Genomic DNA, 113,872 nt, shown 5'->3' on the forward strand with positions numbered 1-113,872 from the left:
CGACGCCTGCGCTCCTCGCGCTCCGGACTGATAGCCATGGTCTCCATGATGTTCTCCTTCGAGGTGAACCCCACTCACACAGACCATCTGACACCCCCCACCGTTGTGCCAAGGCCACCACACGGTGAGACACCACGGCGGGTGGATCATCACCCACCTCGATGACGGGTCACTGGAATGGGTATCCCCACACGGGCGCCGGTATGTCGTGAAACCGGAACGGCACCTCCCCACGTTCTACCCCAACGCAGCATAAGCTCCATTACTCAGTCGAGGACGTTCGGCCGCGCGCCACAATGCTCGGGATGACTCGCTCCGCGAGCGACGACGGGCTCAGCACCTGGCGCTCGGTACCGCGCTGATGCATGCGACCCCGTCGGTAGCGAACCGGTCTCTTCCTCGGGCGCCGGGCGGAGCAACGCTGCCGCTCCGTTACGCTTCGGTCATGACTTCTGGCCCTGGTGCCGCCGGTTCCTTCGGTCGCGCGGCCGACCAACCAGTCATCGAGTCCGACCTCAGCGGTGTGCGCCACAAGCTCGCCAGAGCGATGAAGGAGGCGCGATCGCTAGAGATGGCTGTCTCCCAGTGGAAAGCCAGCACCACATTCGGTGTTGGGCTTGAGCCCTCCGCCGAGTCGCGATCCACGCTTGATCACGTCATTGAGATGTCACGCTCGTTCCCGCATGATCAGTGGTCCACGCTCTTTGGCGAGATCGGCTACTTAGCGCGGAGCAGCCTGGATAACGTGCATACGCTTCTAGCGTCGCGGGTCTCTGCCGGAGCGAAACTCCCCGCCAGAACGGCGTTCCCAATCACCACGAGCGAGGAACTCTGGACTGCCTGGGCGGAGCGACACCTCATGCTGCCCGGATGGGTGCTTAATCGCTACTACGTCACGCAGCCGTTTCGAAATCAGTATCACGGGCTCAGAGGACTTCACTGGGCGAACAATAAAGACAAGCACGTGTGGTTGCGAGATGTGCGTGTCGCGGTCGTCGGCGACGTCGACTTCGGTGGATTCGCAGTTGAAGGCCGCGTTGACGAAGGCGACCTGCGGCTGGCGCTGCGACCAGGGTCCAACGTTTTCTCGCGCGGAACAAGGCGGATTGTCGCAAGCTCCTTTGACGTAGGCCACCCCGTCCTTGAATCGACTTCGCCGGGTAAAGCTGAAGTCGAGGTAGAGCTTCTCTTCGATGTCGGGTACGCGGAGTACAAGCTTCCTGAGGTCGCCGAGCTTGTGCGTCGAGTAGGGGATGTCGTCGACTATGTCGCGCTAGGAGATGTGCGCGCTCTGCACCGATACTTTCGAGCGCCCAGCTTTGTCACGCAATCGGCTCCAGGCGATCAGGGTGGGAGCAGTCGATCACTTTCAGAGGGTGCGCCGCTGCCCGAGTAGAGTGCCGTCATGGTGTCGCTTGCTCAGTCCCTGGCGGATGCGAAACAACCGGCTCCTGACGCCGCCACCTATTGGCGCAGACAAACGGATGCGATAGCCGACGTTTCCGGCCCCGTGGCGACCCTGCACCTCGGGGCCCTCCGGCACAACGCGCTCGACATGGCGGTGCGCGCGGCGGGCGTCCCGATCCGCGTCGCGAGCAAGTCCATTCGTGTGCGGGAAGCCATCGACGCGACCCTCGCGCTCCCCGGCTATGCCGGGATTCTCGCTTTCACGCTGCCCGAAGCGCTCTGGCTCGCCGAAACTCATGACGACGTCGTTCTCGGATATCCGACCGTTGACCGCGCGGCGATCCTCGCCCTCGCCCAGAGCGAGGAGGCATGCACGCGCGTCACCCTCATGGTCGACGATCTCGCCCAGCTCGACGTTGTCGATGCCGTCGTGCCGCCGCGCGCGCGACCCGCGATCCGTCTCGCGATCGACGCCGACGCGTCCTGGCGCGCCCCCGCGCTCGGTCACATCGGCGTGCGCCGCTCGCCCGTGCACGAGCCGGGGGAGGTGGCGAGCCTCGCGCGGGCAATCACCAGGCGCGACGGTTTCCGGCTCGTCGGGCTCATGATGTACGAGGCGCAGATCGCCGGCCAGGGGGATGCCACGGGATCCGGCGACGGACTCATCCGATGGATGCAGCAGCGTTCCTCCGCTGAGCTTCTGGAGCGGCGCGAGGCGATCGTCGCAGCGCTGCGCCCGATCGCCCCCCTCGAGTTCGTCAACGGCGGTGGAACCGGATCACTGGAGTTCACGGCATCCGACCAGGCTGTTACGGAAGTGACGGCGGGAAGCGGCCTGTTCGCCGGTCACCTGTTCGACGGATACCGCGTCTTCGCGCCCCAACCAGCGGCAGCCTTCTCGCTCGAGGTGGTGCGCAAGCCGACTCCCGACATCGCAACGGTGCTCGGCGGCGGATGGATCGCGTCAGGCCCGCCCGTCGCGTCGCGCCAGCCGAAGCCCGTGTGGCCGCAGGGTCTTCGCACACTTTCTCGCGAAGGAGCCGGGGAGGTGCAGACCCCGCTGCAGGGTGAAGCGGCTCGAAGCTTGAACGTCGGAGATCGGGTGTGGTTCCGGCACGCCAAGAGCGGGGAGCTCGCCGAGCGGGTCGAGCGCTATCTGCTCCTGGATGACGACACCGTCGTCGGCGAAGCACCGACGTATCGCGGCGAAGGGAAGGCGTTCCTGTGACACGACCCGGCGGTACATGGCAGAACTGGGGACGCTCGGCACGAGTGCGGCCGCAGAGCGTCGAGTTCCCGGCATCCGCGGATGCCGTGCAGCGCTCGGTAAAGGCGGCAATCACCCGCGGCCGACGCATCAAGGCGGTGGGCGCCGGGCACAGCTTCACGGGAATCGCTATCGCGCCCGACGTCCTGCTCGATCTCACCGATCTCTCGGGCCTCATGTCCGTCGACCACGAACGGCGTCGCGTGACGCTGCGCGCCGGAACGCGGTTGCACCAGATCCCGGGGATCCTCGCGCGCCACGGCCTGGCGATGCAGAACCTCGGAGACATTGACCGGCAGACGATAGCCGGTGCCATCTCGACCGGAACGCACGGGACGGGTGCTGCCTTCGGTGGGATCTCCACCCAGATCGTCGGCGCGACCCTCGTCACGGGAACCGGAGACATCCTGCGTGTCAGTGACACCGAGAACGCCGACCTCCTTCCGGCCGTCGCCCTCGGGCTCGGCGCCCTGGGCATCCTGGTCGACGTCACCGTCCAATGCGTCCCTGCCTTCGTTCTCGAAGCAACCGAGCGCCCGGAGCCCCTGGTGGACGTCCTGGATACCCTCGATGACCGAGTCGCGAGTACCGACCACTTCGAGTACTACTGGTTCCCGCACACGGATGTCGCGCTGACGAAGTCGAACACGCGTCTGCCCGAATCCGCTGTCCGCAAGCCCCTGCCGACGGTGGGGAAGTGGGTCGATGAGACACTGCTCGCGAACGGTGTGTACCGGGCGGTGTGTGCCGTTGGAGCGCAGGTGCCGGGCGTCGTGCCGCCGTTCTCTCGGCTCGCAGTCAAGCTCACCGGCAACCGCGACTACACGGACCGGTCCAACCGCGTCTTCACCCAGAGTCGCACGGTCCGCTTCCGCGAGATGGAGTACGCGCTGCCAGCCGCCGCCGTGCGTCCGGCATTCGACGAGATGCGGGCGCTCATTCGCGCTCGCGGATGGCGGATCTCCTTCCCGGTGGAAGTGCGTTTCGCCGCTGCCGACGATCGGTGGCTCTCAACCGCGTACGACCGCGATTCCGGCTACATTGCCGTGCACCGGTATTGGCGAGAAGACCCGACCGAGTATTTCACTGCCGTCGAGCAGATCATGCTCGAGCATGGCGGCAGGCCCCACTGGGGCAAGATGCATACGTTGGATGCCGACCTGCTGCGTGAGCGCTACCCCCGCTTCGACGATTTCGTCGCGCTGCGTGACCGGCTCGACCCGCGCCGCGCTTTCCAGAACACGTACCTGGAGCGGGTCCTCGGCGCCTGATCCAACCGCTGCGCCACCCGACGCACTCACAGTCAGTGGGCAGGCGAGTCCCCTAGGATGGGGGCCATGTGGGAGTGGCTGATCCCGGTTCTGATCGTCGTGGCGCTCATCGTCATCGTCGGTATCTATCTGTGGGCGACGTACAACTCGCTCGTGCAGCTCAATGTGCGCGTCGACGAGGCCTGGAGCGACATCACCGTCCAGCTCAAGCGTCGAGCCGACCTCATCCCTGGGCTGATCGAAACCGTCAAGGGCTATGCGGCCCATGAGCGTGCGGTTTTCGAGAACGTGACGCAGGCGCGAGCCGAGACACTTTCAGCATCCGGACCGGCAGAGGCGGGAGTTGCCGAGGGGCACGTGCAGCAAGCGCTGAAGTCGCTCTTTGCCGTTGCCGAGGCCTACCCTCAGCTCCAGGCCAGCACGAACTTCCTGCAGTTGCAGCAGGCGCTGGTCGACACTGAAGACAAGATCCAGGCATCCCGCCGCTTCTACAACGGTGGCGTTCGCGAGTTGAACACCAAGATCAAGGTCTTCCCGAACAACCTCTTCGCGAAGAACCTCGGGTTCACCGAGCGTGAGTTCTTCGAGGTCGTGGACGGGGCAGCGATCTCCGAGCCGCCTCGCATCCAGTTCTGATCGACCCCTGAGGTCGCATGTACAGCGCCATCGCGCGGAACAAGCGCAATACGTGGTTCATCCTCGTTCTGTTCGTCCTGGGCCTCGGGGCCATCGGGCTGCTGGCCGGATGGCTCATGGGCAACAACTGGTGGGTCACCGCTTTCGTGCTGATCTTCGCCGTCGGGTACGCCACCATCCAGTACTTCGCGGCCGACCGTGAGGCCCTCGCCCTCGCCGGCGCCACCGAGGTGTCCCGCGAAGAGGCGCCGCGCTACTACCGGCTCGTCGAGAACCTGTGCATCACGACCGGCACCCCGATGCCGCGCCTGTACGTTGTCGAGGATGCCGCCCCGAACGCCTTCGCCACCGGCCGCAAGCCCGAACAGGCTGCGATCACCGTGACAACGGGCCTGTTCGAGATCATGACCGACCGGGAACTCGAGGGTGTGCTGTCGCACGAGCTCGGCCACATCCGTAACTACGACATCCGGGTATCGCTCATCGTGTTCGGCCTCGTCGTGGCGGTGGGGCTGCTGGCCGACATCCTGATGCGGATGGCGTTCTTCGGCGGCCTGCGCCGCTCAGGGGGCAACAACAGCCAAGCGCAGCTGTTCTTCCTCATCTTCGGTGTCGTGGCAGCGATCGTCGCACCACTTCTCGCCGGTGCGGTCCAGGCCGCGATCTCGCGTCAACGCGAATACCTCGCCGATGCAACCGGCGCGCTCACGACCCGTGACCCAGACGGCCTCGCCTCGGCGCTGGCCAAGCTCGAGGAGCACGCTCGACCGCTCAGCCGTGAGAACACGTCGATGGCCCATCTGTGGTTCGCGAATCCACTCAGCGCCAAAGGCATGTCGCGCCTGTTCGCCACGCACCCCCCGATTCCGGACCGCATCGAACGCCTTCACACGATGGGCGGCCAGTTCTGAGATCGCCGCTGGCAGCTTCTGTCGGTCAGTCGACCGACAGAACGAGTTGGTTGCCGGTGAAGGCCACGCCGCCGCGCAGCGACCAATCGTCGGTGCGATAGGTGAACGTCCCCGCCGATCCGTCCCGGGTCGTGCCGGACGCCGTTGCGACGAGGACGCCGCCAGTGGCGGCAAAGCTCGACAGGTCCTCGGCGAACGCGAGCGTCGGCGCCGTCTCGACGCGGAACGCCACCGAGCTCAGCGTTGCGAGGTCGGCGGCCCACGGCACCCGGATGCCGCAGTCCTCGGGCACCACAGCGGCCGGAGCTGTGCAGGCATCAAGGTACGTCTGCACCTGCGTGGACGCCGCCTCGAGCGCGGTGCCGGAAAGCGCCGGTTGCAGTGCTGCTGTCGCGGCCGAGCCGGGTGCTACGGCCACTGTCGCCGCTCCGGTCAGGATACCGACGGGCGCGGGGAGAACATCGTAGAGGGCGGGCAGGAGCATGACTGGCTCGTCCACCGCGAAGACCCCTGTGCCGATCGCGGCGGCGTCACCGAGTGTCGAGGTGATCGTCAGCGTGCCGAGCCCGTCTGGGGAGACTTTCCACCCGGTCGGAGTCTGCTGAAGCATCAGCTCGCCGGAGCCGGAGACCGAATCAAGGGTGTAGGCGATCGACGCTGTAGCAGTCTCGCCATCCTCGATGACGTCTGTAACCGTGGCATCCGCGATCGTGGCGGTAGCCCCTGCGAACGCTGCTTCGATCATCGAGGTATCGAGGCTGTCGGAGGCGACGCGATCCAGCGCCGCGTCGGCGTCGCCGCCAGCCAGCGCACCGAGGTAAGCCTCGGCGACTGCTTGGGGTCCCGGCGGGCGTTGGAGAAGCCACAGCACGGCGCCGGCGACTGCAAGAAGCACGACTCCCGCCGCAATGACAGCGATCAAGGGGCCACGTTTCACACCCCCACGGTAGCGCCCCAGCACATCCGGTTCGCGGCATGTGCCAGTTCTAGACTGAACGGATGAGCACGTCCGACGACAAGCCCACGGGGTCGTTCTTCGACGCGATCCGGGACCGGCGCCGGGTTGTCACGGTGCAGCAACCGCGCGGCATCCCCTCGGGCTTCCAGCTCGCCGTCGCGTACGCATGGCGCTTCTTGGTCATCGCCGCGGCGATCGGTGTCGGGATCTGGCTCGTCATCCAGCTCAAGTTGCTGGTCATCCCGTTGCTGATCGCGATTCTGATCACAGCGCTCGTGTGGCCCGCGTTCTCCGGGATGCTGCGCCTGCGCTTCCCGCGATGGCTCGCCATCGCCATCACCGTCCTCGGCACGGCAGCCGTCGTCACCGGCTTGTTGTGGCTTGCGATCTGGCAGATCACGCGGGAGTGGTCGTCGGTACAGTTGCGTACGATCGAGGCAGTCCAGCAGTTCCGGCAGTATCTGATCGACGGTCCGCTCCACCTGACCGCGACCCAGATCGACGACCTGCTCGCGCAGGCCTGGACCTTCATCCAACAGCAGGCCGAGCTCCTGTGGTCGGGTGCGCTGGCGATCGGCACCACCGTCGGCCACGTCGCAACGGGCGCGCTGCTGACGATCTTCATCCTCCTTACGCTCCTCGCCGACGGGGCAGGGATCTGGCGCTGGACCACCCGGCTGTTCCCGCGCGCTGCGCGGCCCGCTGTCGATGGGGCAGGCCGTGCCGGTTGGGTGACCGTCGCCAACTATGCGCGGACCCAGTTGCTCGTCGCGACGATCGACGCGATCGGAATCGGTTTGGGGGCTTTCCTGCTCGGCGTTCCGCTCGCGATTCCCATCGCGGTGCTCGTGTTCCTTGGTTCCTTCATCCCCATCGTCGGTGCAGTCGTCACCGGCGCGCTCGCCGTTTTCTTGGCCCTCGTCTACAACGGACCCTGGATCGCGCTGTGGATGCTGGTGGTCGTGCTCGGCGTCCAGCAGCTGGAGGGCCACGTTCTCCAGCCGCTCCTCATGGGATCCGCCGTCAAGGTGCATCCGCTCGCCGTCGTCCTGGTGGTCGCCGGTGGCGCGCTGATAGCCGGCATCCCGGGAGCCCTCTTCGCCGTGCCCCTTGCCGCGTTCGTCAACGTCGTGGCGGTCTACCTCGGTGACCGTGCCTGGGAGACGGGCGCGAAACTCGACGCCCCCGACCTGATTTGGTCGACAGTTCCCCGCCCGAGGAGAATCAGCAAGTGAGCATCCCCACCCTGGCCGAGATCGAGGATGCTGCAGCAACTCTTTCGGGAGTCATCCGGCGCACCCCGATGGACGAGTCTCTGCACTTGACCGACCTCCTCGGCGTCCCTGTCGCACTCAAGCTCGAAAACCTCCAGCGGACCGGCTCCTTCAAGATCCGCGGTGCCGCGTATCGGCTGTCGAGGCTGACCGAGGATGAGCGGGCGCGCGGCGTCGTTGCTGCATCGGCGGGCAACCACGCCCAGGGGGTTGCGCTTGCCGCCCGTGAGCTCGGAATCCCGGCGACGATCTTCATGCCGCTCGGGGTGCCCGTCCCCAAACTCCTCGCCACTCGCGGCTATGGCGCTGACGTCATCCTCGAGGGTGCCACCGTCGAGACCCCGCTTCGCCTCGCGGCGGAGTTCGCGGAGCGCACCGGCGCCGTGCTGATCCACCCCTTCGACCACTCGGACATCATCACCGGGCAGGGAACCCTCGGTCTGGAACTGATGGACGACATGCCCGACCTTGACACCGTCATCATCGGGATCGGCGGCGGGGGATTGCTGTCGGGTGTCGCCGCCGCGGTGAAGGCCCGCGCTGCGGCAGTCGGCCGCACGGTGCGCGTCATCGGTGTGCAGGCCGAGAACTCTGCTGCCTATCCGGTCTCGCTTGCGGCCGGTCGCCCGATGGAGGTTGCCACCCGAGCCACGATCGCCGATGGAATCGCGGTCGCGCGGCCGGGGGATCTGCCCTTCGAGATCATCAGCCAGCTGGTGGATGAGGTCGTCACGGTGTCCGAGGACGACATCGCGCGGGCGCTGCTCGTGTTGCTCGAACGCGCGAAACAAGTCGTGGAGCCGGCGGGCGCCGTTGGCGTCGCCGCCATCCTCGCCGGCAAGGTCACGGCGCAGGGACCGACCGCCTGCGTGCTGTCCGGTGGCAACATCGACCCGCTGCTGCTGCAACGCGTCGTCGCACACGGACTGTCGGCATCCGGTCGCTACATGACGATGCGCATCCCGTTGCCTGATCGCCCTGGACAACTGGCCCGGGTCTCAGAACTGCTTGCGCTTGCGGGCGCCAACGTCATCGAAGTCCTGCACACCCGTCACGGGCAGGGCCTTCAGATCAGTGAGGTGATCCTGCAGTTGAGCGTCGAGACGCGCGGCGAGGAACACAGGGCGCACGTCATCGCGACGCTCGAGAACGCCGGGTTCGCCGTCCACGTCGACGCGGATTGACGCGGCGACCTACTGTCCGCCGTAGGTCTCGACCTTGACGATCTCGACCGCGATCTCCCGCCCGTTGGGTGCGGTGTACGACGTCTTGTCGCCTTCCTTCAGACCCAGAATGGCAGAACCGAGCGGCGAGGCCTCGCTGTAGACATCGAGCTCTGACCCGGCACCGATCTCGCGGTTACCGAGAAGGAAAACCTCTTCGCCACCGGCGACGACAGCGGTCACGACCGTGCCCGGCTCGACGACACCCGTGCTCTCGGGGGCGACGCCCACTGTGGCGTTCTTCAACAGGGCCTGGAGCGTGCGGATCCGAGCCTCCTGCTTGCCCTGCTCGTCCTTGGCGGCGTGGTAACCGCCGTTTTCCTTCAGGTCGCCCTCTTCGCGTGCAATCTCGATGCGCTTGGCGATCTCTTCACGGCCGACGGTTGACAGATGCTCGAGCTCGGCGTGGAGGCGGTCGAACGCCTCCTGGGTCAGGAAGGTCACCGGGGCATCGCTGGACACGAGCGTCTCCTTTCGTCGGCGCCGATATGGCAAGACGCCCCGGCAGCGCCAGGGCGTCGTGGAATTCGTCCCGCTAGATTACGTCACCCAGCAGGAGTTGATCAAACCCGTCGTCGCCGCCGCTGTTGTCGGGATCGTCTCGGCGAACGCACGCGTGTGCTCGCTCGACGGGGGAATCACCAGTACCCGCCAACCCACGATTCCGTGCTCTTCGTCCTGCGCCTCGAGGATGCACGCGACCTCTCGGTCCAGTGGCGCCGTGATCTGGAAACTCAGGCTCACGGTGCGGTCGTCGACCACGGTGAACCCGGTTGCGTCGGCATCCACGCTCTCGAGTGAGTTCGCCACCGTCATCCAGCCGAACCAGCCGATTATCGCAACCGCGACCACGATCCCGAGGATGACCACCCACCGCGGTGCACGTGCGCGTCGGCGTCCGTACCGATCGTCGAGCTTCGCTCGGATCGCGTCGTCAGAAGTGGGAGGTGCGGTCGTCATCGGGGGTGTCTCGTGAGTCGTTAGGCTGGAACTCCAGGCTAGACGCTGGCCAGCCGAAACGAGACATGATGCGCATTCTGATGGGGGCCGCTACCCCTGTTCCAAGCCCGTCCGAGACGGTCAACCCCGACCTTGTCACTCCGGGCCCGTGGGGCTTTCTGGTCATCGCACTGTTGGCGGTCGTCGTCATCCTGCTCATCACCGACATGATGCGCCGGATCCGTCGCGGCCGCGTGCGTGCCGACATCCGCGAAGAACTGGATGCCGAGGCTCGAGCGGAAGCCGGCGCGGACCCGGATTCAGCGACTGGCGACACTGACGGTGAGGCGCCCGAGCACGGAGCTCCCGAGCGGTCTTAGCCGTGCGGGGTCCTCGCTGGGGTAGTCCTAGCCGTGATAGGCGGGGCTGAGTCCGATGAGCAGGCACGCCGTCCAGTGGCACAGGAACGCGAGCACGGTGAACACGTGGAAGATTTCGTGGAATCCGAAGTGGCCGGGCCACGGGTTCGGGCGCTTGAGCGCGTACACGACAGCCCCGAGTGTGTAGAGGATTCCGCCCACCGCGACAAGCACCATCATGGCGGCGTTGGCCTGGAACAGCGGCACGATGTACATGACCGCGGCCCAGCCGAGCACCAGGTAGAGCGCCACGTACAGCCAGCGCGGAGCGTCTATCCAGAACACGCGGAACAGGATGCCGAGAATCGCCCCGCCCCAGACGAGGGAAAGCAGGATGACCGACTGACTTGTCGGTAGGGCGAGGACCGCGATCGGGGTGTACGTGCCAGCGATGAGCAGCAGGATGTTCGCGTGATCGATGCGCTTGAGCACCGCGCGGGTCTTCGGCTTCCACCGGAACCGGTGGTACAGGGCGGAGTTCCCGAACAGCAGCAGTGACGTCAGCATGAACACTGCTGCTGACCACTTCGCCGCTGCGCCCTGGGACAGGGCGATCAGGACGATACCGGCAGCGATGGCGATCGGGAAGGTGGCGGCGTGGATCCAGCCGCGCCACGAGGGCTTCAATTCCTCGGGAGTGACGGACGCGGCCTCTTCGATCAGCGGCAGTCGCGGCATCTCAGCGCCGTCGACGGACTCGTCCCACTCGGGGGCCGGGCGATCGGTCGGATGGTTCACGCCAGACGGGGTCACCCTGCGAGCCTACGGGCCCGAGTATTCCCGCGGGGGTACGCATCTCCTCGTGATCGCTCGCCATGCGAGGGCCGAGGGCAGGAGTAACGTGGCCGTGTGGCATCGGGAGTCGGAACAGCGCGTGGCAAAGGCCCGCTGTATCGGCTCTACACAGCTCGCCTCCGCCGCGAACTGACGCCGGAGAACATGCCGCATCACATCGCGATGATGATCGACGGCAACCGTCGGTGGGCGCGTCAGCTCGGCTACGAGACCGCCGCACACGGCCATCGAGCGGGTGCAGCGAAGATGCGCGAATTTCTGGAGTGGTGCGATGACCTCGGAGTCAAAGTCGTCTCGCTCTACCTGCTCTCGACCGACAATGTCCGCAAGCGCGATGCCGCCGAGCTCAACGATCTGCTGCAGATCATCGCCGAGCTTGCCGAGGAGATCTCGCGGGTTCGCGACTGGCGGGTCAAGCACGTGGGCAGGGCCGAGCTCCTTCCCCCTGAGCTCACCAGCGTGCTGCGTGCCGCGGAGGACCGGACAGCGGGAAACCCCGGCCTCCACGTGAATCTCGCGGTCGGTTACGGGGGGCGTTCCGAGATCGTGGATGCCGTCCGTAGCATCATCGCCGCCCACGATCGGGACGGCGGGTCCCTTGAGGAGCTTGCGGCGAGCCTCACGCCCGAGCAGATCGGTGAGCACCTCTACACCGGGGGGCAGGCCGATCCCGACCTCGTCATCCGAACCTCCGGAGAGCAACGGCTCAGCGACTTCCTGCTTTGGCAGAGCGCGCACAGCGAGTTCTACTTCATGGAGGCTCTCGGGCCTGACATTCGTGAGGTGGACTTTCTTCGCGCCCTGCGCAACTATGCGAGTCGGGAGCGTCGCTTCGGCGGCTGAGTGCCCCCAGCGCTCGCCCACGACCCTCCGGCAACGTGCCACAATGTGACCGTGACGGGTGACATCACAACGTATATCGAGTCCTTCGATTCCGAGCCCGGCTACCTCGACTGGGCGGCGTTCGGTCCGCTCTCTCCCAATGTTCGCAGCGAAGTTCACGCGGATGCCGAGCTGCTGGGAACGGGGCGCCGTTCGAGCGTCGACCTCGTCAATGAGCACGTCGACCAGTCGCGTGATCATGCGGCATCCGTGTTGGGCGTGCCGGCGGAGCAGATCGTCATCCAGCCCTCGACGAGCCACGGCCTGCAGCAGGCGATCTATGGCCTCAGGGGCACGCTCCTGCTCTCGCGTGCCGAGTATCCGGCTCTGACGATCGCGGCTGCGCGCGCCGAGGCGGCGCTCGGCACGATGCGAGCGGGGTGGCTCGATCCCGAGAACGGGTTCATGACTCCGGATGCCGTCCGCGACGCCCTCACCGATGAGGTCACGGCGATCGCCGTGAGCCTCGTGGACTTTCGCACCGGCTATCGCGTCGACCTCAGCGCCCTCCGCGACGTGATCGGGGATCGCCTGCTCATCGTCGACGCGATCCAGGGGCTCGGGATCGTGGACGCCGATTACGGTGCCGCCGATGTCGTCTGCGCGAACGGATACAAGTGGCTGCGCGCCGGACGGGGCACCGGGGTCGCCGCCTACAGCCCGCGCGCCGTCGATCGGCTGACCCCCGTGCTCTCGGGCTACGCCGGGGTCGCCGATGGACTGCCTGTGGATGAGGTCCCCGAGCCGTCACGCGATGCACGCGCCTTCATCGTCTCAAAGGCCGACTCGCTCGCGGCTGCCCGGCTGGGTAGCGCACTCCATGAGATTCACGAGGTCGGTGTGGCGACGATCGCCGCAGCCGTCGAGGCGCGGGCAACGCGGGTGATAGAGATCGCCGACGAGAACGCCGTCTCCGTGATCACCCCGCGAGAGTCCGAGCGTCGCGCGGGAATCGTGACCTTGGCTCCCGAACCGCAGGATGCGGCGCCTCTCGCTGCCGCCCTTGCGAACGCGGGAGTCACGATCACCCCTCGCGGCGGCACGATCCGTGTCTCGGCCCACGCCGGTACCGACGACGAATCGCTGGCACTGTTCGCCGCCACTCTCTCGGCCTACGTGGCGTCGCGCGCCTGGTAAAACCCGCGAGGAATTTACCTCGACGTAACGGGACCGACAGCGTGTCGATGCCAACGGCGCCCGATCCCCGTCGTACGTTCAACTCGTCGGGCAAGGCGCCCGACCGGGTCGGCCGTCAGGACCGCGACTCGTGACCCCTGGTCGACTCGCTGGGTACCGGGAATTACCACCCGGGGCGGGAGTGGGTTGTGACCACACGGGCAGCACAGGCACAGGACCGGGTTCACCAGGATGACCGGATCGAGCATGCCGAGCAGGATCAGACACTGCGCACCTACGTGCTCGACACATCGGTGCTGCTGAGCGATCCGCGCGCGTTCTTCCGATTCGCGGAGCACAACGTCGTGGTCCCGGTGGTGGTCATCACCGAACTCGAAGGTAAGCGGCACGACCCAGAGATCGGCTACTTCGCGCGGCAGGCGCTGCGTCATCTCGATGAGTTGCGGGTCGAGCACGGGCGACTTGACTTCCCGGTTCCTGTCGGCGCCGGTGGGACGCTGCGCGTCGAGCTGAACAACACCAATCCCGATGCGCTGCCCTCGGGCATGCGGTTGGGAGACAACGACAGCCGCATCCTTGCCGTGGCCATGAACCTGGCATCCGACGGCCAGGAGGTCACCGTCGTCTCGAAAGACCTCCCGATGCGGGTCAAGGCGGCGTCCCTCGGCATCTCGGCCGAGGAGTACCTTGCCGAGCAGGCCGTCGACTCCGGCTGGACGGGCATTGCCACCATCGACATCTCCGGCGACGAACTCAGCGACCTCTACGAGAGCGAGGTCGGTACCAGCGAGCAGGTGATGGGCCTTCCCGTCAACACGGGCCTGATCATCCACTCAGAGCGGGGCTCGGGCCTCGGTCGTGTCACGGGCGATGGCGCTTTCCGGCTCGTGCGTGGCGACCGCGAGGTGTTCGGACTGCATGGTCGCTCGGCTGAGCAGCGCGTCGCGATCGATCTCCTTCTCGATCCGGAGGTCGGTATCGTGTCCCTCGGTGGCAGGGCCGGCACGGGCAAGTCTGCTCTTGCCTTGTGCGCGGCGCTCGAGGCGGTGCTCGAGCGGCAGCAGCAGCGCAAGATCATCGTCTTTCGTCCTCTGTTCGCGGTGGGCGGTCAGGAGCTCGGTTACCTGCCCGGCGACCAAGCCGAGAAGATGAATCCGTGGGGCCAAGCGGTGTTCGACACCCTCGGATCCGTGGTCTCTGGAAACGTCCTCGACGAGGTCGTCGAACGGGGGCTCCTGGAGGTCCTTCCGTTGACGCACATCCGAGGTCGCTCCCTTCACGACGCGTTCGTGATCGTCGATGAGGCCCAGTCACTCGAACGCAACGTGCTGCTGACAGTGCTCAGCCGCATCGGGCAGAACTCGCGAGTCGTTCTCACTCACGATGTCGGCCAGCGGGACAACCTGCGGGTGGGTCGCCACGACGGTGTCGCCTCGGTCATCGAGACGCTCAAGGGTCAGTCGCTGTTCGGGCATGTCACCCTCGTGCGGTCGGAACGTTCGGCAATCGCGGCTCTGGTCACCGACCTTCTGGAGTCGGGTGAGCTCTCCTGACGGTCGTATCGAACTCGCTCCGAGCGCACGCCAAGGAAACCATGAGAAGAGTCTCATCCTGAGGAGGGTCATCGGGGGGGCGGTGTCTGTCACCATGGGTGCAACGGGTTCCGCGAGCCCCCCAGATCGCGAGACCCTCCGGTCGGTGACCCCCCAATAACCGGCCCTGCCCCCGGCGACACCCCAGACGCCGGGGGCATTCTCGTTACTCCCAGCGGTAGCCGGCTCCGCGGACCGTCGCGATGTGGTGGGCGCCGAGCTTGCCGCGTAGGTAGCGCACGTACACGTCGACGACGTTCGACCCGGGATCGAAGTCCATCTCCCAGACGCGGCTGAGGAGCTGTTCGCGAGACAGCACCATCCCGGGGCTGCGGAGGAACTGCTCGGCGAGGGCGAACTCCCGCGCCGACAGCTCCACCTCGCGGCCTGCTACCAGAGCCCGACGCGACAGGAGATCGAGCGAAACCTCTCCGTGGACAATCGTCGTCCCGGCATCCGTCGGCATCTCGCGCAGCCGAGAGCGCACGCGCGCGAGAAGTTCCTCGAACGTGAACGGCTTCCGGATGTAGTCGTTCGCCCCGGACTCGAGGCCTTCGACAGTATCCCGGGTGCTGGTGCGGGCAGTGAGCATGATGATGGGCACCGTGCGACCCTCGCGACGAATCTGCCGAAGCACCTCGAGCCCGTCCACCGTGGGCAGACCGATATCGAGGAGGCCAAGGTCGATCCCCCCGACCCGAAGAAGGTCGAGCGCAGGTGGACCGTCGTCGACGACAACGACGTCGTAGCCCGCTGCGCGCAGCCCCCGCTCCACGAACGCTGAGATCTGCGGCTCGTCTTCTGCGATGAGGATCCTCGTCACCGCTTTCCCCCCTGATGGATCACGTCATCGGCGCGCACCGGCGACGGATAGGACGCGCCGCTGGTGTGCGGCACGTGGATCGTGAACGTTGCCCCACCCCCGGGGGTATCGGTCACCTCGCAACGGCCACCGTGGCCTTTCGCGATGGCATCGACGATTGCCAATCCCAACCCCGAGCCTCCCACACTTCGGCGTCGTCCCGCTCGGTCAAATCGACGAAAGATGCGATGACGCATTGCCGGCGGTACACCGGGACCGTGGTCGCGGACCCAGAAACGGACTTCTGCAGGGTCCGCTGCGCTGCCGATGTCGATCGGGCTCGCGTCGGGAGAGTACTTCGAGGCATTGTCTGCCAGCTGCAACCACGCTTGAAGGAGGCGGTCGCCGTCGCCGAGCATCCGCCCCGTCGCTCGATCGGTGACGCGCCAGTCGTGTCCGGGAATGACGGCAACCATGTCAGCCATCCGTGTGCTGAGAGTGGCAAGATCGATCTCATCAGACGCGTAGGTGTCGGTCTCTGCCGCTGCCAGCAGATCGATGTCTTCTACCAGTCGGTTGAGGCGATCGAGCTCAGCGATGCCGATCGCCCGGGTGGCTTCGACGTCGGCCGGATCCGAAGCATTCATGATTTCGAGGTGGCCGCGCACGATGGTGATCGGTGTCTTCAGCTCGTGCCGCACGTCATCCAGCAGCTGTCGCTGCGAGTCAACCGAACCCTCGAGGCGGTCGAGCATCGAGTTGACAGTCTGCGACAGCTCAGCGATGCCCTCGCCTCCATCGGAGGGCAGGCGGCGGCTGAGATCGGCGACCGTCATACTGTCAGCTGCTTCGCGGACTTCCGTGATCGACCGCAGTGCCGCGCCCGCGACGAACCAGCCGACGAGGGCCACGAGAGCAATGGTGAAGACGGATGCGACGCCAAAGGCGATCATGGGAATCAGCAGGCCATCCAGCGGCGTTCCGGCACGCCAGAGCGCCGCTGCCTGCACCGTGAACGTGACGCCCCCGACGAGGGCAAGGGCGACCGCGCACGCCAGGGCCACCCCCGTGACGATGCGGCGCCGAGCAGATCGCGGCCGCTGGGACCGTGTCATGGGGTGATTATCGCCCGGAGCACCGGCCCGGCGCATCCACGGCGACTCAGCCTGGGTGGGTCATCGAGAGCAAGTCGAGCTTCTCGTCGAGTTGCTCGAGGGTCAGCTCGCCGCGCTCGATGTAGCCCAGGGCAACGACGGCTTCCCGAATCGTGATCCCTTCGGCGACCGCGTGCTTGGCGATCTTGGCCGCCGCCTCGTAGCCGATCAGCTTGTTCAACGGCGTCACGATGGACGGCGACATGCCGGCAAAGGCTGAGGCGCGCTCGACGTTTGCTTCCAAACCCGCGATCGTCTTGTCTGCCAGGACCCGGACCGTGTTCGAGAGCAGCCTGATCGATTCGAGCAGCGCCGTTCCCATCACAGGGATCGCGACGTTCAGCTCGAATGCGCCCGAGGCTCCTGCCCAGGCGATCGTGGCGTCGTTGCCGATGATGCGCGCGCACACCATCAGGGTCGCTTCGGGGACGACGGGGTTCACCTTGCCGGGCATGATCGACGAGCCGGGCTGCAGGTCGGGAATCCGCAGTTCAGCGAGACCTGTGTTCGGGCCCGACCCCATCCACCGCAGGTCGTTGTTGATCTTCGTGAGCGACACCGCGATCGTCCGCAGCGCACCCGATGCTTCCACAAGCGCATCGCGGTTCGCCTGGGCTTCGAAGTGATCCTTGGCCTCGGTAATCGGCAGCTCGGTCTCGGCGACCAGGATCTCGAGCACCTTCTGCGGGAATCCAAGCGGAGTGTTGATTCCGGTTCCGACGGCGGTGCCGCCCAGCGGCACCTCGGCCACGTGGGGGATGACAGCCTGAACACGCTCGATGCCGAGACGGATCTGGCGCGCGTAGCCGCCGAACTCCTGGCCGAGGGTCACGGGAGTGGCATCCATGAGGTGAGTCCTGCCGGACTTCACGACGCTCTTCCAGAGTTCTGCCTTCTCTTCGAGGGCAACCGACAGGTGGTCAAGCGCGGGAATGAGGTCATCGATGAGCTCCTGGGTCACTGCGACGTGCACCGAGGTGGGAAAGACGTCGTTCGATGACTGCGAAGCGTTCACGTGGTCGTTGGGGTGCACGGTCTGGCCGAGGCTGCGCGTCGCCAGGGTAGCGAGGACCTCGTTCATGTTCATGTTCGACGACGTTCCGCTGCCGGTCTGGTACACGTCAATCGGGAACTGGTCGGCGTGCGCCCCCCCGATGATCTTGTCCGCCGCCGCTGCGATCGCTTCCGCGATCTGAGCGTCCAGGGTGCCGAGGTCTCGGTTGGCAAGCGCCGCGGCCTTCTTGATGCGTGCCAGCGCCACGATCTGCGCGGGGTCGAGCGCATCGCCCGAGATCGGGAAGTTCTCGACTGCCCGCTGGGTCTGTGCGGCATACAGTGCGTTCTTGGGCACCCGCACTTCGCCCATCGTGTCGTGTTCGATGCGGTACTCGATGTCAGTCACGTCCTCGTTCCTTCGCTTCAGGTGGATTCGGGCATCTGCCCGCAGTGATCAGGGGTTCTCGGCGGCGCCCACGATGACATCGGGGATCGCCGTTCCCTCCGACAGGCGATAGTTCGCGCCGACGATCGCGAGGGTTCCGGCGGCGACGGCATCGCTGATGAGCTCGGAGGAGTGGAGGAGCTCTGCGACGGTGTCACGCAGGTGCTCGCGGCCGACCTCTTCGGCGTCCACCGATCCGCCTTCGGAAGCGCGGATGACGCGCCTGACCGCCGGAACGATGGGTGCGATCTGTCGCCAGATGTGCGGCGGAAGAGAGGGGGCATCAGCGGTTGTGGACTCGATAGCTGCTGCCACGGCACCGCACTCGTCATGTCCGAGCACGACGATCAGGGGAACATCGAGAACCGCGACGGCGTACTCGAGGCTGCCCACGACAGAGTCGGAGATGACCTGACCGGCGTTTCGGACGACGAACAGGTCGCCGAGGCCCTGATCGAAGATGATCTCGGCCGCAAGGCGCGAGTCGGCGCACCCGAACAGCGCGGCACGCGGGCGTTGACCCCCGGCCAACTCGTGACGGCGCTCCACGTCCTGCCGGGGGTGTGAGGGGTCGCCCGAGACGAACCGGGCATTGCCTTCGCGCATGTCGCCCCACACCTCGGCGGGAGTCGCGATCGGCGTCATGAGTTCTCCTCCTGGGCGGTGACGATCTGATCGGCGAGACCGGCCGCGACCACGCGGAGGGTGTCGGCATCCGTTGCGCCGTAGACGAGGATTGTGTCGGCACCGGCGGTGGTGCTCAGAGCAGCCGAGATATTGCCGGCGCGAGCGGGGTCGGGGATGTCGTATTCGATCCACTCGACGCCGTCGATCGTCGTCGTGCCTGCGGCGTCAGCTCCCGAGAGCTCGCGTGTCGGCCATGTCGCGTCGGCGCCAAAGCCCTGGGAGACTCGCACGAACCCGGCGTCGTCGGCAGGGACGTAGAGCACCGTCCACGTACGCGGGTCGTCTCCCGCGACCCCGGCCGAGGTGACCAGCCAGGACTCGGGTACGACGGGGACGAGTGCGGTCGACCCCTCCAGCGTGCCCGAGACATCGGCGGCAACCGCGGCGACCTCGATCGGCTCTGGGGCTGGTGGCTCGCCGCGTGGCACGGCGAAGATGACGATCGCGACGATCCCGAGGGTGATGACGAGGGCAGCGATGAGATTGCGAAACGTCTGGCTCGAGCGATAGACGCGCGATGACTCGGCCTTGCGCGCCGCTGTCTCCTCGGGAGTTTCGGGGCGGCCGAGCTCGGCGACGATTCGCTCGCGCTGCGCCATCACGACTCGTCTCCGCTCGGCGAGGGCGTCGAGGCTGCGCGCGCAGCATCCAATCGTTGTTTCGCCCCGATGAGCCACTGCTCACATCGTGCCGCCAGAGCCTCGCCACGCTCCCAGAGCCGGAGCGACTCCTCGAGGGTCGGTGCGCCCTGCTCCAACGCTGCGACGACCCGAACCAGCTCGTCGCGAGCTTGTTCGAACGACAGGTCGTCGACGTCCCCCGGTGCAGGCGGGTTCGCGGCGGTCATGGCTTCCATCCTAGAGCGGCACGTCGGAGGCGCTGGTCTCGTCGACCTCGCCTGCTGAACGTGCAGCGAACGAGCCGCGCCCGAGCGTCACGGTGACGTCGGTACCGGCAGGCGCCTGCGCGGCGTCTCGGACGATGACCCCACCGGTGACGTGGGCGATGGCGTAGCCGCGGGCAAGAGTCGAAGCGGGGGACAGGGCGCGCACCGCCGCTCGCAGCTCCGCGGTCTGCCGAGTCTGCACGGCCACGGCTCGTTCGGCGTGGTCGCGCCCTCGCGCGACCAGGAGCTCGATGTGCTGCGCTCGCTGGGCCAGGGCGTTCTCGGGGTTGCGCAGCACGGGGCGCGAGCGAAGCTGCTCGAGTTGGGTGATGTCGTGACCCAGTCGCTGCGTCACCCTGGTCCGAGCGCGGCTGAGCAACTGGGACACGAGCGCCCTCTGCTCCGCAACATCAGGGACCACGCGCTTGGCGGCATCCGTCGGGGTGGATGCGCGCAGATCGGCGACATCGTCGAGGATCGGATGGTCGTTCTCGTGTCCGATCGCGCTGACCACAGGGGTGGATGCTGCCGCCACCGCCCGCACGAGCCGTTCGTCGCTGAATCCCAGGAGCGTCTGGGGATCCCCGCCGCCGCGGGCGATGATGATCACATCCACGTCGGGGTCAGCATCCAGGACCTTCAGAGCCGCGATCGTTTCGGGCACGCAGCGGTCACCCTGAACCGCCGCGTACTGCGTGCGGAACCGCACGCGCGGCCAGCGTAGTTCGGCGTTGCGGTGCACGTCCTTCTCGGCGTCCGAGTTCTCGCCCGTGATCAGGCCGATGAGGTGGGGGAGGAAGGGGAGCTGCTTCTTTCGGGCGGGATCGAAGAGCCCTTCGCCGCGCAGCTGGACCCGGAGCCGCTCGAGTCGCTCGAGCTGGTCGCCGAGCCCCACGTGCCGCATCGCCGAAACCGCAAAGCTGAAGTCGCCGGTGCGGGTGAAGTAGTCGGCTTTGACGCACGCAACGACGCGATCGCCGACGGCGAGGTCGCCGGGAAGTCGCTGGCGGGTACTCGACCAGATTCGGATGGAGATGGTCGCGTCGGTCGCGAGGTCTTTGATGCGTCCGAAGACGTTGCCGCCGCGAAGGTTCCACGATGTGATCTCGCCCTCGACCCACACCGATCCCCACGTTTCGACAAAACCGCGAATGGTCTCGCCCAGGCGAGCAACCGAGGTCGGCGACTGGGCGCTCGAATCCCGCGGATGCACCGAATCCGGCGGCGGAGCCTGGCCGGGAACGTGCTCGGGCTGAAACGTCGTCATGATCCCTTTCGGCTTGCCCGGCCCGCGCTCAGGCCGCCCCCGTAGAATCGGACCGATGAGCACTCCCGCGGTACACATGCCCATGCCCCGCGTTCCGCGGCGCCGTGAGCGCCTCCAGGATATCCCGGTCGATCGACCTAAGCGGGTGCTGCTTGCTGCGCCCCGGGGATACTGCGCGGGCGTGGATCGAGCCGTGATCGCGGTCGAAAAGGCACTCGAGCGATTCGGTGCGCCCGTCTACGTTCGCAAGCAGATCGTTCACAACATCCACGTCGTGACCGAGCTCGAACAGAAAGGTGCGATCTTCGTCGACGAGGTCGACGAAGTGCCGGAGGGCGCCCACGTCGTCTTCAGCGCGCACGGTGTGTCGCCGGCCGTCGTGCAGTCGGCAGCCGATCGCCAGTTGCAGGCAATCGACGCGACCTGCCCACTGGTCACGAAGGTTCACCGCGAAGCGGTGCGCTTCGCCCGTGACGAGTTCGAGATCCTCTTGATCGGTCACCTCGGTCATGAAGAGGTCGAGGGGACCGCTGGGGAGGCACCCGAGCACATCACGATTGTGAACTCGCCCGAGGAGGCCGACACGGTCGAGGTGCGGGATCCGTCCCGCGTGGTGTGGCTGTCGCAGACTACCCTCTCGGTGGACGAGACGATGGAGACCGTCAGGCGGTTGCGCGAGCGGTTCCCCGAGTTGCAGGATCCGCCCTCCGATGACATCTGCTACGCGACCCAGAACCGCCAGGTAGCCATCAAGAAGGTCGCGCAGGGCGCAGACCTGGTGATCGTGGTCGGTTCGGCAAACTCTTCCAACAGTGTGCGACTCGTCGAGGTCGCGCTCGAGTACGGCGCGAAGGCGGCTTACCGCGTCGATTACGCCGACGAAATTCGGCAGGAGTGGCTCGACGGCGTTGCCAGTGTCGGTGTCACCAGCGGCGCATCGGTTCCCGAGGTCCTGGTTCAGCAGGTACTCGAGGATCTCGCGGCCGCGGGCTACCGCGACGTCGAAGAGGTGCGCACTGCCGAGGAGGACCTGATGTTCTCGCTTCCCAAGGAACTGCGGCAGAGCTCGGGCGAACACCGGGGCGGACGCGTACGCGCATGAGCGACGACAAAGACGACCGACCCGAGCCGCAGTACGGCGTTTACGCGACACCGGAGGAGCAGCGAGCGCGCATCCAGAAGCCCGACGCGACGTGGTCGCTCGAGACCGGCGAGTCGGTGACGGATGCCGCGGCGTCGGCATCCCGGAGTAACGCAGACGCGGCAGCCCCCGCTTCGGTCGGGCCCGGACGCACGCGAGCCATCGACCGTATCGTCACCTTCGCCCTGCTCGCCTACGCGTTGGTCAACGTCGCTGTCGCCGCCCTCGCGCTCTTGGACTTCCCGCAGTACGCCGCAACGGTCTTCGAGGTCATGGGGATCCCCGGCGAGTTCACAAACCTCGATGGAGGACAGACCTGGGGCGCTGCAGCTGCCGTCGCGCTGATCATCGGCTACCTCATCACCGCGTGGTTCTCGGTGCGGCGGACCATGGCCGGCAAGATCGCGTGGTGGGTTCCGCTGGTCGGCGCCGTCGTGACTCATCTGGTCGTCGGCGCGCTGGCGATCGTTCCGCTCATGTCAGACCCCGCCTTCACCGCGTACCTGACCTCGATCTCCTGAGGCCAGATACGCGGGTCGGCTGACTGATCGCCGACGCGGCGAAACTCAGACCCCGAGCGACTTGCCCGCGGAACCGAGCTGCTGGGTGGCCTCGACGACGCGTGCCGCCATCGCGGACTCCGCCACCTTGCCCCATGCGCGGGGGTCGTAGGCCTTCTTGTTGCCGACCTCGCCGTCAACCTTCAAGACGCCGTCGTAGTTGCTGAACATGAAGCCGGCAACGGAGCGCGTGAACGCGTACTGCGTGTCGGTGTCGATGTTCATCTTGATCACGCCGTTCGCGACGGCCAGGGCGATCTCTTCCTCGGTCGAGCCGCTGCCACCGTGGAAGACGAGGTCCAGGGGCTTTGCCGCCGTGCCGAACTTCGCGGCGATACCCTCCTGGATCTCGCCGAGCAGTTCCGGCTTGAGCTTGACGTTGCCCGGCTTGTAGACGCCGTGCACGTTGCCGAAGGTGAGCGCGGCGATCCAGCGTCCCTGGTCTCCGAGGCCCAGTGCCTCAACCACCTGGGCGACGTCGCCGGTCGTGGTGTAGAGCGCGTCGTTCGTGCCCTCGTGCTTGACGCCATCCTCTTCGCCGCCGACGACGCCGATCTCGACCTCGAGGATCGCGTTGATGTTCTTCAGCCGGGGAAGCAGTTCCTTGGCGATCTCGATGTTCTCGCCCAGCGGGACCGCCGATCCATCCCACATGTGCGACTGGAAGATCGGCTCGCCACCGGCCTTCACCTGCTCTTCGGATGCTGCAAGCAGCGGCAGCACGAAGTCTTCGAGGGCGGGCTTGGGGCAGTGGTCGGTGTGCAGTGCGACAGTGATCGGGTAGTTCTTGGCGACCTCGGTGGCAAACTTCGCCATTGCGAGCGCTCCGGTGGCCCGCGCCTTGACGGTGTGCCCGGCGAAGTAATCGGCGCCGCCGGTCGTCACCTGCAGGATGCCGTCAGAACCGGCCTCGGCCAGACCCTGCAGCACGGCGTTGATGGACTGCGAGCTGGAGACGTTGATGGCCGGGTAGGCGAACCCGCCCGCCTTGGCGCGGTCGAGCATCTCGGCGTACTGGTCGGGGGTTGCGACGGGCATGAGTGCGCTCCTTGTCGGTGGGGAATCACCTCGGTGGGGGTTCACCGTCACTCTAGCGAAGCGCGTCAACGAGCGCCGAGGCGGTCGGCCGTGAGATTCCGTCGCGGCCGGGTGACCCCGAACCCAAACATGAAGGTTCTGCCATGTCGGCCGTTATTCACGGCCCGGCACGTAGGGTTGCGCGCATGGGAACTGTTTATTACGGAGGATCGGCGACCCCGATCTACATCGATGACCTCGCGCTTGCGCATCTCAAAGTGGTGATCGCCACGAAGCTGCGCCGCGGTGAGAGTTTCACGGTGTCGTGGCAGCACCCAGACGACCAGGAACCGGGGCGCACGACCCTGTGGTTGCATCCGTCCATTCCGTTGCGCTTCGTCTTCGATGAGCCGGAATCGCCGCAACTCAGTCGTGAATGGATCGAGGACCTGGCCAACTCGGCGAACTCGTCCGGGGGGATTCTCTTGGTGGCCCAGCACTTCGATGCGACGACTGCGCCCGTGGTGCGACCGTAGCCGCGAAAGGCGGCGCCGCTGGCGCTTCGAGCGGTCACAGCGGCGTGTGACCTCCATCGCTTTCTGACCTGGCAAGAACCGCAATTCTTACCTCAACCTCAGGGCGCAACCTCGCGGGCCCGGTCGCGAGCGTGGCTAGGGTGAAATCATGGTGAGCCTGACCGCAGACATGAGCCCATTGCATCCCGACCGGAACCTGGCTCTCGAGCTGGTCCGCGCGACCGAGGCTGCGGCGATCCGGTCGGTGCCTTTCATCGGCCGCGGCGCCAAAGAGGCAGCCGACGGCGCGGCGGTTGACGCGATGCGCGCGTTCCTCACCACCGTGAGCTTCGACGGCACCATCGTGATCGGCGAGGGCGAGAAGGATGACGCCCCCATGCTTTTCAACGGCGAGAGCGTCGGCAACGGCCGTGGTCCGAAGTGCGACGTCGCTGTCGACCCGATCGATGGGACCTCCCTGACGGCCGAGGGTCGCAATAACGCGCTCTCCGTGCTTGCCGTTTCGGATCACGGCACCATGCTCGACGCCTCGTCGGTCTTCTATATGGACAAGCTCGTGACCGGCCCCGCCGGTGTCGGCGTGGTCGACATCCGCCTCCCGATCGCGGAGAACATCCGCCTGCTCGCACAGGCGTTGGGAAAGCCGGTCGACGAGATCGTCGTTTCGGTCCTGAACCGTCCTCGTCACGACAAGCTCATCGAGGAGATCCGTGAGGCAGGTGCCGGCACGCGCCTCATGAGCGACGGCGATGTCGCGGGCGGGATCAACGCGGCCCGCCACAACGCACGCACCGACATGTGCGTGGGTATCGGAGGCAGCCCCGAGGGGATCGTCACGGCCTGCGCGATCAAGGCTCTTGGCGGTCACATCCAGGGCCGGCTCTGGCCTCGCAATGACGACGAGGCGCAGCGTGCTATCGATGCGGGCCTCAAGGTCGACGGACATATCTACGAGGCCGACGACATGGTTCGGGGCAACAACACGATCTTCGTTGCGACCGGCGTGACCAACGGCGAGCTCGTCGCCGGGGTTCGGCGTGAAGGTGGATACGTCTACACCGAAAGCGTCGTGCTCCGTGGGGCATCGGGGACGCTGCGTCGGATCTCGTCTGAGCACCTCGTGTCGAAGTGGCTCTGAGTCCCCGTGAGCACCCCGTTGCGTTGACGAGCGGCGCTCATCCCGGGCGCGGTGCGGCAGCCTCGGCGTGGACCTCTGGCAGAATCGGAGGAGTCCGAACCGAAGCGAGGAGTGACGCCATGTCGACACCACCGAGCGAAGACCGGAATCCCCGTACGGGACCGCACACCGGTGCTCAGGCCGTGATCGCCGATGCCAGCGATCCCGCACGACGGCCGGATGTCTTGTTCCGTGTTCGTCGCCCCGTGGGGCATCAACCCTCGGTGTGGTGGTCGATCGGAGCGTTCATCTTGGTCTCGGGCACGGTTGTCGCCCTGCTGAGCCTCATTCCCGGCGGTGCGTAGGCGCCTGAATACGACCCCTGATTTCGCCGAGCTCAGCGGTGATGCGAGCGGTGGGATCGTCTTCGGTCGTTACCTCAGATCCACTCGTGTCGCGCTCCGAATCCGGTTCCAAGAGTTCGAACGCCGTCAGGTGACGGGGTGATGACTCGATCGCTGCGGGGCCAGTGACGGCATCCAGTTTCGTGTCATCGATTCCGGGGAACTTCCTCGCCGTCACGAGCACGCGGGACTCGAGCGTTCCGGCGAAGCGATTGAAGGACTCGACAGTCCGCTCGATCGACCGGCGCAGGTCGTTGGCGTGCGATGCGAGGCCGCCGAGCCGCGTGAAGAGTTCATTGCCGAGATCGAACAGGCGTCTGGCGTCCGCGGTGACATCCTGCTGCGTCCAGGTGTAGGCGACGGTCTTCAGCACTGCCCACAGGTTGACCGGTGACGCCAGCGCGACGCGTCTCCCGAACGCGTAATCGAGCAACGTGGGGTCGGTATCCAGTGCCGTCGACAGCAGCGACTCGCTGGGCACGAAGCAGATCACAAACTCGGGACTCGAGGTCAAACCGGCCCAGTAGGTCTTCTTCGCGAGGGCGTCGACGTGTGCGCGCATGGCCTTGACGTGCTTGTCCATGAGCGCACGTCGGGATGCTGCTTCGGCGCCGACTGCGGTGTCGGGGACCGCTGCGGCCTCGAGGTAGGCGTCAAGTGGCACCTTGGCGTCGACGGCGATGGCCTTATCTCCCGGCAGGCGAATGATCATGTCGGGGCGGCCAGCGCCGGCATCCGTTTCGATCGTCGACTGGATGTCGAAATCGACATGCCGCGTCAGCCCCGCAGCCTCGACGACGCGGCGCAGCTGGGTCTCGCCCCAGACGCCTCGGGTGCTGCCGGAACGGAGGGCACTGGCAAGGCTCTCGGTCGTGGCGCGCAGAGCCTCATCGGACTGCTGCGCTCGCCGCAGCTGCTCGGCGATCGTGCCGTACTGGTTCTGGCGTTCGCGTTCGAGCTCGGCAACCGCCACCTGCATCGACTGCAGTGTCTCGCGCACCGGTTCGAGGGCGCGGAGGACCGATTGTTCGCGTCGCTCGCGTTCTTCGCGGACTGCTTGATCAGAGCGGGTCTGGGTGACGAGGTCGCGGTACCACTCCTTCTGCTGGGCCAGCTGCACGAGCGTCGCCTCGTGTGCGGCGGAGGTTGCGGCCAGCTGCTCGCGCACCGCGGCGAGCTGGGCTATCGATCGCGCCCGCGCCCCCGTCGCACCGAAGGCCCACCCCGCGATGAGGCCTGCCGCGAGGCTCCCGAGGATGATTCCCGACACCAGTAATGCGTCCATGTCGTCAGGATGCCGCGGGCCACCGACATCGCCGGTTCACCGCGCCGTGACCGAGGCAGAGGTCGTGGCGTGTCAGGCGAAGATCGTCTCGGGTGCTGCGGCGAATCCCTCGAGGCGCCCGAGCCGGACCCCGAGTGCTTCGGCGAGGGACGTGATGTCAGGTGCGGCTGTGCGACGGGCAGCATCGATCGCGATGTGTGCGCAGGCGACGGCATCCGCGACGGCCTCGTGGTGTACGAAACCCGCGTATCCGGCGGCGGCTGCCGCGGCCGGAAGGCGGTGAGACGGGATGTCGTAGGTGCGTCGTGAGATCTGCACCGTGCACGCGTAGGTCAGGTCAGGGCAGGCAGTTCCGGTTGCCTCGCAGGCCCGGCGGATGACGCTCATATCGAAGCCGGCGTTGTGGGCGATCGCGACGTCATCGCCGATGAAATCGCACAGACCCGGCAGTTGTTGTGCCCAGGTCGGCGCGTCTACGACGTCCTGTTCGCGGATCCCGTGGATGCGGGTGTTGATCTCGAAGAACCGGTCGTGGGGGAACGGTGGACGGATAAGCCAACCCGCCGTCTCGACGATCTGCCCGTCACGCACGCGGGCAAGCCCGACGGCGCACGCTGAGGCATTGCTGGAATTCGCCGTTTCGAAGTCGATTGCGGTGAAATCCAGTGACACGGCTTCAGCATCGCGTGCCCATCCGACATCGCACCCGAGGCGCGCCGAGGCGAGGGCGCGCTGCCCCCGTAGACTGGACCCCCGTGGCTCTTACCATCGGAATCGTCGGACTCCCGAATGTCGGCAAGTCGACCCTCTTCAACGCCCTGACGAAGAATCAGGTGCTCGCGGCGAACTACCCGTTCGCGACGATCGAGCCGAACGTCGGCGTCGTCAACCTCCCCGACCCGCGCTTGAACACCCTCGCGGGAATCTTCGGATCCGAGCGCATTCTTCCGGCCAGCGTCTCGTTCGTCGACATCGCCGGCATCGTCCGCGGCGCGTCAGAGGGGGAGGGCCTGGGTAACCAGTTCCTCGCCAACATCCGCGAAGCCGACGCCATCGCCCAGGTCGTGCGCGGTTTCGCCGATTCGGATGTCGTGCACGTCGACGGAGCCGTCGACCCGAAGAACGACATGGAGACCATCAACGCCGAGCTGCAGCTCGCTGACCTCCAGACGCTCGAGAAGGCGATCACGCGGTACGAGAAAGAGGTCAAGGGCAAGAAGCTCGACCCGGTCGTGCTCGAGACCGCGCTCGCCGCGAAAGACGCGCTCGAGCGCGGGACGCTGCTCTCGGCCTCCGGAATCGAGCTGGCCCCGATCCGTGAGCTCGGTCTGCTGACCGCAAAGCCCTTCATCTTCGTGTTCAACGTGGACGAGGCGGTGTTGACCGATGCCGACGCCAAGGCGAACCTCGCGGCGCTCGTCGCTCCCGCACAGGCGGTCTTCCTCGACGCGAAGATCGAGTCCGAGCTCATCGACCTCGACCCCGAGGATGCCGCAGAACTGCTTGCCTCCACCGGCCAGGCGGAGTCCGGTCTCGATCAGCTCGCCCGAATCGGGTTCGACACTCTGGGCCTGCAGACCTACCTCACCGCCGGCCCGAAGGAGGCCCGCGCCTGGACGATCGGCAAGGGATGGAAGGCGCCGCAGGCCGCCGGCGTCATCCACACCGATTTCGAGAAGGGCTTCATCAAGGCCGAGGTCATCTCGTTCGACGATCTCGTCGACGCGGGTTCGGTGCTCGAAGCCCGCGCTCGCGGCAAGGCGCGGCTTGAAGGTAAGGACTACGTCATGCAGGACGGCGACGTGGTGGAGTTCCGCTTCAACAACTGAGTTGCGTCGCGAAGTACTCGGTGCGCCGCCTGGCGGGTCTTGTGGTGGTGATCTGCCACGTTCGGCGGTCGCGGCACGAACCGCCGCGGTGAATGCTGTGGACACAACTGCTCACGATGGAGAACGAAGGAGTTCCCATGGCTGAAACGCTCCCACGCCCACCGTTCGATCCGGAACTTGAGGCTGTGCTTGCAGTCCTCGCTGAGGCGCTTCCACCGGCTATCACGCCAGAGATGATCCCCGTGCTGCGGCAGGGTCTCCCCGGTGCGATTCCGATCGATGAGCTTCTTGCCGAAGCTGGTGTCGAACGCGTCGACCACGTGATACCGGGCTACGGCGCGGCAGATATCGAAGTCAGCGTGCTGCGTCGGATTGGCAGTACCGGTGTCGGACCCGGCGTGTTCCACACTCATGGTGGGGGAATGATCATCGGCGACAGGTTCACCGGCATCGGCCAGATCCTGCCGTGGATTGTCGAGCACGGTGCTGTGGCTGTCACCGTTGAGTATCGCTTGGCCCCCGAGTTCCCCGATCCCTATCCGATCGAGGACTGCTATGCGGGGTTGGTGTGGACGGCCGAGAACGCGCACGAGCTGGGCATCGATCCTGAGAGGCTCATCATCGCCGGCGCGAGCGCGGGCGGAGGCCTGGCTGCGGGTACGGCCCTCCTCGCGCGTGATCGTCAGGGACCGGCGCTGGCCGGGCAGGTCTTGATCTATCCGATGCTCGATGACCGGGATGAGACGGTCTCTACTGCCCAGGTCAACGGTGTCGGCGTGTGGGATCGCACGAGCAACATCACGGGATGGTCGGCCCTCCTGGGCGACCGCCGCGGCACCGCGGACGTGTCGATCTACGCCGCTCCCGCGCGCGCGACCGATCTGTCCGGGCTCCCGCCCGCGTTCATCGACTGCGGCTCCGTCGAGGTCTTCCGCGACGAGGACGTCGCGTATGCGACGGCACTGTGGCATGCGGGTACGCAGGCCGAACTCCACGTATGGCCGGGAGGGTTCCACGGGTTCGATCAGATGGCCCCGCAATCGGCTATCGGTCAGGCGATGGTCGCCGCCCGCGACGCGTGGGTGGCGCGACTTCTCTCCCAGTAACTGAGGCGGACGACCCGTGCTCCCGCTAAGGTGAGCGCGGGGCCTCGCCGTGGAGCGCCCCGAGGTGGGTGAAGCGCATGCAGGAGCTTGTGGGTCGCATTACTGCTCTTGATCCCGAGGCCAGCGAGACCCTCAAGGTGATCACGTATTTCGACGCGCTCGTCGGAGCGGGGGCAGGGATCGATGCGCTGCTGCGTGCCGCTGCGACCCTTTCGGGCGTAACCGCGGGCCTTGAGCACCGCGATCGCATCCGCCGTCGCGATGCATCAGGTCGGCAGGTCGATGGCGATCCTGTGGTCACGTCGCCGGCTCGGGACGTACCGGGAGGTCGGGTCTGGCTCGAGCGCGGTGACATCCACGTCGTTGCAGATGAGATGGTTGTCGAACGGTTCGCGCTCGCAGTCACTGTGACTCTCGCTCGCCATGAGCCCGACGCTGCTCTCGAGATCGTCATCGACAGGGACCGCCCACGAGCCGATCGCGTCGCTTCTCTTGCGCGCCTTCGCCTGGATGCCTCGAGCCGGGTGCGCATTGCCGCGCTTCCTCCCGACCATGATGAACCCGGCTCCGTGCTGCTCGCTGGGCACGCAGGTGTGCTGCGAGGACTGCTCCTCGATTCGACTCGGGAGGCACCAGCGCGGGGCGGTATCAGCCCGTGGGTTCGCGCTGATCTCCTGCCGGAGGGATGGGAGGCCGCAACGCTGGCCTTGCGCTTGACCGGTCCTGCTCACCCGGTGGTTGACGCTGGCGAACTCGGCTCACTTTTGCTCGCCGTCGGGGCGTTCGACCCCTCTGCGCCTCCCGAGGACGTGACAACTCTTGCGGGACTAGATCCGAGGTCCCGAGACGTTCTGGATGCCCTTGTCAACACAGACAGTCTGCGCGGCGCATCCGCGGCCTTGGGCATGCATCACTCGACTGTCCAGGCGCGCCACGAGGCGCTCACGCGCGATCTCGGCTACGACCCGCGCTCGCCGCTGGGACGTGCACGGTACCTCACGGCGGAGCTGCTCTTGCGCCTCGTGGCCCCCTGAGTACCTCACGCACGCAGACACGGAGCACGTCGCGTCGGATAAGGTCGTGCAGGGTGCGTGCCGGTGGTAGCGATTCCTCGTGCTGTGACAAGAGCCATGCACCGAGGAGGGGCCCATACGATGGCTGAGATCGAGACGTTCGAACCCGATGGGCGAGCGATCCCGTACGCCGACGACCGCCGCAACGGCCCGGCCCTCGTGCTGCTGCCCGGGCAGGGGTTGAACATCGGCTACCTCGGCCCGCTTGCTGAAGCACTCGCCGAGGAGGACTTCCACGTCGTGCGGATCGGAAGTCGTCGTCCGCAAGCTGGCGTCGAGCCGACGATGCATGATCTCGCTCAGGACATCATCGACGTGATGGACCACCTCGGCCTCGCTTTCCCCTGGGTCGGTGGACACGGTTTCGGGGGCACGGTGGCACGTATCGCTTCCCTCGGCCACCCCGGGCGGTTCGGTGGACTCCTGCTTCTCGGCGTTGACGGACCCGAGGATGCCGCGGCATCCGCTGCCTCCGAGATCCCGGAGAACGCTCGCAAGCCCGACCTCGTCGCCATGCAGAGCTCTGCTCGCGGCGCCACGCCCGAGATCGGCGCGCTCGAGGTCCCGCCCGGCGTCCCCATCCTGATCATCCAGGGAGCGGATGACGAGGTGGCTCCGCCGGCAAACGGTCAGGCGCTCGCCGCCATCGCTCCCGACCGGATCAGCGTCGTCACGATCGAGGGCGCGCGCGACCTGTTCCCGCTCACCCACGTCGGCGAAACTGCATGGCCCATCGAGGACTACCTCGACTGGGACTGACATCCGCAGCGGAGCACCACCGGGCGTGATGAACTAGGGGAATGAGCCCGAAGCCACGCCCCGTCGCCCTCATCACCGGCGCCTCCTCGGGGATCGGTCACGCCACAGCACTCGCCCTCGCCGCGCGGGGCTGGATCGTCTATGGCGCAGCCCGTCGAGTCGACCGGATGCAGGAACTCACGGCATCCGGGTGCCAGGTGCTCGAGATGGATGTGACGGATGACGCGTCGCTGCGGGCCGGCGTCGACCGCATTCTTCAGGAGCAGCGGCGTCTGGACGTGCTCGTCAACAACGCGGGGTACGGGTCTTACGGGGCTCTCGAGGACGTGCCCATCGAGGAGGCGCGCAGGCAGTTCGAGGTCAACGTCTTCGGTCTGGCGCGGTTGACGCAACTCGCGCTCCCGACGATGCGCGCCCTCGGGCGAGGCCGGATCATCAACGTCTCCTCCATCGGTGGGCGCATTTACGAACCGATCGGCTCCTGGTATCACGCCACGAAGTTCGCGGTCGAAGGGCTCTCGGACTCGCTGCGGATCGAACTCGCCCCGCACGGGATCGACGTCGTCATCATCCAGCCCGGGCCGATCCGCACCGAATGGAACACGATCTCCCGTCGCAGCGCGCAGGAGTATTCGGGTGCCGGTCCGTATGCCGCGCAGGCCCGAGCCCTCGTCCGCAACTACGAGCGCGTCGATGACTCGCCGGCATCCGGGACGCCCGAGGACGTCGCCGCGGCGATTGTGCGGGCGGCGACCGCGAGGCGCCCGAAGACCCGCTACGCAACCCCGGCATCGGCCAAGATCGTCGTCGCTGCGCGTCGCCTGTTGCCAGACCGGGTGATGGATCTCATCCTCAGACGTCTGGCCATGTAGTCCTGGCGTCCGAGGTACGAAGGCGCTGCGGGCGTCGGATGTCAAGGCCCGCGACGGCGCTGGCAGAGGCCGTTTGACTGCGCCCATGGTTGATACGCCCCTGCGTGCGATCGCGCTGAACGGCACGCTCAAGCCGTCGCCTGCCGAATCCAGCACCCAAGAGCTCGTCGACCTCGTGCTCGTCGACCTCAAGGGTCACGGCGTCGCCGGCACCGCGGTGCGTGTGGTCGATCTCGGTAGCCGTCCCGGCGTGCAAGCCGACATGGGTGACGGTGACCAATGGCCGCAGGTCCGCCAGCAGATCCTGGATTCCGACATTCTCGTGTTCGCGACTGCGACCTGGGTCGGACATCTCTCCAGCGTCGCCCAGCGGGTGATCGAGCGGCTGGACGCCGAGATTTCGAAGACGTAGGAGGAAGGTCGGGCGCTGCTAGCTGGCAAGGTGGCAGTCGTGGTCGTCACGGGAAACGAGGATGGCGCGCCCGCCATACCTAGGACCAGAGCCCGCACCTGTCAACGGTCTCGTACGTCGCAATCCACGGAAGGTACGTTCTCCAGATGAAGCAAGTGCACTATGCCGGTAGGTCGCTCTTCATGCACGACGACACTGCCGCTGCCCTGATCGATTACGCCCGTGTGCTCAGCGAGCACCGTTCCGCGGATGCTGTCACAGTTCCCGCCGTGAGTGCGGAGGGCAACCCGGTCACCGCGACTCTGCTTCTGAATGAGGCTGCCGCCCTCGTCATCGAGTCAGTCGCGGGCGGGATCACCATCGACCCCGACCCCGCGGCGCTCGACGAGATTCAGCGGCGGACCCGACAGCTTGAGGGAGTGCGGGGCGGGGCCCCAGATGAGCCATGGCCCCTCGAACTTTAGTCCTGCACCGCACGCTAACAAGGGTTACCCTGGCCCCATGAAGGCTCTGCGAACCGCCGGAATCTGGGCAGCAGTGATCGCCGCGATCACCACGGTGCTCGGCATCCTCGTGACGGAACTCGTCTCGCTGTTGGCCGCCGTGCTGGGCGCGGTCGTGAAGGTGGTGCCGAACCTCAGTGGTTCCGCAGCGCGTCGATGAGCTCCTTTTTGCGCATCGATGAGTAGCCACTCAGGCCCAGTTCCTTCGCGCGCTTCTTGAGCTCGTCGACGGTCCATTCGTCGTAGCTGCCCGACTCACCGCCCTTGCGGCCGACGCTCGATCGCCCGCGATTGGCAGCGGCGTTGGAGATGCGCGCCGCCTTCTCTTTCGACGCTCCGTCATCGCGCAGCTCCTCGTACAGCTCTGGGTCCTTCAGACTCGAGTTCCGGCGTCCAGGCATGGTTCCTTCTTTTGTCGGTGGCCGTCTGAGCCACGAATGGCCGATGGAGTGGGAAAGGCGCGGCGGTCTGCTAGAGCGCGCGTCCTCCCGTGACCGGGAAGACGCCGCCCGAGACGTATGAGGCCTCGTCACTTGCGAGATAGACGTACATGCCCGCAAGTTCCGCGGGCTGGCCGGCGCGACCGAGCGGGGTGTCGCTGCCGAAGGTCGTGAGCTTTTCCTCATCGAAGTCCGTCGCGGGGATGAGCGGGGTCCAGATGGGACCCGGTGCGACGGCGTTGACCCGGATGCCGCGGGGCCCGAGGTCCTGCGCCATGGCGCGAACGAAAGCTACCTGGGCCGCTTTGGTCATCGCGTAGTCAAGCAGGCCCGGCGAGGGGTCGAAGGCTTGAATCGACGACGTCACGATGATGGTCGAACCAGCATCCAAGTGCTCCATGGCGGCGCGCGCCGAGAAGAGCAAGCCGTACAAATTCGTGCGGAACGTCCGGTCGAACTCGGCGGTTTCGAGCTCGGCAAGACTGTCGCGGTCGCGCTGGTAGGCGGCGTTTAAGACCAGGATGTCGATCCCGCCGAATTCGGCCACCGTATCGGTGACGATCTTCTCGGCGAAACCCTCGTCGCGAACGTCACCGCTGAACGAAGCCGCGCGAACCCCCGCATCGCGAACGAGCGCCACGGTCTTTTCGGCATCCTCGTGCTCTTCCGGCAGCGACGCGATGGCGACGTCAGCGCCCTCGCGCGCAAAGGCGATAGCGACAGCCCTGCCGATTCCCGAGTCGCCCCCGGTGATCAGGGTCCGCCGCCCGACGAGCCGTCCGTGTCCGATATACGACTCCTCGCCATGATCCGGCGTCGGGGTCATCTCGGTCTCCAGCCCCGGCTGCTGCTGCTTCTGCTCGGGGAAATCGTCGGTGGTGTGTGCGGTCCGAGGGTCCTGGGTTGCATCGTTCGAAGTCATGCAGTGACGATAAGGCGGGCCCCGCGGGAACCCGAGGGACTTGACCATCCGTCGCGGCGGGGGTACGGGCCTACCGGGGCAGCACCGGCCGACCGAAGAGCATGCTCGCGAGCAGCCATCGGTACATGGCCTGCCCGGCAATCGCGACGGCGCATTTGACGGTCCGCGCCACCTGGGCTGGCGACGCCGACCGTCTAGAATCGGGCATGAGACCTCCCCGTGTCGTGACGGTATGCCGGGGTGGGTCGAGCAGATCAGGGGTTGCGCGCTGACCAGGAGCGTGCCATCGCCTGCGGGGAACAAGGTGGTCCGAACGGTGCCATAGGGGGTCCCAGGGGTCGAGGTCAATACCCTCGTGCATCCGGGCTCGGCGTGCGAAGGTTCATGGGATCCGCACCACGGGATGTCCCCGATGATTCGGGCTACATCCACATTCGGGAGAAGGAGCGGAATGGGAAAGTTCATCTACGACGGAAACGTCAAGGTCGATTTCGACGACCGCACGTTGGCTCACCTCCAGGTGGTCATCGGAACCAAGTTGAGGCGGAACGAGGCCTTTCACTTCACGTGGAAGGATGACGCGAGCATCGGAAACGGGCGCACGACGGTCTGGGTCCACCCCCGGTGCTCGCTCGTCTACAAGTTCTACGGCGGCAGGCGTCCGCAGCTCAACATGGCCTGGGTCGAAGCTCTCGCCTACACGGCGAACTCCCCATCCGGCCTATACGTGGTGCCCGAACCCAGAGAAGGTGACCCGGTGTCCGGAGGTAACAATGAAGCGCATTGACATCGTTTACGGCGGCGAGCTCTACAGCGTCGGCGGCCGCGAGTTCGATGAGGTTCGTCAGGAGGTCATGGATGGGACCACGGACGGACCGAGCTGGCTTCGAGTCAACGACGGCGAGGGGATGCGCCGGGAGGCGTATCTGCTGCTCTCCCCGGGCGTACCCATCGCGCTTGTGCCGGTGCCGGACGACGGTGTCGAGGTCGCGGGTGACGGCCAGTGGAGTTCTGACGGCGATCACTGAGCAAACCGGGAAGGATGCCCTCGTCAGCCTCGATGCGTGGTGGCGGGCGGCCACCTACCTGAGCGTCGGACAGATCTACCTGCGCGATAACCCTCTGCTGCGACGTCCACTCGAACCCGAGGACATCAAGCCCCGGCTGCTCGGGCACTTCGGCACGGTTCCGGGACTGACGCTTGTCTACGGGCACCTGAACCGGGTGATCGCCGAGCGCGGCATCCCGATGCTCTTCATCGCCGGGCCCGGCCATGGAGGTCCTGCAATGAATGCGGTCAGCTGGCTGGAGGGGCCCTGGAGTGCGACCTATCCGGACATGCCGCGCAGCAAGGACGGCATGCGGGAGCTCTTCTCTCGGTTCTCGGCCCCCGTGGGCATCCCGAGCCACACGTCTCCCCACGTGCCGGGGTCCATCCAGGAGGGCGGTGAACTCGGCTACTCGCTGGTGCACGCCTATGGTGCAGCCCTCGATGACCCCGACGTGGTCGTTGCCTGTGTCATCGGCGACGGTGAGGCTGAGACGGCGGCGCTGTCGGCATCCTGGCAGTCGGCGGCGTTCTTGGACCCTCGAACAGACGGCGCAGTGCTGCCGATCCTGCACCTGAACGGCTGGAAGATCGACAATCCCACCGTCATGGATCGGATGCCCGAGCAACAGCTGCGTGATCTCATGAGTGGTCACGGACATGACCCGATCATCGTGGACCTTCGCGACGCGACCGATCCGATCGAGATTCACAGCGTCATGGCGCACGCGATGGACCGCGCGTTCGACCTGATCGCGCAGATTCAGCGTCGGGCGCGCGGCGCGGAAGTGCCCGAGGCCGCGCAGTCCCCACGGTGGCCCATGATCGTGCTCCGCAGCCGCAAGGGTTGGACCGGCCCCGAGGAAGTTGACGGTGAGCCTGTCGAGGGAACGTGGCGGTCGCACCAGGTCCCGCTTGAGGACGTCGCGTCCTCTCCGGAGCGCCTGGCGCAGGTGGAACGATGGCTCCGCTCCTACCGCCCCGACGATCTCTTCGATGAACGCGGGGTCCCCACGCGAGAGGTGCGGGATCTGGTCCCGGAGCCGATGGAAGTCACCATGAGTGGATCTTCCCGCGCGAACGGAGGGCTCCGCCGGCGAGACCTGGTGATCCCGGAGTTGGCGGGTGAGACTGTTGAGAACATCGACCGAGCCTCCAATGAATCGGCGACCACAGTGTTCGGGGAGTGGCTCGGAGAACTCGTCCGGGCCAACCCGCGAGACCTGCGCATATTCGCAGCCGACGAACTCCGGTCCAATCGGCTTGCGCAGGGCGTTCTCCCCGCCACCGCAAGGCAGTGGAACCAGCAGCAGCGCAGCGTCGACGAAGATCTGGCCACGCAGGGCCGAGTGATGGAGGTCCTCAGTGAGCACCTGTGCCAGGGATGGCTCGAGGGATATGTGCTCACCGGGCGACACGGACTGTTCACCTCGTACGAGGCGTTCGTCCACGTCGTCGACTCGATGTTCAATCAGTACGCAAAGTGGCTGGAAGCCGCCGCCACCTATCCGTGGCGCGCTGAGCTGGCAAGCTTCACCTACCTCCTGTCGAGCCATGTCTGGCGCCAGGATCACAACGGCTTCACCCATCAGGACCCGGGCTTCCTGGACCTTGCCGCGCGCAAGAGCTCTGACATCGTCAGGCTCTCGCTTCCCCCCGACGCGAACACGCTCCTGGTCACGATGGAGCGCGCCTTCACCGAATCCGGCCGGATCAACGTCGTGGTGGCGGGCAAGCAGCCCGAAAAGCAGTGGTTCTCCCTCGACGCCGCCCGCCGGATCGTCGCCGATGGCGCCGGCATCCTGCCGGGAGCGGGTAGCGTCGACGACGGAACAGGCCAGCACGACCAGCCCGACATCGTTCTGGCCTGCTCGGGGGATGTACCGACCCAGGAAGCGGATGCCGCACGTGCGCTGGTGCGCGAGCTGGCGCCATTCGCGCGCATCCGCGTGGTCACCATCGTCGATCTGCTGCGCCTGCGCGCGGGGGAGCCGCAGAGCCTTGACGATGACGCGTTCGCGACCCTGTTCGGCGTGGGAGTGCCTCTCGTCTTCGTCTTCCACGGATACCCGCACCTCATCAAGGAGTTGCTCTTCGATCGACCGCTCACAGCCGACGTGACGGTGCGCGGCTATCACGAGCGAGGATCGACCACGACGCCGTTCGACATGCTGCTTCAGAATGAGATCGATCGGTTCACCCTCGCGGCTGACGTCCTCAAGCGGTGCCGCATGGGTGAGCGAGAACGAGCCGAGGCGCTCGCAGTCCTGGCGAGTCGGCGGGAGCATGCGGCAGACCACCTGCACCGCTTCGGTGTCGATCACCCCGCGCTCGCGTGAGCGGGACGGGTGAGAGGCGATCAGGCTAGCGCGCGGCTCAGAGGCACGCCCGAGACCGAAGCGATACTGGTCACCGTCACCCATCCGTCTGCCAGAAGCGCCGCGTCCGTACCGGGCTCGGGCCGGTTCGGAAGGTCCTCGACGGCAAGACTGATGTGGTGCTCGTCCCGCTCGGCCAACGTAGTCTGAACGATCCCGAACGGAGCAAGCTCTGCCTCGACGATCCCGCGAGGATGCTCGATGTTCGGGACGTTGACATTCAAGATCGTGCCTGCCGTCTCGGCCATGAGGTACGACAGCAGCTCATCGACCACCTCGACGGCGCTCTCCCACCAGAACGTCCCTGGCGCGAAGCCGACATCGAGTGACACAGCGATCGCGCGGGCGCCGTGCAGACCCCCCGTGAGCGCCGCACCCACTGTTCCCGAGTGCACGATCGCGCGACCGACGTTGGCGCCGTGGTTGATGCCCGAAATGACGACGTCCGGCGGCTCGCCGAAGGCGCCACGCGCTGCGATGAGCGCGATCAAGCCCGGTCCAGCGTGCACCGCGTGCGCGGGCACGCCAGCCGCATCAGCGACCTCACGTCGCTCCACGCGGATCCGCCCGTCAGACTGCGACGCCATGATCGAGGCGCTCGATCCGCTCGACTGCGCTGCAGGCGCGGCGATCACCGGGTCGAACCCCGCTCGATGAAACCGACGCGCCAGCGGAGCGAGACCGTCCGCCTCGATTCCGTCATCGTTGGTGATCAAGATGCGGGTCATGGGGTTTCTCGGCCCCTTCCGGTCTCCTCCGGAGTTGTCATGGCGGCGAGGTCATCGGGTGTGACGCGGCCATCGGCAGGAGTTGCCGCCGACTCCACGACACGAAGGCTCACCTGGGCGCGGAGCCCCTCGATCGCATCACGGTGGCCCGTGCCTAAGCCGTGCCTCGTGACGTTAAGCGCCCCCGCTGCAGCGCCCAGCGTCACGGCTTCGCGAACAGTCTCGCCACGCGCGATCCCCGCGACGACCCCGGCCGTCAGCGAGTCGCCGGCACCGCGATGGTCGGCGATCTCGAACCGCGGCACAGAGATCTCGGCGAGGCCCTCGGCATCCAGCAGCAACGCCGGCTGACTTGCCCGCGTGAGGATCACCGTCTCCGCCCCTCGCGAGCGCAGTTCACTCATTCGCTCCGCCAGATCAGCGGTCGATCCCTCGCCCTCATCGGCGGCAAGCTCCTCATCGCTAAGCTTCAGGATGCTCACGCCACCGCGCAGCGCGGCATCCAGGCGTTCACTGGCAAGATCCACCACGACCGTCGCTCCGCCGCGGCGCAGGTCCGAGGCCAGACGATGGTAGATCTCTACGGGAATCTCGTCATGAGCTGGACCGCTGAGAACAACGAGGCCCGAGTCGATTCCCCGGCTGAGGGTCAGCGAGTACAGTTCGTCCATTTCGTGCCGGCCCGGGGTTGTTGCCCGCTGCTCAGCAATCGTGCGGCGCTCCCCATCCCGGCGATCGTGAATGTAGGCGGAGCCGCGGTCGCCGCGTTCGATGGCCTCGATCGTGATTCCCTCCCGTTCAAGGAGGGTCCGGATGACGAGTCCACTCTCGCCGCTCAGCAGCGCGCACAGTGTCACATCGACGCCGAGCAATGTGAGCATCCGTGCCTGCCAGACCCCTTGACCGCCGGCATGCAGGTGGACATCGTCCCCGGAGGGATGACTCTCTATCGTGACCGTCAGAGTCGGGGACGGTGCGAACACCGTCGCGCTGTTCACCGAGGTGCTCCTCAGGCCGTCTGGCCCTCGTGGCGACCCTCGCCGATCTCCTCGACGAGCTTGTCGTTGAAGGCGGGAAGGTCATCGGGCGTGCGGCTCGAGACGAGACCCTGATCGACGACGACTTGTTCGTCGACCCAGTTCGCTCCCGCGTTTCGCAGGTCGGTTTGCAGGCTCGGATAGCTGGTCAGGGTGCGACCTTCGACGACGTTCGCCTCGATCAGCGTCCATGCGCCGTGGCAGATCACGCCCACAGGCTTGTGCTGTTCGAAGAAATCGCGCGCGAAACCGCACGATGCGGCATCCATGCGCAAGTGATCGGCGTTGACGACGCCGCCGGGCAGGACGAGGGCGTCGAACTCGGCAGCGTTCGCGACGGAACTATCGATGTCCACGCTCTGCTGGTGGCCGTTCTTGCCCGTGACGCTGTCGCCTGCGGGGGAGACGAGGCGGGCCTGTGCCCCGTGCGAGGTCACGGCCTCCCAGGGTGAGGTCAGTTCGCTGTCTTCGAAGCCATCCGTGACCAGGAATGCGACGGTTTTGCCCGTGAGATGCGACATGGTGGTCCTCCCTCATACGTGTGTGCGTACAGTGACGGTACGAAGCCCCTGACCTCGGGGCCAGGGGCTTCGCACGTAGGAGACTCGCTCGCTAGGGCTCAGTGGGCGGGGACGACGCCTTCAGGCTGATCTGCAGGCTTCCGGATGATGAAGGCCCCGACCAGGATCGGCAGCGCCACGATCGCCGAGACCAGGAACGCGCCGCGCGCGCCCGCGGCTGCTGCCTCGTTGACCGGCAGTCCCGCTTCGACGGCAGAGGCCGCAATCGCGGACATCGTCGTGACCATGACAGCCACACCAGCAGCTCCCGCCACCTGCTGCACGGTTCCAAGAACCGCCGATCCATAGGAGTAGAAGCGCGGCTGGAGCGAGGCGAGCGACGCCGTGAACAAGGGCGTGAACGAGAGCGCGAGACCCAGCGACAGCACGATCTGCGTGACGAGGATGACCCAGATGGAAGTGTCGGCGCCGTAGCTCGCGTACGCCCAGAGAGATGCGACGGCGAGAATCGCACCGGGAACCAGCAGCACGCGGGTGCCCGAGGCGTCGTAGATGCGGCCCACGATCGGCCCCGCGAAGCCCATCGCGAGCGAGCCCGGCAGCAGCAGGAGACCACTTTCCAGCGCCGTCGCGCCCACAGCCTGGCTGAGGTAGAGCGGAAGCACCGTGATCGCCCCGAAGAACGCCATCGAGAGGACGCCCATCTGAGCGATCGACAGGGAGAAGTTCAGGGAACGGAACACGCGGAGATCCATCAGCGCGTCATCCTTGCGTTGCAGCACGAGCTGACGCCACACGAACAGCGCGAGCGCGACAACGCCCACCGCGATCGCAATCACCAGGGTCATCGTGGACCCGGCTTCAGCTGCGGCGTCGGTCTGCGATCCGCCGTGACTAGCCGCGCCACCGATCTGGCTCAGGCCATAGACGAGGCCACCGAATCCGAACGCCGACAGGATCACAGACAGCACATCGATCGGTGCGCGGGTGGTCTCGCCGAGATTGCGGATCCAGATCGCGCCGGCAACGAGAGCGGCGATTGCGATCGGCAGGACGATGCCGAAGATCCAGTGCCACCCCAGGGAGTCGAGGATGAGTCCCGACAGCGACGGGCCGATCGCCGGAGCGAGCGCGATGACAATGCTGACTCGTCCCATCATGCGGCCACGCGCATGCGGCGGCACGATGGTCATGAGCGTCGTCATGAGCAGCGGCATCATGATCGCGGTGCCCGAGGCCTGGATGACGCGGGCGACGAGGAGGATCTCGAAGCCGGGCGCAATGAAGGCCACGGCTGTTCCGGTCGAGAAGAGCGTCATCGCTGCGAGGAAGACCTGCCGGGTCGTGAAGCGCTGCAGGAGGAAGCCGCTGATCGGGATGACGACCGCCATCGTGAGCATGAATGCCGTGGTCAGCCACTGGGCAGCCACCGCGGTGATGCCGAGATCCACGATGAGGTGGGGGATCGCGACGCCCATTGTGGTCTCGTTGAGGATCGCGACGAAAGCCGCAGACAGCAGGAGCCAGATAATCCGGCTCTCCTCGGGGCGCAGGTTCAGACCCGGGACCGGAGTCGCGGCGTCGGGGCCGGCGGGGATGACCGGGATCGAGCCGGTCTGCGGGTTTACATTGCTCGCTGCCACGGGCGGGTCCTCACTATCAGGGCGCGTGTCGTCGGAGACGAAAAGGGGAGGGGACGCCGAGAGCAGGCGCACGAGAGCCACGCGAGGTGGCGACGTTCACCATAACGGCGGGAACCGACATTCGATTCCCGTGAGGTGGAAGAAACTACTCCCGGTCGGAGCCAGACTCAGTCGTCGAGAGTCTCTTCGTCCACCGACTTGTCCCACTGCTCGGACCCGATCGCATTGGTCGGGTGCGGCGTGGGCTCCCGATCGAGCAGGTCGGCCGGTGTGGGGGAGATCAGCTGCTCCTCGGGGATCGACTTCAGATCGTCGATCTCCTTGCGAAGCGCGTCCAGGTCTTCGTGTCCAGTGCCGGCGCCATCGTTCGCAGTCATGCTCACAGCCTACCGGTGTCACTGCCCGGCGTTATGCTCCAGGCGTGAGCTTCGACGGCCTGAATCCTGACGCCCTCGCCTTCTTCGACGAGTTGGCGGTCAACAACACCAAGGAGTGGTGGCAGAGCCAGAAGTCGCGCTTCACCGAGAACGTCGCTGGTCCGTTTGAGGCGCTCGCCGAGGAGCTCGAGCCGGAGTTCGGCCCCGTGAAGATCTTCCGCCCGTACCGTGACGTGCGCTTCAGCGCCGATAAGTCGCCCTACAAGCTCCAGATCGGCCTGGTCACTCGCGCATCAGCCGCGCACTACCTGCAGCTCTCGGCATCCGGCCTGTTGATCGGCGGCGGGATGTATCAGCCGACGCCCCCACAGCTGGCGGCCTTCCGGTCTCTCGTCGATGAGGCCCGGACGGCGCCCGATCTCGAGGCCACCCTCGCCGAGGTTCGCGCTGCCGGCTTCGAGCCGATGCGCGATGACGAGCTGCGCACCGCACCTCGGGGGTTCTCTGCCGATCACCCCCGCATCGACCTGCTGCGGCTTCGCCACCTCGCGGTCGGTCGCGAAGAGCAGCCCGACGACTGGATGTGGACGCCGGATGCTCTGGATGAGATCCGTGCAGCTTGGCACGTCGTGTCGGTGTGGTGCGACTGGTTGCACGCGAATATCGCGATAGACCCTGAGGTCCGCTGACGAGAGCAGCGCGCGCCATCCTCCCGATTGCGGGTGTCAGCGGGAGCGGCCGTCCTCCAGGCGTGCCTCGAAGGCGTCCAACGCTTCTCGATAGCGAGGGTCGGGGTGGCTCTCGGCGATCGAGCGCAGTCGAGGCACATCCATGTCACGGATGAGGTCGATCCGGGCGCGGAGCGCTTCCTCGTGGCCGGCGAGCACGTCGAGCCCTTCTGCCATCGCGTCCAGGCAGTCGTGCAGCACGGCGAGTTCGGACTCACGCTGCGTGATTGAGGATCCGTCCGGCCGCATTCGCCACCGCACGACGACGTCGGGGATCGTGTCGAAGGCGGATGCCGACACGAGCATCCGCTGAGCGATGACCTGATCCTCGTACAGCCGACCCTCGGGAAATCGCAGCTCATCCCACACCCGGGCCCGGCTCACCTTCGCCCACGCGACGATGCTTCCGGTCGCCGCCGGATGCTCGTCCAGCGTCACCCCGTGGCGTTCGGGTGCTGTTACCGCGGCAACCCACGGCTGTATTGGACCGTCGAGATACGAGCCGTCGGGCTGGGGCCGCAGCCGCGTATAGGCGCCGATGACGAAATCGCTTCGCGTGCGCTCGAGCCTCCCGATCATGCGTTCGAGGGCTGACGGGGTGAACTCGTCGTCAGCGTCCAGGAACCCCACGAAGGGCGTGGTGACAAGATCCAGTCCGGCGTTCCGCGCCGCCCCCAGTCCCCGCGTGCGGGGCAGCCTCATGACGCGGAACCGTTCATCGTGTGCAGCGGCGCGCTCGAAGAGCTCACCGGTCTCATCCGCCGAGCCGTCGTCGATGAGGATCGCACACCAGTCGCCGCGGGTCTGGTTTCGGAGGGAGTCGAGCGCCGCCGGCACGTAGGGTGCGACATCCAGACCGGGAACGATGACGGTGATCGCCGGGTCTGTCATACCCCGGATCCTACGGCGGCAACAGCTGCCTCGATGGCGTCGATGATCGGCGCGACCGAGCCGGTGGCGCTGTGGCCGAGCGTCACGCGAACCGCGGTGCGGGCTTCGTCGGGCTCGACACCCAGAGCGAGCAGCACGTGTGAGGCTTCGTCGCTCCCGGCCGCGCAGGCTGACCCGCTCGAGGTGACCATGCCCCGCCGCTCGAGCTCGAGCAGCACGGTCTCGCCGTTAACTCCCGCGAAGGTGAAACTTGCCGTCCCGGGAAGGCGGTACTCCGGATGCCCGGTGAGCTGTGCGATCGGCACCCGCTCGAGCACTCCCGCGATCAGGTCGTCACGCAGGGCAGCCACGCGCTCGGCAGCGTCGCTACGCTCTGCCTCCGCGAGCTCGAGTGCGCGCGCGAGGCCGACGGCTCCGGCGACGTTCTCGGTGCCGCTGCGCCGCTCCCGCTCCTGTCCGCCGCCGTGCAGCACGGGCTCCAGGGGGATGCGGGACCGTATGCCGAGCACACCGATGCCCTTGGGGGTGCCGATCTTGTGGCCGGCAATCGAGAGCGCGTCGGCACCGAGGCCGCGAAGCGGCAGCCATCCTGCCGCCTGGACGGCATCCAGGTGCAGGGGCACCCTCCCGGCGACGGCGGCGACCAGACCCGTGACGTCCTGAACCGTGCCGATCTCGTTATTGGCATAGCCGACGCTGACGATCGCGGTGTCGTCGCGGATGGCTGCAGCCACGGCATCCGGATCAACGAGTCCCGTCGTGTCCACCGGCACGAGAGTCGCTTCGAACCCGTGGATGCGCGTCAGGTAGTCGATCGAGGCAAGCACCGACTCGTGCTCGATCGGGGTGGTCACCACGTGCCGGGCGCCGCATCGCTGCTGCGCGGCTATCGCGACGCCCTTGATCGCGAGGTTGTTCGCCTCGGTCGCACCAGAGGTGAAGATCACGTCGGTGGCCCGCATGCCGAGGACGGCGGCGACCCGATTCCGGGCGTCGGCGAGGGCATGAGCTGCCTGCTCGCCGATGGTGTGGTGGCTCGACGGGTTGCCGAAGTGCGTCGTGAGGTACGGAGTCATCGCCTCCAGCACCTCCCGGCGCACCGGAGTGGTCGCGGCGTTGTCGAGGTAACTGATGCTCACGACCCGCCGGTACCCGACTCGATCTGGATGTCCAGGCCCAGGTCGATCGCGGGGGCAGAGTGCGTCAAGGCTCCGACCGAGACCACATCGACACCGGTCGCAGCGATCGCCCCGACGGTGTCGAGACCGACGCCACCGGATGCCTCGACGATGGCCCGGCCCGCGATCAGCTCGACTCCGGCGCGAAGCTCGTCGAGCGAGAAGTTGTCGAGCATGATGATGTCGACCCCTGCCGCGAGCACCGCGGGAATCTGATCGACACGGTCGACCTCCACCTCGACACGCATCGTATGGGGAATGCTTGCGATCCCGGTGCGGAGCGCCTCCGTGGTGGAGGCACCCGAAGCTGCCAGGACAGCGAGGTGATTGTCTTTGACCATCACGGCATCCGAGAGGGAATGCCGATGGTTGTGGCCGCCGCCGCTGCGCACCGCGTGGCGTTCGAACGCGCGCAGGCCCGGGGTCGTCTTGCGGGTGTCTGCAATTCGTGCGCCGGTTCCCGCGGCCGCCTCGACATAGCGGGAGGTGAGGGTGGCGATTCCCGACATCCGCTGGGCGAAGTTGAGTCCGACGCGCTCGGCGGTGAGAACGCCGCGGGCGGGCCCCTCGACGGTGGCGAGCACGTCGCCTGCCGAGAACGTCTCCCCGTCGGCTCGGTGCACGGTCACGGTGATAGCGGCATCCGTCAGCGCGAAGGCTGCCGCGAACACGTCTCCGCCGCTGAAGGTTCCGGGCTCCCTCGCGACGAGCTCGGCGCGGGCGCGGGCGGATGCCGGGACGAAGGCCTGCGCCGTCACGTCACCCCACGGTGCGTCTTCGGCCAGGGCCGCAGACACAACCCGGTCGATCTCGGCTCGGGTCAGCATCAGCGCACCGCCGCGAGCTCGGCGTCGCGTCGGAAGTGGGCACCGGCCGACGATGTCCGGGCGCGGGCAGCTGCCACGACGTGCTCGGCGACCAGCAGCAGGTTCTCGTCCTCGTACTCGCGTTCGGTCTGCGGCGATCGCGCCTGCGCTCGCCAGCCGGCGATGACGCTGGCGGCACGGGCGAGACCCTCTTCGTCTCGCACCAGCGACGCGTCCTCCCACATGAGGTTTTGCAGCGTGGCCCGCGAGAAGGTCGGCGAGGGGACCGCTGGGCTTGCCATCACGCCCGCGGCGGGAACAGGGCTGATGTTCTCGCGGGCGTCAGTCGCCCACGAGCCGGATGCGGCATCCGATGCGATCGCATCTCCGGCGCGGGCGCCGAACACGGCGCCCTCGAGGAGCGAGTTCGACGCGAGACGGTTCGCCCCGTGGACTCCGGTGCGGGCTGTCTCGCCGACGGCGTAGAGCCCGGGAAGCGAGGAGCGCCCCTTGAGGTCGGTGACGATGCCACCCATGAGGTAGTGGGCGGCAGGCGTCACCGGCACGGGAACGCGTGCCCAATCCAGGCCGCGCTCGCGCATCGCAGCGTCGATCGTCGGGAAGCGCTCGCGCAGCCACGCCGCGCGGGCATCAGCGTCGGTCGCGGGGATGGCGGTGGCATCGAGCAGCACGGGGCGGCCGTCCTGTTGCCTCATGACCCGGGCTATCGCGCGGGCGACGACATCCCGCGGCGCGAGCTCTCCATCGGGGTGGTCGTCGAAGACGAAGCGGTGACCGTCCTCGTCGATGAGCGTCGCGCCCTCGCCGCGCACGGCCTCGGAGACCAGGAACGCGTCACCGGCCGCGAGGACCGTCGGGTGGAACTGCACGAACTCGAGATCAGCGACGGCGGCTCCCGCTCGAATCGCCGCAGCGATCCCATCGCCGGTCGCTACCGCGGGATTCGTCGAGTGCGCGAACAGCTCGCCGATGCCTCCCGTTGCCAGGACAACGGCATCGGACCGCAGCTCGTCGGGCGTTCCGGTGTGGTCGCCTCGGGCGTCGCGCAGGATCCGGATGCCGCGCACCCGACCCTCCTCGACGATGAGGTCGACGAGGAACGCGTGCTCGATGACCGTCGCCGCAGTCGCGCGGACGGCGGCGACGAGCGCCCGTTCGATCTCGGTTCCGGTAGCGTCGCCGCCCGAGTGCAGGATGCGGGGGTAGGAGTGCGCGGCCTCGAGGCCCTTTCGGAACTCACCGTGCTCGTCGCGATCGAACGCGACGCCGAGCGCGACAAGCTCCCGGATCCGCTCCGGCCCCTCTGTCGCGAGCACCCGCACCGCTGCCTCATCGCCGAGCCCGGCGCCGGCGACCAGGGTGTCGTGGATGTGGTCTTCGACCCGGTCATCGGGGAACATGACTCCGGCGATGCCGCCCTGCGCGTAGCGCGTGTTGGCGTGCTCCAGGACGTCCTTGGTGACCACTGTCACACGGCATCCGTTTGCTGCAGCGTGAAGCGCAACAGTGAGGCCGGCGATCCCGCTGCCGACGACGATCACGCGCGCTGCGTTGGTCATGACGCCTGCTCCCAGGCGGCAGCCGGGGCTGCCGGGGGCTTGGCTGCCAGCATCCGCTCGAGGGCGATGCGGGCGGGGTCGGCGACGTCGGCGGGAACCGTGATGCGGTTGACGACGTCGCCTGCAACGAGCGACTCCAGCACCCAGGCAAGGTACCCGGGGTGGATGCGGTACATCGTCGAGCACGGGCAGACGACGGGGTCGAGGCAGAAGATCTCGTGCTGCGGGTGCTCGGCTGCGAGGCGCTGCACAAGGTTCACCTCGGTGCCGATCGCGAAGGTCGTCGGCTCGGTCGCGGCCTCGATCGCCTTGCGGATGTAGTCGGTCGAGCCTGCTTCGTCAGCAGCGTCGACAACCTCCATGGGGCACTCCGGGTGCACGATGACACGGACCCCGGGATGCTCGGCGCGGGCCTTGTCGATCTGGCCTACCGAGAAGCGGCGGTGGACCGAGCAGAACCCGTGCCACAGGATGACGCGCGCGGCATCCAGGGTCGCGTCGTCGTTGCCGCCCAAGGGCTTGCGGGGGTTCCACATCGGCATCTGCTCGAGCGGCACGCCCATCGCCTTCGCGGTGTTACGCCCGAGGTGCTGGTCGGGGAAGAACAGCACCCGCCGGCCCCGTTCGAACGCCCACTCCAGCACGGTCCGCGCGTTTGACGAGGTGCAGACGATCCCGTGATGGCGGCCGACGAACCCCTTGATCGCGGCGGAGGAGTTCATGTATGTCACCGGGATGACGGGCAGCAGGCCGTCGGCATCCGGGGTATCGAGGTCGCCGTAGACGTCGGCGAGCTCTTCCCACGACTGCTCGACCTCGTCGATCGAGGCCATATCGGCCATCGAGCATCCGGCCGCAAGGTTCGGCAGGATGACCGCCTGATCGGGCCCGGAGAGCAGGTCTGCGGTCTCGGCCATGAAGTGCACGCCGCAGAACACGATGGCTTCGGCATCCGTGCGAGCCTTTGCGGCGTTGGCGAGCTGGAACGAGTCGCCAACGTAGTCGGCGTGCCGCACGACCTCTTCGCGCTGGTAGAAGTGGCCCAGCACGACCACGCGCTCGCCGAGGGTCTTCTTGGCCGCGATGATTCGGGTGTCGAGCTCTGCTTCGGTGGCCTCGCGGTACTCCCGCGGGAGCTCGCCCTGGCGGGGTGCGCCGGTCGGGATGACATCACCCTCGGATGCTCCGGGCCCGTAGCCCGGCACCGTGTCGAAGAGCCACGGCGCCGCTGCAAGCTCGGTGTTGCAGGTCTCGCCCTGGAGCGACCCCGAGACGATGCCGTGGATCTCGTGGTCGACCGACGGATCGATGGGGCGTGGGGCGAGGGTGATGTTGACAGCTGTCATAAGGTGCTCGTTTCGGGCGAGGAGGGTTGGATGTCAGCGGGTTCGGAGTCGCTCAGCGGCCCCCGGTCGGCAAGTTCGACATCCTGGTTGTAGCGGTAGAGGCGGGCGGGACGATGGCTGCCGGTGCGGAACCGGTCGGTGGGGATGAGGTTTCCGGAGTTCTCGACCTGACGCCGGAAGTTCGCGGGGTCCAGGCGCCGATCGAGGATCGCCTCGTAGACCTCACGAAGGTCGGCCAGCGTGAACAGGTCCGAGAGCAGACCGTGCGCGATACGGCTGTACCCGACCTTGTTGCGCAGCCGCCACAGGGCGTAGGACACGATCTCGTTGTGATCGAACGCGAGGGTGCCCGGCGCGTTCGCGTCGAACCAGGCGACGTTCTCGGGCGCATCGCCCGCTGCCTCGTGGGCCGCGCGCTGGGCGTCAACGTCGTCGGCGCGCAGGAGAGCCCAATAGACGATCGACACGACGCGAGTGGGGGATCGGTCGACGTCTCCGAACGCGTAGAGCTGCTCCAGGTAGCTCGGCGTGAGGCCGGTCGTTTCGGCGAGGGTGCGCGAGGCCGCGGCATCCAGCCCTTCGCCCGCGTCGAGCCACCCACCGGGCAGCGCCCACAGGCACTCATAGGGCTCCCGGGTTCGACGCACGAGCGGCATCATGAGGCGCCCCGACCCGTCGCCGGGGTCGCGTCGGACCGTGAAAATGACGGTCGACACCGCGACGCGGATGGCATCCGTGGATGCTGCGCGTGCGGTGTGGGGAGCGAGGCTGGTTTGTGTCATGGTGACTCTAACTGCTGGCTCGATCTTAGAGTCAGGGTGACCAGAACCGCAACTCGGGTGGCCTGGGAGAAAACCCTCAGCTTGGTCGGCGAACCGGTCGACAGACTGGACGCGTGGTCCTCGGCATCCTCACCGACGTTATCGTCGTGATTCTGCTGCTCGGTGCGCTCGCGTGGGGGATCGCGAGCGGAGTGCTGGCGATCCTCGGATCGGCGGTGGGTCTTGCCGCGGGCGGGGTGGCGGTGTGGTGGCTCCTGCCGATCGTGGCGCCGCTGCTTCCCGAATCGGACTGGCGCGGCCCGGTGCTCATCGCCGGGGTCGTCGTGCTGCTCGTTGGTGGGGCGATCGCCGGGGGCGTGGTCGGTAGCGCCCTCAGGCGCGGAGCCGAAAAACTGCGCCTTCACATGATCGACCGTCTGCTCGGCGGCGCCGTGGCTGTCGTTGCCACCGCGCTTTCGCTGTCGCTGGTCGCCCAGAGCGCCGCCGTCTCGGGTGTGCCGCTGGTCACTGCAGCCACCTCGTCGTCGCGCGTGCTCGCCACGATCGATGCGCTGACCCCGGCACCGGTGAGCGCCGCTCTGGCGCAGCTCCGGCAGGCGGTGTTCGTCGACGCTCTGCCCCGGATGGGGACGCTGCTGGATCTTCCAGTCACGGCGCCGACTGCCCCGCCGGTGGCGCTCGATGACCCCGCCCTGAGCGCAGCCGCCCAGTCGGTGGCTCGCATCTCGGGAACCGCGTTCTCGTGCTCCCGGGGCATGACGGGCTCGGGTTTCGTCATCTCCGATGACCGCGTGGTCACCAACGCGCACGTCGTGGCCGGAATGGAGCAAATCGTCGTCGAACTGCCGGGGCGCATGGCTCAGGCCGGCCGCGTCGTCTGGTTCGACCCCGACCAGGACCTCGCCGTCATCGCCGTGGAAACCGAGGACGTTGCGGCACTGCCCGTCGTTCCGACTCTCCGGCCAGGGGATACCGCGGCGGTTGCCGGCTACCCCTACGGCGGCCCCTTCACGCTGGGGCAAGCGTCAGTGCGCTCGGTGGGAACCGCGCAGGTGCCCGACATCTACGACAGCGGGTCCGTGAGTCGGGAGATCTACGCGCTGGATGCCCGCGTCGCACCGGGCAACTCCGGAGGTCCCGTGCTGACCGCAGGCGGGGAGGCGGCCGGTGTCGTGTTCGCCCGGGCCGATGACGGAACGGATGTCGGGTACGCGGTGACCTCGGATGTGCTCGCCCCGTTGGCTGCGCAAGCTCCCGCTCTGGCCGAGCCGGTCTCGACGGGTTCCTGCACGCCCTGAGGCGCGTCGGCTGGCGGGACCCGGGCGCTGGGATATGCTGGCCGCGCAACTGAAGATCCGGCCACATGACGGGTGCGGGAGAGCCTCGGGTCACACCGGGCACCGAAGGAGCAAGCCTCCCCGCCAATCTCTCAGGTCCGCGTACCGCGCACGTCCGGCCACTCTGGAAAGCGTCATCACCCATGCATCGGGTGGCGGCCGCCGACGGTGAAAGCACAGCATCCGGTTCACTCGGATGCCGCGCGAAACTCTCAGGCCACAGACAGAGGGGGAGTTCACGGGCGCCGAAGGGCGTCCCCCGTCCGACGACCGGGAGAACTCATGTCACACCCCGCACCACCAGATACCGCACAGGCGGCCGCTGAACCGAAACGCTCGCCGCTCCACGATCGACACGTCGCGCTCGGGGCCGCGTTCACAGACTTCGGCGGCTGGCAGATGCCGGTGCGCTACGCATCCGACCTCGCCGAGCACCACGCGGTGCGGCAGGCAGCCGGCCTGTTCGACATCTCACACATGGCAGAGTTCCTGGTCACGGGAGAGCACAGCGGCGCGTTCCTCGACTACGCGCTCTCGGGCGATCACTCGGGCATGCGGGTCGGCAAGGCGAAGTACTCGCTCGTGTTGACCGAGAACGGCGGCATCATCGACGACGTCATCGTCTACCGCATCGCCGACGACCGGTATCTCGTCATCGCCAACGCCGGCAACCGGGATGCCGTTGCCGACGCGTTCGCGCTCCGCGCCGCGCGGGCGCCGGTTGCGGCATCATTCCTCGCGGAGCCGAGGATCGACCGCGGCGTCACGTCGTTCGCGGTCATCCCGGGCGTCTCCGATACGGCACAGATCGAGGACGTGACCGACCAGTTCGCGCTCGTTGCCGTGCAGGGCCCCGCGGCGCAGGAGATCGTGACGGCAACATCCGGCATCGAAGGCGTTTCGCCCGCGCTCGCGGACCTTGGCTATTACGCCTGGGCTGCCGGATCCTTCGCTGGCGCGCCGCTTTTCATCGCCCGCACCGGCTACACCGGTGAGGACGGTTTCGAACTGCTCGTGCCCCATCGCGCAGCGGGAGCCCTCTGGGACGCCCTGCTGGTCGCGGGAGCGCCGCGCGGCCTCGTACCCGCGGGCCTCGCGGCCCGCGACACCCTGCGGCTCGAAGCCGGGATGCCGCTCTACGGCCACGAGCTCTCGCTCCAGACGACTCCCGCTCAGGCGGGCCTCGCGCGCAGCGTCGCCGGCGGCAAGCCGGACTTCGTGGGCAAGCGGGCTTCGCAGTCCACGGATGCCGACCGTCGCGTGCTCGTCGGGCTGATGTCCGAGGGCCGTCGTGCCGGACGTTCCGGCTACACCGTCATCAATCCGGCTGCTGATGATTCCCCTGTCGTCGGCGAGGTCACCTCCGGCGCGCTGAGCCCGACCCTCGGGCACCCGATCGCTCTGGCGTTCGTCGATCCCGCCGTTTCCGCGCCCGGCACCGACCTGGCGATCGATGTGCGCGGCACCCTCATCCCTGCATCCGTAACGACCCTGCCCTTTTACCGGAGGACGACATGACCGACCTGACCACCCTGAAGTACACCGCCGAGCACGAGTGGCTGCGCCTGGAGGGCGATGAAGCGGTGATCGGGATCACCGACTACGCGGCCGACAAGCTCGGGGACGTCGTCTTTCTCGAGCTCCCGGGCGTTGGCGATGGCGTCTCAGCCGGCCAGGTCTGCGGTGAGATCGAGTCGACCAAGTCGGTCGGCGAGCTGTTCGCGCCCGTTGACGGGGAGGTGCTCGCCGTCAACCACGAGGCCGTCGATGACCCGTCCGTCGTGAACTCGGATCCGTTCGGCGCTGGCTGGCTCATGAAGCTCAAGGTCACGCCCGCCGACATCGAGGCGCTCCTTGACCGGGACGCCTACGTCGCCCTCACCGGCGGCGCTGCATGATCGTCGGGTCCTTCGCCGAGCGCCACATCGGAACTGACGCCGCTGCTCAGCGCGCAATGCTCGATGCGCTCGGCTACGAGAGCGTCGATGCGCTCGTGGCGGCGGCGGTTCCGGCATCCATTCACGCCGCTGCGCGGGACGGGTCGCGTATTCCGCATGCCGCGACCGAGGCCGAGGCGCTCGGGGAGCTGCGGCGACTCGCCGCGCGCAATCGGGTGTCACGGTCGCTGATCGGCCTGGGCTACTACGACACGCTCACTCCCGCCGTCATCGCGCGGAATGTCTTCGAGAACCCGTCGTGGTACACCGCCTACACGCCCTACCAGCCCGAGATCTCGCAGGGACGTCTCGAGGCGCTCATCACCTTCCAGACGATGGTGACCGATCTCACCGGGATGGCGACTGCCGGCGCGTCGATGCTCGATGAATCGACAGCGGTGGTCGAGGGAATGCTGCTGGCTCGCCGCGCCTCGAAAAGCGCCTCGAGCGTGTTCCTGGTCGACGCTGATGCCCTGCCGCAGACGATCGCACTGCTGCGCCACCGCGCGGAGGCGCTCGGGATCGAGGTCCGAGTCGTGTCCTTCGATGAGCCGGAGGCGTTTCCCGAGGCCTTCGGTGGGTTCATTCAGTACCCCGGTGCGTCGGGCCGGGTGTGGGATCCGAGCGAGGCGATCGCGGCGATCCATGCTCACGGTGGATTGGCCGTGGTCGCCGCCGACCTGCTTGCCATGACGCTGCTGCGCTCGCCCGGCTCGCTCGGCGCCGATGTGGCAGTCGGGACCACGCAGCGCTTCGGCGTTCCGATGGGCTTCGGCGGACCCCACGCGGGTTACCTCGCGGTGCGGGCAGGCCTCGAACGGCAGCTGCCGGGGCGCCTGGTCGGTGTTTCGGTGGATGCCGACGGTCGCCCCGCGTACCGGCTGTCGCTGCAGACGCGCGAGCAGCACATCCGTCGTGAGAAGGCGACGTCCAACATCTGCACCGCCCAGGTCCTGTTGGCCGTCATGGCGGCGATGTATGCCGTCTATCACGGTCCCGAGGGGCTGAAGCGGATCGCTCAGGGCGTGCACGCGAAGACCGCCCTGGTCGCCGGATCGTTGCGCGCGCGCGGCGTCGAGGTGCTGACGGGCCACTTCTTCGACACGGTCCAGGTACGGGTCGCGGATGCCGATGCCGTCGTCTCGGCGGCGGCGGGGCTCGGCATCCTGCTGCGGCGCGTGGATGAGATCACGGTCGGGATCTCAATCGATGAGGTGAGCGCTGCCGATCCGTCGATCGAGGCGGATCTGCTCGCGGCGTTCGGCGCTGCGGGCGAGATCCGCGCGGTGGAGACACCGGCGGAATCTCCCGCTGGTTCAGCCTTCACTGCGCTGGCCGCGGTGCGCATGTATCCCGACGCGCTGCGGCGCACGGATGCCTACCTCACGCATGAGGTGTTCCACGCGCACCGGTCCGAGACTGCGATGATGCGCTACCTGAAGACGCTTGCCGACCGCGACTACGCGCTCGATCGCGGCATGATCCCGCTGGGCTCGTGCACGATGAAGCTCAATGCCGCTACCGAGATGGCGGCGGTCTCGTGGCCCGAGTTCGCGCGGATGCATCCGTTCGCTCCGGCATCCGACGTCGAGGGCTACCTCGAGCTGATCGATCAGCTCGAGACGTGGCTGGCCGAGGTGACCGGCTATGACGCCGTCTCGGTGCAGCCGAACGCGGGGTCCCAGGGCGAGCTTGCGGGCCTGCTCGCGATCCGTGGCTACCACCGCTCGCGGGCCGACGAACAGCGCACCGTGTGCCTCATTCCCTCGTCCGCTCACGGCACGAACGCGGCATCCGCCGTGCTCGCCGGGATGAGGGTCGTGGTCGTCGCGTGCGACGAGGCCGGGAATGTCGACCTCGACGATCTGCGCGCGAAGATCGCCGAGCACGCCGACACGCTCGCTGCCCTCATGATCACGTACCCGTCGACGCACGGTGTGTACGAGCACGAGGTACTGGCGATCACCGCGGCCGTGCACGAGGCAGGGGGACAGGTGTACGTCGACGGGGCGAACCTCAACGCGCTCGTCGGCTACGCGCGCCTCGGCGATCTCGGTGGCGATGTGTCGCACCTGAACCTGCACAAGACGTTCGCGATCCCGCACGGCGGCGGCGGTCCGGGTGTCGGTCCTGTGGCGGCCAAGGCGCACCTCGCGCCGTTCCTGCCCTCGCATCCGATGGCACAGCGGGACCGGCATCCGTCGCTCACGGATCCCGAAGGCGCGATCTTCGCCGGGGGTCCGATCTCGGGCGCGCCGTACGGTTCGGCATCCATCCTGCCGATCTCGTGGGCGTACGTCCGGATGATGGGCGCTGAGGGCCTGCGTCAGGCGACCGGCAGCGCGGTCCTGGCGGCGAACTACATCGCGGCCCGCCTGCGCGAGCACTACCCGGTGCTCTACGCGGGAGAGAACGGGCTCGTCGCGCACGAATGCATCCTGGATCTGCGCCCCCTGCGGGAGGCGACCGGGATCACGGTCGATGACGTGGCCAAGCGCCTCATCGACTACGGATTCCACGCGCCGACGATGTCGTTCCCCGTCGCGGGCACGCTCATGGTCGAGCCGACCGAGTCCGAGGATCTCGGCGAGCTCGAGCGGTTCATCGAGGCGATGATCGCGATCAAGGCCGAGGCTGACGCGGTGGCCGCGGGGGAGTGGCCCGCGGGCGACAATCCGCTCGTGAACGCCCCGCACACAGCCGAGGCCATCGCGGTCGGCGACTGGCAGCATCCGTATTCGCGTGAGCGGGCGGTTTATCCCGTTCGCTCCCTGGTGCGCTCGAAGTACTGGCCCCCGGTGCGCCGCATCGACCAGGCCTACGGCGACCGCAACCTCGTCTGCGCCTGCCCGCCCCCCTCCGCCTTCGCCTAGCCCCCGCCCACGAGCCCGCCGGCCTCACTCTGCATCCCAACGAGAATCCGTTTTGGCGCCACCGGACGTGTCTCCCGAGCGAGTTTTCGGCGCCGAAACGGATTCTCAACACAGGATCACGGGAGAGAGCGAGGGTTCGTCCGCAGAGTTGCCAGGAGTTGCCTCGCGGGAGCGGCCACCACCGGCACGCCCGCACGTAACAGCTTTTCGCGCAACGGTGCTGCGCGGATCGCGTCGCGCCACTCCCACCGGACGAAGCCCCGGACCTGTTCGCGAAGGCGATCCTCGCGACGCTTCTCCTGAATGACCTGATCGACGACGGTCTGGGCAGACTCGGCTGCATACTTCGCGTACCCGTCCATCTCACCGATCACCGCCATCCGCCTCCAGAAGAAGTCGACGCGGTCGGTCCCGCCCTGCCTGCGGAACGCGACCTGCAGTTCTGGAAGCTCGAACCCGAGCCAGGTGATGACCGCGCGACTCACCGACTCCGCGACGGATTCGGCGAGTGGATTGGCGGCGTCGAGCACCCATTCCGCGCGCGACACTCCGCGCCGATTGCGCTGCGCGGCCAGCAGCGATCGCACTGTGACCACGTCGGTGAGGCCGAGCTGTCTCGGCGAGATCGCAGCGTCCATTAGGGCGAGCGCGAAGGCCGGCGGTAGGACCCTGAGCAGATCGAGTGTCGTGTGGGCGGCATCCGTGGTGTGCAGCCCCGACGCATGGCTAGTGATCTCGCGAGGGTCAGCGCTGGTGTGAATGACGAGATCGCCACGGCGGGTAGATGTGGCGCGGTCGAGGTCGAAGCAGTGGACATGCCGAGGCTCGCCGAATACAGGCAGGCCCCAGAGTGCTGCCGCGGACTCGTGTGAGAAGACGATGTCCGGGTGCCTGGCCGCCGCTGCGTGAACGCGAGCGAGATAGCGCTCCCATGGCGCCAGGGCAAGCCACTCCTCGTCGCGCACGCGAACAGCCGGCCGCAAAAGGTGGAGGTTCTCGCGCGATCGGGAGGGGTGATCGCCGCGTCCGCTCAGTAGGAGCGCGACAGGGGGCGAAGCGGACGGTGTCGGCATCCGTCAACGCTCCCCGGAAAGGTTGCCCATGACGGGAACGCCGCACGCAGCCCGGGGACGAACGCTTCTCGTCTGCGTCGGGGGAGGAAGGGTGTCACACCCATGAAAATTCGATCCGGCGCCCGGATCGCTGACGCCGGATCGAATTCTCGGCGCCGGATTGAATTCTCGGTAGGGGGCGACGGCTAGAAGACGCCGGGAAAGAGGGTCACCGCGAGGGGGTAGCCGATGAAGGCCACGATATCGATAAGGGTGTGGGCGATCACGAGCGGCATGACCCGACCCCACCGGCGGTAGCACCAGCCGAAGACGACGCCCATCGCGAAGTTGCCGACGATCGCGCCGAAGCCCTGGTAGGCGTGATACGCGGCGCGAAGACCGGCCGTGGTCAGGATGATGGCCCACCAGTTCCAGCCGAACCGGCGGAGGCGATCGAACATGTACCCGAGAAAGATGACCTCTTCGGTCAGTCCCGCCCGTAGCGCCGCAAGGATCAGCAGCGGAACGGTCCACCACGCGGCATCCAGCGGCGAGGCGCTCACCTGAAGCGTGATTCCGAGCGCGCGGCCCGCGACATAGAGGGCGAGACCCGGGATGCCGATAGCGGCGCCGAGCAGGAGCGCCCGGGCCACATCGCCACCGAACCGCGAGAAGTCCAGACCGATCCGCCGCAGCGCATTGGACCCCGGCTCCCACAGCAGGTAGATGACCAGCGCCACCAGCGCCAACCCGAAGAAGATGTTGAGGAACTGGTACAGGGCGTTCCACAGCGCCTCGGCGTCCCGATTCGGGTTGAGCTGGGTCTGCTGTTGCGCCAGAGTCTGGTTCTCTTGCGCGGCCCGGATGAGCGACCGCGTGAACGACAGGATGCTGTACACCGCCGACTGGCCGACGGTGATCGCCAGGACGATCCAGACCTCCCAGGTCAGCCGCTTACGTGTTTGCCCGTCAACGCGCGAAACGTTCAGCACTTCGCTAACAACGGGAGGCCGCTTCGGGGGGTGCACCTTGTCAGATTGCCACATGCAACTCCCACCGAGTTAAGGGTATGTAACTTTTCGGCCTCAGGTTTTGAACAACTCACAGCTCGCGCTTAGGGTTTTTCCATCCGTGCCGGGGTCACTCATGCCCCCGGCACATAACCCCTTGCACAGGAGGAAATGTGAAGATCGCACGTCTTGCGGCGGGCGTAGGCGTCGTTGCGGTGGGAGCACTCGTGCTCGCCGGCTGCAGCAACCCCTACCAGTCGGATGTCGTGGAGAACTCCGAGGTCACCGTTGCTTACAACGAAGGCTTCTTCCACTTCAACGATGACAGCTCCGCTGGCAACAACACGGCCAACGGCAACATCAAGTACATGACCGACACCACGTTCGGTTATTACAACAACACCCCTGAGTGGGTGCGCAACACCGACTTCGGTTCCTACGAGGTCGTCAGCGAAGACCCGCTGACGGTCGAGTACACGATCACTGCTGACGCGGTGTGGTCCGACGGTGTGCCGATCGATGAGGCCGACATGCTGCTGCAGTGGGCGGCGATCTCCGGAAACGTCAGCGACGCGTTCTCGCCCGCTGCCACCACCGGCTACAACCTGATCACCCAGACGCCCGAGACCGGCGACAAGACGATCACCCTCGTCTACGACGAGCCCTACGTGGACTGGGAGCTCGTGAACCCCCTCGGCGTGTCGGCTCACGGCACGTACGCCCTCGCGTTCCCCGAGGAGTACGCCGACGTTCAGGCCGCCTGGGACACCTACTCGGCTTCGGGTGAGCAGGGCGACTGGGACAAGTACAGCGAGGCAGCCAAGAGCTTCGCCGAGACTGCCAAGCAGAAGGTCGTCGACGCGATCACCAATGGTGACGATGCAGTGCTTGACGCACTCGGAACGGCATGGGGCGACGCTTACGCGTACACCACGCTGCCTGACAGCCCCGCTGCGGCGCTGACCAGCGGCGCCTACACGATCGAGGAGACGGCTGAGGACCAGTACACGACCCTCGTCGCCAACCCGCTCTACACGTGGGGCCCCTCGCCGAAGTTCGAGCGCATCACCGTTCGTGCGATCGGCGACTCCACCACCGCCCTGCAGGCCCTCGAGGCCGGCGAGCTCGACATCTGGACGGGCCAGCCCACCGCTGACATCCTCCAGGTCGCCGAGGGTATCTCGACTGCCGAGGTCCAGACCGGTGTCCAGGCCTCGCACGAGCACGTCGACCTGACGGTCAACAACGGCGGCCCGTTCGACCCGGCTACCTACGGTGGCGACGAGGCGAAGGCTCTGGCGGTGCGCCAGGCGTTCCTGAAGACGATCCCGCGCCAGGAGATCGTCGACAAGATCATCGTCCCGCTCAACCCCGACGCTGTGGTCCGCAACGCGAACCTCGTCAGCGCGGCTGACACGGTTCGTTACCCGATCCTCACCGCGGACAACGGCTCGGCCGACTACGCAGAGGTCGACATCGAGGGTGCCATCCAGCTCCTCGCCGACGCTGGTGTCACCACGCCGATCGAGGTCGGTTTCTGGTACCCCGAGGGCAACGTCCGTCGTGGCCAGGAGTTCGAGCTCATCGCGGCTTCGGCTGCTCAGGCGGGCTTCCAGCTCGTCGATGAGAGCGAGCCGAACTGGGAGTTCACCGACCCGTCGATCAACCCGATCAACCCGCACGACGCTGTGATCTTCGCCTGGTCGCAGACCAGCCTCGCCGTGGGTGGCTCGGACCAGATCTACGCGTGCTACGACTTCGCGGCACCGGACACCAAGGGTGGAAACTACAACGGTTACTGCAACGAGGACGTCACTTCCGCACTGAAGACGCTGAACGTGACCTCGGACTACGACACCCAGACCGACCTGCTCAACCAGGCCGAGATGGGTATCTGGTCGGATGCCGTGACGATCCCGATCTTCCAGTTCCCCGGCCTGCTCGTCTCGAGCGACCGTGTGACCGGAGTGAAGGCCATGCCGCTGAGCCCGGACTACTTCTGGAACTTCTGGGAGTGGGCTCCGGTCGAATCTGAGGGTTGATCCCTCCTTCGGGGGAAGCGGCTCAGCCGCTTCCCCCGAAGTCGACAACTAGCGTGGGCGCCGAGGTGACCCCTCGGCGCCCACAGCTGTGTCGCGGCGACCGGCCGCGACTCAGCATGCCGTAGTACCTTTGGGCAAAGCTCTGCCCTGAACGGAACATCCATGACACCTGAGTCCGCGAATCCGCGAGGCGGAACGTGCTGACGTTTCTCCTCAGGCGACTGGGCGCGATCCTGCTCGTGCTTCTCGTCGCGTCGTTCATCGTCTACACGCTCACTGCGATTGGAAGCGACCCGCTCCGCGACCTGCGTGCCAGCAGCGCTCCCAACCGCGACGAGCAGATCGCCTACCGGATCGAGATTCTCAATCTCGACCTTCCGCCCGTCATCCGCTATTTCACGTGGTTGGGCGGCGCCGCGCAGTGTCTCATCCTGCAGTGCGATCTCGGGCTCTCCTACACCCGCGGCAACCAGCCGGTCACCGAGGCCCTCGCCTCTGCCGCCGGATCGACGATCCAGCTCGTCACCGCCGCCACGATCATCGCGATCCTCGTCGGCGTCACGATCGGTATCCTCACTGCCCTTCGCCAGTACAGCGGTTTCGACTACAGCGTCACGTTCCTCACCTTCATCGTCTACTCGCTTCCGATCTTCTGGGTCGCCGTTCTCCTCAAGGAGTTCGGGGCGATCCGCTTCAACGAGTTCCTCGCCGATCCGAACGTGACCTGGCTCGCGGTGCTCATCACCGGCTTGATATCCGGTGTCGTGTTCATGAGCCTTCTGGGAGGGTCGTGGAAGACCCGGCTGATCACGTTCGGCTCGGCTTTCGTCGCCGCCGGCGGGCTCCTGTGGTTCCTCGGGGTCACGGGGTGGTTCGCGACACCGACCGTCGGCATCATCGGCGTGATCGTCACGGGTGTCGGCGCCGCTGTCGGCGTGACAGCCATCTCGACGGGCCTTGCCAACCGGCGGGCGCTGCTTGCCTCGCTGATCACTGTGGCGATCTGGATCGCGCTCTACTTCCCGTTGCAGTACCTGTTCTTCTACGTGCCCGAGGGATGGATGCTGGTGCTGCTGGGCATCGCCGCGATAGGCATCGGCATCGTGGTCGGGATCATCGTCGGAGGCGACGGCAAGCGGGAAGCTGCCCGCACCGCCGCGATCGTCAGCTTCATCACCTTCTTCGTGATCGTCATCGACCGGGTTCTGCTGGTCTACCCCGACTACGTGCAGCGGATTCCGCAGAGCGGTGTCATCGCGACGATCGGCTCGCGCACCCCGGGACTGCAGGGCGACATGTGGTTCCAGATCCTCGACGGGTTCTCCCACCTCGTGTTGCCGACGATCGCCCTCGCTGTCGTCTCGATCGCCGCGTACACCCGGTACACGCGGTCGAGCCTGCTCGAGGTCATGAATCAGGACTACGTGCGTACCGCGCGGGCCAAGGGGCTCACCGAGCGCACCGTGGTCGTGCGCCACGCGATGCGTAACGCGCTGATTCCGATCGCGACGATCATCGCTTTCGATATCGGCGCGCTGATCGGTGGCGCGGTGATCACCGAGACGATCTTCGCCTGGAAGGGCATGGGGTCGTTGTTCGTCGACGGCCTGGAAAAGGGTGACGTCAACCTCGTGATGGGCTTCTTCGTCGTCACAGGCGTCCTGGCAGTGATCTTCAACCTGATCGCCGACCTTCTCTACTCCGCTCTCGACCCACGGATCCGGGTGAACTGACCATGGCGACTTCACTTCCCACAGATGCGCCCCAGGACCGGGGCTCCGAGCAGACGATCGAACAGAAGGCCGTCGCCGGCATGAGCCAGGGGGCGCTGGTTCGCCGCCGGTTCTTCCGCCACAAGCTCGCGATGACCGCCCTCATCGTGCTCGTGCTCATCATCCTTCTCGCGTTCACTTCGGTAGGCACCGTCATCGGGGGTACGGGTTCCCTGCAAGCCGATGCATCTGGAACCCTCACGATCAACGGATGGCGCATCGAGGGCTGGTGGCCCCTGAACTGGTGGACCGCCTACCCCGTCGTCAACGGCGGGGCTCCGACGATCACGTGGTGGCCGTTCAGTCTCGGCGAGCACCCCTTCGGTCAGGACACCCTGGGCAAGGACGTGTTCGCGCAGGTCATGCGCGGCACGCAGCAGTCGATCACCGTCATGTTCCTCGTCGGCCTGGTGTCGCTCGTCGTCGGCGTGAGCCTCGGCGCCGTGTCGGGCTACTTCCGCGGTTGGTCGGACTCGCTCATCATGCGATTCACCGACGTCATCATCATCATCCCGATCATCGTTCTCGGCTCGATCATGGGGAAGCTGTTCGGCGGCAACGCGTTCGTCTTCGGGCTGTTCCTCGGCATCCTGAGCTGGACGGGACTCGCACGCCTGGTACGCGGAGATTTCCTCTCGCTTCGAGAACGTGAGTTCGTGGATGCCGCCCGGGTCGCCGGAGCCAGCAACGCGCGCATCATCTTCCGGCACATCCTGCCCAACGCGGTAGGTGTGATCATCGTCAACACGACACTGCTCATGAGTGCGGCGGTGCTGACGGAGGCGGCGCTGAGCTTCCTCGGCTTCGGCATCCAGTACCCGGATGTGTCGCTGGGTCAGATCATTTCGGAGTACCGCGAGGCGTTCCGCACGCGTCCGTGGCTGTTCTGGTGGCCGGGTCTGTTCATCATTCTGCTTGCCCTGTGCATCAACTTCATCGGCGATGGTCTGCGCGACGCCTTCGACCCGCGCCAGCAAGCGAAGACCAGCCGCCGCAAGGCCGCGCGTGCCGTCGCCGCGATCCCCTCGGTTCAGGCCGTGACGATGGTCGAGGGACCGACGTCGGAGTCCGATGAACCGTACTCGGATGAGTTCACCGACCTCGGCGGCAGGTCGGGGCCGCCTGGCGGTCGCGGCGACAGGCCGGGTGATCAGCCGTGAGGCAGCACGAGGCTCACCGCGGCGGCGGCGGCAAGCGCGGTGGTGCCGGCGATCAGCAGCGGATGCCACGTCAGCGCGGTCTGGCCAACGGCCGCGGTGCCTTCCCGTCGGTGACGCTCCAGCTCGCGGCGCACGAGGCCGGCGGCGTCGCCCGATGCGGTTCCTTCGGCATCCGACGGACGGCGCGTGTCGTCATCTCCCGGCGTGTGAGTCACGTCGGCGCGCTGCGTCGACAGGGCTTGGCGGGCGCCGGGCGCGGGCGCTGCCCAGGCGCGGATGACGCGGCCGCCGCGCGTGCGGATCGTGAGCGCGAAGCGCGAATCGACGCTGTCGATGTCACCCCAGGGCACACGGTACGTGCGCACAAGGTTGCTGATCTCGACGAAACCTTCCGACACGCGAACGTACGGGCGCAGGTACAGCAGCCAAGCGCCCCAGCCGAGCAGGACGACAGGCCACGCCCAGCGGGCGAGATCGAGAAGACCGCCGTCTATGGCGATGAACACCAGCGCAGCTGCCGCGATCACCAAGGCAATCGCGGCGATGATCATGCCGCCGCGAGGGCGAAGAGTGACCGGTTCGGGCATGCGCCCATCCTGACACGGGAGAACGAACGATGACCTCTGATCAGCCGCGCACCGGCGGGCGTATGGGCCGGAAGGATCGGGCAGCGGCGAAGGCTGCAATACCGAACTCCGGACCGGCCCTCTCGGTCTCCAACCTCGGTGTCGAGTTCTTCGTCGGCGGGACCTGGGTGGCAGCTGCCAAGCACGTCAGCTATGACCTCATGCCCGGCAAGGTGCTGGCAGTTGTGGGTGAGTCCGGCTCGGGAAAGAGCACGAGCAGCATGGCGATCATGGGCCTGTTGCCCAAGAGCGCCAGGGTGACCGGCAGTGCAAAGCTTGCCGGCACGGAGCTGATCGGGGCCAGGCCTGAGGCGCTGCGTAAGGTCCGCGGCGAGGGGATCGCGGCGATCTTCCAGGAGCCGATGACGGCCCTCAACCCCGTCTACACGGTGGGGTTCCAGATTTCCGAGGCGCTCATGACGCACCGGCCGGGGATGACGCGCAAGCAGGCCAAGGAGCGTTCGCTTGAGCTGCTGAGGCTTGTCGAGATGCCCGACCCCCTGAAGGCGTTCAACTCGTACCCGCACCAGCTCTCGGGCGGTCAGCGCCAGCGGGCCATGATCGCTCAGTCGATCTCGCTCGAGCCCCGCGTTCTCGTCGCCGACGAGCCGACGACAGCCCTGGATGTCACGGTGCAGGCCGAGATCCTCGATCTGCTGCGCAACCTGCACACGAAGCTCGACTCCGCCATCATCCTCATCACCCACGACATGGGCGTGGTGGCCGACATGGCCGATGACGTCATGGTGATGAAGGACGGCGACGTCGTCGAATACGGGTCCGCCTCGCAGGTCTTCGGCGAGGCCGAGCATCCCTATACCCGAGCGCTCATGGCATCCGTGCCCCACTTGGGTTTGGGTGAAGCCCGGGTTGAAGAGGAAGCGCACCGCGACGAGTCGACGGCGGCGCTGCGCCTCGAGAACGTCTCAATCGAGTATCCCAAGCGCGGTCGCGTGCCCGCTTTCCGCGCAGTGTCGGATGCCACGCTGTCGATCCGGCCGGGCGAGGTGCTCGGGCTCGTGGGTGAGTCGGGGTCGGGCAAGACGACGATCGCGCGTGCCATCGTCGGCCTCGTGCCCGTCGCGGAGGGAAGCCTTCGCGTCGCGGGCCAGGACATGGTCGGGGTCAGCCCCAAGGAACTGCGCGCAGTACGCCGCAAGCTCGGGATCGTGTTCCAGGATCCCGGCTCGTCGCTGAACCCGCGCTGGCCCGTCGGCGAGTCGATCGGCGAGCCGCTCGAGCTCGCCGGTCGTGATCGCAAAGAGATCTCCAAGCGGGTCGAGGATCTGCTTGACCTCGTTGAGTTGCCGCGCGATTTCCGCAACCGGTACCCGCACGAGCTCTCGGGTGGACAGCGTCAGCGCATCGGTATCGCCCGCGCTCTGGCCCTCGATCCCACTGTCCTGGTGGCCGATGAGCCCACGAGCGCGCTGGATGTCTCGGTTCAGGCGCGCGTGCTCGAACTGTTGCAGGCGATCCAGAAGGAAAAGCAGTTCGCGACGCTGTTCGTGACACACGATCTCGCCGTGGTCGACCTGCTGGCTGACCGGATCGCTGTGATGCAGCACGGAAAGATTGTCGAGCAGGGCACGAAGGAGCAGATTCTGCGCAACCCGCAGGATGACTACACCAAGCGGCTCATCGCGGCAGTGCCCGTTCCGGATCCCGCTGAGCAGCGGCAGCGTCGCGAGGCTCGCGCGGCGCTCCTGGCCGAGCAGAAGTCCGCCTAAAGCGGGAGAACGCTTCGCTCAGCTGGCCGCAAGCGGTCCTGAGATATCCTGGAAGGCGCCGGCATCCCGGCCGCCTCCCCACCCCAAGGATTCCCTCATGGCGCATGCCCTCCGTTCGGACCTCCGAAACGTCGCTATCGTCGCGCACGTCGACCACGGCAAGACCACGCTCGTGGATGCGATGCTGCGCCAGACCGGCTCGTTCGGGGAACACGCACACGTCGAAGAGCGCGCGATGGACTCGAACGACCTCGAGCGCGAAAAGGGCATCACGATCCTCGCGAAGAACACCGCCATCACGTACAACGGTGTCCACACCGAAGTCCCCGTGACGATCAACGTGATCGATACGCCCGGTCACGCGGACTTCGGGGGAGAGGTCGAGCGCGGCCTGTCGATGGTCGATGGCGTCGTGCTGCTGGTGGATGCCTCCGAGGGGCCGCTTCCGCAGACGCGCTTCGTGCTGCGCAAGGCGCTCGAGGCGAAACTTCCCGTCATCCTGCTCGTCAACAAGACCGACCGGCCGGATGCTCGTATCGCCGAGGTCGAGGAGGAATCGCACGACCTGCTGCTGGGCCTTGCCTCCGACCTGCAGGAAGACGTCCCGGATCTCGACGTCGATGCCCTGCTCGACGTTCCCGTCGTTTATGCCTCCGGTCGCGCCGGCGCAGCGTCACGCAACCGCCCTGCAAACGGATCACTTCCCGACAATGACGACCTCGAGCCGCTGTTCGAAGCGATCCTCGAGCACGTTCCTGCGCCGTCATATGACGACGAGGCCCCCCTGCAGGCGTGGGTCACGAACCTCGACTCGAGCCCGTTCCTCGGTCGCCTCGCGCTGCTGCGCGTGTTCAACGGCACGCTCAAGAAGGGCCAGACGGTCGCGTGGGTGCGCCACGACGGATCCCACTCCAACGCGAGAATCACCGAGCTTCTCAAGACCCGCGCCCTCGAGCGCTATCCCGCAGAGTCCGCGGGCCCGGGCGACATCGTCGCGATCGCCGGGATCGAGGAGATCACGATCGGTGAGACGATAGCCGACCCGGAGGACGTACGCCCGCTTCCGGCGATCACCGTCGATGATCCTGCGATCTCGATGACGATCGGCACCAACACCTCTCCGCTGGTCGGCAAGGTCAAGGGGCACAAGCTCACCGCGCGTATGGTCAAGGACCGCCTGGACCGTGAGCTGATCGGTAACGTCTCCATCAAGGTCGTCGACATCGGACGCCCGGATGCCTGGGAGGTGCAGGGCCGCGGCGAGTTGGCGCTCGCGATCCTCGTCGAGAACATGCGCCGCGAAGGCTTCGAGCTGACCGTCGGCAAGCCTCAGGTGGTCACCAAGAAGATCGATGGGAAGACCTACGAGCCCTTCGAGCACCTGACCATCGACGCGCCCGAGGAATACCTCGGGGCGATCACACAGCTGCTCGCTGCCCGCAAGGGGCGCATGGACAACATGACCAACCACGGCACCGGCTGGGTGCGCATGGAATTCATCGTGCCGTCCCGCGGGCTCATCGGCTTCCGCACCGAATTCCTCACGACGACCCGCGGCACCGGCATCGCCAACGCGATCTCGCACGGCTACGAACCGTGGGCGGGGCAGATCGTGACGCGCCAGAACGGGTCGATCGTCGCCGACCGCTCCGGCGTCGTGACCCCCTTCGCGATCATCGCGCTCCAGGAGCGCATGAGCTTCTTCGTGCAACCCACCGAAGAGGTCTACGAGGGCATGGTCATCGGTGAGAACTCGCGCAGCGATGACATGGACGTGAACATCACCAAGGAGAAGAAGCTCACCAACATGCGCTCCTCCACGGCCGACACGTTCGAGTCGATGACTCCGCCGCGCTTGCTCTCTCTGGAAGAGAGCCTCGAGTTCGCTCGCGAAGACGAGTGCGTGGAGGTGACGCCCGAGAAGGTGCGCATCCGCAAGGTCGTCCTGGATGCGACCGAGCGCGGTCGGGCGGCGTCCCGCCTGAAGCGTCAGGACGCCAACGCCTGACCGGCGACCTCGGGCGCGCCTTTATCTCGCCTCGTTCGCGACGGGAGGGTGCCGTCGACTGCGCGCAAGCTCGCGACCTGAGAGGATGGCGAGCATGCCGTCGAGCGAGTCTCTGTCGCAACCCGATGGAACGGATGCGGCGCGCGCTGCGTGGCGCCAGGGCCTGAGTGTCGCTCTCGCGACGAGTGCCTACGGCATATCGTTCGGCGCGCTTTCGGTAGCGGCAGGACTCGATGTCTGGCAGACCTGCATCCTCAGCCTCGTCATGTTCACCGGAGGCTCGCAGTTCGCCTTCGTGGGAGTGATCTCCGCCGGGGGACTCGCGGCGATCCCGGCAGCTGTCGCATCGGCCGCGCTCTTGGGTGTGCGAAACGTCGCGTACGGCATCCGGATGTCGACCCTGTTGCCTCCGGGGCGCTTCACCCGCATCGCGGCGCCCCACTTCACGATCGACGAGTCCACGGCAGTCGCTCTCGCGCAGCCGACGCCGCGCGCACGAACCGTCGGCTTCTGGGTCACCGGCATCGGTATCTACATCGGGTGGAACCTCTCGACCCTCGTGGGTGCGCTCCTGGGCGACGTGCTCGGCGACCCGCGCGCGTACGGATTGGACGCCGCGGCCGCAGCAGCCTTCCTCGCCTTGCTGTGGCCTCGTCTGCGCGGGAGGCAGCCGATCGTCGTGGGGATCGCGGCTGCCGTGGTGGCTACCGTGCTCACGCCTTCGCTCATGCCTGGCCTTCCGGTGCTGATCGCCGCTGTGGTTGCGATTGTGGTCGGCTGGTTCGACTGGGGGTCGCGGCCGCAGACCGATCGGGATGCTCGGCCCGGAGGCCCCGATGAACCCGACGATGTGCCAGAACGGGTGGGGCTGCCGTGACGCTGTGGAGCGCGATCGCGCTGGCGTCTGTCATCTGCCTGGCGCTCAAGGTGACCGGGTATCTCGTTCCGCCCTGCTTGCTTGAGGCGCCTCGACCCGCGCGGATCGCCGACCTCCTGACGGTCGCCCTCCTCGCTGCGCTCGTGTCCGTGCAAACGCTCGGGGTCGGGCAGCAGATCGTGGTGGATGCCCGCGTCCCCGCCGTGCTCGTGGCTGCCGGTCTGCTCCTGCTGCGCGCGCCGTTCCTCGTCGTGGTGGTTGCTGCGGCTGCGGTAGCGGCAGCGCTGCGGTGGTGGGGCCTAGCTGTCTGAGGTTTCGCACAGCACCGCCGCGATACAGTGATGCGGTGCCGCGCTTCTCGTTCGTTCGCCTTGCCGCGTGGGTCGTCGCGTTGATCGTCGGTGCGATCTACGGGGCCGCGGGCACCGTCAGCCATGCGTACCGGGTGTTCGGGATACCGGTGGGGCTTGTGCTGGCCATGGTGGCGGGGGCGGCAATCATCATCGCGGTGCGCCTGCTCACGGCTGACCGGTGGGCCGCGCTTGCCACCGGGGTTGGCGCCATGGGCGTCACGGTCGTGCTCTCGGGCACGGGAGCCGGTGGCTCGGTCATTGTGCCGCAGTCGATCCTGGGCGTCGTGTGGACGTTGTGGCTGCCCCTTGTGACGGCCTTCGTTGTCGCCTGGCCCGAGCGTGTCGATCGCGGCCGGGCGGCTGAGGCAGCCGACTAGACTTGCACTCGTGACGTATGTGATCGCCCTTCCGTGCGTCGATGTCAAGGATCGTGCCTGCATCGACGAGTGCCCCGTCGACTGCATCTATGAGGGGGAACGCAGCCTCTACATCCATCCGGATGAGTGTGTCGACTGCGGCGCTTGCGAGCCCGTGTGCCCCGTTGAGGCGATCTACTACGAAGATGACCTGCCCGAGGAATGGCAGGACTACTACAAGGCGAATGTCGAGTTCTTCGATGACCTCGGCTCGCCCGGTGGGGCGGCCAAGGTCGGGGTGATCCCCAAGGATCACCCGATCATTGCCGCGCTGCCGCCGCAGAACCACTGATCCCGGGCTCCGACGGATGGGCGTCGCCGACCTGGCCGATTACCCGTGGGACGCGATGGCGCCCTACGCCGCGCAGGCCCGCTCGCACCCAGACGGGATGGTCGATCTTTCGATCGGTTCGCCGGTAGATCCGACTCCCGAGGTGATCGCGCGAGCTCTTGCCGCCTCGACCGACGCGCACGCCTACCCGCAGACGGTCGGCACCCCGTTGCTGCGCGAGGCAATCGTCGACTGGTACGCGCGTCGTCGGGAAGTCCCGGGGCTCACGATTGACGCTGTGCTCCCGACCATCGGGTCGAAGGAACTCGTCGCCCTCCTGCCGCTGCTCCTGGGCCTCGGACCGGGAGATGTCGTCGTACACCCGGTGGCGGCTTACCCGACGTATGAGGTTGGAGCACGCGTTGTCGGCGCAACCCCGATTGCCACTGATGATCCGGAACAGTGGCCCGAGAACACGCGGCTGGTCTGGGTGAACTCGCCGGGGAATCCCGACGGCGCGGTGCTGGATGCCGCAGCGCTTCGTGTCGCCCGTGACCGGGCGAAGGAGCTCGGCGCGGTGCTCGCGAGCGACGAGTGCTATGCCGAACTCGGGTGGGATGCGCCGTGGGATCGCGAGGCGATTCCGTCGGCGCTGGACCCCCGCGTAACCGACGGGGACAACACCGGGATCTTGTCGGTGTATTCGCTGAGCAAGCAGTCGAACCTTGCCGGATACCGCGCAGCTTTCGTCGCCGGGGACACCGAGATCATCGAACGGATGCTGACAGCTCGTAAACACCTGGGGCTGATGCCGCCTGCGCCCGTTCAGGCTGCCATGGCCGCGGCCCTGCGTGATGACGAGCATGTCGCCGAGCAGCGCGAGCTGTACCGGCAGCGGCGCGAGGTACTTCGCCCTGCCGTCGAGGAGGCCGGTTTCCGGGTCGATCGCAGCGAAGCCGGCCTGTATCTGTGGCTCACCCGCGGTGAGGACGCCTGGAACTCGGTCGCGTGGTTCGCGCAGCGCGGCATCCTCGTGGGGCCTGGTGTCTTCTATGGGGCACAGCACACACACCACGTCCGGTTGTCCTTGACGGCAACCGATGAGCGCATTGCCGCCGCGGCGGACCGCCTCCGCCGTGGTTAGACCCCGTGCCGGCCGCACCCCTCACAGCGCCGCGCCGGGGCAATACTGCGAGGGTTCCTCTATCGAATCCGCCAGCGCTTTGGCTGTGCGCACAGTAGGCCGAGCCGACTACTAGGCTGTAATGGCAGCCCGGGCACCGATGCGTGCTTGGACGGCTCCGCGAGGCGGCGAACCCGTCCCGGTGCCGACGACAGCCCCAGACAATGCAAGGAGGCGCCGTGGACGACGCGCAGACCCCGCAGGACAAGGCCATCCTGACCGTCGGTGATCGGACCGCCGAGTTCCCCGTGCTCCACGGCACAGACGGGGTGCCGAGCATCGACGTCGCAACACTTACCCGGCAGACCGGGGTCACGGCTTTGGACTACGGGTTCGTCAACACGGCATCGACGAAGTCGGCGATCACCTACATCGACGGGGATGCCGGCATCCTGCGCTACCGCGGCTATCCGATCGAGCAGCTCGCGACGCACAGTACGTACCTTGAGGTCGCGTGGCTGCTCATCTACGGTGAGCTGCCGACTGCCGACGAACTCGCAGCGTTCGACAACCGCATTCGTCGCCACACACTGCTTCACGAGGACCTCAAGCGCTTCTTCGGTTCGCTGCCTCCGACGGCGCACCCGATGTCGGTGCTCTCGGCGGCGACCGCGGCCCTGTCGACCTACTACGAAGACGAGTCCGATCCTCACAACCCCGAGCACGTCGAGGTCAACACGATCCGGCTTCTCGCGAAGCTTCCGGTCATCGCGGCGTACGCCCACAAGAAGAGCATCGGTCAGGCGTTCCTCTACCCCGACAACTCGATGAGCTTCGTCGACAACTTCCTCAAGCTCAACTTCGGTGTCCTGTCCGAGCTGTACGAGGTCAACCCCGTCGTCTCCCGCGCACTCGAGCGGTTGCTGATCCTGCACGAGGACCACGAGCAGAACGCGTCCACCTCGACGGTGCGCCTGGTCGGCTCGACCGGCGCCAACCAGTTCTCGTCGATCTCGGCGGGCATCAACGCGCTCTACGGCCCGCTTCACGGCGGCGCGAACGAGGCGGTTCTCTCGATGCTCGCCCGCATCCGTGACTCGGGTGAGAGCGTCGAGCGTTTCGTCGAGCGGGTCAAGAACAAAGAAGACGGTGTCAAGCTCATGGGCTTCGGTCACCGGGTCTACAAGAACTACGACCCGCGGGCCAAGCTCGTCAAGGAGTCAGCCGACGAGGTGCTCTCGGAACTCGGCGTGCACGACCCGCTGCTGGATCTTGCCAAGCAGCTCGAAGAGATCGCCCTCAACGACGACTACTTCAAGGAGCGACGGCTCTACCCGAACGTCGATTTCTACACCGGCGTCATGTACAAGGCGATGGGCTTCCCAACGCGCATGTTCACCGTGCTGTTCGCGATCGGTCGCCTTCCGGGGTGGCTCGCGCACTGGCGCGAGATGAACGGCGACCCGCAGACCAAGATCGGTCGGCCGCAGCAGCTGTACACGGGCGCACCCGAGCGCATGTACCCGGGCGTCTGAGAGAGCTGCTGCGCCGGGCCGCCGCGCGGAATCTGGCATTCTGAACGGATGCCGAAACTCCTCGTCCGCGTTCCCTCCCCGCTTCTCGCTCAGGGGGAGCTGACACACCTCGACCGAGTCGAGGCGGATGCCGACCTCGCGCTGTCTCAGTGGCGGGAGTATGTCTCGGTCTACCGCGACCGTGGCTGGCAGATCGTCGACGTGGCTGAGGCCCCGGACCAACCCGACGGCGTCTTCATCGAGGATGCCATCGTCGTGTTCGACGACATCGTCGTGATCGGACGCCCGGGCGCTGAGTCTCGACGCGGCGAGATCGCAACGGCCCGGGCGGCGGTGGACACGCTCGGTCTTCCTGTCCACGAGATCGAGGCGCCGGGCACTCTCGACGGCGGCGACGTGCTCAAGATCGGGCGCACGGTCTATGTCGGAGCGTCATCGCGGACCAACGCCGACGGCATCCGTCAACTGGAGACGCTGCTCGGCCCTCGGGGATGGAAGGTCGTCGCCGTGCCGGTGACGCGGGTCCTGCATCTGAAGAGCGCCGTGACGGCGCTTCCTGACGGCACGGTCATCGGCTACGAGCCGCTCGTGGACGATCCGTCAGTGTTTCCGCGCTTCCTTCCCGTACCCGAAGAGCACGGCACGGCGGTGGTCGTGCTCGATGAGGCGACGGTCCTGATGTCGGCGGATGCGCCGCAGACCGCTGCATTGCTCCGGTCGCGCGGACTGACCGTCATCCGGACGCCCGTGACCGAGTTCGAGAAGCTCGAGGGGTGCGTCACGTGCCTCTCGGTTCGCGTGCGCCGCTGACGCCCACCGTCGGGCTCGGCCTCAGGCGTGTAGCGCTTCGTTGAGGGTCACCCCGACACCGGCGCGCCGGACTGCCTCGATTGCGCCGGTGAGGGAGTTGCGGCGGAACAGGATGCCGTGGCGGCCAGAGAGCTCGGCGCCCTTGACGGTTGGGCGCGTGCCGTCGGCACCGACCGGCTCGTCGGCAAGCACGATCTTCGACCCGGCGGTCACATACAGCCCTGCCTCGACGACGCAATCGTTCCCCAGCGAAATACCGATGCCGGCGTTCGCTCCGAGGAGCGTGCGCTCACCGATCGAGACACGGTGGGCGCCACCGCCCGAGAGGGTGCCCATGATCGAGGCGCCACCGCCGATGTCGCTGCCGTCCCCGACGATCACGCCCTGAGAGATCCGTCCCTCGACCATGCTCTGACCGAGCGTCCCGGCGTTGAAGTTCACGAAGCCCTCGTGCATCACGGTGGTTCCGGGCGACAGGTACGCGCCCAGCCGCACGCGGGACGCGTCGGCGATGCGGACACCGGCGGGCACGACGTAGTCGGTGAGGCGGGGGAACTTGTCGAGCCCCTGAACTTGGATGCCGGCGCGCTGCAGCCGTACGCGTCGCCGGTCGAGCTCGCGCGGGTCGACGGGGCCGGCGTTGGTCCAGGCGACATTGGGGAGCGCGCCGAAGATGCCGTCAAGGTTGAGGTCGTTCGGAGTCACGAGTCGGTGTGACAGCGCGTGGAGGCGGAGGTAGGCATCCGGTGTACCCGAGGGTGCCGCGTCGAGATCGATCTCGATCTCGACCTGCTCGATGCTGACGCCGCGCGTGTCATCCGTGCCCACAGCCTCGGCGACGAGAGCACGCGCAGCCTCGTGAGCGTTTTGGCTGGCCGACAGCGCACCGGACTGGGGGGAGGGGTACCAGGTGTCCAAGACCATGCCGTCTGCCGCGACAGTTGCCGCCCCGATACCGCTGATCATCCGCTGTGCCGTCATCGTTCCAGGGTATCGAGTCGCGCCCCTGACGCCGTGCCGGTGACGCCTCGCCCATCGCACCGCTTCGGGCCCTGGCTAGACTCGAGGAGTGCTGGACTTGACCTCGAATGCTGTCGATCTGACCCGCGCGATCTGCGACATCCCCAGTGTCTCCGGCGACGAAGGACATCTCGCAGACCTGATCGAGGAGGCAGTGCGTGCTCTGCCGCACCTCGAGGTCATTCGGGATGGCGACACGGTCATCGCTCGCACGAACCTCGGAAGAGCTCGCCGGGTCGCGATCGCCGGACACATCGACACGGTGCCGATCAACGGCAACGTTCCCACCCGAACGGTCGACATCGACGGCGAGGAGTTCATCTGGGGGCGCGGCACCGTCGACATGAAGGCCGGCGTTGCCGTGCAGCTCAAGCTCGCCGCCGACCTCGTCGCGCCCAAGGCCGACATCACGTGGATTTGGTACGACCACGAGGAGGTGGCTGCAGCCCTCAACGCCCTTACTCGCATCGCCGCGACGCGTGCCGACCTGCTAGCCGCCGATTTCGCGATTCTCGGAGAGCCCTCCAATGGGCAGGTCGAGGGCGGCTGCAACGGCCACATGCGCGCCATCGTCCGAACGCATGGTGTGCGCTCGCACAGTGCACGGTCGTGGATCGGGGAGAACGCCATCCACAAGGCGGCGCCGATCCTGGAGCGGCTTGCCGCCTATACAGCTCGCGAGGTTCCCGTCGATGGGCTCGTCTACCGAGAAGGCCTCAATGCTGTGCGGATCACGGGCGGTGTCGCAGGGAACGTCATTCCCGACCTGTGCGAGGTCGAGGTGAACTACCGCTTTGCTCCCTCACGAAGCGGCGCCGAGGCCGAGGAGCACGTGCGCGAGGTCTTCGAGGGTTTCGAGGTCGAGGTCATCGATATGGCCGAGGGTGCTCGGCCGGGACTGGATGACCCGCTGGCGCAGGAGTTCGTCGCTGCCGTCGGCGGCACGGCCCAGCCCAAGTACGGCTGGACGGATGTGGCCCGGTTCTCGGCTCTCGGCATCCCCGCTGTCAACTACGGCCCGGGGGACCCGCAACTCGCCCATCACGACGAAGAGCGCGTTGCCGTCGCCCAGATCCGGGATGTGGAGCGCGGGCTGCGCGCGTGGCTGACCTGACGACATCTGCACCGGTGCCGCTCTCCCGGCGGTCGATTCCACCGGCGCTGACGATTGCGCTCATCTATCTCGCGGCGCGGGCCGTCACATTCGGTTTCCTGGCACTGGCTGCCGCGTTATCGGCCGAGGGAACACGCTTCGGTGCGGGGGCGAGTGTCCAAGACCTCGTCGTGGGGTGGGACGCCCAGTGGTATTGGTTCCTGGCGGTCAACGGATACCCCACCGACCTTCCTCTCACTGACGCGGGCGCGGTAGCCGAGAACCAGTGGGCATTCATGCCGATCTACGCATACCTCGCTGCCGCCATCGCGCCGCTCGTGGGCGGGTGGTGGGGAGTCGCCGCCGTCCTGATCTCTCTGGCATCCGGGTACGGGGCGACCTACGTGCTGTACCGGATGCTGCGCGGTCGGATCGGGGGATCGGCTGCCATCTGGGCGGCTGCCTTCTTTGCCGCAGGGCCCCTGGCGGCGCTCTTCCAGGTCGGCTACGCAGAAGCCCTCTTTTTGTTGTGGCTCTTCCTTGCGCTGTGGGCGGTCACAGCGCGGCGCTTCGTGTGGGTCTACCCGCTCGTGATTCTCATGGGCTACACGCGGCCCGGAGTTCTCGCGTTCGCGCTCTTTCTCGGGCTCTTCGGTATGTGGCGCTTCTTCTCACGCCGCACCGAACCGCTTCGTGTGCGCGAGGTCATCCACATCGTCGCGCTCGGCGCGCTCGCCACCGCTGTGGGGTTCTCCTGGCAGATCATCGCGGCTGTCGTCACGGGGGACCCCGGTGCCTACCTTGCCACCGAACTCGCCTGGCGGCGCAACTGGCTCCTGGACGATGCGGGGCACTTTCTGCCGTTTGACGCTTTCGTGCGCGGTGCTGCGTTTTGGGGAGAGGTCTGGGGGTGGGGGGCCGCCGGCGGCGTCATCCTGCTCGTGTTCATTCTGGCCGGCGCGGCCGCGGCGCTCCTCTGGACGCCGCAGGTTCGGGCGCTGGGACCCGAGATCCGCATCTGGGTTGTCAGCTACCTCGTTTACCTGCTGGCAGTGTTCTTCCCTCAGTCGAGCATCTTCCGCCTGCTGGTGCCGATCTCGCCCCTGTGGGGCGCGCTCGCGGTGCCGCGGTCCCTCGTGTGGCGCGTCGGTGTGCTCATCGCGTGCCTTGCTGGGCAGTGGTGGTGGATCTACAACATGTATGCACTCGGCAACCGTTTCTGGCAGATCCCCTAAGCTTGATTGGTAGACCACGACGAAAGGGAGCCGCCATGGCAGCCATGAAGCCGCGAACCGGAGACGGACCGATGGAGGCCGTGAAGGAAGGCCGCCTCATCATCGTGCGAGTACCTCTCGAAGGCGGTGGCCGCCTTGTCGTCTCGGTGAATGACGCCGAGGCCAAGGAACTGTACGACGTGCTCGGCGGAGTTGTCGGAGCCGCGTAACGCGCGATGATCTCACGAACGAAGCGGCCGGTCTGGTGACCGGCCGCTTCGGCGTCTCTGCCTCGCCTAGACCGACGCGAGAGTCGTCAGCTGGAGGAGTCCTTCCCGCGCGGTGTTGAGTGCGCCCAGGACGGCGGGGGACTGCGCGACCTCTTGAATGAGTGAGCGGTACGCAGTCGTGACTTCGTCGCGTTTGACCGGATCGGCGACCGCGCCTCCGGCGAGGACTCGCGGGACGAGCACCGTGCCGCCGGGGCGCACCAGGCGCAGCCCGTGCTCGACATACTCGATGACGCCCTCGGGCTCGGCGTCGACCAGCACGATGTCGTAGGATGCTTCGTTCATCCGAGGAAGTACTTCGGCCGCGCGGCCCGTGATGAAACGGGCACGTGCCGGCGGGACCTTGGCCTGCGCGAATGCCTGACGCGCTGCCCCCAGATGCTCAGGCTCGACATCGATCGTGGTGAGAGTCGCCTGCGGCGCTCCGCGCAGCAGCCACAGCCCGGAGACTCCGCCGCCCGTGCCGATCTCGACGATGTTCAACGCACGCCCGACGGCGGCGATCGTGGCACACTGCACACCGACCGCGGCGCTGATCGGTTCGGCGCCGAGTTCGAGCGCCGCCTCGCGAGCGCGGGCGATCGCGTCGGGTTCGACAGTGACCTCTTCGACGAATCGATTGACCGCGTGATCTCCCATGCACTGCCCTTTCTCTGAGGGGCAAGCCTACGGGCGCGCACCCGGAATCTCGCTGAGGCGCGAGGGGTAATCTTGACCCATGTTCAACGGGATCACGATCGAGAAGCTTCTGCTGATCGCTCTGATCGCCGGGATGATCATCGGTCCGCAGCGGCTTCCCCGCTACGCAGCAGCCCTCGGACAGTTCGTGCGCCGAGCCCGTGACTTCGCCCGCTCCGCCGGCTCGCGCGTCAAAGAAGAGATGGGCGAGGACTTCGACGACGTGGATTGGCGCACGCTCGATCCACGGCAGTACGACCCGCGTCGCATCATCCGTGAGGCACTGCTGGATGACCCGCCGACGCCGCCTGTCAAGGCTCAGTCCGCGACGATGGCCGCGGCCGGGGCCGCTGCTGGAGCGACCACGACATCGACGAAGGCACCGCCGCTGGCGGTGGGTGAGATCCCGCCGTTCGACGCCGAAGCTACCTGACGCGCATCGGGAGGGGGCGGCCCGACAGTCCGCGCCCGGAGCCCAGAACCGCCTCCGCGACGGCTTCAATCGCCGCTGCGGCAGGGTCAGCTGCATCCGTCACGAGGTGCACATCGCCGGCGTCGCCGGATGCCCGCACTCCCTGGCTGAGTGGAATCGAGCCGAGGAGCGGGACGGGTTCGGCATCCGTCTGCAGCGCCTGGGCGACAAGCTCGCCGCCCCCGGAGCCGAACAGATCGAGCACCGTGCCGTCGGGAAGGGTGAGCGGCGCCATGTTCTCGACGACCCCCAGCACGCGCTGACCCGTCTGGCGGGCAACGATTCCCGAGCGGATCGCGACGTCGGCGGCGGCGCGCTGGGGCGTGGTCACCACGATGACCTCCGCGTGGGGCAGGAGTTGCCCGACAGAGATCGCGACATCGCCCGTACCCGGCGGCATGTCCAGCAGCAGGATGTCGAGATCACCGAAGTGGACGTCGGTGAGGAACTGCTGCACGGTGCGGTGCAGCATCGGACCACGCCACGCAACCGCGCCGAGTGGCTCTTCCCCCGAACCGCGTCGCAGGAACATCCCGATCGAAATCACCTTCACCCCGTGCGCGACGGGAGGAAGCATGAGGTCATCGATCCGGGTCGGTTGCGGTGGTGCTCCGTCGGGTCCGACAAGACCCAGGATGCCGGGAATAGAGAATCCGTGGACGTCGGCGTCTATGAGCCCGACGCGAAGACCGCGCGCTGCCAGGGTCGTCGCCAGGAGCGCCGTCAGCGTCGACTTGCCGACGCCGCCCTTACCGCTCGTGACGGCGATCACCCGGGTCAGGGAGTCGGGACCGAACGGCATCGAACGGGCCGGGCGCCCGGCGCGCAGCATCTCGGTAAGGCGAGCGCGTTCGTCGGCATCCATGACCCCGACCGTGATCTCGGCCGACACCACCCCGGGGACCGACAGCGCCGCGGCGCGAACGTCGGACTCGATCCGTGCGGCGGCGGGGCATCCTGCGACGGTGAGGGCGATGTCGACCCACGCTGCGCCGTCGTCGACCCGAGCGCCGCGAACCATCCCGAGCTCACCGATCGGGCGACGCAACTCCGGATCGATCACGGAGCCGACGGCGCGCGCGACCTCGTCTGCGGCAGTCACCGCACGTCTCCGCTGCGAATCATGCCGAGTGGCCCTCGTGGGGGAGCGTCGGGCCCGCGGAGGGCACCGCGTCGGTGGGCTGCTGCTCGGCGCGTTCGTCGAGCTTTCTCAACAGCGACTTCAGTTCGGCGCGCAGTGTGTCACGGGTCACGACCTCCGAGGTCACCTCGGTGAGGGCGATGCGCAAGGCCACGATCTCGCGCGCGAGGTACTCCGTATCGGCGAGGTTCCGCTCTGCGCGCTGACGGTCCTGCTCGATCTGCACGCGGTCGCGATCGTCCTGCCGGTTCTGGGCGAGCAGGATGAGGGGAGCGGCGTAGGACGCCTGTAGTGAGAGCATGAGCGTCAGGGCAGTAAAGCCGTTTGCTGCCGAATCGAACCGCAGGTTCTCGGGGGCCGCAGTGTTCCACGCGATCCACGCGACGCAGAACAGGGTGAGAGCCACCAGGAACCAGGGGGTGCCCATATTGCGGGCGATCCACTCGGTTGCTCGGCCGAACCGATCCCGCGAGGGCTGGGGCGTGCGACTGCGAATCGGCATGCTCGACCGACCGCGGGGAGCGTCCAGCCCCCGGGGTGAGCGCGCCATCACAGCTTCACCGGCCCTGTCCAGGGAAACGACACCGGTCGCTGGTCGGTCGAGTGCGAGCGCCAGTCCTCAGGCAGCAGGTAGTCGAGCACGTCGTCGACGCTGACGACACCGACCAGGCGGTGGACTTGGTCGACGACCGGCACCGATACCAGGTTGTACGAGGCGAGGATGCGGGCGACCTCGGCTGCCGTCGCGGTGGCTGCCAGCGGCTCGATGGTGTCATCGATCAGGGAACCGAGCCGCTCGTGCGGAGGGTAGCGCAGCATCCGTTGGAAGTGCACGGTGCCCAGGAACCGCCCCGTCGGCGTCTCGTACGGGGGCAGGGTGATGAACACCGACGCCGCCAGCGCCGGATGCAGCTCGTGGCGGCGGATGAGGGCGAGTGCTTCGGCGACCGTCGCTTCGGCCGAGAGCACGATCGGCTCGCTCGTCATGAGACCACCGGCGGTGTCGGGGCCGTACTTCAGGAGCTCGCGAACGTCTTCGGCCTCCTCGGGCTCCATGAGATCAAGCAGCGCCTCGCTGCGGCCCGCCGGGAGCTGTCCGAGAAGGTCGGCTGCGTCATCCGGTTCCATCGCGTCGAGGATGTCGGCGGCACGCTCGTCGCCCAATTGCTCGAGAATGTGCGCCTGGTCATCCTCGGGCATCTCTTCGAGCGCGTCGGCGAGGCGGTCGTCGGGTAGTTCCTCGGCGACCTCGAGCAGGCGGGCGTCGGGAAGATCGAGCAGGGTGTTGGCGAGGTCCGCGGGCTTCAGCTCGCTCAGGGTCGCAACGAGCTGTTCGGCCGACGGCTCCTGCGTCGAATCGAGCTGCTCGGTGACCTCTTCCCAGCTGGCAAGAGTGGTCGGGCCCTTTGTGAACGGGGACGCGCTGGTGCGCGGACGGCGCAGGAACAGCTGGCCGATGTCCCAGGCGCCGAGCCGGTCACGCTCGATGGCGGCATCCTCGACGACCGCCTCGCCCGATCCGTCGCGGAAGTACACCCGGCGACCGAGGAGTTCGGCGAGAACCCGCACCTCGCCACCGCGCTGCTGGAACCGGCGGACGTTGATGAGGCCGGTGGTGATGACCTGGCCCGGTGCGATCGAGGTAACGCGCCCGATCGAGACGAACACGTTTCGCCGGCCGGGAATCTCGACCACGAGCCCGACGACGCGGGGCGGGTCATCAGCGCGGTAGACGACCACGACATCGCGGACGCGTCCGAGCCGGTCGCCGGCAGGATCGAAGACGGCGCAGCCCGAGAGGCGCGCGACAAAGACCCGCTGCGTGTTCACCTATCCAGCGTAGCCCCGAGCCCGGGCATGCCCTCCTGTGGTTACGAGTGGCGATTCGCAGCGACTCAGCGGATGGCAAGACCCGGCATGGGAGGATGGACGAATGAGCATGATGGGGGGCCAGTTCGCCCGCAACCTCGAAGACGTCGGACAGACCGTCGCGACCTTCGACAAGTACGAAGCCGCCCAGAAGGCGGTGTCCAAGCTCATCGCCGAAGACATTCCCGCCCGTGAAATCACGATCGTCGGTCAGGGTTTGCGTTCGATGGAGCGGGTCACCGGGCGCCTCGGCTACGCCACGGCGGCTCGATCGGGCGCCATCAACGGACTGCTCCTGGGCATGCTGTTTTCTGCCGTCTTCGTGCTCGGGATGCCGAACGTGCCGATCCAGGCGTTCGTGGGTGTGCTGTTCGTCGGCATCGCGATCGGCATGCTGGCGAGCCTGCTGACTTTCGCCATCATCCGGCGCCGCCGGGACTTCGCGTCAGTCATGCAGTTCGTCGCCGACCACTACGACATCGCCGTTGCCGGCAGCAGCGCAGGCCGGGCACGACAGGTCTTGGGCCCGCAGGCAGCGCCGGCGGCGCCGCGGACCCAGGTCGTCGCCCCGCCCGCGGAGCGAACCGCGACCCCGCAGGAGCCGCCGCGCTACGGTCAGCGGATCGAGGAGGTCACGCAGCCGGAAGTTCCGACCGAGTCCGCAGCGGATGCCTCATCCGATGCGAGCGCCCCCGACGCCGACCAGGACGCTGCGACCAGGGACGACGACAAGGCGTAGTCGCTCGGTTGCTGCGTCAGCGCGCGAGCCGTGCGATCCAGGCTTCGACCTCGTCGGCGGTGCGGGGGATCGCCGCTGACAGATTCACGGGACCGTCCGCGGTCATCAGCACGTCATCCTCGATCCGTACGCCGATCCCACGCAGCTCTTCGGGCACCGTGAGGTCGTCGATCTGGAAGTACAGACCGGGCTCGATCGTGAACACCATCCCGGGCTGCAGGATGCCGTCGTAGTACATCTCACGGCGAGCCTGCGCGCAGTCGTGAACGTCGATACCGAGGTGGTGGCTGGTGCCGTGCACCATGTACCGGCGATGCTGGCCACCGGTGTCGGCCGCGAGAGCCTCGTCAGCTGTCACCGGAAGGAGGCCCCACTCCGCGGATCGCGCAGCGATGACCCCCATCGCCGCTTCGTGGATCGAGCGGAATGTCACCCCGGGTCGGGCCGCGTCGAACGCGGCATCCGCGGCTTCGCGTACCGTCTCGTAAACGCGCCGCTGCACGTCGGTGAACGTGCCGCTGACGGGCAGGGTTCGCGTGATGTCGGCGGTGTAGAGGCTGTCCAGCTCGACGCCGGCATCGATGAGGATGAGGTCTCCCGGCAGGACCGCGCCGTCGTTGCGGGTCCAATGCAGGTAGCAGGCGTGGGGTCCAGAGGCGGCGATCGTGTCGTAGCCCTCGCCGTTCCCGTCGCTGCGCGCACGCAGGTGGAAGACGCCCTCGACGATCCGCTCCCCGCGGGGGTGCCGGCTGATCCGAGGGAGGTCGGCGACGATGTCATCGAACCCTGCCGCTGTCACGGCGACGGCTTCGCGCATCTGGGCGATCTCGTCCTCGTCCTTGATCAGCCGCATCTCCGAGACCGCGCGGGTCAGGTCTGCGTCGGCGTCGACGACGCGCTCGCCGTCGGCGGGTTCGAACGCGGCGATGTGGTCGGTACGGATGCCGAGGTCAGCCGCAACACCAGCCAGTGCAGGACGAGGGCCGATCCAGAACTCCCCGATGGATGCATCGGCGTAGAACTCTGCGGTCGTCCGGTCGGCCCGCTCCCGGAAGTACAGGACTGCCTCGTGGCCGCCTTCGGGAAGCGGGTCCATCACGAGGATCGCGCCGGGTTCGGCATCCGACCCCCAGCCTGTCAGGTGCGAGAAGGCTGAGTGAGCCCGGAACCGGTAGTCGGTGTCGTTGGAGCGCTGCTTGAGCTCACCGGCGGGAAAGACGAGGCGCTCACCGGGGAAGGCCGCCGACAGCGCGGCGCGGCGGCGCGCCGCGAACGCGGCCCGCGACCGGGCTGGAGGGAGTGTCTCGGGGCGCTGTGCCCAGCCCGTCGAGATCGTGTCGAGGAAGCCCTGTGGGAACGGCTGCTTGCGGTTCGTCGTGCCGTTGGTGCTCGCAGAGGTCGTTGTCGTGGCTTCGCTCTCGCCAGTCGTGCTCATTCCCCCAGTCTCGCACGGGCACATCTCGCAGGTCAGGGGGCGGCGGGCTCCAGTTGCACCACGAGCGGCCGGTGGTCACTTCCACTGCTGTCCACCGACGAGAGGACGAGCGATCCGGTCACCGTCCACGCGCCTGTTGTCATGACGTGGTCGATGGCGGTGCCCAGCAGTGGCGGCCAGGCCGTGCTCCAGGTGCCCACGGCTCCCGTGCCGCTGGCGGCAGCGGCATCCCGGCAGCGTCCGAGTTCGCCGCCATCGACGCCGAGTCCACCGAAGTGGTCGAGCGTCGCGTTGAAGTCGCCGGCCATGATGACGTTGTCGGCGGCGCACTGGTCGCCGAGCCAGCGGAGGTCGGCGCGCCAGTCCTCCATGTAGTCGGTTCGGGGCGCGACGGCGTGTGCTGCCACGACGATCGGGCCGACCCCCGAGACGGGCATCGCGACGGCGCTTGGCACCGTGGATGTCGTGCTCGTGCCCTCGACCGACGACTCGATCACGGCATAATCTCCGAGGTCGGGCGTGATGAGGAGGGTCGTCGATCCGGCATCCCACGGGGTCGACGGGTCCTTCGCGTGGTGTGCCCACATCGGATGCCCGAGCTCACGCATCTCGATAGCCACCTGCTCGCCGGTCTCGATCGTCGTCTCGGGGAGGGCGACGATGTCGGCATCCATCGCGACGGCCAGGCGCGCGATCTCATCAGCCGATGTCGCGGGGCCCGCGGTGTTCCAGGTCATGACGCGGATCGCGGTGTCGGTCTTGGCGGGAAGACCCTCGGTCCCGATGCCGCGACCCAGCACGACTGCCCCGTTCGCGATGACACCGACCAGCGCGACGATCAGGACGGTGACCGCGAGCGGACGGATCGATCGAGCAAACGACGCGAAGAGGGCGATGATGCCGACCGCCGCGAGAGCGAGCACGATCACTCCGCGGAAGGCGATGATCTGCGCAATCGGTGCCAGGCGTTCGACCCGGAAGAAGTCGGGAGCGGTGAGCACCGCGACCACGGCGATCCAGATCACCGCAACGAGGATCCCCAGAGCCCGACGCACGTCCGCGAGCCTATGACAGCGGTCTGAGAGATAGGTACGAGCCGCGCCGCGGTGAGCTGTGCGCGCGGCGCTAGGCTCAAACGATGGATGACGAGCGGCTCTTCGAGGGACCCGCTGACCTGCATCTGCACTCGACGCAGTCAGACGGGACCGACGCGCCGGCTGACGTCATGCGGGCAGCTCACCGTCACGGCCTGCGCATCACCGCCCTGACAGACCACGACACGGCCGCCGGCTGGGCAGAGGCCGCGGAGGCTGCGGCATCGCTCGGCATGATGTTCGTCCCGGGTATGGAGATGTCGGCGCGTGACGACTGGCGCAGCGTTCATCTGCTCGCGTACCTCTTCGACCCCGACGACCAGCAGCTGCGGGCGATGACCGAGCGGGTGCGGACGTCCCGGCTCGAGCGTGCCCGGATGATCTCGGATCGCATCGCCCGCGACTTCGACCTCGAGTGGGAAGACATCCTCGCGCAGACCTCCGACGGGGCCACCGTCGGACGCCCGCACATCGCTGACGCGCTGGTCGCTCGCGGACACGTTCAGGATCGCGGTGAGGCCTTCCGCGGCATCCTGAGCCCCCGGAGCCCGTACTACGTCGCTCTCTTCGCCCCCGACCCGGTCACCGCGGTCCGGCTTATCGTCGCAGCCGGGGGAGTGCCGATCCTGGCGCACCCCGCCGGACGGGCAGGGCCGTTCCCTGCGCCGCTGGTGAATCGGATGCTGGATGCCGGGCTCGCCGGCTTCGAGCTCGGCCACCGCGACAACACCGCCGCCGGCATCCGTCAGCTGGAGCCGCTGGTTGCCGAGCGCGACCTCATCGTGACGGGCTCGAGCGATTACCACGGCCTCGGCAAGCCGAACGTGCCGGGCGAACACACGACGGACGCCGCGATGGTCGAGCGCATCCTCGTCGCAGGCCACGGGAGTGCGCCGGTCTACCCGTAGGCCGGGCCTGCCTCTGAGTCTCGCCGTCGCCACGCCAACCTCGCAGAATCGCGCGAACTCCGTCCTTTCGGGCCACGATCCCGCGCGGTTCGTGCGATTCTGCGAGGTTCGGATGCCGAACCTCACGCAACAGCACAGCGCCCCCGCCTCGAGAAGAGACGGGGGCGCTTCACGTGAGCGTGAGGATCAGCCGAGGGCCTTGGACTTCAGCTGGTCGTACTCGGCCTGCGAGATGGTGCCAGCGTCCAGGAGTGCCTTGGCGCGGGCGATCTCCTCAGCGGGGCTGTGAGCCTTGCCGCCAGCGACCGACTGGATGTAGGCATCCTGGGCCTGCTTGATCTGCTCGGCCTCCTTCATGGAGCGCTCGCTCATGCCGCGGCCGCGGGCGATGAGATACACCAGCGCCGTGATGAAGGGGAGGAAGAGCAGGAAGATGATCCAGACGGCCTTCCACCAGCCGTTGAGCTTGTGGTCACGGAAGAGGTCGCCGATGATCGCGAACAGCACGAACAGGTATGCAACGAAGACGAAGATCCACAGGAACCACCAGATGAGGTCCCAGAACGAGCCCCAGAATCCCTGGTACTCGTATCCCGTCGTCACAGCTTCAAGAAATCGCATGACAGCCTTTCGGGGTTTTCGCGGCGCCATGCCGCAGCCATCACCTTATCGCTGTCGAGTGTCTCGTTTCGAGAGCAACGCCCGCGTCGTTGCGCGTAGATCAGGCTGCGTCGGGGCGAGGTCCCCGGCGCCGGCGGCGGCGACGTGGCGTCGTGGTGCCGTCGCGGTGTTCGGCGCCACCACCGTCGTGCGTGCCGGCGCCGTCGGCGGTGCGCGGTGGTGTGTCCGCTGAGCCGTGCGACGCGCTCGAGTCCGATGCGCCGGACGAGCCGCCGCGCGAGCGACGACGACGCGACCCGGATCGTCCGTTCGACGACCCGCCCTCCACAGTCGAGACGGTCTCGGTGCGCGGCGCGGTGACTATGCGACCCTTCGTGCCCTCGGGGATGTCGAGGTCCGTGTACAGGTGTGGGCTCGACGAGTACGTCTCGATCGGCTCCGGCTGACCGAACTCCAGCGCGCGGTTGATGAGGGCCCACTTGTGCAGGTCGTCCCAGTCGACGAAGGTCACGGCGATACCCGTGCGCCCGGCACGCCCGGTGCGGCCTGCGCGGTGCAGGTAGGTCTTCTCGTCATCGGGAATGGTGTGGTTGATCACGTGCGTCACGTCGTCGACGTCGATGCCGCGGGCTGCGACATCCGTGGCGATCAGCACATCCTTCTTGCCGGCCTTGAACGCGGCCATCGAGCGCTCGCGGGCCTCTTGGCTCATGTCGCCGTGCACCGCGACAGCCGAGAAGCCGCGGTCCTGCAGCTCGTCGACGAGCTTCTGCGCAGCCCGCTTCGTGCGCGTGAAGATCACGGACTTGCCGCGGCCCTCGGCCTGCAGGATGCGGGCAATGACTTCGTCCTTGTCGAGCGAGTGAGCACGGTAGACAAGGTGACGGATGTTGGCCTGCGTGAGACCTTCATCGGGGTCGGTCGCCCGGATGTGGATCGGGTTGCTCATGAACCGGCGCGCGAGGGTCACGATCTGGCCGGGCATCGTCGCCGAGAACAGCTGCGTGTGGCGGACGGCGGGCACCCGCTGGAAGATCTTCTCGATGTCAGGGAGGAACCCGAGGTCGAGCATCTTGTCGGCCTCGTCGAGGACGACCTCGGTCGCGTTCGAGAGGTCGAGGAGTCGCTGGCCGGCGAGGTCGATGAGGCGACCGGGCGTTCCGACGACGATCTGCGCGCCGGCCTTCAGTTGGTCGATCTGACCCTCGTAGGCCTTGCCGCCGTAGATGGCCACGACGGATGTCGCGCGATTGCTCGTGAGCATGTCCATGTCTTCATAGACCTGGACGGCAAGCTCACGCGTGGGAACCACGATGAGCGCCTTCACGCCCGGCGCGGGCTCGAGTCCGAGTCGCTGCACGACCGGGATGCCGAAACCGAAGGTCTTGCCGGTGCCGGTCTTTGCCTGGCCGATGATGTCCTGGCCGGGAAGGCCGAGGGGAATGGTCTGTTCCTGGATGGGAAACGCATCCACGATGCCGCGCTCGGCGAGCGCATCGACGATGTCTTGATCCACGCCGAGATCGGCGAAAGTCGTCACGATAAAAGCCTGTCTGGCAGCTCCTGCTGCCGCTGGTGTCGGATCCACGCCCTTCACTCAGCCGCAGGCGCGGGGCTCCGGGCCTACGCCGGAGACTGACTCAGTCTACTGGCGAGCGCTGGATGACCCCTCGGAGCGGCCTCGCCCGGCGGGTCGCCCCGTGCTGGCCCTAGGCTGTGTGCGTGGTCGACTGGAAGTTTTGGCGCAAGAGCCGTCCGCTGGCCGCGACGCTGTCGTTGCGGTCTCGGGGCGACTTCGGTGACGCGCACCGCGTCGATTTCGAAGAGCTCGCTCCCGACATCGATGTCTTCCTCGGCCAGGCCGCATATCTGCAGCTCGGGTTCTTCGAGACCCTCAGCGAGCTCATCGCCGTGACCCCGTCGCTCGAGAAGAAGGAAGCGCTGTCGCGAGCTGCCGGAGCAGCGCTGACCAAGCACGAGGCCCTCGTGGGTGTCATCCGTGATCGCGGAGATGACCCCACCGCGCTGATGCTGCCCTTCCGGGAACCGCTCGATCAGTTCCGCCGGGCCACCCATGGTGTGCGCCCGCAGGAGACGATGCTCTCGGTGCACATCATCGCCGGCATGCTCGACGACTTCTATCTCGCCCTGGCTGCCAGCTACGCAGAAACGGGGCGTCGGGTGGCGCGGATTCTCGGTGCGGATGCCGACCGCCAGGCGGTCGTGGAGATCCTGACCGAAACGATCGACAGCGACGACGAGTGGCGCTCACTGCTGGCGATGTGGGGGCGACGCCTGGTGGGCGACACGCTTTTGGTTGCGCGCGCAGCCCTTCGACCCAAGCACCTTCAGCTGCAGGACGAGCAGAAGGTCGAGCCGGTGTTCACGCAACTCATGGCCGCGCACTCCCGACGGATGGACGACCTCGGACTTGCCGCGTAGTCCGCGCGGTGAAGCTCAGGCGACGAAGCCGACGCGGCGAGCCTCTTCGGTGCCGACCTCGACGTAGGCGAGTCCTGCCGTGGGGACGATGTAGGCGTTGCCGCGCACATCGGTGAAGGTGACGTGAGTGGCGCCGGAGTCCAGCGCCTCGGCGACGGACTGGCGCACGTCAGCGGCAGAATCGTTCGTCTCGAAGTTCAGCTCGCGACCCGAATTCGTGATGCCGATGCGAATCTCCACGTTCCTGCCTTTCTCATGCCCCCGTGCGACGGGTGTCGTAGGTGCATGGCAACTCTACGACACCGTGATGTCCTCGGGGCTGGGTAGCGTCGTCGTTATGGATCGCTCGCAGGCACAGGTCGTCGCGCTGCCCGCAGATGCGAGCGGGCTGGTGGTTGGCGCAGCAGGCACGGGCAAGACATCGGCGATCCTCGCGCGAACGGCCCGGCTCCTGCGCGGCCGGCGCGTGCGCCCTGACGATCTGCTGATCCTGACGCCCACGCGCCAGACCGCGACAGACCTCCGCGACCGGGTGACTGCCGATCTCGACATCGCAACACCGGGACCCTTGGCGCGCTCGATCGCGTCGTTCGCCTTCCAGATCGTGCGCTCACGAGCCGTCGCGGCGGGTGATCCGCTTCCGCAGCTTCTCACCGCTCCTGATCAGGATGCTGTCATCGCGGATCTTCTCGAGGGCGACGAGGCTGACGCCGAGGAGGGGACGTCCCGGTGGCCGGATTCTTTGGGCACCGCAGTGCGACGATCCCGCGCGTTCCGGTCGGAACTCCGGGCCCTGTTCGCGCTCGCCACCGAGCTGGGGCTCGCGCCCGAAGATCTCGAGCGCCTGGGTGCCGACCGCGCCAATGGGGTGTGGTCGGCGGCCGGCTCGTTCTGGCGCGAGTACCGGTACGTGCTCAATCGACTGCGCCCGGCTCACCGCGATCCTGCCGAGGTGCTCCGTGAGGCCACCGACGCGTTGCAGCTCGGTCGTGTCGCCGCAGTGCCGAGCCTTCTCATGGTCGACGATGCGCAAGAGCTCAGCTGGGGGGCGGTGGCGCTCCTGGAGGCTGCGCAGGCGCGCGGAATCGCCGTGCTCGCTTTCGGTGATCCCGACGTCGGATCCGGTGCATTCCGCGGCGCCGGTCCCGAGACCTTTGCCCGGCTGACATCGATGTTTGCCGATCGATACGTGTTGCGAGGTCAGCATCGAAGCCGACCCAACCTCGTGCGAGTTGCCCGAACCGTCGCCGGATCCATCGGAACCGCGGGCGCGGCAGAGCACCGCCTGGCCCCGGATGCCGGACTTCCCGCCGCTGAGTCAGCCGCACACGACGCGGGCCAGATCACGACGACGTGGGCATCCTCGCCGCACGAAGAGCTCGATGCGATAGCGCGGACGCTGCGCTCGTGGCACGTCGCGGACGGGCTTGCGTGGCGTGAGCTCGCCGTCATCGCGCATGACACGCGCCAGGTAACGAGGCTCGCGGCCGAGCTGGCTGCACGCGAGGTTCCGACGCGCGCAGCCAGCGCGGCGGGGCCGCTCGGGGAAGAGCCCGCGGTGCGGGGCCTGCTGCACCTCGTGCGCCTGGGGATGATGTCGCCCGCCGAGCGGCCTGCCGAGGAGCTGGCGGCGGCGCTGACGTCACCCTTCGGTGGCCTCGATGCGATCGGGCTGCGGCGTCTGCGCGCTGTGCTGCGAGCGCAGGAGTTCGAGGGGGAGAGCAGGCGCGCGGCGTCCGAGCTGCTGACCGAGGCGATGGCCGAACCCGCCGCGTTGGTGCTGATCGACACGCCCCAGGCGCGAACTGCCCATCGACTCGCGCAGACCCTCGCTCAGATCCATGCCGCGGCAGCCCGTGGCGATTCCGCCCACGAACTGCTCTGGACGGCGTGGGACAGGTCGCAGTTGGCTGGGCCGTGGCGAGAGCGAGCGCGCCTGGGCGGAGCAGAGGGGGCGGAGGCCACCCGATCTCTGGATGCTTTGGTCGCCCTTTTTGCGGCAGCCAAGCGATCGGCTGAGCGTGAGGACGAGGATCCGGCCCGGTTCCTTGCCGAGATCCTCGGCAGCGAGGTACCGGAGGACTCTCTCGCAGCGGCACAGCGCCGCGACGTCGTCGAGATCCTGACCCCGGCGGGCTCGCTGGGCCGCGAGTTCGAGGCCGTCGTGATCGCGGGCGTCCAGGACGGCGTCTGGCCCAACACGCGGCTGCGCGGGAGCCTCCTCGATGGCTGGCGGCTCGCAGACGAGACACAAACATGGCGTCACGGTGGGACGCCCGTGGCCCTCGACGTTCTCGACCGCCGCCGGAGCGTGCTGCACGAGGAGCTGCGGTTGTTCGAGCGCGCGCTCACGCGGGCCCGCGCACGCGTGCTCGTGACGGCCGTGGATGACGAGGATCAGTCGCCCAGCGCGCTGTTCTCGTATCTTCCCGAGCCGCCGCCGCGCCGCGTGGATCGACATCCGCTCACCCTCCGCGGCGCGGTCGCCTCGTACCGGCGGCAGCTCATCGAGGCGACGGGCCACGCTGCCACCGAGCACGCCGCCACACAGCTGGCTGCGCTGGCTCGAGCCGGTGTGCCCGGCGCCGATCCTGCGTCGTGGTACGGCGTGAGCGAGCGTACGGGTGAGGGTGGCATCCACGATCTGACTCGCGCACCTGTCTCGATCTCGCCGTCGCGCGTTGAGGCCTTCGAGGAGTGCGGGCTGGACTGGGCAATTCGCGAGCTCGGCGGTGACTCCCGCACCTTCTCGGCGGGCCTCGGCACGATCTTGCACGCCGCGATGGAGTCAGCTCCCGACGGAACGTTCGAACTGCTCGACGCCATCGTCGAAGAGCGGTGGGGTGAGCTCGACTTCGAAGCCGACTGGCTCTCGAGGCAGGAGCGCCAGTGGGCAACGACCCTCACCCGCAGACTGGCGAGCTACCTGCGCGAGTTCGCCGCCCGTGGGGGAGAAGTGGCCGGCGCCGAAGCGCGTTTTCGCATCGCGATCGTCGCCGGTGGCGACGGTCCGAACGTGGTCGCGATCACCCAACCTGGTGCACCTCCCGAGGGAACCGTCGCGATCATCAGCGGATCCATCGACCGGGTTGAGCGGTGGCTCGAGGATGCTGGCCCCCGCGTTGCCGTGATCGATCTGAAGACGGGGCGATCCGAGGCCCGCGTCTCTGATGACAAGGTGGCCACCGACGCGCAGTTGGCGGCATATCAGCTTGCGGTGAGAGCAGGAGCGGTTCCCGGGGCTGCGCACGGGCAGCTCGTGGGTGCCCGCCTGCTGGTGCTCTCGAAAACGCTCAAGGGATCGGATTACCGGATGGCGCAACAGCTGCCGTTGGACGCCGACACCCGGTCCGCACTTCTTCACCGCATCGTCAGCGACGCCGAGGCGATGGCTGCCCACAGCTTCACCGCGTACCCCGACGTCCACTGCAACGACGATCATTTCGCCGTGTGTCGTCTTCACACCGTCAAGCCGGTGAGTGCGCCGTGACCGGACCCGGATCGGGCGGCTCGCTTCCCGCCGTGCGGCTGTCGTCGCTGCAGATCGCCGAGCTTCTCGAGCTGCCTGCGCCCACCGAGCCGCAGCAGCGCGTGATCGAGGCGCCGCTGTCTCCCGTCTTGGTGGTGGCGGGTGCCGGGAGCGGCAAGACCGAAACGATGGCAGCGCGGGTTGTGTGGCTCGTCGTCAACGGCATCGTCCGTCGCGACGAGATCCTCGGTCTGACGTTCACGCGTAAGGCTGCCGGCGAACTCGCTGAGCGGATCGAACGGCGCCTCGCCCGCATCGACGCCCTCGCCCGCGAGGGCCGAATCGAGGCGACTGCCGAGACGAATGCGGAGCACCTGCTCCTGCGCCCACGCGTATCGACCTACAACGCGTTTGCCGACTCGCTCGTGCGCGAGCACAGCGCCAGGATCGGACGCGACCCCGATGCTGCGCTCCTGAGCCCCTCGGCATCCTGGCTCCTCGCGCGAAGGATCGTGATCTCCTCACGCGATCCTCGGCTCGCCGACCGCGAGGACCGGTTCGGCACTGTCGTCGACAGTCTGCAGCGCCTCGCCGGCGAGGTCTTGGATCACGGCGTCGACCTCGACGAACTCTCGGCGTTCGGCGACCGTGTCGCGCGCAGTATCGAACCGGCCTGTAACCCTGCGCTGGCATCTCCCGGCGACATCGAGAAGTTCCACACGGCGATGAGCGCGCTTCCACTTCTCGCCGGGCTCGTGCGCGACTACACGCGGGCAAAGGCTACGCAGGGAACCGTCGATTTCGCGGACCAGGTCTCGGGTGCCCTCCAGATCGTGACCGCTGCACCATCGGTTGCCGACGAGGTGCGCGGTCAGTACCGCGTCGTGCTGCTGGATGAGTATCAAGACACGTCCGTCCAGCAGACCCAGCTCCTGGCGGCGCTGTTCGCCGACGGTGCGGTCATGGCGGTGGGCGACCCGCATCAATCGATTTACGGATGGCGCGGCGCGAGCGCAGACAACCTTGCCTCTTTTCCCGCAGCGTTCGCCCGCACCGTCGCCTGCACGCATGTTGCGCTCATGACGAGCTGGCGCAATGACTCCCTCATTCTGGATGCCGCCAACGCACTCATTGCCGACCACGGCGCCCGTGGCATCGAGATTCCGCCCCTCGAGCCGCGACCGGGGGCTCCTGCAGGTCACGTAGGGCACGTGTATGCCAACACGATCGATGACGAAGCGGCCGAGGTGGCGGCCTTCTTCGCGCGGCTGCGTGCTGAGCATGAGCCAGCACGCGGGGGCGGGCGCGGCGAGGCGCATTCGGGTGCCATCCTCTTTCGCACCAAGCGCCACATGACGGTCTTCGCGAACGCTCTCGCCGAGCGGGGAATCCCGCACCGCATCCTGGGGCTCGGCGGACTGCTCTCCACCCCCGAGGTCGTCGACGTCGTCGCTGTGTTGCGCGTGCTGGACGATCCGCACCAGGGCTCCGCGCTCATTCGCATCCTCTCGGGACCGCGTTTCGGGCTCGGACTGTCAGATCTTGCAGCCCTGCGCCGGCTCGCCGACACCCTCGCGCGCCGCGGTGCCGATCTTGCTCCGCTGGCGCCGGAGGTCCTCGCCCGGATGCGGGATTCGGTCGGTCCCGACGAACAGGCATCGATCGTCGACGCCCTCGACAGGATCCGTTCGTTGCGGCCGGGCAGCGTGCTCCTCGCGGACTTCAGCCCCGACGGGGCCGAGCGGCTTCGGAGCGCCTCGGCGATGTTTCATCGCTTGCGCGGTGTGCTCGGCGGTCCGATTCCCGAGGTCATCCGAGCGATCGAGCGCGAACTGCTGCTCGATGTCGAGCTCGCGGCGAACGAGACCCGGGGTCCGGCGGGTCTTGCCACCGCGCAACTGCGATCGTTCCTCGACGAGATCCAGGGATTCCTCGCCGTCGACGAGCGAGGGTCGCTCTCAAGCCTGCTCGCGTGGCTTGACCACGCGGAAGAGACGGACGAGCTCATGCCGCGCACCGAGCCGCCGGAACCTGGGGTCGTTCAGTTGCTCACCATCCACGGGTCCAAGGGGCTGGAGTGGGATGCCGTCGCGGTTGTGCGAATGGTGCAGGACGAGCTGCCGGCGAGGCCCCGGTCGACGCAGGGCTGGATGGGATACGGCACGTTGCCCTACCGGTTCCGTGGTGACCGAGCCGCGCTTCCGGCGCTTGCCTGGGAGCAGGCCACAGATCGCAAGGGATTGCGGGCCGCCATCGCGCAGTTCAAGGCATCCGTCAAAGAGCACCTCGCCGGTGAAGAGCGGCGGCTGGCCTACGTCGCCGTGACGCGGGCGCGGAGCGATCTGCTGCTGACCGGGTCGCGGTGGGGAGGCCAGCGCGACCAGCGCGCACCCAGCGTCTTCCTCGACGAGATCGGCGCGGCCCTCGGGTGGGAGTCCACCGGCTCGACCGACGACAGCGCGAACCCCTACGAAGATCGCCGAGGGCCGGCCGTGACCTGGCCCATGGACCCGCTCGGGTCACGGGCAGACCGGGTCCATCGCGCGGCGCAGCAGGTGCGACGCGTTCTGGATCGATGGCAGAGGGAGCCCTCCGTGGAGCCGGACATCGACCCCGAGATCGTGCAACTGCTGGCAGAACGAGACGAGCGCGCCGCGCTGCGTCTTGCGGTCAGCGAAGGCCCCAGCCGGGTCGCGGCTTCACGCTTCAAGGACTTTGTTGTCGATGCGAGCGCAGCGCTCGACGAGTTCGTTCGTCCCATGCCCGAGCGGCCCTACCGTGCGACAACCCTGGGGACGCGTTTTCACGCGTGGGTCGAGTCCCGGTCGGGTCAGACCGGCCGAGGGGCATCCCTGGACGATGCGCTGTGGGAGCTCGACCTCGGCGACGACGAGGGCATCGACCTCGGCGAGGACACCGATCCGGCGGCGGAGACAGAGGACGCGGCCCTGACACGGCTGCAGGAGACATTCCTGCGCTCCGAATGGGCGGGGCTCGCTCCCCTCGAGGTCGAGACCGAGATCGATATGTCCCTGCGCGGTGCGGCGGGGGTGGAGCAGATCATCTGCAAGCTCGATGCCGTCTACCGGCGCGAGGATCGGGGCGGAAGGATCGAGATCGTCGATTGGAAGACCGGTGCTCCGCCACGATCGGCGGCCGATCGGAGCAACCGGATGCTGCAGCTCGCGCTGTACCGCCTCGCGTATCACAAGCGCACGGGCGTGCCCCTGGACGAGATCGACGTGGTGCTCTACTACGTCGCCGACGATCTCACGATCCGCTCCGACCGCGTCTACTCGGAACCGGAGCTTGCCCACCTCTGGAACGCCGCGCGTGCGGCGCGGGCCGGCTCGTCAGCGTCAGAACCGTCCTCGGACGCGAACAGTGCCGGGGAGGCTGTCGCCGGAAGGATGATGGGAGCCGTGACGAGTTCGGACGTGGCAGCACTCTCACCCTCGCTCTCCAGCGCGGGCACTGCCTCGTCACCCGCTGCAGACGAGTCGCCTTCTGCGTCGGGCTCATCGGCCGACTCGTCGAGCTGAGCGTCGTCCTCGACGGGGAGCCACATGGCGAGTTCTTGGGGATCGTACGTGTCTGTGTGCATCGACGTGTCTGCCGGCTGCGCCTCAGTGTCAGCGAGCGCTGCCGATGTGTCGGGAACGCTCCCCAGGACCGCCATGGCATCGTCCATCCCCGACGTTGTCCGAACAACGAGATCGTCGGCACCGACGGTGTCGGCCAGTGACGAGAGCAGCGCTTCGGCGTCGGCCACGATCGCGCGATCGTCGGCGTCGTGGCCGTGCAGGAGCCAGGCCGCGAACTCGAGCTCGGCGTGCAGGCGAGCTCGCGAGCGCAGCAGGCCGTCAGGGGCTCGGCTGCTCGCAGCGACGTACGCGTTGAGGACATCGCCCGCCGCGGCGGGTGCCGAAGCCAGCCACTGCAGGTCTACTGCCGGATCGCCGACCTCGACGGCGTGCCAATCGACGACGCCGACCACGGTGGGTGCCCCGCCCTGATCGCCGAGAAAGAAGCTGGAGGATGACGCGCCGCCGAGGACCACGGTCGGTTCGAAGCGCCAGAGGTCATCGTCGGCGATTGCTCGACGCCACCGCGACACCAGCGCGCGCGGCATCCGCTTGGTGTGCTCGGCTCGGTCGACAAGGCGGGATGCTTCGTCTCTGACCTGCTCTGCCGAACGAACCACCAAGCCCGCCTCGCGAGCCCACGACACGGGGAGAGCATGCGTGGCGGCGAGAGCTTCGGCAACCGCCGGAGCAACGCCGGGGCCCGCGGGGACCTCGGCAGGGTCGACGCGATAGCCGGCGATGAAGCTCGTGATCACGGCGGTGTCATCTGCCAGGGGGACTTCGCCGAGCAGCTCCGGCGCAGCGTACGGCACCAAAGCGCGTACGCCAGGAGTGAGCGCGCGGAGGGCCCGCGCGTCGGCGCGGAGGTCGTCGGCGGCCTCCGGGTCCGTTGCCACACGGATGACGACCTGGGCGCCGGTGTCGAGAGTCGCTTGCACGGCATCCACGCGGCCGGTCGAATTCTCGGTCAGCGGGGCGACGGCGACGATGTCGGCATCCGGCGCGACGGCTGAGACCGCCGCGGCTAGAGTGAACAGGGTGCGCGCCATGTGCCCAGGGTAGGTCTGGCAAGCGCCGCAGCCGTCGCGCCACGCCCTTGAGGGAGGTCCTCGTCCCATGCGCTCCTCCGCCGTCCCACCGCTGGCTCGCAGTGGCTTCGACCGCGCTGAGCATCGGAGAACGGCGATCGGATCCGCGCCGGATGACATGGCTCTCGTGCTTCCGGTGCACAGCGACCGCGCTCCGGTGACAGCGGACTCGGGTTCGGGCGCTCCGCTGCGTTGGTGGCCGTCCACCGACCCCGCACTGGCGGGAGCCGATGGCGAATACGCCTTCCTCGGTTCTGGACCCGATGGCACCGACCGCTGGGTTCTCGCCCTTCGGGAGGTTCCGCCGGGCCTGGATGACGCGGTTTCCTGGGCGTCTCTGCGCGTCATCGGGGGGGAGCTCGGCGACGCCGACGGTGGGGCTTTGGTTGCGGCAGTGAGTCTCGGGCGCTGGCTACTGGACTCGGCGCACTGTCCCCGCTGCGGATCGATGAGCCAGCTGCAGTCCGCCGGCTGGTCGCGGCGTTGCCCCTCGTGCGAGCACGACCTCTTTCCCCGGACCGACCCCGCCGTCATCGTCGCTGTCACCGATCCTGCCGGCACCCGGCTGCTGCTCGGATCGCACGTTGCCTGGGGCATGGGGAGGTTTTCGTGCTTTGCCGGGTTCGTCGAGGCCGGCGAATCCCTCGAGGCGGCGGTCACGCGAGAGATTCTCGAGGAGGCCGGCGTGCACATTGAGGACATGACCTACGTTGCGTCCCAGGCGTGGCCGTACCCGCGCTCGCTCATGGTCGGCTTCAGTGCAGTGACGAGCACCGAGATCCCCGTCGCCGATGGCGAGGAGATCATCGAGGTCCGCTGGTTCGATCGAGCTGAGATCGGGGCCGCGCTGGCCGGCGATTCGGACGTGCAGCTTCCCGGGCCGAGCTCCATCGCGCGCGCCCTCATCGAGCAGTGGTATCGGTCGGCGCAGCAGTGAACGCGCTCGACGGTCTTGACGAGCAGCAGCGGGAGGCGGTGACAGCGCTGCGCGGGCCGGTGTGCGTGCTTGCCGGCGCCGGTACCGGCAAAACCCGAGTCATCACGCGGCGGATCGCGCACGGCGTCGACACCGGCGCGTACTCGCCGGGTCGTGTCATGGCGCTCACCTTCACCAGCAAGGCCGCCGGTGAGCTGCGGGGGAGGCTCCGGATGCTGGGTGTTGACGGGGTGGCAGCTCGCACTTTCCACAGTGCGGCCTTGGCCCAGCTCAACTATTTCTGGCCCACGCTTGCCGGCGATCGGCCGCCGGCGATCATCGACAACAAGGTGCGGGTTCTTGCACACGCCGCCGATGGCATCGGACTGGAGCTCGACACGCCGACTCTGCGCGACGTCGCCGCCGATATCGAGTGGCGCAAGGTCACGATGCGTACGATCGACGAGTACGCGCGCCTCCGTGCGGGCGCCACCGTGGGGAGGCTGCCGGTCTCGACGGCGGCTGAACTTCACCGAGCCTACGAGGCACTCAAAGACGAGCGTCGACAGATGGATTTCGAGGACGTGCTCCTGGCGTGCGCCGGGATGCTCGAGACTGAGGCCCACGTGGTGGCCGCCGTTCGCGAGCAGTACCGCCACTTCACCGTCGATGAGTATCAGGACGTGGCTCCGCTCCAGCAGCACCTGCTCGAACTGTGGGTGGGGGAGCGGCGCGATCTCTGCGTGGTCGGCGACGCGAGCCAGACCATCTATTCGTTCGCCGGCGCGGATCCGAGGTTCCTTATCGAGTTCCCGCGGCGGTGGGACGATGCCCGCGTCGTCGAACTGCACCGCAACTATCGTTCGGATGCCGCGGTGCTGGCCGTGGCCAACGACCTCATGCGAGAACGCCCGGGGGCCGTGCACCTGACGGCCGCGGCGGCGAGGACAGCACCCTCGTCCACGCCGACCGTGTCGAGCTATCGCGACGAGGCCGACGAAGCGCGCGGCGTGGCTGTGCGCATCGCTGAGCAGCTGCGAGCGGGAGTGGATCCGGCATCCATCGCCGTCCTCTACCGCACCGGAGCGCAGTCTGCGGAGATCGCGGCGGCGCTTGCTGACGCCGGGATCGCGACGACGGTGCTGGGCGGTCGCCGGTTCTTCGACCTTCCAGAGGTGCGCCAAGCGGTGCTGGCGCTGCGCGGCGCGTCGGTCGCACCGTTGGAGCGAGGCTTCATCGACGCCGTCCGCGACATCCTCCGATCCCTGGGCATGACCGACCAAGCGCCTCCCGCGGGCGGAGCCGTGCGTGAATCGTGGGAAGCGCGCGCGGCGATCCTGCGGCTTGCCGAAGAGGCACCGGCCGGAACGACCATGCGTTCGTTCACCGACGAGCTCATGTCCCGCGCGCGGACGCAGGACGAACCGACCCTTCGTGCTGTCACCCTCGCGACCCTGCACGCGGCCAAGGGTCTGGAGTGGGACCACGTGTACCTCGTCGGTCTTGCCGAAGGGTTGCTGCCGATCGCATACGCTACCCACTTCGAGCAGATCGACGAAGAGCGCCGCCTTGCCTACGTCGGCATCACGCGGGCACGGCGATCCCTGTCGCTGTCGTGGTCCGCGGGATCGCGGGGGCGCTCGCCGTCGCGCTTTCTGCAAGAGATCCGCACGAGCACTCGGGATGCCGCTCCCACTGCCGGTGCTCGGCGCCGGCTGTGAGCGTCAGTCGCACACTCAGCCCGCCGCGACCTGCGAGCAGCAGCCTGCCGGTGTGAAGGGCTGCCTCGGCGGCAAGCGTTGCCGGGCCCGCCGGATCGCCCCGTCCGATCAATTGCGCAGTCACCAGCGGCCATGCCGGATCGCGGTCGCGTTCGTGAGCTGAGACGCAGCCCAGACACGCGCTCTGGCCCGGCAGAACGAGCGGACCGATCTCGGACTCGCCAGCGCCCAGGACGATCCCGATGTGCGGGATGTCCTCGCGCATCCAGGTGGCAGCTCGGCGCGGATGCAGCCCGTGCGCGGCAACCATCACGACGGCATCCTGGTCCCGCGACGTGTTCGTCGACGCGTCGATCCCGAGGTCCTGCAGTCCGTCGCGGATGTGCGGCCCGTACCGGGCCGCGGGATCGTCGACCACCTCAACTCCGACGCGCAAGGCGGTCCCGCTGCTGACGATGACGGGGCTCAGCCGGCCAAGCAGCGCGTCCACGTCGGCTGCCGCGACCCCGAGGGATCGGGCGAGCGCGCCCACGCCGACCTCCGCGATGCCTTTGCCCAGCTCGCGGATCACCTGCAGCTGCCAGAGCGCCGGCTCATCGAGCCGCACGCGATCACTCCTGCCGAACTGGAGCATCGTCGGGGTGCGCCACAGGGGCGGGTAGGCGGGGTCGATGCGCAGCATGTCCCGATTGTCCGGGGCGAGTGGGCCGCGGCGGTGGCGCTGTCCACAGAAATCTCCCGGCGCGGCGAGGACTTCTCCTGGGGAGGAGCGGTCCTCGCGCCGGCGCTGAAAGCGCCAGTATTGCGTGCCTAGACGGGTTGCTCGTCCGGACCGTCTTCGGCCGGGCCGCCGTCTTCGCCTGAGAGCAGTCGAGCCAGCGCGTCGTCGAACTCGTCCGGTGCTGGTTCTTCACCGCGGGCGCGGGCCTCGAGCCGCGCAATCAGGGCGCTCGGGTCGTCGATGTCGGCGGCCGTGGGAACCAGGTCGGGTGAGTCCCACAGTTCGTCTCGCGCCTCGATGCCGACGGCATCCGTGATCGCGCGCCACATGCTCGCGGCTTCACGGATGCGGCGGGGACGAAGCTCCAGTCCGACCAATGTTCCGAGCGCCTGTTCAGCCGGCCCGCCGACGGCGCGGCGCCGTCGCACCGTCTCGGCGATGCGGTCGGCTGCCGGCAGGCGGGTCGTGGCCTGCGCCGTCACGACGTCAACCCAGCCCTCGATCGTCGCCAGCATCGTCTCCAAGCGGGCAAGGGCTGCTTGCTGTGACTCGGACCGTTCCGGCAGCAGCGCCCCGCTTTCCAGCGCCTCGCGCAGCTCTTCGGGGTGCTGCGGATCGAACCGGCCTGCCAGCTCCTCGAGCGCTCCGGTATCGACCCGGACTCCGCGCGCGAAGTCCGATACCTGCGAGAGTACGTGCAGTCGCAACCATCGTGCGTGCCGGAACAGTCGCGCGTGCGCGAGTTCACGGGTGGCGATGTAGAGCGCGAACTGGTCGTCGGGGATCTCGAGATCCTTCGCGAGCTGCGTGTAGTTCTGGGGCACAACGGCGGCCTGGCCGTCGGGCAGCAGTGGGATGCCGACATCGCCACCGCTGACGACCTCTGTCGAGAGGTTTCCGACGACGGTTCCCAGCTGTGCCGCGAATAGAGAACCACCGATCGTGCGCATCACCCGCCCGGCACCGGCGATCATCTGCTGCATCTCGGGAGGTGACTGCTCTTGGAGCGCCGCAGTGAAGGCATCCGCGATGCTTGTCGCGACCGGCTCAGCCAGCTCCTGCCACACGGGCAGGGTGGCTTCTACCCAACCGCCGCGGGTCATGGTCACTCCCGGACCCGGGAGGTCCGAGATCGTCGTGGCTTCGCCGAGCCAGAGGGATGCGAGGGTGAAAGCGTCGTCGGCTGCCGAGCGGTCGGCAGCGGTGATCCCCGCGCCGTCCTTGTTCGCGATGTGCAGCGCCTGCGTCGTGGCGGCATCCCAGGAGATCCCGCCCTCGCCAGCGGAGGCCATCGCGCCCTGCAGTTGTTGCATGGCTCGCTGGATCATCGCGGGATCGAACCCCATTTTCTGCAGTTCGGCGAGCTGATCGCTGCCCATGCCGGCCTGGCCGAACAGCTGCCGGAACAGCTCGGGCAGGTCGTCGTCGGGGTTCCGGTCGTCGTCAGCCACGGGTGCCGCCTTTCAGCCGGTTCTTGAGCTTGGCCTCTACGCTAGTCGCACGAATGATCGCACCCGCGGGCCCCACCTGAATCGCCTTACGCCGGTCGCGAACGACGGCCGAGAGGATGACGTGGCGCTGTTCGACGAGAACGTATCGGTGACGCCTGCGCGGCGGGCGCCCATCAATCGCCGCACGCGCGTGGGACTGTGGGCGCTCGTGGTCGCGCTGCTGGCCTTGCTGGCGATGTCATTCCTACCCACCGCATACGTCATCGAGCTTCCCGGCCCGGTCTACAACACGCTCGGCACCGTCACCACGAGCGACGGTGATGAGGTTCCGCTCATCGAGGTCTCGGGAGCCGAGACCTACCCGACTTCCGGCGCCCTGGACCTCCTGACCGTCCAGATCGCGGGAAGCCGCGAGCGTCCGCCGTCGTGGTTCGACCTCGCGGTCGCCTGGTTCGACCCGTCTCGCGCCGTCGTCCCGATCGACTCGGTCTTCCCCGAGGGGCAAACCAGCGAACAGCGCAGCGAGCAGTCAGCCGCTCTCATGGTCGACTCCCAAGAGGAGGCCACGGCTGCAGCCCTGACCGAGCTCGGCTATGACATCGGCACGCAGGTCTCGGTGGTCTCTGTCGGTGAGGATGCCGCAGCAAACGGCATCCTGGAAGAAGGCGACATCGTGCTGCGCGCCGATGGCGAGCCGGTGACCGATGCATCGGCCTTGCGCGAGCAGGTACAACAGGGCGGAGGGGCCCCGTTGAGCTTCGACATCCTGCGGGACGGGGAGCCTCTGACGGTCGAGGTCACGCCGGTTGCCACCACCGTGGACGGGCAGACGATGTGGCTCATCGGAATCACGCTCATCACCGACTACGACTTCCCGATCGACGTCACGATCCAGCTGAACAACGTCGGCGGGCCGAGCGCGGGGATGATGTTCGCGCTGGGGATCATGGACACACTGACCCCGGGGAACCTCAACGGCGGCCAGAACGTTGCGGGTACCGGAACGATCACCGCTGACGGGACCGTGGGGCCGATCGGCGGCATCCAGCAGAAGATGTGGGGTGCATACCGGGCTGACGCCGACTACTTCCTCGCACCCGCCGCCAACTGCTCGGAGGTCGTGGGCGAGGTTCCCGGCGACCTGCAGGTGTTCTCGGTTCAGACTCTCGATGACGCGCTGAGCGTTCTCGACACGATCAGTTCCGGTGGAGACCTGGCGCAACTCCCGACCTGCGAGTGAGTGCCGGGCCGAACGGGCGAGGTCGCTCAGAGCGAACAGGGTCAGGGCATCTGTACGGCGATCGCTCAGAAGCTGCCGCCTAGGATGAAACGGTGACCACGACCTCAGCGCCGAACAGGGCCACGCCTTCGCCGTCCCGCCGCATCCTCGCCATCTCCCTTGCGATCATCGCCGCGCTCGTTGTCGGCTTCTTCATCTTCGCGAGCCTGTACGCAGATTGGCTCTGGTATGACCAGCTCGGGTTCCAGGAGGTCCTGGTCACGCAGTGGGTAGCCCGTGTGATCATGTTCGTCATCGGCTTCCTCGGGATGGCAGTTCCGGTCTGGGTCACGATTCAGCTCGCCTATCGGTTGCGACCGGTCTACGTCCGCCTGAGTTCGCAGTTGGATCGCTACCAAGAGGTGGTCGAGCCACTGCGTCGCCTCGCGATGTGGGGTATCCCCGTCTTCTTCGGCTTCTTCGCGGGATTCGCGGCATCCACGCAGTGGCAGACCACCTGGCTGTGGCTCAACGGCGTTGCCACCGATGTCACGGACCCGATCTTCAACCTCGACACCGGCTTCTACATGTTCGCGATGCCGTTCTACAGCGCGCTGCTCGGCTTCGTCTCCGCGGTCTTGCTGGTGAGCCTGCTCGTGACCGTCGTCGTGTCCTACCTTTACGGCTCGGTCCGGGTGGGCCAGCGTGAGCTGCGGATCTCGAAGTCCGCTCGTATTCAGATCGCCGTGATCGCGGGGCTTTACGTCTTGGTCCAGGGCGTGAGCCTGTGGCTGGATCGCTATCTGCTGATGGTGCAGAACGATGACCGCATCACCGGCCCGGCCTATACGAGCGTCAACGCTGTCATCCCGGGTCTGTCGATCCTCGCCATCAGCGCGATCGTCGTGGCGATTCTCTTCTTCGTCACGGCCATCATCGGTCGCTGGCGGTACCCGCTGGTTGCCACCGCGGTCCTCGTGGTCGCCACAGTCGTGGTCGGCATCGGTTACCCCTGGGTGGTCAACACGTTCCAGGTGACCCCGAACAAGATCAACTACGAGGCGCAGTACTACCAGTACAACATTGACGCCACGAAGGCCGCCTATGGTGTCAGCGATCTCGAGCAGATGGAGTTCTCGGCAGCAACCGATGCCGAGGCCGGGCAGTTGCGTGAGGATGCCGCAACGACAGCGCAGATCCGCATCATGGACCCGACGATCATCCCCCCGACGGTGCGGCAGCTCGAGCAGTACCGTGCGTACTATCAGTTCCACAATCCGCTCGATGTCGACCGGTACGAGATCGACGGCCAGTCGCAGGACACCGTCGTCTCGGTGCGCGAACTCGACGTGAACCAGCTGGATGCCGCGGCGCAGACCTGGCAGAACACGAGCCTCATCTACACCCACGGCTACGGGCTCGTGGTCGCTAAGGGCAACGACCGCACCACCGAGGGCGAGCCGGTCTTCCTCGAGCGCGGAATCCCCGCCTCGGGGTTCCTCTCCGATCAGGAGGACTTCGAGCCGCGCGTCTACTTCGGTGAGATGTCGCCCCAGTACTCGATCGTCGGGGCACCTGAGGGAACAGCGCCTATCGAGCTTGACTACCCGACCGGCTCCTCCGAAGGCTCTGGCGACGTCAAGACGACGTTCGAAGGAGACGGCGGCCCGAGCGTCGGGAGCGTCTTCAACCGTCTGATCTACGCGCTGAAGTTCCAGTCCGAGCAGATCCTCTTCTCTGACGACATCAACGAGGACTCCCAGATCCTCTACGACAGGGACCCCGCGACGCGCGTGCAGAAGGTTGCGCCGTACCTGCAGCTGGACTCCGATCCGTACCCGAGCGTCGTCGACGGTCGAATCGTGTGGATCATCGACGGGTACACCCGCAGCGCGAACTACCCGTACTCGTCGACGGTGAGCCTGCAGGAGGCGATCTCGGATTCGAACACGACGCAGCAGCGCTTCGGCCTGGACAACATCAACTACATCCGAAACTCGGTGAAGGCCACCGTCGACGCCTACGACGGATCCGTGACCCTGTACGCGTGGGATGAGACGGACCCGGTGCTGCAGACGTGGCAGAAGGTCTACCCCTCGACGCTCAAGCCGATCTCCGAGATGTCGGCAGACCTCATGAGCCACGTGCGGTACCCGACCGACCTGTTCAAGGTGCAGCGCGCGATCCTCGGTGTGTACCACGTGAGCGATGCGCAGTCGTTCTACCAGCGCGACAACGCGTGGGAGACGCCGAACGACCCGCAGAACGACTCTGAGCTCCAGCCGCCGTACTACCTGTCGATGCAGATGCCGGGTCAGACCTCGCCGTCGTATTCGATGTTCACGACATTCATTCCGTCGGCCGAGGCTGGCAACGCCCGAAACGTGCTCATGGGCTACCTCGCGGTGGACTCGAACGCCGGAGACGACGCGGGAACCCTGCGGGATGACTATGGCAAGCTGCGGATGCTCGTCATCTCCGCGGACACCACGGTGCCAGGCCCCGGCCAGGTGCAGAATACCTTCAACTCCGACCCGTTGATCTCGTCGCAGATCAACCTGCTGAAGCAGGGACAGTCGGACGTGCTGAACGGCAACCTACTCACCCTGCCGGTCGGTGGCGGGCTGCTCTATGTGCAACCGGTCTTCGTGCAGTCATCGGGGGCGACAAAGCTGCCGACCCTGCAGAAGGTGCTCGTGTCGTTCGGCAACGACATCGCGTTCGAAGACACCCTGTCCGAAGCTCTCGATGCCCTGTTCGGTGGCGACGCCGGTGCCACCGGTGGTGACAGCGACGTGACGCCCACACCGGGCGCGACGACGCAGCCGACGCCCACGCCGACCCCGTCGGAGACGACGACGCCGACCGAGCCCACCGATGCGTACCAGGTGGCGCTGCAGGAGGCTCAGCAGGCCATGTTGGACCGGGATGCGGCGCTGAAGGCCGGTGATCTGACGGCTTTCGCCGAGGCTGACGCAAGACTGACGGCGGCGGTGGAGCAGCTGATCGCCCTGGGCGCGCAGTAGGCGGGCTCAGGCGGTGAGGATCCACCACCAGATCAGCAGCAGCGTCACCACGAAGCCGGCGAACTGGTTGATCCAGAGGAATCGGCGCCAGCCGATGGTGGCACGTTCGGCGTCGGCGTCACGGATCGATCTGTAAGGCCAGACCGCGACGAGGTAGGGGATCGCGGCGATCGCGGCGAGCGGGCCCGGCCAGGCCGTGCCGAGCACGACGAGCCCGGAGAGGGCGTAGCAGACGAGGGCGAACCGGACCGTCCACCGCGCCCCGCGGGCCGTGGCGATCGACGAGATGCCAGCCTCCCGGTCGGCAACGACATCCTGAACCGCGCCGAAGGCGTGCGAGGCAACGCCCCACAGACCGAAAGCCAGGATGATGAGCCCGAGCTGCCACGTCCAGGTCGCCCCGGCCAGCACCAGACCGTAGACGGCGGGGGAGAAGAAGTGGATGCTGCTGGTGACCGAGTCGGCGAAGGCTCGCTCTTTCAGGCGCAGCGGCGGGGCGCTGTAGAACACCACGAAGAACAGACTCAGCGCGAGGATGAGCCACGACAGCGGTGAACCGACGATCGCCAGATAGATCACGAACGGGGCGCATGACAGACCACCGGCCCACAGGGTGATGGGGTGCATCCGCCGATCGAGGACTGCGCCGTGCGCGCCGCCCTTGCGGGGATTGCGGAGGTCCGATTCGTAGTCGAACACGTCGTTGGTCCCGTACATCGCGAGGTTGTAGGGGATGAGGAAGAACAGGGTGCCGATGACGAACGTCGCGTCGATCTGCCGGGTCGTCAGGAGGTAGGCAGCAGCAAAGGGATAGGCCGTGTTGATCCAGCTCACCGGCCGCGACGAGACGAAGAGCTCGCGGATCACACGCCCGGGCCCGAGCGTCGACTCAGCGCTGCCCACGTGCGACCCCCGTGCGACCCTGCGGTAGCAGGACGTAGACGGCAGGAACCAGGTAGGCGGCGCAGATCGCATACGAGAAGTCCTCGATCGGTGCCACCCCGATTCGGATGCCGCTCGAGGTGCCCTCCGGGTAGGCGACCAGCCCCGCGGAAATGATCACGTTGTCGAAGATCGCGGTGAGGATGACAAGAACCGCGGCGCTGATGGTCGATGCCAGCATCCGCTGTTTCATGCCCGGCTGTGTTGCCGACAGCAGCGTCACGACGAGAGTGAACAGCGCGAACGGGATGATGATGAGCGCGTACGTCATCGCCCACTCACCGCCCCGTCTGTGCTCGACCGCGCGGTGCGGGAGTCGATGTAGCGGAGCGCGCCGGCATAGATCACGAGCCCCAGGTAACACAGGAACGCGAGGAAGAAGGGCTCTTCCAGGGGAAGCTCGGGTGCGAGGTCGATCCCGATGAACAGGCCACTGTCCCCCTTGATGAACGCGCGGGTGAGGATGCCGACGGCATCCCACGCGAGGAAGAACATCACTCCGATCCCGACGGCAGCCAGCGTCCGGACGGGTGCCGCGAAGGCCGCCAAGCGCCAGCGCGCGTCGATCACCGCAATGCCCGCCGCGGAAACCAGGATCGCCAGGAGATACAGACCCGGCATCTCAGACGGCCGCCGGCTCGGCGATCGGCCCGGGCGAGCGGTCGCCGCGGAGGCGCTTGACGACGAGCTCAGCCGAGATCAGGCACATCGGCAGCCCGATTCCCGGCAGGGCCGACGCCCCCGCGTACGCAAGGGAGTCGACCTTCTTGGATGCATTCCGCGGGCGGAAGAGTGCGCTCTGGCGCAGCGTATGGGCAAGGCCCAGCGCGTTGCCGCGCCAGGCGTGGAAGTCGTGTTCGAAGTCCCCGGGTGCGATGGTGCGCCGAACGGTGACGCGCTCGGCAAGGTCCGGGATGTTGCACCACTGAGAGATCTGCGCGATCACCCGATCGGCGGCTGCTTCGATGCGGGGTGAGCCGCCGCGGTCGACACCGCCGTAGCCGAGACTCGGATCCGCGGGGATGGGAACCAGGACGAACAGGTTCTCGCTGCCCGCGGGAGCGACTGTCGAGTCGGTGGCGGAGGGCTTGCAGACATAGATCGATGCCGGGTCTGGGATGCGGGTGTGCTCGCCGAAGATGTCATCGAAGTTCGAGCGCCAGTCTTCGGTGAACAACAGCGTGTGGTGGGTGAGCTGCGGCAGCTCGCCCTCGACTCCCAGCAGCAGGAGCAGCGCACCGGGACTGGGTGTGCGCTTGTCCCACCACTTCTCGGGGTAGGTGCGTAGCGGCTCGGGAAGCAGCTGGGTTTCCGTGAAGTGCAGATCTGCCGACGAGACGACGAGGTCGGCATCCACCCGGCGCCCATCGGCGAGCGTGATTCCCGTCGCCTGCGCGCGCCCGCCGGTCGTGGGGGTCGTGACGATCGAGGTGACCTCGGCGCCCGTTTCGATCGACACGCCCGCCCCCCGCGCGACGCGCTCCACAGCACGGATGACTTCGTACAGCCCGCCCTGCGGGTACAGCACGCCGTCGGCAAGATCGAGATGGCTCATGAGGTGGTAGAGGCTCGGCACGCCGTACGGAGACCCGCCGAGGAACACAGCCGGGTAGCCGAGGACCTGCTGGAGGCGCTTATCGCTGAAGCGGCGCTCGACGTGACGGGAGAGCGTCGTGGTCAGGAGGGGCGCGAGCTGCGGCACCCGCCGCAGCAGCGCGGGGTCGCGAAGGCCCGCCGTCGTCTCGTACGTGTCGTAGAGGAACCGGGTGACCGCAAGGTCGTAGGCATCCTTTGCCGAGTCGAGGTACTCGGCGAGGGCAGCGCCCGCTCCCGGTTCGATGCTCTCGAACAGCTGCGTGGAAAGCTCCCGGCCTGAGCGGATGTCGATCGGGTCGCCCGCGGTGCCCGCTGGCGGCTCACTGTAGACGCGGTAGGCGGGGTCAAGCCGCACAAGGTCGAGCTGATCGGCGGTCCTCGTCCCCATCAGCCGGAAGAAGTGGTCGAACACCTCGGGCATGAGGTACCAGCTGGGTCCGGTGTCGAAGCGGAAACCGTCGGCCTCCCACACGCCGGCGCGGCCTCCGACCTCATCGCGAGCCTCGAACAGGCTCACCGACCAGCCCTCGCGTGCAAGGAGCGCTGCTGTAGCCAGGCCCGCGATGCCGCCCCCGATGACCACCGCGCTGCCTGCGTCAGTCGGTGTCCCCGGGGTGTGGGCGCTAGCCGTCTCGCTCATGCTGACTCCTCATTCCTGGGCGGGTGGATGTTGGGGGACGTGATCGGCGCTCGCGGCACTCACGCGCCGGTTCGGCGTGGCGAGGCCCCCACCAGGGCGCGGGCGATGAGCCCTGCCTTGACGATATCGGGCACGCGAACCCTGACGGCAGGCGCAGGGTCGGCCCGCAATCGGCGCGAGAGCTCGGCGAACAGGTCGTGTGCCGCGATCACGGCGCGCCGACAGTCAGCCGGTAGTTGGGGGATCACCGCCGCGGCAGCGGCGAGGTCGGCATCGATCCTGTCGAGGATCGCTTCCCGGTCATGATCGCCAGTGGCGATGCCGAGGTAATCGCGTCCGAGCGTCGCCTCGTCATGGTCGAGGTCGCGCAGGAAATTGACGTCCTGGAAGGCTGCGCCCAAGCGCCGAGCGCCGTCGACGAGCTCGGGGCTGGGACCGGATGGCGAGGGCTGGCCCGCATTGACGAATACCTGCAGACACATGAGTCCGACGACCTCTGCCGATCCGTACACGTAGGAGTCGTGGGAGGCGTCGTCGTGGGCGGCGACGGTCAGGTCGGTTCGCATCGATGCGAAGAAGGGGTCGATGAGGTCCGCGCCGATGACGCACTCGCGAGCAGTCCGCGCGAAGGCGTGCACGACAAGGTTGCTGCTGAAACGCCGGTCGATCGCGGCCATCGTCTCTTCCTGCAGCGCATCGAGGAGGGCGGCGGCTTGCGTGGCATCCAGGCCCGCCTCGATGGCGGGACCGTCGACGATCTCATCGGCGACGCGTACGAGGGCGTAGATGTTGCGCACGTGCGTGCGAGCTCGGGATCCGAGCAGGCGCGTGGCCATGCCGAACGAGGTCGAGTATGCGGCGATCACGGCTGCCGCAGCCTCGTCGGCCGCCGTGTCGTACAGTGCGATGCCCGTCGGCTGATGACTCACGGAATGCGCTCCTCCACTGCCGCAGCGAGCGTGTCGGCCAAGGTCACCGCGCGGGGCGGGAGCGTCGAACGGGAGGCGCGTCGGCGCACATCCGACAGGTTCTCGGCGATGAGTTGATGGAGCCGGTCGCGGGCGCCGCTGGCTTCGAGCGCGGACTGGGCATGCCGGACCGCGATCGGACCGGTGTGCGCAACGGCAAGCGTGCTGGTGACCAACGGCCACTGCGCGCTCTCGCGAGCAAGCGCAATGAGCGGCGTTCGCTTGGACTCGCGCAGGTCGCTTCCGGCATCCTTGCCGGCTTGCTCTGCTGTGCCGAACGCGCCGATGAGATCGTCCACAAGCTGGAATGCCAGGCCCAGGGAGCCGCCGATGCGTTCGAGGTCCGCGATCCAGGTCGAGGGTGCGCCGGCGAGGATCGCCCCAGCGCACAAGGGTGCGGTGAACGAGTAGACGGCGGTCTTGTTGTAGGTGGCGGCGAGAATATCCGCCTGTTCGGCGAGGTCGGGGGTCACGCTGTTCTCGACGTCGGCCAGTTCGCCGGCTGCCGAGACGAAGACTGCGTCGTCGAGCAGGTCAAGCAGGCGGGCACGTTGTGTGTCGGGGACCTCGGCCAACGCCACCATGCGGGTTGCTTCATGAAGCAGCAGGTCTCCGGCGAGGATCGCCGCAGCATCCCCGAGCAGCGCGGCGCCCTTCGCGTCAGCGCCCTGCGTCTTCGCTCGAATGCGGAATCGACCGGCCACGTTGGGTACACCCCGCCTGGTGACGTCATGGTCGATGACGTCGTCGTGGATCACGAATGCGCTATGCAGCAGCTCGAAGGCTGCGGCCACCGAGGGCAAGCTCGGTACGCGCTGCAGGTCGCCGCCCACCGCGAGAAAGGACGCCACGACGAGCTGGGGGCGTAGCCGCTTGCCCCCGGCTGTCGCGCTGCTCACCGCCGCGGTGAGCGCCGACATCGACTCCCCGTGTTTCGTTGCGCGTGCGGCAAGTCGCTCGAGGGCATCGTTGATTGCGGTGTCGACGGCTATTCGGGCGGCGTCGGGAATCATGACGCTCGTCGCTGCAATTGCGGTGATTCGAAGAGGCGGAGCTGCTGGGACTGCAGGACAAGCCACGGGCTGAAGGCCCAGGGCGTGGTGATCAGCGACGAGCCGAGCTCGTCGGGATCCACCCAGCGCGCTTCGGCGACCTCGAGCGGGTTCGGCGCCACCTCATCGTCGGTGCGGGCAATGTAGACGGGGCAAATCTCGTTCTCGACGATTCCGCCCGCGTCCACGGCGCGGTAGCGGAAGAGAGGAAGCGCCAGCTCAATCTCGGTCAGACGGATGCCGAGCTCGAACTCGCCGCGACGCTGCACTGCAGAAAGCAGCGGCTCTGCAGGCCGGGGGTGACCGCAGAACGAGTTGGTCCACACCCCTGGCCAGGTCTTCTTGTCGAGTGCGCGGCGAGTCACGAGCACCTGGCCATCGGCGTTGAGGACATGGCACGAAAAAGCGAGATGGAGGGCGGTTTCGGTGCCATGCACGCTGCTCTTCGGGGCGGTGCCTACCGGGTTGCCGTCGTCGTCCAGCAAGACCACATGGTCGCCATCCGTCATTGTTCCTCCTCCTATATCGCTAGTTTAGCTAGCGATATCTCCCGTCTGATGATAACAAGGAGTTGAAAGGGGTGTCCATCATGACCACGCCGTGGGTTCCGCAGACTCCACACCAGCAGGCTGTGCTGGACGTTCTGCTAAGCATCCGTGCGCTCAATGATGCCATGGACCGCATGAACGGCGGCATGAAAGACGACATGGACATGAACGCGACGGATCTCGCGGCCCTGCGCATGATGATCGTGCGAGAGCAGCGGGGCGACACCGTAAGCCCGCACGAGGTCGCGAAGCACCTGCGGATATCGACGGCATCGACGACCAAGCTGCTGGACCGGCTCGAGAGCTCCGGGTATATCGAGCGACACCCGCATCCGCGGGATCGGCGGGCGCGCATCCTGACGTTGACGGCGCACTCGCGGGCGACCTTTTTCAAGCACTTCTCCGAGCACCTCGAGCAGATGCGTCGCGTGACCGAGCCATACACAGAAGACGAGCTCAAGCTCATCGGGCGGTACTTGACCGACGTGAGTGAGGCGATCGATCCCAGCTGAGCTCACCCCGGTGCGCTGCTGAGGCAATGGGGAAGGCCCCGGATCTTGTGGATCCGGGGCCTTCTCTTGGTTGCGGGGGCAGGATTTGAACCTACGACCTCTGGGTTATGAGCCCAGCGAGCTACCGAACTGCTCCACCCCGCGGCACAAGGGTCGACTCTAGCACGGTTCCCGCAGCCTCGCACCTCGGGACACCCAGCCGGGGTCGCCGGTTGCCTCGACTCCCGCTCGCCGGGGAGGATGGCCACATGATGGCATCCCGAGGCGAGATACCGGCGGCGCCAGCCGTCGACGCCGGCCCGGACGGGCGAGCCGAGACGCCCAGCGAGCGCGCCGATCGCAACTGGGATGACGTGCTGCAGGAGTTGCGGGTGCTCCAGACCGGCACCCAGATCCTCACGGGGTTTCTGCTCGCCGTGGCGTTCCAGCCGGCATTCGACGACCTCACCGATCCGCAGCGAGCGTTCTATCTCGTTCTGCTCGTGCTCGCGGCGCTGAGCGCGATCATCGCATTGGCGCCGGTCGCGATGCACCGCAGCCTCTTCCGCAGGCTCGCCAAGCCCGACGTCGTGCTCTTCGGCCATCGAGCGCTCATTGGTGCACTGGCTACGGTGGGTGTCCTTCTGATCGGGGTCGTGGCTTTCGTCTTCGACGTCGTTCTGGGGTTCGACCCGGCGTGGATCGCAGCTGCTTCCCTCGGCGCCGCTGTCGTCATCCTGTGGCTCGTCGTGCCGGGGTATCTGCGCAGGCATCACTCCCGAAAGGTGGACCGCTCATGACCCGGATGCCGGCACCTGCGGTCGCCGTGGCGATCGCGCAGTTCGCGCCGTCTGCGGACAGCGTGGCCAACGCGCAACAGATCGATCGGATGGCAGACGTTGCAGCTGATCGCGGCGCGAAACTCGTGGTGTTCCCCGAGTACTCCAGCTACTTCGTGGACCCGTTCGACCAGACGCTCGCGCGTCACGCGCAGGACGTGGACGGGCCGTTCGTTGCGGCACTGCACCAGTCGGCTCAGCGCACCGGCGCGGTGATCGTCGCGGGCCTGATCGAAACGGCAAGCAACCCCGGGAAGGTGCGCAACGCGGTGGTCGCCGTTGGTCCAGGCGGCGTCCTCGCCGTGTACCGCAAGCTCCATCTCTACGACGCGTTCGGGCACCGGGAGTCGGACTGGGTGGAAGCGGGCGAGATCGCGCCACCGCAGACCTTCGAGGTCGGCGGGCTGCGCTGGGGTCTCATGACGTGCTACGACCTGCGTTTCCCCGAGGTCGCACGGACTCTCGCGGATGCCGGAGTGGAGGGCATCGTGGTGCCCGCAGCCTGGGTCCGGGGGCCGCTCAAGGAGTTCCAGTGGCAGACGCTGCTCGCGGCCCGCGCGATCGAGAACACGGTGTTCGTCGCAGCAGCAGACCACCCGCCACCGCTCGGGGTGGGGGCCTCGGTCCTGCTTGACCCCCAGGGTGTGGCGATCGCGGGGGTCGGGACCGGCACCGACGTTGCGGTCGGCTACGTGGACCCGGATGCCGTAGATCGCGTCCGGCGCGTCAACCCGGCCCTCCGGCTGCGTCGCTTCGAGGTGATCCCGCGCGCCTGACCGGTGTCGGAGGTGTGGCACCGAACGAGAGCATGACGACTGCATAGTCCGCTCCCGACTCAGCCATAGGATTCACACAGCATCCGGCGGCACCGTTGATGGTGCTTGGAAGGAGCATCCATGAGCACCGAGAACACCGCAGACCCCGCCGACTCGCAGCGTCCCGCTGACGCCGCGGGCGCTGACCTCCCCACACAGGGCACCGACGCCTCCGCGCAGGTCGCCGACGCGGTAGCGGTCGACGCCGCTGTACCGGCAGAGTCAACGCAGCCGACCGAGCCGCTGCCGCCTGCCCCCGGAGCATCCCCTGCCGCGAGCGCGTCACCGATGTGGGCTCCTCCCGCGGCTGGCACCCACCACCCGCAGTCTCCCTACGCGCAGGCGCCTTTCACCGCGCCGGGTACTGCCCCGCAGTACGCCTTCGCTCCCACCACGACGGCGGCGCCCCGCGCCAAGGTCGGCGCCGGGACGGTTGCCGGGATCATCATCGCCGCAGCACTCGTGGGCGGCGCCGCCGGCCTTGGCGGTGCCTACGCCGGGGCCGCGTTGTTCGCCCCCGACACCGTGACGACGGCATCCGGACCCGCGAGTGTCACGGTCAACGACACGTCCTCTGTGACGCAGACGACGGGGATCGCGACCAAGGTGCTTCCGAGCGTGGTGACAATCGAGGCAACCTCCTCCAGCGGCGGGGGAACAGGTTCTGGCGTCATCCTGACCTCCGATGGCTACGTCGTGACGAACACGCATGTCGTCACCCTCGACGGTGCGACCGGCGAAGCGACGGTCCGGGTCACCACCTCAGATGGGCGGGTCTACGATGCTGATGTCGTCGGCACCGACCCCACCTACGACCTCGCCGTGATCAAGCTCGTCGGTGCCGAAGACCTGACGCCCATCGAGTTCG

The 113,872-nt window shown here is 67.2% G+C and carries 108 protein-coding genes, 1 tRNA gene, 2 pseudogenes and 1 riboswitch (1 of these 112 cut by a window edge); of the genes and pseudogenes, 61 read left to right on the top strand and 50 right to left on the bottom strand.

Annotated elements, in window-relative coordinates; all coding sequences use genetic code 11:
* Window positions 1-445 precede the first annotated feature (445 nt).
* From BGO47_RS02815 to BGO47_RS02835, 5 genes are all read left to right on the top strand, one after another.
* Window positions 446-1,396, top strand: coding sequence for a hypothetical protein (locus BGO47_RS02815; RefSeq protein WP_292708363.1), 951 nt, complete (start codon window positions 446-448; stop codon window positions 1,394-1,396).
* A 9-nt stretch (window positions 1,397-1,405) separates the two neighbouring features.
* Window positions 1,406-2,635: an alanine racemase gene (locus BGO47_RS02820; protein WP_292708365.1), complete on the top strand. Its 1,230-nt coding sequence runs from the start codon at window positions 1,406-1,408 to the stop codon at window positions 2,633-2,635.
* Window positions 2,632-3,945 carry a D-arabinono-1,4-lactone oxidase gene (locus BGO47_RS02825; RefSeq protein ID WP_292708367.1) on the top strand — a complete coding sequence of 438 codons (1,314 nt, stop codon included), beginning with the start codon at window positions 2,632-2,634 and terminating at the stop codon, window positions 3,943-3,945. The genes BGO47_RS02820 and BGO47_RS02825 overlap by 4 nt, the downstream gene beginning before the upstream one ends.
* Before the next feature lie 66 nt (window positions 3,946-4,011).
* The gene (locus BGO47_RS02830; protein WP_292708368.1) at window positions 4,012-4,581 is read left to right on the top strand and encodes a LemA family protein; all 570 of its coding nucleotides are present in this window, start codon (window positions 4,012-4,014) and stop codon (window positions 4,579-4,581) included.
* 17 nt (window positions 4,582-4,598) lie between these two features.
* Window positions 4,599-5,492, top strand: coding sequence for a M48 family metalloprotease (locus BGO47_RS02835; protein ID WP_292708370.1), 894 nt, complete (start codon window positions 4,599-4,601; stop codon window positions 5,490-5,492).
* Between the two features lie 25 nt (window positions 5,493-5,517).
* Here BGO47_RS02835 and BGO47_RS02840 read toward each other — a convergent pair whose 3' ends face one another.
* Window positions 5,518-6,429 (bottom strand): hypothetical protein, encoded by a 912-nt coding sequence (locus tag BGO47_RS02840; protein ID WP_292708372.1) that lies wholly within the window; start codon window positions 6,427-6,429, stop codon window positions 5,518-5,520.
* Between the two features lie 62 nt (window positions 6,430-6,491).
* Between BGO47_RS02840 and BGO47_RS02845 the strand changes: the two genes are divergently transcribed.
* Together BGO47_RS02845 and ilvA are read left to right on the top strand one after the other, a co-directional pair.
* Window positions 6,492-7,685 (top strand): AI-2E family transporter, encoded by a 1,194-nt coding sequence (locus BGO47_RS02845; RefSeq protein ID WP_292708374.1) that lies wholly within the window; start codon window positions 6,492-6,494, stop codon window positions 7,683-7,685.
* Complete coding sequence (gene ilvA / locus BGO47_RS02850) at window positions 7,682-8,908, top strand: threonine ammonia-lyase (RefSeq protein ID WP_292708376.1); 1,227 nt, start codon at window positions 7,682-7,684, stop codon at window positions 8,906-8,908. Before BGO47_RS02845 ends, ilvA begins: the two co-directional genes overlap by 4 nt.
* A gap of 9 nt (window positions 8,909-8,917) precedes the next feature.
* Here the strand turns inward: ilvA and greA are convergent, their stop codons facing one another.
* On the bottom strand, window positions 8,918-9,409 hold the full coding sequence (gene greA / locus BGO47_RS02855) for a transcription elongation factor GreA (RefSeq protein WP_292708378.1): 492 nt from the start codon (window positions 9,407-9,409) through the stop codon (window positions 8,918-8,920).
* A 78-nt stretch (window positions 9,410-9,487) separates the two neighbouring features.
* Entirely contained in the window at window positions 9,488-9,907 is a 420-nt protein-coding gene (locus BGO47_RS02860) for a DUF4307 domain-containing protein (RefSeq protein WP_292708380.1), read from the bottom strand.
* Between the two features lie 68 nt (window positions 9,908-9,975).
* Here BGO47_RS02860 and BGO47_RS02865 point away from each other — a divergent pair, with 68 nt between their 5' ends.
* A complete protein-coding gene (locus BGO47_RS02865; RefSeq protein WP_292708382.1) occupies window positions 9,976-10,266 on the top strand; it encodes a hypothetical protein in 291 nt (96 codons plus the stop codon).
* A 27-nt stretch (window positions 10,267-10,293) separates the two neighbouring features.
* Here BGO47_RS02865 and BGO47_RS02870 read toward each other — a convergent pair whose 3' ends face one another.
* Window positions 10,294-10,983, bottom strand: a complete 690-nt coding sequence (locus BGO47_RS02870; RefSeq protein WP_292708666.1) for a hemolysin III family protein — start codon at window positions 10,981-10,983, stop codon at window positions 10,294-10,296.
* A 171-nt stretch (window positions 10,984-11,154) separates the two neighbouring features.
* Between BGO47_RS02870 and BGO47_RS02875 the strand changes: the two genes are divergently transcribed.
* From BGO47_RS02875 to BGO47_RS02885, 3 genes are all read left to right on the top strand, one after another.
* Complete coding sequence (locus tag BGO47_RS02875) at window positions 11,155-11,943, top strand: isoprenyl transferase (protein ID WP_292708384.1); 789 nt, start codon at window positions 11,155-11,157, stop codon at window positions 11,941-11,943.
* 51 nt (window positions 11,944-11,994) lie between these two features.
* The gene (locus BGO47_RS02880) at window positions 11,995-13,119 is read left to right on the top strand and encodes an aminotransferase class V-fold PLP-dependent enzyme (RefSeq protein ID WP_292708386.1); all 1,125 of its coding nucleotides are present in this window, start codon (window positions 11,995-11,997) and stop codon (window positions 13,117-13,119) included.
* Between the two features lie 239 nt (window positions 13,120-13,358).
* Window positions 13,359-14,672 carry a PhoH family protein gene (locus BGO47_RS02885; protein ID WP_292708668.1) on the top strand — a complete coding sequence of 438 codons (1,314 nt, stop codon included), beginning with the start codon at window positions 13,359-13,361 and terminating at the stop codon, window positions 14,670-14,672.
* A gap of 205 nt (window positions 14,673-14,877) precedes the next feature.
* Here the strand turns inward: BGO47_RS02885 and BGO47_RS02890 are convergent, their stop codons facing one another.
* The 7 genes and pseudogenes from BGO47_RS02890 to xseA form a co-directional block, all read right to left on the bottom strand.
* Entirely contained in the window at window positions 14,878-15,534 is a 657-nt protein-coding gene (locus BGO47_RS02890; protein WP_292708388.1) for a response regulator transcription factor, read from the bottom strand.
* A complete protein-coding gene (locus BGO47_RS02895; protein WP_292708390.1) occupies window positions 15,531-16,628 on the bottom strand; it encodes a HAMP domain-containing sensor histidine kinase in 1,098 nt (365 codons plus the stop codon). The genes BGO47_RS02890 and BGO47_RS02895 overlap by 4 nt, the downstream gene beginning before the upstream one ends.
* 46 nt (window positions 16,629-16,674) lie before the next feature.
* Window positions 16,675-18,069 (bottom strand): class II fumarate hydratase, encoded by a 1,395-nt coding sequence (locus tag BGO47_RS02900; RefSeq protein WP_292708392.1) that lies wholly within the window; start codon window positions 18,067-18,069, stop codon window positions 16,675-16,677.
* A 48-nt stretch (window positions 18,070-18,117) separates the two neighbouring features.
* A pseudogene (locus tag BGO47_RS02905) lies at window positions 18,118-18,741 on the bottom strand (carbonic anhydrase); the annotation flags it as partial.
* Between the two features lie 8 nt (window positions 18,742-18,749).
* Window positions 18,750-19,394, bottom strand: coding sequence for a DUF4245 family protein (locus BGO47_RS02910; protein ID WP_292708394.1), 645 nt, complete (start codon window positions 19,392-19,394; stop codon window positions 18,750-18,752).
* Window positions 19,394-19,642, bottom strand: coding sequence for an exodeoxyribonuclease VII small subunit (locus BGO47_RS02915; RefSeq protein ID WP_366246868.1), 249 nt, complete (start codon window positions 19,640-19,642; stop codon window positions 19,394-19,396). The genes BGO47_RS02910 and BGO47_RS02915 overlap by 1 nt, the downstream gene beginning before the upstream one ends.
* Before the next feature lie 10 nt (window positions 19,643-19,652).
* Window positions 19,653-20,948 (bottom strand): exodeoxyribonuclease VII large subunit, encoded by a 1,296-nt coding sequence (gene xseA / locus BGO47_RS02920; RefSeq protein ID WP_292708398.1) that lies wholly within the window; start codon window positions 20,946-20,948, stop codon window positions 19,653-19,655.
* Between the two features lie 55 nt (window positions 20,949-21,003).
* Here xseA and BGO47_RS02925 point away from each other — a divergent pair, with 55 nt between their 5' ends.
* Both BGO47_RS02925 and BGO47_RS02930 read left to right on the top strand, forming a co-directional pair.
* The gene (locus BGO47_RS02925; protein ID WP_292708400.1) at window positions 21,004-22,050 is read left to right on the top strand and encodes a 4-hydroxy-3-methylbut-2-enyl diphosphate reductase; all 1,047 of its coding nucleotides are present in this window, start codon (window positions 21,004-21,006) and stop codon (window positions 22,048-22,050) included.
* Entirely contained in the window at window positions 22,047-22,610 is a 564-nt protein-coding gene (locus BGO47_RS02930; protein WP_292708402.1) for a DUF6264 family protein, read from the top strand. Before BGO47_RS02925 ends, BGO47_RS02930 begins: the two co-directional genes overlap by 4 nt.
* Window positions 22,611-22,655: 45 nt before the next feature.
* Here BGO47_RS02930 and fbaA read toward each other — a convergent pair whose 3' ends face one another.
* Window positions 22,656-23,687 carry a class II fructose-bisphosphate aldolase gene (fbaA, locus tag BGO47_RS02935; protein ID WP_292708404.1) on the bottom strand — a complete coding sequence of 344 codons (1,032 nt, stop codon included), beginning with the start codon at window positions 23,685-23,687 and terminating at the stop codon, window positions 22,656-22,658.
* A 185-nt stretch (window positions 23,688-23,872) separates the two neighbouring features.
* Between fbaA and BGO47_RS02940 the strand changes: the two genes are divergently transcribed.
* The 3 genes from BGO47_RS02940 to BGO47_RS02950 all read left to right on the top strand — a co-directional run bounded on the left by BGO47_RS02940 (window position 23,873) and on the right by BGO47_RS02950 (window position 25,684).
* Window positions 23,873-24,202 carry a hypothetical protein gene (locus BGO47_RS02940; RefSeq protein ID WP_292708406.1) on the top strand — a complete coding sequence of 110 codons (330 nt, stop codon included), beginning with the start codon at window positions 23,873-23,875 and terminating at the stop codon, window positions 24,200-24,202.
* A 148-nt stretch (window positions 24,203-24,350) separates the two neighbouring features.
* Window positions 24,351-25,340: a class II fructose-bisphosphatase gene (glpX, locus tag BGO47_RS02945; protein WP_292708408.1), complete on the top strand. Its 990-nt coding sequence runs from the start codon at window positions 24,351-24,353 to the stop codon at window positions 25,338-25,340.
* A gap of 119 nt (window positions 25,341-25,459) precedes the next feature.
* Window positions 25,460-25,684, top strand: a complete 225-nt coding sequence (locus tag BGO47_RS02950; RefSeq protein ID WP_292708410.1) for a UDP-N-acetylmuramyl pentapeptide phosphotransferase — start codon at window positions 25,460-25,462, stop codon at window positions 25,682-25,684.
* Here BGO47_RS02950 and BGO47_RS02955 read toward each other — a convergent pair.
* Both BGO47_RS02955 and BGO47_RS02960 read right to left on the bottom strand, forming a co-directional pair.
* On the bottom strand, window positions 25,665-27,008 hold the full coding sequence (locus BGO47_RS02955) for a DNA recombination protein RmuC (protein WP_292708412.1): 1,344 nt from the start codon (window positions 27,006-27,008) through the stop codon (window positions 25,665-25,667). The genes BGO47_RS02950 and BGO47_RS02955 overlap by 20 nt on opposite strands.
* Before the next feature lie 72 nt (window positions 27,009-27,080).
* Window positions 27,081-27,680, bottom strand: a complete 600-nt coding sequence (locus BGO47_RS02960) for a 3'-5' exonuclease (protein ID WP_292708414.1) — start codon at window positions 27,678-27,680, stop codon at window positions 27,081-27,083.
* Between the two features lie 83 nt (window positions 27,681-27,763).
* Between BGO47_RS02960 and ychF the strand changes: the two genes are divergently transcribed.
* From ychF to BGO47_RS03000, 8 genes are all read left to right on the top strand, one after another.
* On the top strand, window positions 27,764-28,837 hold the full coding sequence (ychF, locus tag BGO47_RS02965; protein WP_292708416.1) for a redox-regulated ATPase YchF: 1,074 nt from the start codon (window positions 27,764-27,766) through the stop codon (window positions 28,835-28,837).
* 137 nt (window positions 28,838-28,974) lie between these two features.
* Window positions 28,975-29,943, top strand: coding sequence for an alpha/beta hydrolase (locus tag BGO47_RS02970; protein ID WP_292708419.1), 969 nt, complete (start codon window positions 28,975-28,977; stop codon window positions 29,941-29,943).
* 77 nt (window positions 29,944-30,020) lie between these two features.
* Window positions 30,021-30,977 carry a hypothetical protein gene (locus BGO47_RS02975; protein WP_292708421.1) on the top strand — a complete coding sequence of 319 codons (957 nt, stop codon included), beginning with the start codon at window positions 30,021-30,023 and terminating at the stop codon, window positions 30,975-30,977.
* A 120-nt stretch (window positions 30,978-31,097) separates the two neighbouring features.
* A complete protein-coding gene (locus tag BGO47_RS02980) occupies window positions 31,098-31,775 on the top strand; it encodes an alpha/beta hydrolase (RefSeq protein ID WP_292708423.1) in 678 nt (225 codons plus the stop codon).
* Window positions 31,776-31,816: 41 nt separating this feature from the next.
* A complete protein-coding gene (locus BGO47_RS02985; RefSeq protein ID WP_292708425.1) occupies window positions 31,817-32,647 on the top strand; it encodes an oxidoreductase in 831 nt (276 codons plus the stop codon).
* Between the two features lie 85 nt (window positions 32,648-32,732).
* A complete protein-coding gene (locus BGO47_RS02990) occupies window positions 32,733-33,059 on the top strand; it encodes an NAD(P)H-dependent oxidoreductase (protein ID WP_292708427.1) in 327 nt (108 codons plus the stop codon).
* 146 nt (window positions 33,060-33,205) lie between these two features.
* Window positions 33,206-33,523, top strand: coding sequence for a hypothetical protein (locus BGO47_RS02995; protein ID WP_292708429.1), 318 nt, complete (start codon window positions 33,206-33,208; stop codon window positions 33,521-33,523).
* A 37-nt stretch (window positions 33,524-33,560) separates the two neighbouring features.
* Entirely contained in the window at window positions 33,561-33,722 is a 162-nt protein-coding gene (locus BGO47_RS03000; RefSeq protein ID WP_292708431.1) for a hypothetical protein, read from the top strand.
* On the opposite strand, the gene BGO47_RS03005 is transcribed toward BGO47_RS03000, so the two are convergent.
* Window positions 33,697-33,963 (bottom strand): Rho termination factor N-terminal domain-containing protein, encoded by a 267-nt coding sequence (locus BGO47_RS03005; RefSeq protein WP_292708433.1) that lies wholly within the window; start codon window positions 33,961-33,963, stop codon window positions 33,697-33,699. The genes BGO47_RS03000 and BGO47_RS03005 overlap by 26 nt on opposite strands.
* 70 nt (window positions 33,964-34,033) lie before the next feature.
* On the bottom strand, window positions 34,034-34,924 hold the full coding sequence (locus BGO47_RS03010) for an SDR family oxidoreductase (RefSeq protein WP_292708435.1): 891 nt from the start codon (window positions 34,922-34,924) through the stop codon (window positions 34,034-34,036).
* A 451-nt stretch (window positions 34,925-35,375) separates the two neighbouring features.
* On the opposite strand from BGO47_RS03010, the gene BGO47_RS03015 reads away from it, so the two are divergent.
* From BGO47_RS03015 to BGO47_RS03025, 3 genes are read left to right on the top strand one after another with little or no spacing between them, the layout of a single operon-like run.
* Window positions 35,376-35,711, top strand: a complete 336-nt coding sequence (locus tag BGO47_RS03015) for an ATP-dependent DNA ligase (protein ID WP_292708437.1) — start codon at window positions 35,376-35,378, stop codon at window positions 35,709-35,711.
* The gene (locus BGO47_RS03020; protein WP_292708439.1) at window positions 35,698-35,952 is read left to right on the top strand and encodes a hypothetical protein; all 255 of its coding nucleotides are present in this window, start codon (window positions 35,698-35,700) and stop codon (window positions 35,950-35,952) included. The genes BGO47_RS03015 and BGO47_RS03020 overlap by 14 nt, the downstream gene beginning before the upstream one ends.
* Window positions 35,918-38,311: a phosphoketolase gene (locus tag BGO47_RS03025; protein WP_292708441.1), complete on the top strand. Its 2,394-nt coding sequence runs from the start codon at window positions 35,918-35,920 to the stop codon at window positions 38,309-38,311. The genes BGO47_RS03020 and BGO47_RS03025 overlap by 35 nt, the downstream gene beginning before the upstream one ends.
* Before the next feature lie 20 nt (window positions 38,312-38,331).
* On the opposite strand, the gene BGO47_RS03030 is transcribed toward BGO47_RS03025, so the two are convergent.
* The 5 genes from BGO47_RS03030 to BGO47_RS03050 form a co-directional block, all read right to left on the bottom strand.
* On the bottom strand, window positions 38,332-39,078 hold the full coding sequence (locus BGO47_RS03030; RefSeq protein WP_292708443.1) for a 5'/3'-nucleotidase SurE: 747 nt from the start codon (window positions 39,076-39,078) through the stop codon (window positions 38,332-38,334).
* Entirely contained in the window at window positions 39,075-40,076 is a 1,002-nt protein-coding gene (locus tag BGO47_RS03035) for a PfkB family carbohydrate kinase (protein WP_292708445.1), read from the bottom strand. The genes BGO47_RS03030 and BGO47_RS03035 overlap by 4 nt, the downstream gene beginning before the upstream one ends.
* Window positions 40,077-40,087: 11 nt before the next feature.
* The gene (locus tag BGO47_RS03040) at window positions 40,088-40,636 is read right to left on the bottom strand and encodes a type 1 glutamine amidotransferase domain-containing protein (RefSeq protein ID WP_292708447.1); all 549 of its coding nucleotides are present in this window, start codon (window positions 40,634-40,636) and stop codon (window positions 40,088-40,090) included.
* 98 nt (window positions 40,637-40,734) lie between these two features.
* The gene (locus BGO47_RS03045) at window positions 40,735-42,279 is read right to left on the bottom strand and encodes a DHA2 family efflux MFS transporter permease subunit (protein WP_292708449.1); all 1,545 of its coding nucleotides are present in this window, start codon (window positions 42,277-42,279) and stop codon (window positions 40,735-40,737) included.
* Window positions 42,280-42,446: 167 nt separating this feature from the next.
* The gene (locus BGO47_RS03050; RefSeq protein WP_292708451.1) at window positions 42,447-42,656 is read right to left on the bottom strand and encodes a hypothetical protein; all 210 of its coding nucleotides are present in this window, start codon (window positions 42,654-42,656) and stop codon (window positions 42,447-42,449) included.
* Between the two features lie 44 nt (window positions 42,657-42,700).
* On the opposite strand from BGO47_RS03050, the gene BGO47_RS03055 reads away from it, so the two are divergent.
* Window positions 42,701-43,345: a DUF2461 domain-containing protein gene (locus BGO47_RS03055; protein WP_292708453.1), complete on the top strand. Its 645-nt coding sequence runs from the start codon at window positions 42,701-42,703 to the stop codon at window positions 43,343-43,345.
* A 36-nt stretch (window positions 43,346-43,381) separates the two neighbouring features.
* Here the strand turns inward: BGO47_RS03055 and BGO47_RS03060 are convergent, their stop codons facing one another.
* The 6 genes from BGO47_RS03060 to BGO47_RS03085 are packed head-to-tail and all read right to left on the bottom strand — an operon-like array spanning window position 43,382 to window position 49,967.
* On the bottom strand, window positions 43,382-44,275 hold the full coding sequence (locus BGO47_RS03060) for a glycosyltransferase family 2 protein (RefSeq protein ID WP_292708455.1): 894 nt from the start codon (window positions 44,273-44,275) through the stop codon (window positions 43,382-43,384).
* The gene (locus tag BGO47_RS03065; RefSeq protein WP_292708670.1) at window positions 44,272-45,408 is read right to left on the bottom strand and encodes a cysteine desulfurase family protein; all 1,137 of its coding nucleotides are present in this window, start codon (window positions 45,406-45,408) and stop codon (window positions 44,272-44,274) included. The genes BGO47_RS03060 and BGO47_RS03065 overlap by 4 nt, the downstream gene beginning before the upstream one ends.
* 2 nt (window positions 45,409-45,410) lie before the next feature.
* The gene (gene nadC, locus BGO47_RS03070; RefSeq protein ID WP_292708456.1) at window positions 45,411-46,280 is read right to left on the bottom strand and encodes a carboxylating nicotinate-nucleotide diphosphorylase; all 870 of its coding nucleotides are present in this window, start codon (window positions 46,278-46,280) and stop codon (window positions 45,411-45,413) included.
* On the bottom strand, window positions 46,280-47,839 hold the full coding sequence (gene nadB / locus BGO47_RS03075) for an L-aspartate oxidase (RefSeq protein WP_292708458.1): 1,560 nt from the start codon (window positions 47,837-47,839) through the stop codon (window positions 46,280-46,282). The genes nadC and nadB overlap by 1 nt, the downstream gene beginning before the upstream one ends.
* Window positions 47,836-49,185, bottom strand: coding sequence for a quinolinate synthase NadA (nadA, locus tag BGO47_RS03080; protein WP_292708460.1), 1,350 nt, complete (start codon window positions 49,183-49,185; stop codon window positions 47,836-47,838). The genes nadB and nadA overlap by 4 nt, the downstream gene beginning before the upstream one ends.
* Window positions 49,182-49,967: an NUDIX domain-containing protein gene (locus BGO47_RS03085; RefSeq protein ID WP_292708462.1), complete on the bottom strand. Its 786-nt coding sequence runs from the start codon at window positions 49,965-49,967 to the stop codon at window positions 49,182-49,184. Before BGO47_RS03085 ends, nadA begins: the two co-directional genes overlap by 4 nt.
* A 113-nt stretch (window positions 49,968-50,080) precedes the next feature.
* Here BGO47_RS03085 and BGO47_RS03090 point away from each other — a divergent pair, with 113 nt between their 5' ends.
* From BGO47_RS03090 to gcvP, 4 genes are all read left to right on the top strand, one after another.
* The gene (locus tag BGO47_RS03090; protein ID WP_292708464.1) at window positions 50,081-51,265 is read left to right on the top strand and encodes a MarP family serine protease; all 1,185 of its coding nucleotides are present in this window, start codon (window positions 50,081-50,083) and stop codon (window positions 51,263-51,265) included.
* A gap of 65 nt (window positions 51,266-51,330) precedes the next feature.
* A riboswitch (glycine riboswitch) is annotated at window positions 51,331-51,422 on the top strand.
* Between the two features lie 164 nt (window positions 51,423-51,586).
* Window positions 51,587-52,822, top strand: a complete 1,236-nt coding sequence (locus BGO47_RS03095) for a glycine cleavage system aminomethyltransferase GcvT (RefSeq protein WP_292708466.1) — start codon at window positions 51,587-51,589, stop codon at window positions 52,820-52,822.
* Window positions 52,819-53,202, top strand: a complete 384-nt coding sequence (gene gcvH, locus BGO47_RS03100; RefSeq protein ID WP_292708468.1) for a glycine cleavage system protein GcvH — start codon at window positions 52,819-52,821, stop codon at window positions 53,200-53,202. The genes BGO47_RS03095 and gcvH overlap by 4 nt, the downstream gene beginning before the upstream one ends.
* Window positions 53,199-56,114: an aminomethyl-transferring glycine dehydrogenase gene (gcvP, locus tag BGO47_RS03105; protein WP_292708470.1), complete on the top strand. Its 2,916-nt coding sequence runs from the start codon at window positions 53,199-53,201 to the stop codon at window positions 56,112-56,114. The genes gcvH and gcvP overlap by 4 nt, the downstream gene beginning before the upstream one ends.
* A gap of 116 nt (window positions 56,115-56,230) precedes the next feature.
* Here gcvP and BGO47_RS03110 read toward each other — a convergent pair whose 3' ends face one another.
* Together BGO47_RS03110 and BGO47_RS03115 are read right to left on the bottom strand one after the other, a co-directional pair.
* A complete protein-coding gene (locus BGO47_RS03110) occupies window positions 56,231-57,079 on the bottom strand; it encodes a hypothetical protein (protein ID WP_292708472.1) in 849 nt (282 codons plus the stop codon).
* A 293-nt stretch (window positions 57,080-57,372) separates the two neighbouring features.
* Window positions 57,373-58,194: a CPBP family intramembrane glutamic endopeptidase gene (locus BGO47_RS03115; protein ID WP_292708474.1), complete on the bottom strand. Its 822-nt coding sequence runs from the start codon at window positions 58,192-58,194 to the stop codon at window positions 57,373-57,375.
* A 155-nt stretch (window positions 58,195-58,349) separates the two neighbouring features.
* On the opposite strand from BGO47_RS03115, the gene BGO47_RS03120 reads away from it, so the two are divergent.
* From BGO47_RS03120 to BGO47_RS03130, 3 genes are all read left to right on the top strand, one after another.
* The gene (locus BGO47_RS03120) at window positions 58,350-60,218 is read left to right on the top strand and encodes an ABC transporter family substrate-binding protein (RefSeq protein WP_292708476.1); all 1,869 of its coding nucleotides are present in this window, start codon (window positions 58,350-58,352) and stop codon (window positions 60,216-60,218) included.
* A gap of 197 nt (window positions 60,219-60,415) precedes the next feature.
* Window positions 60,416-61,951: an ABC transporter permease gene (locus BGO47_RS03125; RefSeq protein ID WP_292708478.1), complete on the top strand. Its 1,536-nt coding sequence runs from the start codon at window positions 60,416-60,418 to the stop codon at window positions 61,949-61,951.
* A gap of 2 nt (window positions 61,952-61,953) precedes the next feature.
* Window positions 61,954-63,150, top strand: coding sequence for an ABC transporter permease (locus BGO47_RS03130; protein ID WP_292708480.1), 1,197 nt, complete (start codon window positions 61,954-61,956; stop codon window positions 63,148-63,150).
* Here BGO47_RS03130 and BGO47_RS03135 read toward each other — a convergent pair.
* Entirely contained in the window at window positions 63,141-63,737 is a 597-nt protein-coding gene (locus BGO47_RS03135) for a PH domain-containing protein (RefSeq protein ID WP_292708482.1), read from the bottom strand. The two genes, BGO47_RS03130 and BGO47_RS03135, sit on opposite strands and share 10 nt — an antisense overlap.
* Before the next feature lie 62 nt (window positions 63,738-63,799).
* On the opposite strand from BGO47_RS03135, the gene BGO47_RS03140 reads away from it, so the two are divergent.
* The 9 genes from BGO47_RS03140 to ddaH all read left to right on the top strand — a co-directional run bounded on the left by BGO47_RS03140 (window position 63,800) and on the right by ddaH (window position 72,899).
* Window positions 63,800-65,506 (top strand): ABC transporter ATP-binding protein, encoded by a 1,707-nt coding sequence (locus tag BGO47_RS03140; RefSeq protein WP_292708672.1) that lies wholly within the window; start codon window positions 63,800-63,802, stop codon window positions 65,504-65,506.
* A 97-nt stretch (window positions 65,507-65,603) separates the two neighbouring features.
* Window positions 65,604-67,514, top strand: coding sequence for a translational GTPase TypA (gene typA / locus BGO47_RS03145; RefSeq protein WP_292708484.1), 1,911 nt, complete (start codon window positions 65,604-65,606; stop codon window positions 67,512-67,514).
* A 94-nt stretch (window positions 67,515-67,608) separates the two neighbouring features.
* Window positions 67,609-68,391 (top strand): AzlC family ABC transporter permease, encoded by a 783-nt coding sequence (locus BGO47_RS03150; RefSeq protein ID WP_292708486.1) that lies wholly within the window; start codon window positions 67,609-67,611, stop codon window positions 68,389-68,391.
* Entirely contained in the window at window positions 68,388-68,702 is a 315-nt protein-coding gene (locus BGO47_RS03155) for an AzlD domain-containing protein (RefSeq protein ID WP_292708488.1), read from the top strand. The genes BGO47_RS03150 and BGO47_RS03155 overlap by 4 nt, the downstream gene beginning before the upstream one ends.
* 35 nt (window positions 68,703-68,737) lie before the next feature.
* Entirely contained in the window at window positions 68,738-69,121 is a 384-nt protein-coding gene (locus BGO47_RS03160) for a histidinol dehydrogenase (RefSeq protein ID WP_292708490.1), read from the top strand.
* 10 nt (window positions 69,122-69,131) lie between these two features.
* Window positions 69,132-69,452 (top strand): ferredoxin, encoded by a 321-nt coding sequence (fdxA, locus tag BGO47_RS03165; RefSeq protein WP_292708492.1) that lies wholly within the window; start codon window positions 69,132-69,134, stop codon window positions 69,450-69,452.
* Window positions 69,453-69,468: 16 nt separating this feature from the next.
* Window positions 69,469-70,575 carry a succinyldiaminopimelate transaminase gene (dapC, locus tag BGO47_RS03170; RefSeq protein WP_292708494.1) on the top strand — a complete coding sequence of 369 codons (1,107 nt, stop codon included), beginning with the start codon at window positions 69,469-69,471 and terminating at the stop codon, window positions 70,573-70,575.
* 218 nt (window positions 70,576-70,793) lie between these two features.
* Window positions 70,794-72,089 (top strand): citrate synthase, encoded by a 1,296-nt coding sequence (locus BGO47_RS03175; protein WP_292708496.1) that lies wholly within the window; start codon window positions 70,794-70,796, stop codon window positions 72,087-72,089.
* A 48-nt stretch (window positions 72,090-72,137) separates the two neighbouring features.
* Window positions 72,138-72,899: a dimethylargininase gene (ddaH, locus tag BGO47_RS03180; protein ID WP_292708498.1), complete on the top strand. Its 762-nt coding sequence runs from the start codon at window positions 72,138-72,140 to the stop codon at window positions 72,897-72,899.
* Between the two features lie 21 nt (window positions 72,900-72,920).
* Here the strand turns inward: ddaH and dapD are convergent, their stop codons facing one another.
* Window positions 72,921-73,880: a 2,3,4,5-tetrahydropyridine-2,6-dicarboxylate N-succinyltransferase gene (gene dapD / locus BGO47_RS03185; protein ID WP_292708500.1), complete on the bottom strand. Its 960-nt coding sequence runs from the start codon at window positions 73,878-73,880 to the stop codon at window positions 72,921-72,923.
* An 88-nt stretch (window positions 73,881-73,968) separates the two neighbouring features.
* Here dapD and dapE point away from each other — a divergent pair, with 88 nt between their 5' ends.
* From dapE to BGO47_RS03200, 3 genes are read left to right on the top strand one after another with little or no spacing between them, the layout of a single operon-like run.
* A complete protein-coding gene (gene dapE / locus BGO47_RS03190) occupies window positions 73,969-75,033 on the top strand; it encodes a succinyl-diaminopimelate desuccinylase (protein ID WP_292708502.1) in 1,065 nt (354 codons plus the stop codon).
* Window positions 75,021-76,247 (top strand): hypothetical protein, encoded by a 1,227-nt coding sequence (locus tag BGO47_RS03195; RefSeq protein WP_292708504.1) that lies wholly within the window; start codon window positions 75,021-75,023, stop codon window positions 76,245-76,247. Before dapE ends, BGO47_RS03195 begins: the two co-directional genes overlap by 13 nt.
* 35 nt (window positions 76,248-76,282) lie before the next feature.
* Complete coding sequence (locus BGO47_RS03200) at window positions 76,283-76,456, top strand: DUF3117 domain-containing protein (RefSeq protein WP_076490128.1); 174 nt, start codon at window positions 76,283-76,285, stop codon at window positions 76,454-76,456.
* A 66-nt stretch (window positions 76,457-76,522) separates the two neighbouring features.
* Here the strand turns inward: BGO47_RS03200 and BGO47_RS03205 are convergent, their stop codons facing one another.
* Window positions 76,523-77,155 (bottom strand): class I SAM-dependent methyltransferase, encoded by a 633-nt coding sequence (locus tag BGO47_RS03205; protein WP_292708506.1) that lies wholly within the window; start codon window positions 77,153-77,155, stop codon window positions 76,523-76,525.
* A 79-nt stretch (window positions 77,156-77,234) separates the two neighbouring features.
* Here BGO47_RS03205 and BGO47_RS03210 point away from each other — a divergent pair, with 79 nt between their 5' ends.
* Complete coding sequence (locus tag BGO47_RS03210) at window positions 77,235-77,627, top strand: Sec-independent protein translocase TatB (protein ID WP_292708508.1); 393 nt, start codon at window positions 77,235-77,237, stop codon at window positions 77,625-77,627.
* On the opposite strand, the gene BGO47_RS03215 is transcribed toward BGO47_RS03210, so the two are convergent.
* The 3 genes from BGO47_RS03215 to BGO47_RS03225 are packed head-to-tail and all read right to left on the bottom strand — an operon-like array spanning window position 77,620 to window position 80,637.
* A complete protein-coding gene (locus BGO47_RS03215) occupies window positions 77,620-78,768 on the bottom strand; it encodes a P-loop NTPase (protein WP_292708510.1) in 1,149 nt (382 codons plus the stop codon). The genes BGO47_RS03210 and BGO47_RS03215 overlap by 8 nt on opposite strands.
* A 19-nt stretch (window positions 78,769-78,787) precedes the next feature.
* A complete protein-coding gene (locus BGO47_RS03220) occupies window positions 78,788-79,357 on the bottom strand; it encodes a DUF1003 domain-containing protein (protein WP_292708512.1) in 570 nt (189 codons plus the stop codon).
* Window positions 79,357-80,637 carry a CBS domain-containing protein gene (locus BGO47_RS03225; RefSeq protein ID WP_292708514.1) on the bottom strand — a complete coding sequence of 427 codons (1,281 nt, stop codon included), beginning with the start codon at window positions 80,635-80,637 and terminating at the stop codon, window positions 79,357-79,359. Before BGO47_RS03225 ends, BGO47_RS03220 begins: the two co-directional genes overlap by 1 nt.
* A gap of 103 nt (window positions 80,638-80,740) precedes the next feature.
* Here BGO47_RS03225 and BGO47_RS03230 point away from each other — a divergent pair, with 103 nt between their 5' ends.
* The gene (locus BGO47_RS03230) at window positions 80,741-81,415 is read left to right on the top strand and encodes a general stress protein (protein ID WP_292708516.1); all 675 of its coding nucleotides are present in this window, start codon (window positions 80,741-80,743) and stop codon (window positions 81,413-81,415) included.
* Between the two features lie 16 nt (window positions 81,416-81,431).
* Here BGO47_RS03230 and BGO47_RS03235 read toward each other — a convergent pair whose 3' ends face one another.
* Together BGO47_RS03235 and BGO47_RS03240 are read right to left on the bottom strand one after the other, a co-directional pair.
* Complete coding sequence (locus BGO47_RS03235) at window positions 81,432-82,850, bottom strand: aminopeptidase P family protein (protein ID WP_292708518.1); 1,419 nt, start codon at window positions 82,848-82,850, stop codon at window positions 81,432-81,434.
* 32 nt (window positions 82,851-82,882) lie between these two features.
* Complete coding sequence (locus BGO47_RS03240; protein ID WP_292708520.1) at window positions 82,883-83,905, bottom strand: endonuclease/exonuclease/phosphatase family protein; 1,023 nt, start codon at window positions 83,903-83,905, stop codon at window positions 82,883-82,885.
* Window positions 83,906-83,988: 83 nt separating this feature from the next.
* On the opposite strand from BGO47_RS03240, the gene BGO47_RS03245 reads away from it, so the two are divergent.
* Entirely contained in the window at window positions 83,989-84,852 is an 864-nt protein-coding gene (locus tag BGO47_RS03245; RefSeq protein ID WP_292708522.1) for a PHP domain-containing protein, read from the top strand.
* 186 nt (window positions 84,853-85,038) lie between these two features.
* Here the strand turns inward: BGO47_RS03245 and BGO47_RS03250 are convergent, their stop codons facing one another.
* Both BGO47_RS03250 and BGO47_RS03255 read right to left on the bottom strand, forming a co-directional pair.
* A complete protein-coding gene (locus BGO47_RS03250; protein ID WP_292708524.1) occupies window positions 85,039-85,473 on the bottom strand; it encodes an SHOCT domain-containing protein in 435 nt (144 codons plus the stop codon).
* 100 nt (window positions 85,474-85,573) lie between these two features.
* Entirely contained in the window at window positions 85,574-87,013 is a 1,440-nt protein-coding gene (locus tag BGO47_RS03255; RefSeq protein ID WP_292708526.1) for a DEAD/DEAH box helicase, read from the bottom strand.
* Window positions 87,014-87,195: 182 nt separating this feature from the next.
* Here BGO47_RS03255 and BGO47_RS03260 point away from each other — a divergent pair, with 182 nt between their 5' ends.
* Window positions 87,196-87,915 (top strand): ferritin-like fold-containing protein, encoded by a 720-nt coding sequence (locus BGO47_RS03260; RefSeq protein ID WP_292708528.1) that lies wholly within the window; start codon window positions 87,196-87,198, stop codon window positions 87,913-87,915.
* A gap of 15 nt (window positions 87,916-87,930) precedes the next feature.
* On the opposite strand, the gene BGO47_RS03265 is transcribed toward BGO47_RS03260, so the two are convergent.
* Window positions 87,931-88,155, bottom strand: a complete 225-nt coding sequence (locus tag BGO47_RS03265) for a DUF3107 domain-containing protein (protein ID WP_292708530.1) — start codon at window positions 88,153-88,155, stop codon at window positions 87,931-87,933.
* Window positions 88,156-88,252: 97 nt separating this feature from the next.
* Between BGO47_RS03265 and BGO47_RS03270 the strand changes: the two genes are divergently transcribed.
* Both BGO47_RS03270 and BGO47_RS03275 read left to right on the top strand, forming a co-directional pair.
* On the top strand, window positions 88,253-91,405 hold the full coding sequence (locus tag BGO47_RS03270; RefSeq protein ID WP_292708532.1) for an ATP-dependent DNA helicase: 3,153 nt from the start codon (window positions 88,253-88,255) through the stop codon (window positions 91,403-91,405).
* Window positions 91,402-94,926 carry an ATP-dependent DNA helicase gene (locus tag BGO47_RS03275; protein WP_292708534.1) on the top strand — a complete coding sequence of 1,175 codons (3,525 nt, stop codon included), beginning with the start codon at window positions 91,402-91,404 and terminating at the stop codon, window positions 94,924-94,926. The genes BGO47_RS03270 and BGO47_RS03275 overlap by 4 nt, the downstream gene beginning before the upstream one ends.
* Before the next feature lie 338 nt (window positions 94,927-95,264).
* Here the strand turns inward: BGO47_RS03275 and BGO47_RS03280 are convergent.
* Window positions 95,265-96,179 (bottom strand): annotated as a pseudogene (locus tag BGO47_RS03280) (phosphotransferase); the annotation flags it as partial.
* Here BGO47_RS03280 and nudC point away from each other — a divergent pair.
* Both nudC and BGO47_RS03290 read left to right on the top strand, forming a co-directional pair.
* Window positions 96,088-96,996 carry an NAD(+) diphosphatase gene (gene nudC, locus BGO47_RS03285; protein WP_292708536.1) on the top strand — a complete coding sequence of 303 codons (909 nt, stop codon included), beginning with the start codon at window positions 96,088-96,090 and terminating at the stop codon, window positions 96,994-96,996. The pseudogene BGO47_RS03280 and the gene nudC sit on opposite strands and share 92 nt — an antisense overlap.
* Window positions 96,972-98,696 (top strand): ATP-dependent helicase, encoded by a 1,725-nt coding sequence (locus tag BGO47_RS03290; protein ID WP_292708538.1) that lies wholly within the window; start codon window positions 96,972-96,974, stop codon window positions 98,694-98,696. The genes nudC and BGO47_RS03290 overlap by 25 nt, the downstream gene beginning before the upstream one ends.
* Window positions 98,697-99,506: 810 nt before the next feature.
* On the opposite strand, the gene BGO47_RS03295 is transcribed toward BGO47_RS03290, so the two are convergent.
* The gene (locus tag BGO47_RS03295) at window positions 99,507-100,868 is read right to left on the bottom strand and encodes a zinc-dependent metalloprotease (protein WP_292708540.1); all 1,362 of its coding nucleotides are present in this window, start codon (window positions 100,866-100,868) and stop codon (window positions 99,507-99,509) included.
* A gap of 121 nt (window positions 100,869-100,989) precedes the next feature.
* Here BGO47_RS03295 and BGO47_RS03300 point away from each other — a divergent pair, with 121 nt between their 5' ends.
* Together BGO47_RS03300 and BGO47_RS03305 are read left to right on the top strand one after the other, a co-directional pair.
* A complete protein-coding gene (locus BGO47_RS03300; RefSeq protein ID WP_292708542.1) occupies window positions 100,990-102,108 on the top strand; it encodes a S16 family serine protease in 1,119 nt (372 codons plus the stop codon).
* A 92-nt stretch (window positions 102,109-102,200) separates the two neighbouring features.
* Entirely contained in the window at window positions 102,201-105,113 is a 2,913-nt protein-coding gene (locus tag BGO47_RS03305) for a UPF0182 family protein (RefSeq protein WP_292708544.1), read from the top strand.
* A gap of 6 nt (window positions 105,114-105,119) precedes the next feature.
* On the opposite strand, the gene BGO47_RS03310 is transcribed toward BGO47_RS03305, so the two are convergent.
* From BGO47_RS03310 to idi, 7 genes are read right to left on the bottom strand one after another with little or no spacing between them, the layout of a single operon-like run.
* Window positions 105,120-106,016 (bottom strand): prenyltransferase, encoded by an 897-nt coding sequence (locus BGO47_RS03310; protein WP_292708546.1) that lies wholly within the window; start codon window positions 106,014-106,016, stop codon window positions 105,120-105,122.
* Entirely contained in the window at window positions 106,003-106,326 is a 324-nt protein-coding gene (locus BGO47_RS03315) for a lycopene cyclase domain-containing protein (protein WP_292708548.1), read from the bottom strand. Before BGO47_RS03315 ends, BGO47_RS03310 begins: the two co-directional genes overlap by 14 nt.
* A complete protein-coding gene (locus tag BGO47_RS03320; RefSeq protein ID WP_292708550.1) occupies window positions 106,323-106,676 on the bottom strand; it encodes a lycopene cyclase domain-containing protein in 354 nt (117 codons plus the stop codon). The genes BGO47_RS03315 and BGO47_RS03320 overlap by 4 nt, the downstream gene beginning before the upstream one ends.
* 1 nt (window position 106,677) lies before the next feature.
* Complete coding sequence (gene crtI / locus BGO47_RS03325) at window positions 106,678-108,291, bottom strand: phytoene desaturase family protein (RefSeq protein ID WP_292708552.1); 1,614 nt, start codon at window positions 108,289-108,291, stop codon at window positions 106,678-106,680.
* A 59-nt stretch (window positions 108,292-108,350) separates the two neighbouring features.
* Complete coding sequence (locus BGO47_RS03330) at window positions 108,351-109,220, bottom strand: squalene/phytoene synthase family protein (protein WP_292708554.1); 870 nt, start codon at window positions 109,218-109,220, stop codon at window positions 108,351-108,353.
* Window positions 109,217-110,272, bottom strand: coding sequence for a polyprenyl synthetase family protein (locus BGO47_RS03335; protein WP_292708556.1), 1,056 nt, complete (start codon window positions 110,270-110,272; stop codon window positions 109,217-109,219). The genes BGO47_RS03330 and BGO47_RS03335 overlap by 4 nt, the downstream gene beginning before the upstream one ends.
* Complete coding sequence (gene idi, locus BGO47_RS03340) at window positions 110,269-110,820, bottom strand: isopentenyl-diphosphate Delta-isomerase (protein WP_292708558.1); 552 nt, start codon at window positions 110,818-110,820, stop codon at window positions 110,269-110,271. The genes BGO47_RS03335 and idi overlap by 4 nt, the downstream gene beginning before the upstream one ends.
* An 80-nt stretch (window positions 110,821-110,900) precedes the next feature.
* Between idi and BGO47_RS03345 the strand changes: the two genes are divergently transcribed.
* Entirely contained in the window at window positions 110,901-111,371 is a 471-nt protein-coding gene (locus BGO47_RS03345; RefSeq protein WP_292708560.1) for a MarR family transcriptional regulator, read from the top strand.
* A gap of 67 nt (window positions 111,372-111,438) precedes the next feature.
* Here the strand turns inward: BGO47_RS03345 and BGO47_RS03350 are convergent.
* Window positions 111,439-111,515, bottom strand: a tRNA-Met gene (locus BGO47_RS03350).
* A 107-nt stretch (window positions 111,516-111,622) separates the two neighbouring features.
* Between BGO47_RS03350 and BGO47_RS03355 the strand changes: the two genes are divergently transcribed.
* The 3 genes from BGO47_RS03355 to BGO47_RS03365 all read left to right on the top strand — a co-directional run.
* Window positions 111,623-112,150 (top strand): DUF6328 family protein, encoded by a 528-nt coding sequence (locus BGO47_RS03355; protein ID WP_292708674.1) that lies wholly within the window; start codon window positions 111,623-111,625, stop codon window positions 112,148-112,150.
* A 5-nt stretch (window positions 112,151-112,155) separates the two neighbouring features.
* The gene (locus BGO47_RS03360) at window positions 112,156-112,965 is read left to right on the top strand and encodes a carbon-nitrogen hydrolase family protein (RefSeq protein WP_292708676.1); all 810 of its coding nucleotides are present in this window, start codon (window positions 112,156-112,158) and stop codon (window positions 112,963-112,965) included.
* A gap of 120 nt (window positions 112,966-113,085) precedes the next feature.
* Window positions 113,086-113,872, top strand: the 5' portion of a protein-coding gene (locus tag BGO47_RS03365) for a trypsin-like peptidase domain-containing protein (protein ID WP_292708562.1). Its footprint extends 740 nt past the window's final position; the window shows 787 of its 1,527 coding nt (coding positions 1-787); its start codon is at window positions 113,086-113,088; its stop codon lies beyond the right edge, outside the window.

The sequence above is a fragment of the Microbacterium sp. 67-17 genome (genome assembly GCF_001898325.1).
In the GTDB taxonomy this organism is placed as follows: domain Bacteria; phylum Actinomycetota; class Actinomycetes; order Actinomycetales; family Microbacteriaceae; genus Microbacterium; species Microbacterium schleiferi.

Excerpts from the sequence above, each read along its gene's own strand:
- BGO47_RS02815 (WP_292708363.1), top strand. The coding sequence starts at position 446 with ATGACTTCTGGCCCTGGTGCCGCCGGTTCCTTCGGTCGCGCGGCCGAC.
- BGO47_RS02820 (WP_292708365.1), top strand. The coding sequence starts at position 1,406 with ATGGTGTCGCTTGCTCAGTCCCTGGCGGATGCGAAACAACCGGCTCCT.
- BGO47_RS02830 (WP_292708368.1), top strand. The coding sequence starts at position 4,012 with ATGTGGGAGTGGCTGATCCCGGTTCTGATCGTCGTGGCGCTCATCGTC.
- BGO47_RS02835 (WP_292708370.1), top strand. The coding sequence starts at position 4,599 with ATGTACAGCGCCATCGCGCGGAACAAGCGCAATACGTGGTTCATCCTC.
- BGO47_RS02845 (WP_292708374.1), top strand. The coding sequence starts at position 6,492 with ATGAGCACGTCCGACGACAAGCCCACGGGGTCGTTCTTCGACGCGATC.
- BGO47_RS02860 (WP_292708380.1), bottom strand. The coding sequence starts at position 9,907 with ATGACGACCGCACCTCCCACTTCTGACGACGCGATCCGAGCGAAGCTC.
- BGO47_RS02865 (WP_292708382.1), top strand. The coding sequence starts at position 9,976 with ATGCGCATTCTGATGGGGGCCGCTACCCCTGTTCCAAGCCCGTCCGAG.
- BGO47_RS02870 (WP_292708666.1), bottom strand. The coding sequence starts at position 10,983 with ATGCCGCGACTGCCGCTGATCGAAGAGGCCGCGTCCGTCACTCCCGAG.
- BGO47_RS02895 (WP_292708390.1), bottom strand. The coding sequence starts at position 16,628 with ATGACACGGTCCCAGCGGCCGCGATCTGCTCGGCGCCGCATCGTCACG.
- BGO47_RS02910 (WP_292708394.1), bottom strand. The coding sequence starts at position 19,394 with ATGGCGCAGCGCGAGCGAATCGTCGCCGAGCTCGGCCGCCCCGAAACT.
- BGO47_RS02915 (WP_366246868.1), bottom strand. The coding sequence starts at position 19,642 with ATGACCGCCGCGAACCCGCCTGCACCGGGGGACGTCGACGACCTGTCG.
- xseA (WP_292708398.1), bottom strand. The coding sequence starts at position 20,948 with ATGACGACGTTTCAGCCCGAGCACGTTCCCGGCCAGGCTCCGCCGCCG.
- BGO47_RS02925 (WP_292708400.1), top strand. The coding sequence starts at position 21,004 with ATGAGCACTCCCGCGGTACACATGCCCATGCCCCGCGTTCCGCGGCGC.
- BGO47_RS02930 (WP_292708402.1), top strand. The coding sequence starts at position 22,047 with ATGAGCGACGACAAAGACGACCGACCCGAGCCGCAGTACGGCGTTTAC.
- fbaA (WP_292708404.1), bottom strand. The coding sequence starts at position 23,687 with ATGCCCGTCGCAACCCCCGACCAGTACGCCGAGATGCTCGACCGCGCC.
- BGO47_RS02940 (WP_292708406.1), top strand. The coding sequence starts at position 23,873 with ATGGGAACTGTTTATTACGGAGGATCGGCGACCCCGATCTACATCGAT.
- glpX (WP_292708408.1), top strand. The coding sequence starts at position 24,351 with ATGGTGAGCCTGACCGCAGACATGAGCCCATTGCATCCCGACCGGAAC.
- BGO47_RS02950 (WP_292708410.1), top strand. The coding sequence starts at position 25,460 with ATGTCGACACCACCGAGCGAAGACCGGAATCCCCGTACGGGACCGCAC.
- BGO47_RS02955 (WP_292708412.1), bottom strand. The coding sequence starts at position 27,008 with ATGGACGCATTACTGGTGTCGGGAATCATCCTCGGGAGCCTCGCGGCA.
- BGO47_RS02970 (WP_292708419.1), top strand. The coding sequence starts at position 28,975 with ATGGCTGAAACGCTCCCACGCCCACCGTTCGATCCGGAACTTGAGGCT.
- BGO47_RS02975 (WP_292708421.1), top strand. The coding sequence starts at position 30,021 with ATGCAGGAGCTTGTGGGTCGCATTACTGCTCTTGATCCCGAGGCCAGC.
- BGO47_RS02980 (WP_292708423.1), top strand. The coding sequence starts at position 31,098 with ATGGCTGAGATCGAGACGTTCGAACCCGATGGGCGAGCGATCCCGTAC.
- BGO47_RS02985 (WP_292708425.1), top strand. The coding sequence starts at position 31,817 with ATGAGCCCGAAGCCACGCCCCGTCGCCCTCATCACCGGCGCCTCCTCG.
- BGO47_RS02990 (WP_292708427.1), top strand. The coding sequence starts at position 32,733 with ATGGTTGATACGCCCCTGCGTGCGATCGCGCTGAACGGCACGCTCAAG.
- BGO47_RS02995 (WP_292708429.1), top strand. The coding sequence starts at position 33,206 with ATGAAGCAAGTGCACTATGCCGGTAGGTCGCTCTTCATGCACGACGAC.
- BGO47_RS03000 (WP_292708431.1), top strand. The coding sequence starts at position 33,561 with ATGAAGGCTCTGCGAACCGCCGGAATCTGGGCAGCAGTGATCGCCGCG.
- BGO47_RS03005 (WP_292708433.1), bottom strand. The coding sequence starts at position 33,963 with ATGCCTGGACGCCGGAACTCGAGTCTGAAGGACCCAGAGCTGTACGAG.
- BGO47_RS03010 (WP_292708435.1), bottom strand. The coding sequence starts at position 34,924 with ATGACTTCGAACGATGCAACCCAGGACCCTCGGACCGCACACACCACC.
- BGO47_RS03015 (WP_292708437.1), top strand. The coding sequence starts at position 35,376 with ATGGGAAAGTTCATCTACGACGGAAACGTCAAGGTCGATTTCGACGAC.
- BGO47_RS03020 (WP_292708439.1), top strand. The coding sequence starts at position 35,698 with ATGAAGCGCATTGACATCGTTTACGGCGGCGAGCTCTACAGCGTCGGC.
- BGO47_RS03030 (WP_292708443.1), bottom strand. The coding sequence starts at position 39,078 with ATGACCCGCATCTTGATCACCAACGATGACGGAATCGAGGCGGACGGT.
- BGO47_RS03040 (WP_292708447.1), bottom strand. The coding sequence starts at position 40,636 with ATGTCGCATCTCACGGGCAAAACCGTCGCATTCCTGGTCACGGATGGC.
- BGO47_RS03050 (WP_292708451.1), bottom strand. The coding sequence starts at position 42,656 with ATGACTGCGAACGATGGCGCCGGCACTGGACACGAAGACCTGGACGCG.
- BGO47_RS03060 (WP_292708455.1), bottom strand. The coding sequence starts at position 44,275 with ATGACAGACCCGGCGATCACCGTCATCGTTCCCGGTCTGGATGTCGCA.
- nadC (WP_292708456.1), bottom strand. The coding sequence starts at position 46,280 with ATGCTGACCCGAGCCGAGATCGACCGGGTTGTGTCTGCGGCCCTGGCC.
- nadB (WP_292708458.1), bottom strand. The coding sequence starts at position 47,839 with ATGACCAACGCAGCGCGCGTGATCGTCGTCGGCAGCGGGATCGCCGGC.
- nadA (WP_292708460.1), bottom strand. The coding sequence starts at position 49,185 with ATGACAGCTGTCAACATCACCCTCGCCCCACGCCCCATCGATCCGTCG.
- BGO47_RS03085 (WP_292708462.1), bottom strand. The coding sequence starts at position 49,967 with ATGACACAAACCAGCCTCGCTCCCCACACCGCACGCGCAGCATCCACG.
- BGO47_RS03095 (WP_292708466.1), top strand. The coding sequence starts at position 51,587 with ATGTCACACCCCGCACCACCAGATACCGCACAGGCGGCCGCTGAACCG.
- gcvH (WP_292708468.1), top strand. The coding sequence starts at position 52,819 with ATGACCGACCTGACCACCCTGAAGTACACCGCCGAGCACGAGTGGCTG.
- gcvP (WP_292708470.1), top strand. The coding sequence starts at position 53,199 with ATGATCGTCGGGTCCTTCGCCGAGCGCCACATCGGAACTGACGCCGCT.
- BGO47_RS03130 (WP_292708480.1), top strand. The coding sequence starts at position 61,954 with ATGGCGACTTCACTTCCCACAGATGCGCCCCAGGACCGGGGCTCCGAG.
- BGO47_RS03135 (WP_292708482.1), bottom strand. The coding sequence starts at position 63,737 with ATGCCCGAACCGGTCACTCTTCGCCCTCGCGGCGGCATGATCATCGCC.
- BGO47_RS03140 (WP_292708672.1), top strand. The coding sequence starts at position 63,800 with ATGGGCCGGAAGGATCGGGCAGCGGCGAAGGCTGCAATACCGAACTCC.
- typA (WP_292708484.1), top strand. The coding sequence starts at position 65,604 with ATGGCGCATGCCCTCCGTTCGGACCTCCGAAACGTCGCTATCGTCGCG.
- BGO47_RS03150 (WP_292708486.1), top strand. The coding sequence starts at position 67,609 with ATGCCGTCGAGCGAGTCTCTGTCGCAACCCGATGGAACGGATGCGGCG.
- dapC (WP_292708494.1), top strand. The coding sequence starts at position 69,469 with ATGGGCGTCGCCGACCTGGCCGATTACCCGTGGGACGCGATGGCGCCC.
- ddaH (WP_292708498.1), top strand. The coding sequence starts at position 72,138 with ATGCCGAAACTCCTCGTCCGCGTTCCCTCCCCGCTTCTCGCTCAGGGG.
- dapD (WP_292708500.1), bottom strand. The coding sequence starts at position 73,880 with ATGACGGCACAGCGGATGATCAGCGGTATCGGGGCGGCAACTGTCGCG.
- BGO47_RS03200 (WP_076490128.1), top strand. The coding sequence starts at position 76,283 with ATGGCAGCCATGAAGCCGCGAACCGGAGACGGACCGATGGAGGCCGTG.
- BGO47_RS03205 (WP_292708506.1), bottom strand. The coding sequence starts at position 77,155 with ATGGGAGATCACGCGGTCAATCGATTCGTCGAAGAGGTCACTGTCGAA.
- BGO47_RS03210 (WP_292708508.1), top strand. The coding sequence starts at position 77,235 with ATGTTCAACGGGATCACGATCGAGAAGCTTCTGCTGATCGCTCTGATC.
- BGO47_RS03220 (WP_292708512.1), bottom strand. The coding sequence starts at position 79,357 with ATGGCGCGCTCACCCCGGGGGCTGGACGCTCCCCGCGGTCGGTCGAGC.
- BGO47_RS03230 (WP_292708516.1), top strand. The coding sequence starts at position 80,741 with ATGAGCATGATGGGGGGCCAGTTCGCCCGCAACCTCGAAGACGTCGGA.
- BGO47_RS03235 (WP_292708518.1), bottom strand. The coding sequence starts at position 82,850 with ATGAGCACGACTGGCGAGAGCGAAGCCACGACAACGACCTCTGCGAGC.
- BGO47_RS03245 (WP_292708522.1), top strand. The coding sequence starts at position 83,989 with ATGGATGACGAGCGGCTCTTCGAGGGACCCGCTGACCTGCATCTGCAC.
- BGO47_RS03250 (WP_292708524.1), bottom strand. The coding sequence starts at position 85,473 with ATGCGATTTCTTGAAGCTGTGACGACGGGATACGAGTACCAGGGATTC.
- BGO47_RS03270 (WP_292708532.1), top strand. The coding sequence starts at position 88,253 with ATGGATCGCTCGCAGGCACAGGTCGTCGCGCTGCCCGCAGATGCGAGC.
- nudC (WP_292708536.1), top strand. The coding sequence starts at position 96,088 with ATGCGCTCCTCCGCCGTCCCACCGCTGGCTCGCAGTGGCTTCGACCGC.
- BGO47_RS03315 (WP_292708548.1), bottom strand. The coding sequence starts at position 106,326 with ATGACGTACGCGCTCATCATCATCCCGTTCGCGCTGTTCACTCTCGTC.
- BGO47_RS03320 (WP_292708550.1), bottom strand. The coding sequence starts at position 106,676 with ATGCCGGGTCTGTATCTCCTGGCGATCCTGGTTTCCGCGGCGGGCATT.
- crtI (WP_292708552.1), bottom strand. The coding sequence starts at position 108,291 with ATGAGCGAGACGGCTAGCGCCCACACCCCGGGGACACCGACTGACGCA.
- BGO47_RS03335 (WP_292708556.1), bottom strand. The coding sequence starts at position 110,272 with ATGATTCCCGACGCCGCCCGAATAGCCGTCGACACCGCAATCAACGAT.
- idi (WP_292708558.1), bottom strand. The coding sequence starts at position 110,820 with ATGACGGATGGCGACCATGTGGTCTTGCTGGACGACGACGGCAACCCG.
- BGO47_RS03345 (WP_292708560.1), top strand. The coding sequence starts at position 110,901 with ATGACCACGCCGTGGGTTCCGCAGACTCCACACCAGCAGGCTGTGCTG.
- BGO47_RS03355 (WP_292708674.1), top strand. The coding sequence starts at position 111,623 with ATGGCATCCCGAGGCGAGATACCGGCGGCGCCAGCCGTCGACGCCGGC.
- BGO47_RS03360 (WP_292708676.1), top strand. The coding sequence starts at position 112,156 with ATGCCGGCACCTGCGGTCGCCGTGGCGATCGCGCAGTTCGCGCCGTCT.